This is a genomic window from Mycobacterium rhizamassiliense (assembly GCF_900157375.1).
In the GTDB taxonomy this organism is placed as follows: Bacteria; Actinomycetota; Actinomycetes; order Mycobacteriales; family Mycobacteriaceae; genus Mycobacterium; species Mycobacterium rhizamassiliense.
In genome coordinates this window covers 5,650,970-5,763,942 of the sequence record NZ_LT721901.1, presented here as the reverse complement: position 1 = coordinate 5,763,942, position 112,973 = coordinate 5,650,970, and the positions used below count along the sequence as shown (strand labels likewise).

Here is a 112,973-nt window from a genome sequence, read left to right as displayed (position 1 = left end):
CGCGGCGTCCGACATGGTGGCGGGACGGCTGCGCCAGTTGGGGTTTCGGCCCGCTGCCGACATCGAGGTCATCCGCCGGGCCCCGATGGGGGACCCGACCATCTACCGCGTGCAGGACACCGAGCTGTGCCTGCGCCGGCGCGAGGCGCGGCTGATCGAAATCGCACCCGGGGCCGGCGCATGACCTCCTGTCACGAGGAGGGCGGCGCGGCCGTCGCCGTCGCGGGGATGGCACGTATTGCGTTGGTGGGCAGCCCGAACGCGGGCAAGACGTCGGTCTACAACCACCTGACCGGCCTGCGCGCCAAGACCGGCAACTACCCGGGCGTCACCGTCGGACGCAGTGTCGGCATCACCAAGGTGGACGGCGTCGAGGTCGCGATCGAGGACCTGCCCGGCACCTACAGCCTGGACCCCATCAGCCCGGACGAGCAGGTGGTCGCCGACCTGCTGGCCGGAGAGGTCTACGACGACGGCAGGCCGGACGCGATCGTCATCGTCGCCGACGCCACCACGCTGCATCGCTCGATCATCCTGATCGCCCAGGTGCTGGGGCAGGATCTGCCGTGCCTGCTGGCGCTGAGCATGACCGACGAGCTGACCGTGCGCGGCGGCGGCATCTCGGTCGACGCCCTGTCGACGGCGCTGGGCGTCCCGGTCGTGCCGGTGGTGGCCAACCGCGGCGTCGGCATCGACACCCTGCGCGCCCAGCTGACGTCGTTCGGCCAGTGGCAGCGGCCGCCGATCCTGCCGCCGGTGGACAACGACGCGATCGACGCGTGGGGCCGCTCCGTGCTAGAGGCCGCCGATTACGCTGCGCCACAACCTGATCGGCGTACCCGCGGCATCGACAGGTTCGTGCTGCATCCGCTGTGGGGGACGCTCATCTTCTTCGCGGTGATGTTCTGCTTCTTTCAGGTCGTCTTCACCGTCGCGGCGCCGCTGCAGGACCGGGTGGGCCAGGCGCTCACCTGGCTGGGCGCTCTGGTCAGCGACCACGTCGGCAACTACGTCGTGCGCGGGCTGCTCGGCCAGGGACTGATCGGCGGCGTGGGCACGGTGCTGCAGTTCATCCCGCAGATCGTGTTGTTGTTCCTGCTGATCGCGCTGCTGGAAAACGTCGGCTACATGGCGCGCGCGGCCTTCCTGATGGACCGGGTGATGGCCGCGACGGGGCTGGAGGGGCGCGCCTTCGTCGCGATGCTCTCGTCGTTCGCCTGCGCGATCCCGGGGATCATGGCCACCCGCACGCTGCCCTCGTCGAAGGATCGGATCGCGACGATCATCACCGCGCCGCTGATGACGTGTTCGGCCCGGCTGCCGGTGTTCACCCTGCTGGTCGGCATGCTGGTTTCGCCGCAGACCCAGTGGGGTCCGCTGAGCGCACAGGGTGCCGCGATGTTCGCGCTGTACATGTGCGGCGGCACCTCGGCGTTGATCGCCGCGTCGATTTTCAAATCGACGATCCTGCGCAGCGACCTGCTCCCGTTCACGATGGAGTTGCCGCCGTACCGTTTTCCGTCAGCCAAGACCGTGCTGATCACGATGTGGGATTCGGCAAAGATGTTCCTGCGCAAGGCCGGAACCATCATCTTGGGCACCTCCGTGGTGCTGTGGGTGCTGCTCAATCTGCCCGCGCGTCCGGCGGAGACCGAACACATGTCGCCGACGGACGCCACCGCCTACGTGATGGATCACAGCCTGGCCGCCGACGTCGGCAAGGCCGTGGGCCCGGTATTCGAACCGCTCGGATTCGATTGGCGCGTCAACATTTCCCTGCTCGGCTCCATGTCGGCGCGCGAGGTGTTCGTGTCGACTCTGGGCCAGGTGGCGGCGGCGACCGATCCCGACGATCCGCACGAAGCGCTGGCCACCATGACCGCCGACGACGGCCACAAGATTTTCACCGCCCCGACCGTCATCGCGCTGATGGCGTACTTCATCTTTGCGCTGCAATGCATGTCGACCGTCGCGGTGATGCGCCGCGAAACGAACTCGTGGCGATGGCCCGCGATCGCGTGGTCCTACATGTTCGTCCTGGCCTGGATCATGGCGTTCGCGGCGCGCTCGGCCGCGATTGCCCTGGGCGCATGATTCCGATCCACGCCACCGCCACCGCCAACCCGCGGCAGCTGCGCTGGGTGGTCGCGACCGACCGGTTGCCGGCGCCCGGCACCGTCCGCCGCGCCCCGGGCCGGCTGGGCGCGCTGCTGGACGCCGGAGTGCTCGAGGAGCTTCTGGTGGGCGCCACCGACATCCTGATCACCGTCGGGCCCGCCGCTAGTTGGCGCGCGGTGGGTGACGACGTGCGCGAGGCGCTCGGCGAGGCCCTGCAGGACCCGGCGGCCTGGGCGATCGACGAGTCGTCGATGCCCGGCGGCGCGCTCGAGGCCGTCACCGCCGAGCTGTTGGCCGGGTCCGTCGGGGCGCTGGCCGCCTCGCACGGCGGGTCGATCGAGCTGGTGTCGGTGGTCGAGAACACCGTGACCGTGCGGATGGTGGGGGCCTGCGACGGTTGCCCCGGCGCGTCCTCCACGCTGCGCGACTCACTCGAGCGCGAGCTGCGCCGCCGGGTCGGTGAGCGGGTTTCGGTCACCTCCGAAAATGATTCGGCCACAATCTCTTTGGGCAAGAAGCTGCTGTCGTTGATAGTCCGTTGAGGACGCTGGCAGCTGCCCCGGTAGAAATAACCCATGACGCAACTGTGGGTCGAGCGCACCGGAACGCGCCGCTACACCGGACATAGCTCGCGGGGCGCACAGGTCCTGGTCGGCTCCGAAGACGTCGAGGGCGTGTTCACGCCGGGCGAGCTGATGAAGATCGCGCTGGCCGCGTGCAGCGGGATGTCCAGCGACCAGCCCCTGGCCCGCCGCCTCGGCGACGACTACCGGGCCGTGGTGCGGGTGTCCGGCGACGCGGACCGCGACGAAGAGGTCTATCCGCGGCTTTCCGAGACCCTCGAGCTCGACCTGTCCGGCCTGTCCGCGGAGGAGAAGGAACGGCTGCTGCTGGTCGTCAACCGCGCGATCGACCTGGTCTGCACGGTGGGGCGCACGCTGAAGGCTGGGACGACGATCGACTTCGAGGTCGCCTCCAAGGCCGACAATGTCGGGTCCTGACGTCCGGCTGACCGCCTGGGTGCACGGCTCGGTGCAGGGGGTCGGATTCCGCTGGTGGACCCGGTGCCGGGCGCTGGAGCTCGGCCTCACCGGCTACGCGGCCAACCAGCCCGACGGCCAGGTGCGGGTCCTCGCGCAGGGGCCGCGCGAGGCCGGCGAGAAACTGTTGCAGCTGCTGGAAGGGGCCCCGGCCTGGCCCGCGCAGCCCGGCCGCGTCGACAAGGTCGTCGCCGAGTGGTCGCCGCCCGACGAGCAATTCGAAGGCTTCGTCGAGCGCTGAGGGACGCCGATTCCTTTTTGCGGTTTGTCGCGCCCACGGTGCGGTCGTTCGGCTACATTGATCAGCATTTCGGGTGGGGAAAGCGCAGGAAGGCAACCTTGTGGCCGACGTCGTCGTGGTCGCTCCGCACTCCGACGATGAGGTGCTGGGTGCCGGAGGCACGATAGCTGCGTTCGCCCGCGCGGGTGCGACGGTCACGGTGGTCACCGTCTGCACCGAATACGAGCCGATTTTTCCCGCCGGCAGCGCCGAGCTGACCCAGGCCGAGGCGAAACGCGCGCACAAACTCCTGGGGGTCAGCGAATCGATCTTCTTCGATTACTCCGCGGTCGAGTTGAACCAAGTCCCCGTCGCGGAACTCAACGGCCGCATCCAACAAGTGATGGACGGCATCAACCCGGAGATCGTGTTCCTGCCGTTTCCGGACCGACATATCGATCACCGCATCGTTTGTGAAGCAACCGTCGTGGCCACCCGCCCCTACCGGAAGGGTCGCCAGATCCGCCTGACGGCCATGTACGAAACGATCTCCGAAACGTTTTGGAATGTGCCCGGTACCGAACCCACGTTCAGCCCGCACTGGACGGTCGACATTTCCGACACCATCGAGGCGAAGCTCGCCGCGTTCGGCGAAATGCCTTCGCGCCACGTCCATTTCCCCGGGCCCCGATCGATCGAAGCGCTCGACGCGCTAGCGAAATTTCGCGGCAGCCAGGCCAGTTGCGGCTACGGCGAGGCGTTCCAGTTGGTCCGGACGTCCCTGCACCCAACCGAACTAACCCGGATGTGGCCATGACGCGCGAGCGCCCGAAAGTCGCCGTGGTCACCGGTGCGGCCGGTTTCATCGGATCGCATTTGGCCGACTATCTGCTCGCCGCGGGATGGAGCGTCCGCGGACTGGACGATCTGTCCGCCGGCTCCATGGACAACCTGCGCGGCGCGCTGGGCTCGGAATCCTTCGAATTCGTCGAGGGGTCGGTCCTCGACGAACCGTTGCTGCGGGCGACCGTGGCAGGCGCCACCCATGTCTTTCACCTGGCCGCGCACCTGGGTGGGTTCTTCGTCGAGCAACATCCCGAGCGCACGGTGCTGGAGACCATCGAGGCGACCAGGACATTACTTTCGGTGGTGTCGGAGAGCCGAACACCGATGTTCTTCGCCTCCACCAGCGAAATCTACGGTGATGCCGACGTGCAGCCCCTCGTCGAGACCACCGACATCGTGATCGCCCCACCGCTGAATCCACGTTCTTCCTACGCGCTGGGAAAGGGCGTCGGCGAGCTCCTCGTCAACGAGTACTTCCGCAAGACCGGCGCACCGGTGGTGATCGGAAGGCTGTTCAACACGGTGGGGCCACGCCAATCCGGCCGCTACGGCCCGGTGTTGCCCCGGTTCATCGAGTCGGCGCGCACTAACCAGCCGCTGACTGTCTACGGGGACGGCAAGCAGACCCGCAGCTTCACCTCGGTGTGCGACGCCGTCGAAGCCATCGCCGCCGCGCTCGGCACGCCCGCGGCCCACGGCCACACCATCAACATCGGCAGCTGCGTCGAAACCTCGATCAACGACCTGGCCGAGGAGGTCATCGCAATGACCGGATCGACGTCATCCATCCGGTGGGTGCCGTTCGAAGAGGCCCACGGCCCTGCGTCCAAAGACATCCGGCGCCGGATTCCGGACACGACGAAATTGCGAACCCTGGTCGATTACCAGTGCACCACTCCGCTCGCAACGGTGCTGGACACGCTCGTCGGCCACCGGTAACCGGCGTACCGAATCGAATCCCATGCCTACTACTCCGCCACCAGAAGCACTGCGCGTCAACGTGATCGGACTCGGCTACGTCGGTGCCGAAGTCTGCCTGGCGGCAGCGGCGGCCGGTCACCGGGTGGCCGCCATCGAAAACGATGCTGTCCGATTGGGCGAGCTACGCGCCGACACGCACAAGGCGGATAACTGGACAAAGATCCGCCGCGCCATCGCTGACCGGCAAGTCGACGTGTGTGACACCATCGAGGCCGCTCCACCGGCGGACGTATGGATCGTCGCGGTCGCGACGCCGTTGGACGCCGACCGCCATCCCGACACCTCCCACATCGAAGCGGCGGCCAGGGCCCTTGCCCGCGTTGTCACCCCGCATGCGGTCGTCATCCTGGAAAGCACGTCCTATCCGGGCACCACCGAACGGATCTTCCTGCCGCCGTTCCTGCAGCAGGGCTGGACCCCCGGTGTCGACCTGTTCGTCGGCTACTCGCCGGAACGCATCGACCCCGGAAACCGGGAATGGACGATGCAGACCATTCCCAAACTGGTGTCTGGATGCACCGAGAAGTGCGCGAAGACCATCGCTGATTTCTACCGGACGGTGGTCGACAGCGTTCACCCCATGTCGAGCACTGCGGCAGCCGAAATGGCCAAGCTGTTGGAGAACAGTTGGCGCCTGATCAACATTACATTCGCCAACGAGAACGAAACCCTTTGTACCGCACTAGGTTTAGACGCCTGGGAGATCGGCGAAGCGTGCCGGACCAAGCCGTTCGGTTATCACGGCCTGAACCCCGGACCCGGAGCAGGAGGCCACTGCATCCCGGTCGACGCTGCATACCTGTCGCACTTCGCGCGGTCGGTAGACGTTTCGACGCCGGTCCTCGACACCGCCGTGCAGGCCAACACCGAACGCCCCGCGGTGATCGCGCGCCGAGTGCGTGACGTCCTCGCCGACACCGCGGCGGCCGATCGTCCGGCGCGCGTGCTGGTCGTCGGCGTCGCCTACAAATCCGACATCGGCGACACGCGGGAGTCGGCGGGCATCGCGCTGATGCGAGTCCTGCATCAGGCCGGCACCGAGGTCGAGTACCACGACCCGCACGTGCCGACGTTGCGACTGCCCCATGGCGGCTTCCGGTCCGTGCCGCTGACCGCCGGCACGGCCGAAGAATACGACTGCATCGTGGTGACGACGGCGCATGCCGCGGTGGACTGGGAAGTGCTCAAATACTGCACCACCGCGTTGATCGACACCTGCAACGCCGCGGCCCTGATCGCGCGCCTCGCCTGACAGAGGGCTGCCGTTTTGGTGACGGATGTGGCCACTGTGGCCAATGCGTCGGGCCGGTTACATCTGGGCAAACTTCGGGCCGGGCGACACCCCTCGGTGAAGCTGGCCGCGGCGAATTGAGCGGTAGTCTGGCGCGCTGTGTACCTCAAGAGTCTGACGCTGAAGGGCTTCAAGTCCTTCGCTTCGCCGACGACTCTGCGTTTCGAGCCGGGTATCACCGCCGTCGTCGGGCCCAACGGTTCGGGCAAGTCGAACGTGGTCGACGCCCTGGCGTGGGTGATGGGGGAGCAGGGCGCCAAGACGCTGCGCGGCGGCAAGATGGAAGACGTCATCTTCGCCGGCACCTCGTCGCGGGCCCCGCTGGGCCGGGCCGAGGTCACGGTCACCATCGACAACTCCGACAACGCGCTGCCGATCGAGTACTCCGAGGTGTCGATCACCCGGCGAATGTTCCGGGACGGCGCCAGCGAGTACGAAATCAACGGCAGCAGTTGCCGATTGATGGACGTGCAGGAGCTGCTGAGCGACTCCGGAATCGGCCGCGAGATGCACGTCATCGTCGGGCAGGGCAAGCTCGACGAGATCCTGCAGTCGCGCCCGGAGGACCGCCGCGCGTTCATCGAGGAAGCCGCGGGCGTGCTCAAGCACCGCAAGCGCAAGGAGAAGGCGCTCCGCAAGCTCGATTCGATGCAGGCGAACCTGGCCCGGCTGACAGACCTGACCACCGAGCTGCGGCGCCAGCTCAAGCCGCTGGGTCGCCAGGCCGAGGTGGCCCGCCGTGCCCAGACGATCCAGGCCGACCTGCGCGACGCCAAGCTGCGGCTGGCCGCCGACGACATGGTCAGCCGCCAGGTGGAGCGCGACGCGATCTTCGAGGCCGAGGAGGCGATGCGGCGCGACCACGACGAGGCCGCCGCCCGCCTGGCCGTGGCCACTGACGAGCTGACCACCCACGAGAGCGCGCTGGCCGAGCTGTCCGGGCGCGCCGAGAGCGTCCAGCACACCTGGTTCGGCCTGTCGGCGCTGGCCGAGCGGGTCAGCGCCACCGTGCGCATCGCCAGCGAACGCGCCCAATACCTGGACATCGAGCCGGTGTCGCACAGCGACACCGATCCCGACGCGCTGGAGGCCGAGGCGCAGCAGGTGGCGATCGCCGAGCAGCAGCTGGTCGCCGTGCTCGACACCGCGCGTACCAGGCTGGACGCGGCCCGCACGGAACTGGCCGAGCGCGAGCGCGAGGCCGCCGAGGCCGACCGCGCACACCTGGCCGCGGTTCGGGCGGAGGCGGACCGCCGCGAGGGCCTGGCCCGGCTGGCCGGTCAGGTCGAGACGATGCGGGCACGCGTGGAATCGATCGACGACAGCGTCGCGCGGCTCTCCGAGCGCATCGAACACGGCGCGGCCCGGGTGCAGCAGACCCGGGCCGCGTTCGAGACCGTGCAGGGCCGCGTCGGTGAGCTGGATCAGGGCGAGGTCGGCCTCGACGACCACCACGAGCGGACCGTGGCGGCGCTGCGGGCGGCCGACGCACGCGTCGCCGAACTGCAGACCGCCGAGCGGGGCGCCGAACGCCAGGTGGCGTCGCTGCACGCCCGCATCGAGGCCCTCTCGGTAAGCCTGGAGCGCAAGGACGGCGCGGCCTGGCTCAACCAAAACCACGGTGGCGCAGGGCTTCTCGGGCCGATCGCCAACATGGTCAAGGTGCGGTCGGGTTACGAGGCCGCGCTGGCGGCGGTGCTCGGGCCCGCGGCCGACGCGCTGGCGGCCGAGAGCTTCGGCGCGGCGCGCTCGGCGGTCGCTGCGCTCAAGCAGGCCGACGGGGGCCGCGCGGCGCTGGTGCTGGGCGACTGGCCGGCCGAGCAATCCGCGCACACCGAGGGGCTGCCCGGCGGTGCGCTGTGGGCGCTCGACCTGGTCGAGACCCCGCACCGGCTGCGCGGGGCGATGGTCGCCATGCTGTCGGGCGTCGCGGTGGTCAACGATTTGGGTGAGGCGCTGGACCTGGTGGCCACGCGCCCGCGGCTGCGCGCGGTCACGCTCGACGGCGACCTGGTGGGCGCCGGTTGGGTCAGCGGTGGTTCGGACCGCAAGGTGTCCACGCTGGAGCTGATTTCCGAGATCGACAAGGCCAAGCGCGATCTGGCCACCTCGGAGGCGCAGGTGGCTCAGCTGACCGCCGCGCTGTCCGGCGCGCTGACCGAGCAGACCTCCCGGCAGGACTCCGCCGAGCAGGCCCTGGCCGCGCTCAACGAATCCGACACCGAGATCTCGGCGATGTACGAGCAGCTGGGCCGGCTCGGCCAGGACGCCCGCGGCGCCGACGAGGAGTGGAACCGGCTGGTGCGGCAGCGCCAGGAGCTCGAAGCCGGGCGCGCCCAGACCCTCGAAGAGGTCACCGAACTCGAAACCCGGCTGCTCAACGCGCAACAGACCCAGGATGTGGACGCGGGCGAGCCCAGTCATGCCGAGGTCCGGCAGCGGATCGGCGCAGAGGCAGAAACCGCCCGCGGTGTCGAGGTGGAGGCGCGGCTGGCCGTGCGCACGGCCGAGGAACGGGCCAACGCGGTGCGCGGCCGGGCCGACTCGTTGCGCCGGGCCGCCGCCGCCGAACGCGAGGCGCGGGTGCGCGCCCAGCAGGCGCACGCCGCACGGCTGCGGGCCGCCGCGGTGGCGGGGGCGGTGGCCGAGTCCGGCAAGTTGCTGGCCGCGCGGCTCAACGGCGCGGTGGTGGCGGCGTCGCAGATCCGCGACGCGCTGGCCGCCGAACGCCAGGAACGAACCACCGCAATGACCGCCGTGCGCGGCGAGGTGAACACGCTGAACGCCCGGGTCTCGGCGCTGACCGACTCGCTGCACCGCGACGAGGTGGCCAACGCGCAGGCGGCGATGCGCATCGAGCAGCTCGAGCAGATGGTGCTCGAACAGTTCGGCATGGCGCCGGCGGATCTGGTCGCCGAGTACGGACCGGAGGTGGCGCTGCCGCCGACGGAGCTGGAGATGGCCGAGTACGAGCAGGCCAAGGAACGCGGCGAGCAGGTCGTGGCACCCGCGCCGATTCCGTTCGACCGGCCCACCCAGGAGCGGCGGGCCAAGCGCGCCGAGCGCGAGCTGAACGAGCTGGGGCGGGTCAACCCGCTGGCCCTCGAGGAGTTTGCCGCGCTCGAGGAACGCTACAACTTCCTGTCCACTCAGCTCGAGGACGTCAAGTCGGCCCGCAAGGACCTGCTCGACGTCGTCGCCGAGGTCGACGCGCGCATCCTGCAGGTGTTCAGCGACGCCTTCACCGACGTGGAGCGCGAATTCCAGGAAGTCTTCACCGTGCTGTTCCCCGGCGGCGAGGGCCGGCTGCGGCTAACCAACCCCGACGACATGCTCACCACGGGCATCGAGGTGGAGGCGCGCCCGCCGGGCAAGAAGGTCACCCGGCTGTCGTTGCTGTCCGGTGGCGAGAAGGCGCTGACCGCGGTGGCCATGCTGGTGGCGATCTTCCGCGCCCGCCCGTCGCCGTTCTACATCATGGACGAGGTCGAGGCCGCGCTCGACGACACCAACCTGCGGCGGCTGATCTCGCTGTTCGAGCTGCTGAGGGAGCGCTCGCAGCTGCTGATCATCACCCACCAGAAGCCGACGATGGAGGTCGCCGACTCGCTGTATGGCGTGACCATGCAGGGCGACGGCATCACCGCGGTGATCTCGCAGCGCATGCGCGGCCAGCAGGTGGAGCAGCTGGTCTCGAATTAGGGCACGCCCTGGTTGACCGGGCCGCCTCGGGCCCCTGGAAGAATGTCAGCGTGTCGCAAGGACTTTGGATCGCGCTCGCGGTCGTCGCAGCCCTGATCGTCATCGCCGCGCTCGTCTATGGCCTGCGGCGTTACCGTCGGCGGCAGATCACACTGTCCCGCCCGGAGCCGTCGGCACTCGACCGCTCCGGCGGCTATTCCGCTTCGTCAGGCATCACGTTCAGCCAGACCACCGCCCCTGCCGAGGAACGGATCGACACCAGCGGGCTGCCAGGCGTGGGCGACGATGCCGCCACCCCGCGCGACGCGCCGAAACGCACGATCGCCGACGTCGAGCTTCCCGAACCTGAGCTCGAACCGGTAGCCGAACCAGAGCCTGTCGCGCCGCCGCCGGCTCCCGAGGCGCCCGAAGCCCCCGCGCTCGACGAGATCGCGCCGACCGAGGGCCGGCTGGAGCGCCTGCGCGGGCGGCTGGCCCGCTCGCAGAACGCGCTCGGCCGCAGCATGCTGGGCCTGATCGGCGGCGGCGACCTGGACGAGGACTCCTGGCAGGACGTCGAGGACACCCTGCTGATCGCCGACCTGGGGCCGGTGGTCACCGAGGCCGTCGTCGCGCAGCTGCGCAGCAGGCTGGCCGGCGGCAACGTCCGCACCGAGGCCGACGCGCGGGCCGTACTGCGCGACGTGCTGATCACGGAGCTGCACCCCGAGATGGACCGCTCGATCCGGGCGCTGCCGCACGCCGACCACCCGTCGGTATTGCTGATCGTCGGGGTCAACGGCACCGGAAAGACCACCACCGTCGGCAAACTGGCGCGGGTGCTGGTCGCCGACGGGCGCCGCGTCGTGCTGGGCGCCGCCGACACGTTCCGGGCCGCGGCCGCCGACCAGCTGCAGACCTGGGCGTCACGTGTGGGCGCGGAGGTGGTCCGCGGGGCCGAGGGCGGCGATCCGGCGGCCGTCGCTTTCGACGCCGTCGACAAGGGCATCGCCGCGGGCGCCGACGTCGTGCTCATCGACACGGCGGGGCGGCTGCACACCAAAGTCGGCTTGATGGACGAGCTCGACAAAGTTAAGCGGGTCGTAACGCGGCGCGCGGCCGTCGACGAGGTGCTGCTGGTCCTCGACGCCACCATCGGACAGAACGGGCTGGCCCAGGCGAAGGTCTTCGCCGAGGTCGTCGAGATCACCGGTGCGGTGCTCACCAAGCTCGACGGAACGGCCAAGGGCGGCATAGTTTTCCGCGTCCAGCAGGAACTCGGGGTGCCGGTCAAGCTCGTCGGCCTCGGCGAAGGTCCGGACGACTTGGCGCCGTTCGAGCCGGCCGCGTTCGTCGACGCCCTGCTCGGCTGAGAACCCTTACACAACGAGCGCGACGTTAATAAACGCGAAACACAGAAGCCCCATCTCCGAAACAACGATTGCGCAAGGTTCATCAAGTCATCAGGCACATGTCTGATGGCCGTTAGGGCCGACCGGAGGTGAGCGAGTGAGTTTCCCGCAATTGGGCCAACCAGATACAGGCGATACCGCCTGGATGCTGGCGAGTTCCGCGCTGGTGCTTTTAATGACGCCGGGTCTGGCGTTCTTCTACGGCGGCATGGTGCGTACCCGAAGCGTGCTCAACATGATCATGATGAGCATCAGCTCGATGGGTGTCGTCACCGTGCTGTGGGTGCTTTACGGCTACTCAATGTCGTTCGGCAACAGCAAAGGCGGAGTCGTCGGCAGCCCGGGTGACTACTGGGGGCTGAAGGGGCTCATCGGCGGCAACGCCGTCAAAGCCGATCCGAGCAAGGCGCAGGCCGCCGTCGATATTCCGTTGGCGGGCACCATGCCCGCGACGGTGTTCGTGGCCTTCCAGCTGATGTTCGCGATCATCACCGTCGCGCTGATCTCCGGCGCGGTGGCCGACCGGCTGAAATTCACGGCGTGGCTGGTGTTCTCGGCGCTGTGGGCGACGTTGGTCTACTTCCCGATCGCGCACTGGGTGTTCGCCGCCGACGGGTTCGCGTCCGAGCATGGCGGCTGGATCAACAACAAGCTGCACGCCATCGACTTCGCCGGCGGGACGGCGGTGCACATCAACGCCGGTGTGGCCGGCTTGGCGCTGGCGCTCGTGCTGGGCAAGCGCAAGGGTTGGCCCACAACGCTGTTCCGCCCGCACAACCTGCCGTTCGTGATGCTCGGCGCCGGCCTGCTGTGGTTCGGCTGGTTCGGGTTCAACGCCGGATCGGCGACCAGCTCCAACGGCTCCGCCGGGTCGACGTTCATCACCACCACCGTCGCCACGGCCACGGCCATGCTGGCGTGGCTGCTCACCGAACGCATCCGCGACGGCAAGCCGACGACGCTGGGAGCGGCGTCGGGAATCGTCGCCGGACTGGTGGCCATCACGCCGTCCTGTTCGTCGGTCAACGTGCTGGGCGCCCTGGTGGTCGGCTTGGTGGCCGGGGTGGTGTGCGCGCTGGCGGTCGGGCTGAAATTCAAGTTCGGCTTTGACGACTCGCTCGACGTGGTCGGGGTGCACCTGGTCGGCGGGCTGGCCGGGACGTTGCTGGTGGGCCTGCTGGCCGCGCCCGAAAGCCCGGCAATCAACGGCGTGACGGGCGTTTCCAAGGGCCTGTTCTACGGCGGGGGCTGGGCCCAGCTGGAACGCCAGGCGGTCGGCGCCTTCGCCGTCCTCTTCTATTCCGGCATCGTCACGCTGATCCTGGCGCTGATCCTGAAGTACACCATCGGGTTGCGTCTGGACGCCGAGGGCGAGGCTACGGGTATCGACGAAGCCGAGCATGCGGAGAGCGGCTACGATTTCGGAGTGATCACCGGCCAGGGGTCGGTTTTCAATACACGGATTTCCGCGGACGAGATCTACGGTAAAGACAGCGCGGCCGAGAAAGTGGAGGCAGAGCATTCATGAAGCTAGTCACCGCGATCGTGAAGCCATTCACCCTCGACGACGTCAAGACCAGCCTAGAAGAGGCGGGCGTCCTGGGGATGACGGTGAGCGAAATCCAGGGCTACGGCCGGCAAAAAGGTCACACCGAGGTTTACCGGGGTGCTGAATACTCCGTCGATTTCGTACCGAAGGTGCGGATCGAGGTCGTCGTCGACGACTCGATCGTCGACAAGGTGGTGGACAGCATCGTCCGGGCGGCGCGCACCGGCAAGATCGGTGACGGCAAAGTCTGGGTCACCCCCGTGGAAACCATTGTGCGAGTGCGCACCGGTGAGCGCGGGACCGATGCCCTCTGAGCCCAGCCGCGAATTGCTGAACCAGGCCGGACGGGCCGGGAGGGGATGACAAACCCACCCGACCCGTCCGGGTCATCTGGAGGAGAAATTTCAAGCGGGGCAAGCGATTTAGCCGCCGCGCGGCGCAGGCTACTGTCCGAAGGCCGCGAGTTGGGCGCCGCCGAGATGCGGCGGGTGTGGCTGGATCTGCACGAATCCTGGCTCACCGCAATGGCTACCGAGCTCGGTATCACCGACGACAGCGGCTTCGCGCTGGTCGGGGTCGGCGGCCTGGGCCGCCGCGAGCTGTTGCCGTATTCCGACCTGGATCTGGTCCTGTTGCACGACAACGTTTCCGACGACGTGCTGCAGCGGGTCGCCGACGGGCTGTGGTACCCGTTGTGGGACGCCAACGTTCGGCTCGACCACAGCGTGCGAACCGTATCGGGGGCACTGGGCGTCGCGAGCGGGGACCTGACGGCGGCCCTGGGCCTGTTGGACGCCCGCCACATCGCCGGCGAGCAGCGGCTGTCCGGCGAGCTCGTCGAGGGGGTGCGCCGGCAGTGGCGCACCGGTATCCGCTCCCGGATGGACGAGCTCGTCGAGATGACATACGGCCGCTGGCAACGGTGTTGGCGCATCGCGCAGCGCGCCGAGCCCGACCTGAAATCGGGCCGCGGCGGCCTGCGCGACGTCCAACTGCTCGATGCGCTGGGGCTCGCCCAGCTGATCGACCGTCGCGGCATGGGCCACGTGAACGCGCCGGGCGGGTCGCTGGACACCGCCTATCAGACGCTGCTCGACGTGCGCACCGAACTGCACCTGGTGTCAGGCCGCGGGCACGACCAGCTGCTGGCGCAGTTCGCCGACGAGGTCAGCGCCACGCTGGGCGTCGGCGACCGCTTCGCGCTGGCGCGGGTGCTGTCAAATGCCGGGCGCACCATAGCCTTTCACTCCGAGACCGGGCTGCGGACCGCGCAGAACGCGCTGCCGCGGCGCGGTATCTCCGCGTTGGTGCGGCGCCCGAAGCGGCGTCCGCTGAACGAGGGTGTGGTGGAGTACGACGGCGAGGTCGTGCTGGCACGCGAGGCCGCGCCCCAGCACGACCCCGGACTGGTGTTGCGCGTCGCCGCCGCGTCGGCCGACACCGGCCTGCCCATCGGTGCGGGCACGCTGAAACGGCTGGCCGACAGCGTCCCGGACATGCCCACGCCGTGGCCGCGGGAGGCGCTGGACGACCTGCTGGTGGTGCTGCTGGCCGGCCCGACGCTGGTGGACACCATCGAGGCGCTGGACCGCACCGGGCTGTGGGGCCGGCTGCTGCCCGAGTGGGACGCGGTGCGCGACCTGCCGCCGCGCGACGTGTCGCACAAGTGGACCGTCGACCGTCACATCGTCGAAACCGCCGTCAACGCAGCGCCGTTGACCACCCGCGTCGCGCGGTCGGACCTACTGGCGCTGGGCGCGCTGCTGCACGACATCGGCAAGGGCCGCGGCGTCGACCACTGCGTGCTCGGTGCCGAGCTGGTGGTCCCGATCGGCGAGCGGCTCGGGCTCTCGCCGCAGGACATCGGCACGCTGGCCGGCATGGTCCGGCATCACCTGCTGCTGCCCAAGACGGCTACCCGCGGCGACCTGAACGACCCGAGCGTCATCGAGTCGGTTTCCGAAGCGCTGGACGGGGATTCGCAGCTGCTCGAACTCTTGCACGCGCTGGCCGAGGCGGACTCGAAGGCGACCGGTCCCGGGGTGTGGAGCGACTGGAAGGCCTCGCTGATGGCCGACCTGGTGCGCCGCTGCCGGCTGGTGATGGCCGGTGAGCCGCTGCCGCAGGCCGAACCGACTACGCCGCACTACCTTTCGCTGGCGGCCAGCCACGGCGTGCACGTCGAGATCAAGCCTTGCGACGGCGAGCGCAGCCAGGTGGTGATGCTCGCACCCGACGCGCGGGGCCTGGTGTCCAAGGCCGCCGCCGTGCTCGCGCTGAACTCGCTGCGCATCCACTCGGCGACGGTCAACGTGCACCAGGGCGTGGCGATCGACGAGTTCGTGGTCTCGCCGCTGTTCGGCACCCCGCCCGCCGCAGACCTGTTGCGCCAGCAGTTCGTCGGGGCCCTGGGCGGCGACGTCGACGTGCTGGGGATGCTGGAAAAGCGCGACAGCGACGCCGCCAACTCGGCGCTGGCACGGGCCGGCGAGATTCAGGCGGGCGCGCCGTTGACGCGTTCGACGGCACCGCCGCGCATCCTGTGGCTCGATACCGCCGCGCCCGGCACCCTGGTGGTCGAGGTCCGCGCGATGGACCGGACCGGGCTGCTCGCCCTGCTGGCGCAGGCGTTGGAGCGCGCCGGCGCCGACATCGGGTGGGCGAAGGTCAACACCTTCGGATCGACGGCCGCCGACGTGTTCTGCATGGCGACGCCCGCTGGGGCGGACGGCGACGACACCACGGCCGCGCAGGCCGAGGTGGAAAAGCAGCTGTTGGCGGTGCTGGGTGTCTCGGCGGAAGCGGTGCTGCACGAGCCCGCCGGCGAGTGAATGTCAGGAACGCTCGGAATTCAGTTGGTGCAGAGCGACAATGCGTTCCTTGAGCTGGTCGCGGGTGGCCGCGGCGATCGGCGGGCCGCCGCAGCGCCGGCGCAGCTCGTTGTGGATCCAGCCGTGCGGCTTGCCGGTGCGGTGGTGGGCGATCGACACCAGCGTGTTGAGTTCGCGGCGCAGCTCGCGCAGCTGACCGTGCGTGGTGCCGGGCATCGACGGCACGGGTGCCGGCTGGCCGGACGCGGCCCGCTTCTGTAGCTGCTCGTCCTGGCGGCGGCCCAGCAGGGCGCGCATCTGGTCGACGTCGAGCAGTCCGGGGATGCCGAGGTAGTCGGCCTCTTCCTCGCTGCCGGCCGGGGTGGCGGTGCCGAACGAGGATCCGTCGAAGATCACCTGGTCCAGTTCGGCGTCGGCGCCCAGCGAGGTGAAACCCTTTTCCTCGTCGGTCTTTTCGTTCCGTTCCCGAATGGCGGGATCTTCCAGCAGCGGGTCGTCGAGCGATTCGCGATGCGGTTCGCCCAGGACGTGGTTGCGCTGGGCCTCCAGCTCGCTGGCCAGCTGCAGCAGGTTGGGCACCGAAGGGAGGAAGATGCTGGCGATTTCGCCGGGCCGCCGCGACCGCACGAACCGCCCGATGGCCTGCGCGAAGAACAGCGGGGTCGACGCGCTGGTGGCATAGATCCCGACCGACAGCCGGGGGACGTCGACGCCCTCGGAGACCATCCGCACCGCGACCAGCCAGCGGCCGGTGCCGTCGGAGAATTGGCTGATGCGCTCCGACGATCCCGGGTCGTCGGACAGCACGACCGTGGGCACTTCGCCGGTCAGCCTCGTCAGCAGGGTGGCGTAGGCACGGGCCGCGGTCTGGTCGGAGGCGATGATCATCCCGCCGGCGTCCGGCACGTGCGTGCGCAGCTGCCGCAGCCGTTGGTCGGCGGCGGTGATCACCGCGGGCATCCATTCGCCGGCGGGGTCCAGCGCGGTGCGCCACGCCCGCGCGGTTTGCTCGGCGGACAGCGGCTCGCCGAGCCGGGCCGTGTGTTCCTCGCCGGCGCTGTCGCGCCAGCGCGCTTCCCCCGAGTACGCCAGGAACACCACCGGGCGCACCACGCCGTCGGCGAGGGCCTCGGAGTAGCCGTAGGTGTGGTCGGCCTCCGAGCGCTGGATCCCGTCGGCGCCAGAGGTGTAGGTGACGAAGGGGATTGGGCTGTCGTCACTGCGAAACGGCGTGCCCGTCAGGGCCAGCCGACGCGTCGCGTCGGAGAACGCCTCGCGGATCGCGTCGCCCCATGTCTTGGCGTCGCCGCCGTGGTGGATCTCGTCGAAGATCACCAAGGTGTTGCGCTGCTCGGTGCGCACCCGGTGCAGCGTCGGGCGCGACGCCACCTGGGCGTAGGTGACCAGCACGCCGTGGTACTCCCGCGAGTTCGTCGCGTTGGTATTGGAGAACCTCGGGTCCAGCGCCAGGCCGTGCCGCGCGGCGGCCTGTGCCCACTGCACCTTCAGGTGCTCGGTCGGCACCACGACAGTGACCTGCTCGACGACTCGCTGCGCGAGCAGCTCGGCGGCCACCCGCAGCGCGAAGGTTGTCTTCCCCGATCCCGGGGTGGCCACGGCGAGGAAGTCGCGCCCCTGACCGGTCAGGTATTTGACCAACGCGCGGCGCTGCCAGCCGCGCAGCGGGCTGCTGCCGGCGCCGGCGGCGTTACCTTCTTCGAGGGTCGCGTCGACGGTGGTGGCCGGCTGCATCGACTGCGTCCCCCAATGGCTGATCTGGCGCGCCGTAGACGACCACGCTCCGACAAGTCTTGCGTCCGGCCCGCGATGCAATCCGGCCGCGGGGACGAGTGTGAAATGTAGCATGGCAACGCTTTTCGGCGTGGCAACGTCGCCGAAACGCCGACGCGAGTTTATCCCGAGAGCTGTGACCGGCCGGCCAGATCGCGGGTCTGCAGCCACGCGTCGATGCGCGCGGCGACGTCGGTCCAGCCCGGTTCGAGCATCATGTTGTGCCCCATCGTGAAGAACTCGGCGGTGGTCCCGTAGGCGCGAGCGGTGGCGCGCACCGCGGCCTTGCTGACGAAGCCGTCGTGCGTGGCGCCGAGCACCAGGACCGGCGTCGTCACGCGCTTGGTTTTCACCCGGCGGAGCATCGGGTCGGTCATCGCGGCGCGGATGCTCTCGGGGCCGGCGCGGTGCCGGCAGGATTCGACGATGTCCTCGGGCGTGTCCGCGCAGAAGAGGTATTCGCGCGCCAGCGCCGGGGTGGCGAGGAACTTCAGCAGCGTCGGGTCGTTCCACGACTCGATCGTCATCGTCGGCCGGCGGCACCAGACGCGCAGCGAGGTCCCGAGCACGCCTGACGGCGGCAGGGAGCCCACCAGCACGGCGGCCGCGGCCCGCCGGTCTTCGAGGTAGCGCTGGATCGTGTACCCGCCCAGCGAGTGGCCGATCAGCACCGGGGAGCCGCCCAGGTCGTCGGCGACCGCGCGGACGTCGTCGACGTAATCGGTGACGGACACCTTGGGCAGCGGCTTGTCGGTGGGGCTGGTGCCGTGCCCGCGCAGGCTCATCGCGACCGCGCGGTAGCCGGCGTCGGCGAAATAGTCCAGGAAACCGTCGTCCCAACACCAGGCGCCGTGCCAGCCGCCGTGCACGAACAGCAGCGGCGCCGGATGCACCTGGCCGGCCGCTCCCTTGTCGATCACCTCAAGCATGAGCTGACATTTGCTGTTGTCGGCCGCGCCGTCAAGGGCTTCTCCGGTGCGCGAGCGTGACGATGATGTCGTCGTGCCGGTGCCCGCTAGGCTTGCGGGGTGTTTGAATCGCTGTCCGACCGGTTGACCGGTGCCCTCGCGGGCCTGCGCGGCAAGGGTCGACTGACCGAGGCCGATATCGATGCCACCACCCGCGAGATCCGGCTGGCGCTGCTGGAAGCCGACGTATCGCTGCCGGTGGTGCGCGCATTCGTCGGCCGGATCAAGGACCGCGCCCGGGGCGCGGAGGTGTCCGGCGCGCTGAACCCGGCGCAGCAGGTCGTCAAGATCGTCAACGAAGAACTCATCGGCATCCTCGGCGGCCAGACCCGCCAGCTGGCCTTCGCGAAGGCGCCGCCGACGGTGATCATGCTCGCCGGCCTGCAGGGTTCCGGTAAGACCACGCTGGCCGGAAAGCTGGCGTACTGGCTTCGCACCCAAGGACATACGCCGTTGCTGGTGGCCTGCGACCTGCAGCGCCCCGCCGCGGTCAACCAGCTCCAGGTCGTCGGCGAGCGGGCCGGCGTGCCGGTGTTCGCGCCGCACCCGGGGGAGTCTCCGGGCTCCGGGCCCGGTGACCCCGTCGCCGTCGCGGCCGCGGGTCTGGCCGAGGCGCAGGCCAAGCACTTCGATGTCGTGATCGTCGACACCGCCGGACGGCTGGGCATCGACGACGAGCTGATGAGCCAGGCCGCCGCCATCCGGGACGCCGTTGACCCCGACGAGGTGATCTTCGTCCTGGACTCGATGATCGGTCAGGACGCCGTGACCACCGCGGAGGCGTTCCGCGAGGGCGTCGGCTTCACCGGTGTGGTGCTGACCAAGCTCGACGGCGACGCCCGCGGTGGCGCCGCGCTGTCGGTCCGCGAAGTGACCGGCGTGCCAATCCTTTTCGCCTCCACCGGCGAGAAGCTGGAGGACTTCGACGTCTTCCACCCCGACCGCATGTCCAGCCGCATCCTGGGCATGGGCGACGTGCTGAGTCTGATCGAGCAGGCCGAGCAGGTCTTCGACGCCGAGCAGGCCGAGGCCGCCGCCGCCAAGATAGGCTCCGGCGAGCTGACGCTGGAGGACTTCCTCGAGCAGATGCTGGCCATCCGCAAGATGGGCCCGATCGGCAACCTGCTGGGCATGCTGCCCGGCGCCGGGCAGATGAAGGACGCGCTGGCCGAGGTCGACGACCGCCAGCTCGACCGGCTGCAGGCCATCATCCGCGGCATGACGCCGCAGGAGCGGGCCGACCCCAAGATCATCAACGCGTCGCGGCGGCTGCGCATCGCCAACGGCTCGGGCGTGGCCGTGTCCGAGGTCAACCAGCTGGTCGACCGCTTCTTCGAGGCCCGCAAGATGATGTCGTCGATGCTCGGCGGCATGGGCATCCCGGGCATCGGCCGCAAGTCCGCGACGCGAAAAGCCAAGGGCGCGAAGGGCAAGAAGGGCAAGAAGGGCGGGCGTGGCCCGACCCCGCCGAAGGTGCGCAGCCCGTTCGGTCCCGGCGGCGCCGGCATGCCCGCCGGGTTCCCCGACCTCTCGCAGATGCCCGAAGGCCTCAACGAGCTACCGCCCGGGCTGGCCGACTTCGACCTGTCCAAGCTGAAGTTCCCGGGCAACCCGGGTAAGAACTAGCCGCGCCGTGCGCATGCACGTGCGGGGTCGGGCGCTGCCCGACGAGGCCGAGATCGAACTGTGGATCGTCGAGGGCCGCATCAGCACCGAGCCGGTCTCCGGCGCCGACACCGTGTTCGAGGGCGGCTGGATTCTGCCCGGTCTGGTCGACGCCCACTGCCACATCGGCCTCGGCGATCATGGCGAGATCCCGCTCGACGACGCGGTCGCCCAGGCCGAGGCCGAGCGCGAGGTCGGCGCCCTGCTGCTGCGGGACTGCGGTTCGCCCACCGACACCCGCAGCCTCGACGACCGCGACGACATGCCCCGCATCATCCGGGCCGGAAAGCATCTGGCCCGCCCGAAGCGGTACGCGGCGGGCTTCTCCCGCGAGCTCGAGGACGAGTGGCAGCTGCCGGCGGCGGTGGCCGAGGAAGCCAAGCGCGGCGACGGCTGGGTCAAGCTGGTCGGCGACTGGATCGACCGCGGCGTCGGCGATCTCGCCCCGCTGTGGTCCGACGACGTGCTCAAGGCCGCCATCGACACCGCGCACGAGCACGGGGCCCGGGTCACCGCGCACGTCTTCAGCGAGGACGCGCTGCCCGGCCTGATCAACGCCGGCATCGACTGCATCGAACACGGCACCGGCCTGGACGACGACACCATCGCGCTGATGGTCGAGCACCGGACCGTGTTGGTCCCGACGCTGGTCAACATCGTCGAGAACTTCTCCGGTATCGCCGACGCGGCCGCGGGGAAGTACCCGGACTACGCCACCCACATGCGTGACCTCTACGCCCGCGCCGGGCCGCGCATCGCCGCGGCCCGGGAGGCGGGCGTGCCGATCTATGCCGGCAGCGACGCCGGCACGATGGTGGCGCCCGGGCGCATCGCCGACGAGGTCGAGGCGCTGAAGGGCATCGGGATGAGCGCCACCGAGGCGCTGGGCGCGGCGTGCTGGGACGCGCGCCGCTGGCTGGGCCGGCCGACCCTGGAACACGGGGCCTCCGCCGACCTGGTGTGCTACTCGCAGGACCCGCGCCTGGGTCCCGGCGTGCTGGGCCAGCCGGATCTGGTGATCCTGCGCGGCAAGACCTTTCGGCCCTAGAAACCAACCAAGTGCTAGCCGCGCGCGCCGTCGCGCCGGCGGATAGGATCGCGGGATGGCGTTAGCCAGCGGCGCGACCTTCGCCGGTTACATGGTCGCGCGAAGGCTGGGTGCAGGGATGACCGGCGAGGTGTACCTGGTCCAAGACCGACGGTCGGCGCGCTGGGCTGCGCTGAAAATCCTCTCGCGGGCGTGGTCGTCGGACAGCGAGTTCCGCGGGCGGTTCCACTGGGAGACCGCGATCGCGGCGAACCTTCGGCACCCGCACGTTATCGAGGTGTTCGACCGCGGCGAGTTCAACGACCAGCTGTGGATCGCGATGAGCTACGTCGAAGGCATCAGCGCGGCGCAGCTGATGGCCGACCGCTTCCCGGCGGTGTCGCCGGTCGACGAGGTGCTGGCCATCCTGACCGCCGCAGCCGAGGCCCTCGACGAGGCCCACCACCGCGGGCTGCTGCACCGCGACGTCAAGCCCGCCAACATCGTGCTGACCGGACGGGAAGCCGGCGAGCAACGGGTTCTGTTGACCGACTTCGGGCTGGCCCGCCGGGGCGGCGCGTCCGAAGCCGCGCCCGACGGCCCGGCCGGCTACGCCGCGCCGGAGCAGCTGGCGGGCGGCCAGCTCGACGAGCGCGCCGACCAGTACGCCCTGGCGGCGACGGCGTTCCACCTGTTGACCGGCGCACCGCCGGTGCACGAAACCGGCGCCGCGCCGCCGCTGCTCAGCGACCAACGCCCGGAGCTGGCGCGCCTCGACGAGGTCTTCTCCCGGGCGCTGGCGACCGACCCCGCCGACCGGTTCCCGTCCTGCGGCGCGTTCGCGGACGCGGCCACCGAACACGGCGGCGTCTCGGTGGGCGACCACAACCCCGAGTCCGCCGCCGCGGCCGAATACCTCACCTGGCCGGACCTGGATGACCTGTCGGACAGGTCGGCGGCCAACCTGCAGCCCGCGGCGTGGCGCAAGGAGGCGACCGGCGCCACGAAGCGCCCGGCGCCGAAAGCGGTGACACCCCGTCCGACCGACTCGTCCGCGTCGACGGTCGACACGGCCGGGGGATCGGGGGGCCGTCGCCCCGTCGTGCCGAGCAGACGCAGGCCGCGGCGCCTGGTGCTGGCCGCCGGGGCGGTCGTGGTCGTCGCGGCGCTGGCCGTCGTCGCCTTCCTCGTCGCGCGCAAGTTCGACCTGAACGCCGACCGAGACCCCAGCGCCCCGGCCAGCACCCCGCTCGACGGCACCTACCGCCTCCAGGTCGACCGCTCGAAGCAGACGTTCAACGAGACACCGGATCCGCAGCCGCCCGACGCCAACAGCTGGTGGGCGTTCCGCTCGTCGTGCACGCCGAGCGCCTGCAGCGCCGCCGCGGTGCAGCTCGACGACGGCGACCACAGCCGGGTGAAGACACCCGACGCGCAGCCGGTCCTGTGGGATTTCCGCGACGGCAGCTGGATAGCCCGCCCGACGAGCGGCAGGGTCTCGTGCGTCGGCCCCGCCGGCGCGGCGGGCAAGCAGGCGTCCAGCCAGGTGCTCACCTTGCACCCGCAGCCCTCGGGCGACCTCACCGGCCAGCTGACGCTGACCGTGCAGACCAATGGCTGCCGCCAGCAGGGCGCCGTGATCCGCGCCCCCGCGGTGGCCTCGCGCGTCGGCGACGTGCCGCCTGAGCTGCAGCTTCCCGATCCGGTGACGATCCTCGCCACCTCCTCGGCGCCGACCACGCGGACCCCGCATCGGTGACGTCGTAGGAAAAAGATTGTGAGCGATTGCTATCTATGTTAGCGTCGGGATAACCAACAGCCCCGGAGGTAGCACTCATGTACGACGTCATCATTCGCAACGGATTGTGGTTCGACGGCACCGGCGCGGCGCCGCAGACCCGCACGCTCGGTATCCGGGACGGCGTGGTGGCGACCGTCACCGCCGGCCCGCTGGACGAGACCGGTTGCCCCGAGGTGATCGACGCCGCGGGCAAGTGGATCATGCCGGGCTTCATCGACGTGCACACGCACTACGACGCCGAGGTGCTGCTGGACCCCGGCCTGCAGGAGTCAGTGCGCCACGGCGTCACCACGGTGCTGCTCGGCATGTGCTCGCTGTCGACGGTGTACGCCGGCTCCGAGGACGCCGCCGACCTGTTCAGCCGCGTCGAGGCGGTGCCGCGCAAGTTCGTCCTCGGCGCGCTGGAAGCCAACCGGACCTGGTCGACGGCCGCGGAATACATCGACGCCATCGACGCGCTGCCGCTGGGGCCGAATGTCAGTTCGCTGCTTGGTCATTCGGACCTGCGCAGCACGGTGCTGGGCCTCGACCGCGCCACCGACGCCACCGTCAAGCCGACCGACGCTGAGCTGGAGAAGATGGCCAAGCTACTCGACGAGGCGCTCGAGGCCGGCATGCTCGGCATGTCCGGCATGGACGCGGCGATCGACAAGCTCGACGGCGACCGGTTCCGCTCGCGGGCGCTGCCGTCGACCTTCGCGACGTGGCGCGAGCGGCACAGGCTGATCAAGGTGCTGCGCAAGCGCGGCCGGATGCTGCAGAGCGCGCCCGACGTGAACAACGCCGCGACGGCAATCCTGTTCTTCCTGGCCAGTAGTCGAATGTTCAACCGGCGCAAGGGCGTTCGGATGAGCCTGCTGGTGTCGGCCGACGCCAAGTCCAATCCGCTCGCGGTCTACGTCTTCGGGCCCGCCGTACGCCTGGCGAACAAGGTGTTCGGTTCCAGCGTCAAATTCCAGCACCTGCCGGTGCCCTTCGAGTTGTACTCCGACGGAATCGATCTGCCGGTGTTCGAGGAGTTCGGCGCGGGCACCGCGGCCCTGCATCTGCGTGATCAGTTGCAGCGCAACGAGTTACTGGCCGACGAGGGATACCGCCGGAAGTTCCGGCAGGAGTTCGACAAGATCAAGCTCGGCCCGTCGCTGTGGCACCGCGACTTCCACGACGCCGTCATCGTCGAATGCCCCGATAAGTCGTTGATCGGCAAGAGCTTTGGCAAGATCGCCGACGAGCGCGGGCTGCACCCGCTGGACGCGTTCCTCGATGTGCTCGTCGAAAACGGTGAGCGCAATGTGCGGTGGACGACCACGGTGGCCAACCACCGGCCCAAGCTGCTCGACGCGCTCGCCAACGAGGACAGCGTGCACATGGGCTTCTCGGACGCCGGTGCGCACCTGCGCAACATGGCGTTCTACAACTTCCCGATCAAGATGCTCAAGCGCACCCGGGACGCATCCCGGGCCGGCACGCCGTTCATGTCCACCCAGCGTGCGGTGCACCGGCTGACCGGCGAACTGGCGGAGTGGTTCGGCCTCGAGGCCGGCACCCTGCGGCAGGGCGACCGCGCCGACTTCGTGGTGATCGATCCGGCCGGCCTCAACGAGGCGGTCGAGGGCTACTACGAGCAGGAGGTGCCCTTCTACGGTGGGCTGCGGCGGATGGTCAACCGCAACGACGACGCCGTGGTCGCCACCGGCGTCAATGGGGCCGTGGTGTTCCGCGCCGGCAAGTTCCGCGACGGCTACGGCCAGACCGTGCAGTCGGGCCGCTACCTGCGGGCGGGCCAGCGCCGCCCGGCGCCCGCGAAGGTGCACGCCTGACATGGCCCGCACTCAGCAACAGCGCCGCGAGGAGACCGTCGGCCGGCTGCTGGAGGCCTCGATCGCCAGCATCGTCGAGGTCGGCTACGCCCGGGCGTCGGCCGCGGTGATCACCAAGCGCGCGGGCGTGTCCGTGGGGGCGTTGTTCCGCCACTTCGAGACGATGGGCGACTTCATGGCCGCGACGGCATCGGAGGTGCTGCGCCGGCAGGTGGAGTCGTTCACCAAGCAGGTCGCCGCAATCCCGGCCGGCCGCCCGGCATTGGAGGCAGCGCTGGTGATCCTGCGGGACATCACCGGCGGCCCCACCAACGCGGTGCTCTACGAACTGATGATCGCCGCGCGCACCGACGAGAAGCTCAACGCCCACCTGCGGGACGTGCTGGCGCAGTACACCGCAAAGATTCTCGACGCCGCGCGGGCCCTGCCTGGCGCCGACGCGATCGGCGGGGACACGTTCCCGGTGCTCGTGGCGTTGATGACCAACGTCTTCGACGGCGCGGCGATGGTGCGTGGGATTTTTCCGGAGCCCGATATCGAAGAACAGCGAATTGCGTTGCTGTCCAAGCTGATTACCGGGCTGGTCCCGGATGAGAAACTTTAGAGCGAGCCGACGCTGGACGACGGGTTGAGGGCGAAGCCCCAGTCGAACAGGTTGCCCGCCTGATCCCAATACGTCGGGCCACCCGGCTTCAGCAGCCCGTACATCATCGCGACCACCAGTCGGCGACCTCCGCGCGCCGCGGCGCCGACGAATGTCTTGCGGGCGGCGTTGGTGAACCCGGTCTTGCCGCCGATGGCGCCGGGGTAGCGGGTCAGCAGCTCGTCCTGGTTGGTGATCGGCTGGTCGCCGTGATCGCCGGGGAACATCGCCGACGGCTCGGCGGTGATGTGGGCGAACATCGGGTTGGCCATCGCGGCCCGGAAGATCACCGCCAGGTCGTGCGCGGTCGAGGACCCCGAGCCGCCGGGCCCGTCCAGGCCGGACGGCGTCGCCGCGTGCGTGCTGACCGCGCCCAGCGAGGCCGCCTTCGCGTTCATCTTGGCGACCGTGACGTCCGGGCCGCCCAGCAGGTGGGCCAGCGTGTTGGCGGCGTCGTTACCCGAGACCAGCAGCAGGCCGTCGAGCAACTGGCGGGCGGTGTAGGTGCGGCCCGGCTTGATGCCGACGCAGTTGCACTCGACCTGCGTGTCGGCGACATCGGCGACCACGGTCGAGTCAAGGCTGACCTCGTCCAGGACCACCTGCGCCAGCAGCGTCTTGATGGTGCTCGCCGGCGGGTGCTGCACGTTCTGGTCGCGCCCGGCCAGCACCTGACCGCTGTCCAGGTCGGCCAGGATCCAGGTCGCGGCGGGCCCGTCGGGGATGGGCACCGAACCGATCGGTTGGGTGCTGTCGGCCCATGACCGGGGGGCCACGCCTAAGCAGGTGCTGACGGCGAGCAGGGCGGCGACCGCGGCCATGAGTTTCCGCATGGCCGCAAAGTTTAACGTCCGGACCTGGAATTGCGGCGGTGGGCTGCGGCATTGTAAATACCATGAGCGAACGACTCGACTACGCGGCGGTGTCCCCACGAGGCGTGAAAGCACTTGGCGGCGTTCACCTTTACGTGAGCCAGTCCGGCCTGTTGCCGGGGCTGGTGACCACGGTCTACCTGCGGGTGTCACTGATCAACGGCTGTGCGTATTGCATCGACATGCACTCGCGCGAACTGCGCGACCTCGGCGTATCGAACGAGAAGATCGCCCTGGTTCCGGTGTGGCAGGAGGCGGGGGAGCTGTTCGACGCCCGCGAGCGCGCCGCCCTGGCGTGGGCCGAAACCGTCACCCGGATCTCGGAAACCGGCGCGCCCGACAGCGCGTACGCGGCCGCGTCGGAGGTGTTCGACGACAAGGAATTGGTCGACCTGACGCTGGCGATCGGGGTGATGAACGCCTACAACCGGTTGGCGGTCAGCTTCCGCAATCCGCCGGCATCGGCGGTCGCGAAACGCGCCGAGTGAGGCGCCGCGGCCCCGCCTACATCCCGGGTGTTCAATCTATGCATGTTGAGCCTGGCCGAAATTTCCGACCGTCTGGAGATCCAGCAGCTGATGGTGGACTACTCCACCGCCATTGACCAGCGGCGATTCGACGATTTGGACAAGGTATTCACCCCCGACGCGTACATCGATTACACCGCCCTGGGCGGGATCGAGGGGCCCTACCCCGAGGTCAAGAAGTGGCTGTCGGAGGTGCTGCCGACCTTCCCGATCTACGCGCACATGCTCGGGAACTTCTCGGTGCAGGTCGAGGGGGATAAGGCCTCGTCGCGGGTGATCTGCTTCAACCCGATGGTGCTGCCGGGCGACAAGGACCAGATCCTGTTCTGCGGCCTCTGGTACGACGACGAGTTCGCCCGCACCCCCGAGGGCTGGCGGATGACGCGCCGGGTCGAGACGAAGATCTACCAAAAGGTGCAGTAGGCGCCGAGAGGCCGGATTTCTGTCCGACGCCGCTGGTCTGGCACAATGGGCGGCTGTCCGCCCCGCGACTCCGGCCGCGCGGTGGTCACGCACGCGAGGCAAAACCGGATCCGGGCATTCCGCCCGCTTCGCTGAATTGCAGCGTGATACACACAGGAGAAGTCGCTTAACCATGGCTGTGAAGATCAAGCTGACTCGGCTTGGCAAAATCCGCAATCCCCAGTACCGCATCGCCATCGCGGACGCCCGCAACCGGCGCGACGGCCGCTCCATCGAGGTCATCGGCCGGTATCACCCGAAGGAAGACCCGAGCCTGATCGAGATCAACTCCGAGCGGGCCCAGTACTGGCTTTCGGTCGGGGCACAGCCCACCGAGCCCGTCCTCAAGCTGCTGAAGATCACCGGTGACTGGCAGAAGTTCAAGGGCCTGCCCGGCACCGAGGGCACCCTGAAGATCAAGGAACCCAAGCCCAGCAAGCTGGAGCTGTTCAACGCCGCGCTGGCCGAGGCCGACGGCGGGCCCACCACCGAGGCCGCCAAGCCGAAGAAGAAGGCCCCGGCCAAGAAGGCCCCCGCGAAGGCCGACGAGGCCGCCCCTGAAGCCGCCGCCGCCGCGAAGGCCGACGAGGCCGCCCCTGAAGCCGCCGCCGCTGAGGCACCCGCCGCCGAGGCCGAAGCCCCCGCCGCCGCTGAGGCGCCCGCCGCCGAGGCTGAAGCCGCACCGGCCGAACCGGCGACCGAGGGCTGACCGCCGCGATGAGTACGGTCGTCGTCGACGCAGTCGAACATCTGGTCCGCGGAATCGTGGACAACCCTGACGATGTCCGGGTGGACTTGGTCACCAGCCGGCGCGGGCGCACGGTCGAGGTGCACGTGCACCCCGACGATCTGGGCAAGGTCATCGGTCGTGGCGGACGCACCGCGACCGCGTTGCGCACGCTGGTCGCCGGCATCGGCGGCCGCGGTATCCGCGTCGACGTGGTGGACACCGACCAGTAGGCGGGGCGCTCATGGAGCTGCTCGTCGGGCGCGTAGTGAAGGCGCACGGCATCACTGGCGAGGTGGTCGTGGACGTTCGCACCGACGATCCCGAAGCCCGCTTCGCGCCGGGAGTCACGTTGCGCGCCAAGCCATCCCGCGGTGACGGCCCACAGCGTAGCTATGTCGTCGCCGCCGCGCGCGAACACAGCGGGCGGCTGCTGGTGCGGCTGGACGGGGTCGACGACCGCGACACCGCCGATGCGTTGCGCGGCAACGTATTCGTGGTGGACTCCGGCGACCTGCCGCCGATCGACGAGGACGACACCTATTACGACCATCAGCTCGAGGGCCTGGCCGTCCGCACGACGGGCGGGCAGGACATCGGCGTGATCGCTGAGGTACTGCACACCGCGGCCGGCGAATTGCTGGCCGTCACGCGGACCGACGGCGGCGCGGAATTGTTGGTGCCCTTCGTCGGGGCCATCGTCATGTCGGTGTCGCTGGACGACCGGATCGTCGAGATCGATCCGCCCGAGGGCCTGCTGGATTTGGAGTAGATGGGGCGCGCATCGACATGAAGATCGACGTGGTCACGATTTTCCCGACCTACCTGGACCCGCTGCGACAAGCGTTGCCGGGCAAGGCGATCGAGTCGGGGCTGGTCGACCTGCGCGTGCACGACCTGCGCCGCTGGACACACGACGTGCACCGGACGGTCGACGACGCGCCCTACGGCGGTGGGCCCGGAATGGTGATGAAGGCGCCGGTGTGGGGTGACGCGCTGGATGAGATCTGTTCTGAGGAAACGCTTTTGGTGGTGCCGACGCCGGCGGGAGTGCTGTTCGACCAGGCCGCCGCCCAGCGCTGGAGCGCCGAGCGGCATCTGGTGTTCGCCTGCGGCCGCTACGAGGGCATCGATCAGCGCGTCGCCGACGACGCCGCCGGACGGATGCGGGTCGAAGAGGTCTCCATCGGCGACTACGTGCTGCCCGGTGGCGAATCAGCGGCCCTGGTGATGATCGAGGCTGTCCTGCGGCTGCTGGCCGGCGTTCTCGGCAATCCCGCGTCGCACCAGGAGGATTCGCATTCGCCGACGATGGGCGGCCTGCTGGAGGGGCCGAGCTATACCCGGCCGCCGAGCTGGCGTGGCCGCGACGTGCCCGAGGTGTTGTTGTCGGGTGATCACGCCCGAATCGCCGCGTGGCGCAAGGAGGTATCGCTGCAGCGCACCCGGGAGCGCCGCCCGGACCTGGGGGCCTAGCGGCTAGGCGGTGCCGATGCGGCCGTTGGGGAATATCGTCTTGACGGCGTTGGTGATCGTCTGGCGCGCGGTGGCGTCATCGCTGGGCTGCAGCGACTGGACGACCATGATGTAGCGACGGTCGGGACCGATCACGCCGGTCGACAGGTGTACCCAGTCGGCGCCGATGCAGCACATCCAACCCTGTTTGACCGCAACCGTTTCGGCGAACAGGCCGTCGGGGATGCCGAACCGCTGTGGGTAGCCGTCCAGCCCGTTCGGCGTGGACTGGGCCAGGTCGTTGACGATGATCTTGGCCCGCTCCGGCGACAGCCCGCCGGTCCCGTCGAGCAGCATCTCGTAGTAGTGGATCAGGTCGGGCAGCGTGCTCATCGTGTTCCACCAGCGCCCGTCGCTGGGCGGCGTGGTCGCGCCCAACCCGTACCGGCCGGCCACCTCGGTGATGATGCTGTCGCCGCCGCCCTGGTCCCAGAACCGCTCGGCGGCGCCGTCGTCGGAGGACTGCAGCATGACGTCGAGGGCCTTGCGGTCGTCGGGGGACAGGGTCGTCCTGCCCTGGGATTCGGCCAGCAGCAGATCGTCGGCGATGAAGAGCTTGGCCACCGACGCGGTGCCGATGATCTGAGAGTTGCCGTTGGAGACCAGCTCGTGGGTCTTGCGGTCGAGGATGGCGACCGACAGGGTGGCCCCGTTGGCGGCGGCCTCGTCGGTGGCCTGCTGGATGCGGCCCTGCACCCCGCTGAAGCCGGCGGTCGGCAGGCCTTCGGCCGCGGCGACCCCGGCCGGCCCGACGGTGTCCAGCAGCCGCTCGATGAACTGCGGCTGTGGCTCCAGCCGGCGCTCGACCAGCGCGGGCTTGGCGGTCAACTTGGCCGGGCCCTTGCCCGAAATGAGGGCCTCGTCGCACCCGGCGATCACCATCGTCACCGCGGCGATCGCGGTGAGCACGGTCAGCGGGCGGGTACGCATTCTCGGTCTCTCACTTTCTTGAAGTAAACAGGCAACCAGCGGCCTCGTTGCCGTCTACCTCGGGCTTCCCGCGCAAGCTTGGGTTCACCTGCGCGTTCGGTCCCCGTCATATGTACCATTCAGCACGGCCTACCGGTCGCCACAAACCGCCTCATTTCACGTGATTTTCACAGCACGCGGGGTATCTGGCACAATTGACCAGTTGTCTCGAGCGGTTGTCGGCGGGCCGGTGCGCCCCCCGCATGCCGTGGGATACACCCTGAAAGCCCCGAACCATCGGCTCGGTGACCGCCTCACGTCTACGTGTGGGTGGCTGCCCAGGCCGCGATCCGCAAGGAAGTGTCTTCTTAAGATGAACAGGCTGGACTTCGTCGACCAGACGTCGCTGCGCGACGACATCCCGGCCTTCAGCCCGGGCGACACCATCAACGTGCACGTCAAGGTCATCGAGGGTGCGAAAGAGCGCGTCCAGGTGTTCAAGGGCGTGGTCATCCGCCGGTCCGGTGGCGGCGTCCGTGAGACGTTCACCGTCCGGAAAGAGAGCTATGGCGTCGGCGTCGAGCGGACCTTCCCGGTGCATTCGCCGACCATCGACCACATCGAGGTGGTGACTCGTGGCGATGTTCGCCGCGCCAAGCTGTACTACCTGCGCGAACTCCGTGGCAAGAAGGCCAAGATCAAGGAGAAGCGCTGAGCCGGTGCGCCCCGGCGGCCCTGCTGGGCCGGTGCGGCGCTTCGCAAGCCCCCAATCGCTGCTGGCTACTCTGATCTCGTGACCGACACGACGGACTCGTCTGAGCCCCAGTCCGAGCCGGGTAAGCCAGAGCCGAAGGTGTCTACCGCAGACGCCACGCACCCCGACGAGGCGCCCACGCCGGACCCCGAACCGGGGGACGAGGCCGACGGCGACGAGCCGAAGAAGAAGTCGGCGCTGCGCGAGCTGGCGATCCTGGCGGTCATCGCCATCACGCTCTACTACGTCATGTTGACGTTCGTGGCGCGCCCGTACCTGATTCCGTCGGAATCGATGGAGCCCACCCTGCACGGCTGTTCGGGCTGCGTCGGCGACCGAATCATGGTCGACAAGATCACCTATCGCTTCGGCTCACCGCATCCCGGGGACGTCATCGTCTTCAAGGGGCCGCCGCCGTGGAACCTGGGCTACAAGTCGATCCGGTCCAACAACACCGCGCTGCGCTGGGTCCAGAACGCGCTGTCCTTCATCGGCTTCGTGCCGCCGGACGAGAACGACTTGGTCAAGCGGGTCATCGCGACCGAGGGACAAACCGTGCAATGCCGGGCCGACACCGGCCTGACCGTCAACGGCAAGCCGCTCAAAGAGCCATTCCTCAACTCCGCCACGATGATGGCCGACCCGGCGATGTACCCGTGCCTGGGCAGCGAATTCGGGCCCGTCACCGTCCCGCCCGGCCGGCTGTGGGTGATGGGTGACAATCGCACACACTCCGCGGACTCGCGCGCCCACTGCACGAGCATCCCCGCCGACGCGCTCAAGGGCATCCTGTGCACCGGCGATCCCATGACGGGAACGGTGCCGGTGCCCAATGTCATCGGAAAGGCCAGGTTCATCGTGTGGCCGCCGTCGCGATGGGGTGGCGTGGGTTCGGTGAACCCCCAACAGGGGCAGTAGCCGTGGCCACGACGTGGCCGCCGCGCGCGGTGATCCGCAAGTCGTCGGGGTTGCGCACTCTGGAGTCCGCGCTGCATCGCAGCGGCCTGGGTCCGGTGGCCGGGGTCGACGAGGTGGGCCGTGGCGCCTGCGCGGGCCCGCTGGTGGTGGCGGCCTGCGTGCTCGGCCCGAACCGGCTGGAAAGCCTTGCGGCCCTTGATGACTCGAAGAAGCTGAACGAGAAGGTGCGGGAGAAGCTGTTCCCGCTGATCTGCCGGTACGCGCTCGCCTATCACGTGGTGTTCATCCCGTCGGTCGAAGTGGACCGGCGCGGCGTGCACGTGGCGAACATCGAGGGCATGCGGCGCGCGGTGGCCGGCCTGCCGCTGCGGCCCGGGTATGTGCTGTCCGACGGCTTCCGGGTGCCGGGCTTGCCGATGCCGTCGCTGCCGGTGATCGGTGGCGACGCGGCCGCGGCCTGCATCGCGGCGGCCAGCGTGCTGGCCAAGGTGAGCCGGGACCGGTTGATGGTCGCGATGGACGCCGACCACCCCGGCTACGGCTTTGCCGAACACAAGGGCTACAGCACGCCTGCGCACAGCAGGGCGCTGACACAGCTGGGGCCCTGCGCCGAGCACCGGTATTCGTTCATCAACGTCCGGCGCGTTGCCAGGGGTGGCCAGGCGCGGGTGGTGGCAGAGTGCAAACCCGACCCTCCGGGCGAGCGGGGCGAATTCCGGTGAGGAAAGATGGGATGAGACTTGCCGCCTCAGGGCCTGGGAAGGCGGGGAACATGGCAGGAAAAGGACGTCTGAGCAGATGAGTGCTGAGGATCTCGAAAAGTACGAAACCGAGATGGAGCTCTCGCTGTACCGCGAATACAAGGACATCGTCGGGCAGTTCAGCTACGTCGTGGAAACCGAGCGACGCTTCTATCTGGCCAACAGCGTGGAGATGGTGCCGCGCAACGCCGACGGCGAGGTCTACTTCGAGCTGCGGCTCTCCGACGCCTGGGTGTGGGACATGTACCGGCCGGCGCGCTTCGTCAAGCAGGTGCGGGTGGTGACCTTCAAGGACGTCAACATCGAAGAGGTCGAGAAGCCCGAGCTGCGGCTGCCGGAGTAGCCCTAGCCGTCCAGGGGGCTGCCGCCGTTGGGCAGCAGCTGCCCGCGGCTGTCGATGACGGCCCGCGCCACGTCGGCCAGCTTGATGTTGAGGGCCTGGGAGTGGCGCCGCAGCAGGTCGAACGCATCGTCCTCGGACATGTCGTGCAGCAGCATCAGCATCCCGACCGCCTTGCCGATCTCGCGGTTGCTCAGCAGGCCCCGGCGCAGGCTGGCGGAGTCTTCTCCCTTGGCGACCGCGTTGATGGCCACGCTGGCGAAGGCGGCCAGCACAGCAGCGCGCCCGGCGGCCTCGGCGTCGAACACGTCGGGCGTGTCGCTGAACAGGTTGAGCGCGGCACCTTTGCGTTTGTCGACCAGCAGCCGGAATCCCATCGCGCCGCGCACCGGCGTCTCGGCCACCAGCACGGCGGCGAGCTTGGGCCACAGCGAGGGCGTGGCCAGGTTCGCGTCGATCTGCGGGGTTTCTTCCTCGATCGCATCGATGCACGGGCCGTCATTGGTGCGCCGCTCCAGCTCGTCGATTTTTCTGGCGAGCTCGTCGCTGGCGCCGACCGTGACGTAGTGGTCGCCCTCGCGGACCAGCAGGCTGGCGTGGTCGCAGCCCTTGACGACCAGGGTCGCGGCGATGCAGAGCGCGGCGTACATCTCGTTGGCGTCGGAGCCCTGATAGATGATCTCGGCGAGGGCCGCGAAGACGGTGGCCGGGTCGGCCTTCTCGCCGCCCGGCATGGAATCGGGTGCACCGGCATTCGACTCGTCTGCCACTGTGTGCCTCTCTTCCTGCGTTCGCGGTGTTCAGGGCCGCGTTCGGTCACCGTAGATGATCGGTTTTCCGACGCCAACCCCACGTCGTTCAATGCCGGCTCGCGCCGGCCGTCCACGCCCCGCTTCGTAGCGTAAAGCACGTGCTAGAGGCGCCGACGGGCCTCGGGGTGAAAGGGACGGTCAACGTCGCGCCCAGGTAGCTTTGGCTGCGTGAACGTCTACAGCCGCGCCGACCGGATCTGGTAGGGCCCCATGTCGCGGTTCAAGACGGAGATGGCGACGTGTCCCGCCTGCCGGCGGGAGGCCGAGGCGACGGTCGAGTACACCTACGACAGCGACGGCAACGTCGTGTCGCGGCGAGTGCGCGACGTGCATTGCCGATCGTCCGACTGCCCCGGGAGCGACAAACCCCCGCACTGGGGATGAGTTAGCTTGCCGGACAAGGCGATTCGCGTATGTTGACGCGTCCGGCTGTGGATCGACTCGCGACTGGGGATAGACCCTTGTCGCTGCGACCTTTCAACGGTCGCGGGGCGGGCGCGTGTCGGCACCGCCCGGCAGGTTGGCCGCATGACGACGTTGAAGGCGATGAGCAGGATCCAGCTGGGCGCGATGGGTGAGGCCCTGGCCGCGGACCATCTGAGGGCGATGGGGTTGCGGATCTTGCACCGCAACTGGCGCTGCCGGCACGGCGAGCTCGACGTGATCGCCTGCGACGACGCCCGCCGCACGGTGGTGTTCGTCGAGGTCAAGACCCGCACCGGCGACGCTTTCGGTGGCCTGGCGTACGCGGTCACCGAGCGCAAGGTCCGGCGGCTGCGCCGGCTCGCGGGGCTGTGGCTGGCCGGCCAGGACGACGGCTGGGCGGCGGTGCGCCTCGACGTGATCGGGGTGCGCCTCGCGCAGGACCGCGTCCCGGTGATCACGCATCTGCAGGGCATCGGCTGATGGCGCTGGGACGTGCGTTCTCGGTCGGCGTGCGCGGCCTGGACGGCGAGATCGTCGAAATCGAGGCCGACATCACCTCCGGCTTACCGGGGGTGCACCTGGTCGGCCTGCCCGACGCCGCGCTGCAAGAATCCCGCGACCGCGTGCGGGCGGCGGTCACCAACTGCGGGAACACCTGGCCGATGTCGCGGCTGACCCTCGCGTTGTCGCCGGCGACGCTGCCGAAGATGGGGTCGGTCTACGACTTGGCGCTGGCGGTCGCGGTGCTGTCGGCGCAGCGCAAGCACCCGTGGGAGCGGCTGGAAAAGACGGTGCTGCTGGGGGAGCTGTCGCTGGACGGCCGCGTCCGCGCGGTGCGCGGCGTGCTGCCCGCCGTGCTGGCGGCCAAGCGCGACGGCTGGCCGAGCGTCGTGGTGCCAATGGACAACCTGGCCGAGGCCAGCCTGGTCGACGGCGTCGACGTGTGGGGCGTTCGCACCCTCGGGCAGCTGCAGGGCTGGCTGTCCGGTTCGGCCCAGCTGGACCAGCGGATCACCGGCGGGGTCGACGAGCCCGAGCCGGCGGCCGACCTGGCCGACGTGGTCGGGCAGTCGCAGGCCCGATTCGCGGTCGAAGTGGCGGCGGCCGGGGCGCATCACCTGATGCTGACCGGGCCGCCGGGGGTAGGCAAAACCATGCTGGCGCAACGCCTTCCGGGGCTGCTGCCGAAGCTGACGGACGGCGAGGCGCTCGAGGTCACCGCCATTCACTCGGTGGCCGGGCTGTTGTCGGGGGACACGCCGCTGATCACCCGGGCGCCGTTCGTGGCGCCGCACCACAGCTCCAGCGTCGCGGCTCTCGTCGGCGGCGGCTCCGGGATGGCCCGCCCCGGCGCCGTCAGCCGGGCGCACCGCGGGGTGCTGTTCCTCGACGAGTGCGCAGAGATCAGCGTCTCGGCGCTCGAGGCGCTGCGAACACCGTTGGAGGACGGCGAAATTCGGCTGGCCCGCCGCGACGGCGTGGCGTGCTACCCGGCGCGCTTTCAGCTGGTGCTGGCGGCCAACCCGTGTCCGTGCGCGCCGGCCGATCCCCGCGATTGCATCTGTGCGGCCGCCACCAAGCGTCGCTACCTGGGCAAGCTGTCCGGGCCGCTGCTGGACCGGGTGGACCTGCGGGTGCAGATGCATCCGGTACGGGCCGGGGCGTTTTCGGCCGCCGACGGCGAATCGACGGCGGCGGTGCGCGCCCGGGTGGCGCAGGCGCGCGAGACGGCCGCCGCCCGCTGGCGCGCCCACGGCTTCCGCACCAACGCCGAGGTGAGCGGGACGCTGCTGCGCCGGAAGTATCGCCCCGGCAGCGCCGCGATGAATCCGCTGCGCACCGCGCTCGACCGCGGGTTGCTCAGCATTCGCGGGCTGGACCGCACGCTGCGGGTCGCGTGGAGCCTGGCCGACCTGTCCGGCCGCGGCTCGCCGGGCCTCGACGAGGTCGCGGCGGCGCTGAGCTTCCGCCAACCGGGGACGCAGCGATGACGACCATCCTCGACGAATCCGTCTGCAGGGCATGGGCTTACCTGTCGCGGGTGGCCGAGCCGCCGTGCCCGCAACTTGCCGCCCTGGTGCAGTCGGTGGGGCCGGTGGAGGCCGCCGATCGGGTGCGCCGCGGGCTGGTCAACGACGAGCTGGCCCGCCACACCGAAGCGCGCCGTGAAATCGACCGGGCCGCAGCCGATCTCGAGCTGCTCGCGCAGCGCGGCGGCCGGCTCATCACACCGGACTCCGACGAATGGCCGCTGCTCGCCTTCGCCGCATTCGACGGCGCCGGCGCCCGGCCCCGTGTCGGCCCGCCGCTGGTGTTGTGGGCGCAGGGTCCCGTGCGGCTCGACGACGTGGCGCAGCGGGCGGCAGCGGTGGTCGGCACGCGGGCCGCGACACCCTACGGCGAGCAGGTCGCCGCCGACCTGGCGGCGGGTCTGGTCGAGCGTGACGTCGCGGTGGTCTCCGGCGGCGCCTACGGCATTGACGGCGCGGCGCACCGCGCGGCGTTGAGCTGCGACGGCAGCACGGTGGCGGTGCTGGCCGGCGGCATCGACATTCCTTATCCCGCAGGGCATTCCGCGCTGCTGCATCGCATCTCCCGGCACGGGCTGGTGTTCACCGAATACCCGCCGGGTGTGCGCCCGGCGCGATACCGGTTCCTGACCCGCAACCGCTTGGTGGCCGCCGTCGCGGGGGCCGCGGTCGTGGTGGAGGCGGGCCTGCGCAGCGGTGCGGCCAACACCGCCGCTTGGGCGCGCACGCTGGGCCGGGTGGTGGCGGCGGTGCCCGGGCCCGTGACGTCGTCGGCATCGGCGGGGTGCCACGCGCTGCTGCGCAACGGCGCCGAGTTGGTCACCCGGGCCGACGACATCGTCGAGCTCGTCGGTCGCGTCGGCGAATTCGCGGTCGAGGAACCACGTCCCGCCACCGCGCTGGACGGGCTGGGGGAGGCCGAGCGTCAGGTGTACGAGGCGCTGCCCGGCCGCGGCGCCACCACGGTCGACGAGATCGCGGTCGCGTCGGGCCTGGCCGCCGAGCACGTGCTCGGGCCGCTGGCGATCCTCGAGGTGACGGGGTTGGCCGAGCGCGACGGCGGGCGCTGGCGAATCGCCCGCGCGCGCAGTGCCCGAGCTGCGCAAACGTCGCGACTCGTATAGTCGGCGGGGGTCCGGTCAAAGAGGAGGACAAGTGGCGGGTCGACCCCTTCAGCACTTCACGGTCGTCGGTACTGAGCAAATCGCACCCCACATGGTTCGGGTGCTGCTCGAGGGCAGCGATTTCGGCACCTTCGTGCCCAGCAATTTCACCGACTCCTACGTCAAGCTGGTGTTCGTTGCCGACGCCGTCGACGTGGCCGCGCTGCCGCATCCGTTGACCCAGGACAGCTTCTCCGTCCTGCCGCCCGAGAAGAGGCCCTCGGTGCGGACCATCACCGTCCGCAAGGTCGACGCCGCGGCCCGGCAGATCGCGCTCGACATCGTGGTGCATGGCGAACACGGCGTGGCCGGTGCGTGGGCGGCCTCCGCCCAACCGGGCCAGGCGATCTACCTGATGGGACCCGGCGGCGCCTACACCCCGGACCCGGCAGCGGGCTGGCACCTGCTGGCCGGCGACGAATCCGCGCTGCCGGCCATCGCCAACGCGCTGGAGGCGTTGCCGCCCAACGCGATTGGCAAGGCGTTCATCGAGGTGGCCGGACCTGAGCACCAGATCGAGTTGACCGCGCCGGAAGAAGTGCAGGTGAACTGGATCTACCGCGGCGGCCGGGCCGACCTGGTGGCCGACGACCGCGCCGGCGATTTCGCGCCGCTGATCGAGGCCGTCACCACCACGCTGTGGCTGCCGGGGCAGGTGCACGTGTTCATGCACGGCGAGGCGCAGGCCGTCATGCACAACCTGCGGCCCTTCATCCGCAAAGACCGTGGCGTGGACGCGAAGTGGGCCTCGTCGATCTCGGGCTACTGGCGGCGCGGCCGCACCGAAGAGACGTTCCGGCAGTGGAAGAAGGAACTCGCCGAGGCCGAGGCCGGCGCCCGGTAGGGGTCGTCAGCGCGACGCCCCGGCTGGCATCCTCTAACGCATGGCATTCGGCGACTATCAGAACGAGATCTACTTCAAGGGCCTGGGCGGGGTGTCGCCCGCGCTGCCGATGGCCTTCGCGGAGCTGGAGGCCCGGGCCGAAAAGGCGATGCCGCCGTCGGTGTGGTCCTACGTCACCGGTGGCGCCGGCGACGAACGCACCCAACGCGCCAACCGCGAGGCATTCGACCACTGGGGCCTGATCCCGCGCATGTTCGTCGGGGCCAAAGAACGCGACCTGTCGGTCCAGATGTTCGGCCTGACCCTGCCGTCGCCGGTGTTCATGGCCCCGATCGGCGTCATCGGCATCTGCGCCCAAGACGGCCACGGCGACCTGGCCACCGCGCGCGCGGCCGCGGCCACCGGCGTCCCGATGGTGGTGTCCACCCTGACCGCCGACCCGATGGAAGACGTCGCCGCGCAGTTCGGCGACACCCCCGGCTTCTTCCAGCTGTACACGCCGAAGGATCGTGACCTGGCCGCCAGCCTGGTGCAGCGGGCCGAGGCCGCCGGCTACCAGGGCATCGTCGTCACCCTCGACACCTGGATTCCCGGCTGGCGCCCGCGCGACCTGACCACGGCCAACTTCCCGCAGCTGCGCGGCCACTGCCTGAGCAACTACACCAGCGACCCGGTCTTCCGGGCCAGCCTGCAGCGCCCGCCGGAGGAGGACCCGCAGGGCACCGTCCTGCAGTGGATCACGACCTTCGGCAACCCGTTGACCTGGGACGACCTGCCCTGGTTGCGGTCGCTCACCAAGTTGCCGTTGATCATCAAGGGCATCTGCCACCCCGACGACGCCCGGCGCGCCAAGGACGGCGGCGTCGACGGCATCTACTGCTCCACCCATGGCGGCCGGCAGGCCAACGGCGGCCTGCCCGCGCTGGACTGCCTGCCCGGCGTGATCGAGGCGGCCGAGGGAATGCCGGTGCTGTTCGACTCGGGCATCCGCAACGGTGCCGACATCGTCAAGGCGCTGGCACTGGGCGCGACCGCCGTAGGCATCGGCCGGCCGTACGCCTACGGCCTGGCGCTCGGCGGTGTCGACGGCATCGTGCACGTGCTGCGCTCGCTGCTGGCCGAGGCGGACCTGATCATGGCCGTCGACGGCTATCCGACGCTGAAAGATCTCACCCCGGACACGCTGCGGCGCGTCGGCTAGAGGGCTTCGACCGGGCCTGCGACGGTGGGGGAATGCAGGCGATCCTCGACGAGTTCGACGAGTACCTCGACCTGCAGTGCGGTCGGTCGGCACACACCCGTCGCGCGTATTTGGGCGACCTGCGCTCGCTGTTCGCCTACCTCGACGCTCACGGCGCCGGCCTGGACGGGCTCAACCTGCCCATGCTGCGGTCGTGGCTGGCCACCGCGGCGACCACCGGGGCCGCCCGCACGACGCTGGCCCGCCGCACCTCGTCGGTCAAGGCGTTCACGGCGTGGGCGGCGCGGCGCGGCCTGCTGACCGGCGACCCGGCCGCGCGGCTGCAGATGCCCAAGGCGCACCGCACCCTGCCCGCGGTGCTGCGCCAGGACCAGGCGCTCGACGCCATGGCCGCCGCCAAATCCGGTGCCGAGCAAGGTGATCCGCTGGCGCTGCGGGACCGGCTGATCGTCGAGATGCTCTACGCCACCGGCATCCGGGTCAGCGAGCTGTGCGGGCTGGACGTCGACGACGTGGACGCCCGGTTCCGGCTGGTGCGCGTCCTGGGCAAGGGCGACAAGCAGCGCACCGCGCCGTACGGGGTGCCCGCGGCCGAGGCGCTCGACGCCTGGCTGCGCGACGGGCGTCCCGCCCTGGCCACCGCGAACTCCGGGCCGGCGCTGTTGCTGGGGGCGCGGGGCCGGCGGCTCGACGTACGTCAGGCGCGCACCGTCGTGCACCAGACGATCGCCGCCGTCGACGGCGCACCCGACATGGGCCCGCACGGACTGCGGCACAGCGCGGCCACGCATTTGCTCGAAGGCGGCGCTGACCTGCGGGTAGTGCAGGAGCTGCTGGGCCATTCCAGCTTGGCGACCACCCAGCTGTACACCCACGTCGCGGTGTCCCGGCTGCGGGCGGTGCACGACCAGGCCCACCCGCGGGCCTAGCCGTTCAGCGGCTTGAGCCGGACGCGGGTGGACTTCAGCAGGCCAAGCGGATCGACGTAGTCGGCGGCCGACGCCGGGCCCCACATCGCGCCCCAGTGCAGGCACGCCGCGGCCGGGCAGCCGCGATGCCCGGCCAGCAGCTCGCCGATCACCGTTTGGGCGGTCACCGTCTGTCCGGCCCGCACGGCCGCCCGCACCGGCTCGTAGCTGGTGTGCAGGCCGCCGGGATGGGCCAGCGACACCACCGGACGCCCCGCCAGCGTCCCGGCGAACACCACGGTCGCGGCGCCGGCGGCGTATACCCGCTGGCCAGGGCTACCGGGCAGGTCCGCGCCGCGGTGGCCCGGCTGCCAATCCGGCGAGGGGGCATCGAAGCCGCGGGCCGATCCGTCCAGGGCCGGCGGCGGTCGCAGCGGCCAGTCCAGGCGGACGTCCTCGGCCGTCGCCGTCGCGGCGCTGGCCAGCACCACGCTCAGGACCAGCGCCACCCATCGCACATCTCGAGTTCACCGCCGCGCCCCCACCAGGGCCAATCGCGTCCGCAAATCTGTGCACGAATACCGATGTGTACAGACACGGTGGCAAAAAGCACCAGCTGAGTCGGTGTAAACTCCTCGTCGCGGCCCGTTAGCGGGCTGACTTCGCGCGTCTGCATGGCGTCTCCCGTTCCACTAGGAGAACGCAATGGCATGTCGGGAGGTCCCGACCGGGTTTGTTTACCGGCTGGGTCCGGCATCGCAGCAGTCGCCAGGGCCCGGCCTCACCCGATGCAGGGCGACAACCGAAACAAAGGAATGGCATCCACATGGCCGTCGTGACCATGAAGCAGCTGCTGGACAGCGGCACCCACTTCGGGCACCAGACCCGTCGCTGGAACCCCAAGATGAAGCGGTTCATCTTCACCGACCGCAACGGCATCTACATCATCGATCTGCAGCAGACGCTGACCTACATCGACAAGGCGTACGAGTTCGTCAAAGAGACCGTCGCCCATGGTGGCACGATCATGTTCGTCGGCACCAAGAAGCAGGCGCAGGAGTCCGTCGCGGACGAAGCGACCCGCGTCGGCATGCCGTTCGTGAACCAGCGCTGGCTGGGCGGGATGCTCACCAACTTCTCCACCGTGCACAAGCGCCTGCAGCGCCTCAAGGAACTCGAGGCGATGGAGCAGACCGGTGGCTTCGAGGGCCGCACCAAGAAGGAAATCTTGATGCTGACCCGCGAGAAGAACAAGCTGGAGCGCAGCCTGGGCGGTATCCGCGACATGGCCAAGGTGCCGTCGGCGATCTGGGTCGTGGACACCAACAAGGAGCACCTCGCGGTCGCGGAGGCTCGCAAGCTGAACATCCCGATCATCGCGATCCTGGACACCAACTGCGACCCCGACGAGGTCGACTACCCGATCCCGGGCAACGACGACGCGATCCGCTCGGCGGCGCTGCTGACCAAGGTGATCGCCTCCGCGGTCGCCGAGGGCCTGCAGGCGCGTGCCGGCGTGGGCCGCAGCGACGGCAAGCCCGAGGCCGACGCCGCCGAGCCGCTCGCCGAATGGGAGCAGGAGCTGCTGGCCTCGGCGACAACGACCGCAACGACCACAGCCACCACCGACGCCGCTGGAGCTGCACCCGAAACAACCCCTGAATCTTCATAGGAAGGCTGACCATTGGCGAACTTCACCGCTGCCGACGTCAAGCGTCTTCGTGAGCTCACCGGTGCCGGCATGCTCGACTGCAAGAACGCGCTGGCCGAAAGCGACGGCGACTTCGACAAGGCCGTCGAGGCGCTCCGGATCAAGGGCGCCAAGGACGTCGGCAAGCGCGCCGAGCGCGCGACGGCCGAGGGCCTGGTCGCGGCCAAGGACGGCGCGCTGATCGAGCTGAACAGCGAGACCGACTTCGTCGCCAAGAACGCGGAGTTCCAGACGCTGGCCGACGAGATCGTCTCGGCGGCAGCGCAATCCAAGGCCGCTGACGTCGACGCCCTCAAGGGCGCCAAGATTGGCGACAAGACGGTCGAGCAGGCCGTCGCCGACCTGTCGGCCAAGATCGGCGAGAAGCTGGAGCTGCGCCGCGCGACGTACTTCGACGGCACCGTCGAGGCGTACCTGCACAAGCGGGCCGCGGACCTGCCGCCTGCCGTCGGCGTGCTGGTCGAGTACACGGGCAGCGACGCCAATGCCGCGCACGCCGTAGCGCTGCAGATCGCGGCGCTCAAGGCGCGCTACCTCACCCGCGACGACGTCCCCGCGGACCTGGTGGCCAGCGAACGGCGCATCGCCGAGGAGACCGCGAAGGAAGAGGGCAAGCCCGAGCAGGCGCTGCCCAAGATCGTCGAGGGCCGGCTGAACGGATTCTTCAAGGACACCGTGCTGCTCGAGCAGCCGTCGGTGTCGGACAACAAGAAGACCGTCAAGGCATTGCTCGACGAGGCCGGCGTGACCGTGACCCGGTTCGCTCGCTTCGAGGTGGGCCAAACCTAGCCAGCACACGTGAGCGGCTAGCGTCACTGTTATGCGACGCGTGCATGCTTTCGGTGATGATGCTCTCGGTGACCTGGACGCGGTTGGCCTCAGCGATGCCATCCGGGCCGGGTGGGTCGGCCGTGCCGACGCCGTCGAGGCGGCCATCGCCCGCGCCGAAGCGGTCAACCCCGCGCTGAATGGCTTGGTGTACAAGGCGTTTGAGCAGGCGCGCAAAACCGCTGCGGCCAATCCGTCGACCGGATTTTTCAGCGGCGTCCCCACGTTCCTCAAGGACAACGTGGACGTCGCCGGCCAGCCGACCATGCGGGGCGCCGACGCCTGGACGCCATTCGACGCCGCCGCCGACGGTGAGTTCACCCAGCTGTATCTCGCCACCGGCCTGACGCCGCTGGGCAAGACGCAGATGTCGGAGTTCGGGTTCAACGCGGCGGCCGAGCACGCGCGGCTGGGCGCGGTCCGCAACCCGTGGGACACCGATTACACCGCGGCGGCGTCGTCGTCGGGCTCGGCGGCCTTCGTCGCCGCGGGCGTGGTGCCGATGGCCCACGCCAACGATGGCGGCGGGTCGATCCGAATTCCCGCCGCCTGCAACGGGATTGTGGGCCTCAAGCCGTCGCGCGGCCGGTTGCCCCTGGACGCCGAGCTGCGCAGGATGCCGGTGGGCATCGTCGCCAACGGTGTGCTGACCCGCTCGGTGCGCGACACCGCGGCGTTCTATCGGGAGGTCGAGCGCATCTGGCGCAATCCCAAGCTGGCGCCCATCGGCGACGTCACCGCGCCGGGCCGGCAGCGGTTGCGCATCGCCGTGGCGACCCAGTCGATCCGCCGCGAGTGCAGCCCCGAACTGCGCGAGCTGACGCTGAAGACGGCCGGGCTGCTCGAGGAGCTGGGCCATCGCGTCGAGCACCTGGACCAGCACCCGATTCCGGACAGCTTGGTGGACGACTTCATTCTGTATTGGGGCTTTTTGGCGATGGCGCAGGTGCGCTCCGGGCGCCGGGCATTCGGCGACTCGTTCGACCGAAGCAAGCTGGATGCCCTGACGCTGGGCCTGGCCCGGCACGCCAGCCGCCACCTGTACCGGCTGCCCCGGACGATCATGCGGCTGCGCGGGATGCGGCGCCGCAGCGCCGAGTTCTACCGCACCTACGACGCGCTGCTGACCCCGACGCTCGCCGACCCGACACCGCAGGTCGGCTACCTGGCACCGACCGACTACCAGCAGGTGATGGACCGGCTGATGGACTGGGTGACGTTCACGCCGCTGCAGAACGTGACCGGCGACCCGGCGATCTCGCTGCCACTGGCCCGCAGCGCCGACGGCATGCCGGTGGGCATGATGCTGGCCGCCGACCTCGGCCAGGAGGCGCTGCTGCTGGAGCTTGCCTACGAACTGGAGGCGGCCCGGCCGTGGGCCAGGATCCAGGACGCCGGATAGCTTGATGGCGGCGACCCGCTTCGCCCGCCTTCGCCGCCCTCGCGATCGCCGCTAGTCAGTCGGACCCGAGTTTTTCCAGCATGCGCTTGAACTCGCGCTGTTGCGCCACGGTCAGCTTCTCCAGGATGCGGCCGTCGGCGACCCGCACGGCGGCCTCCGCGCGCTTCAACACCGTGCGGCCCGCAGCAGTCAGGGTGGCCGGCAGCGCCCGTCCCGAGGACACCGACGCCGGTCGCGCCACCGCGCCAACCTCTTCCAGCCGGCGCAGCACCGTGTTCATGGCCTGCGGTGTGACGTTGGAGTTTCGCGACAGTTCGGCGCTCGACAGGCCGGGGCTCATCGAAAGCATTCGTAGGCAGACGAATTCGGGAAGCGTCAGGCCCAGCGGGCCCAATACGGCGGCCACCTCGGGCCGCAGCACGGCCGCCACTCGGTAGAGCAGGTAGCCAAGGGGAGCATCTCCGGTCGCAGCCACGCCAACGATATTGACACACGCAGGGATTCCCCGGCCGGTCGGCTCGATTGAAAACACCGGCGCCGGGTAGCCGAGATAAATGCCCAAGACGACCAAGGCCGGCAAGCCGAAGCAGGACGAGTTGCCGAGCACCCTGCAGCGGTCCGACTCCAAGGCGCAACGAACGTTCGCGAAGGCCCACGATGCGGCGGCCGACGAATACGGCAGCGAGGAGCGGGCGCACCGCGTCGCCTACGCCGCGGTCAAGCACAGCTTCGAAAAAATCGGCGACCACTGGGAGCCCAAGGAAGAGAAGGGGCCCTCGGACGAACGCGCCGAGCGCGGCGGGTTGCACAACACCGCGCCGTCGGCCGAGGGTGTCGACGCCAACGCCAGCAAGAAGCACCTGCTCGACGTCGCGCGGCGCCTGGACGTCCGCGGCCGGTCGAGGATGAACAAATCCGAACTGGTCGACGCGATCATGAAGCACAACCGCCGGGTCCGGGGTAAGTAGGGCCTGTGAGGGCGAAAGTGATTACTCTGCAAGGCATTTCGTGGCATCACTAACAAACAGCGACCAGGTCCGCCGTTAGCAATGTGGCATCTGAGACTGGATGGGCCTTTTGAGGTCTTTGTGGGCTGTTGTGGTGCAACGACATTAGATAAACGCACAGCCAATTAATAGATTTCCCAATGGCTATCGCTTCGCCGCAGTTCAGCGGCCGAATGTTTGGGTTCTGCATTGATCGGCTATGCGAGTTTTGTTGCGGTGACTACTCGCGCAACGGGGGGTAAATCAAATCACCGCTGGAAAGAATTGGAAACGATTCGGACTGAGAGGTATCTAGCACCATGAAATCAATTGCAATGAAATCGATGATCGCAGCTGCTGGCATTGCCGCCGTCGGCACCTTCACGGCGGCGACCGCGTCCGCGGCGCCCAACATCCAGGGCTTTGGCACCAGCCAGCAGCTCATCGAAGGGCCGTCGGTCACCAACTACACGGTGAGCAACCTGCAGCCGAGCAACACGGCGATTCCCGGGTACACGCCGAAAGGCACGTTGTACCAAGCGGATGTGACCGCACGGTCGGATGGCGGTCTGGTCACTCCGATGGTCAACGACTTCATCGCCCGCGGGCCCAATGGCCAGAACTACCGGGTGATCGACAAGGTCGGGGCACCGGGCAGCCTTAACCCGGCGCCGATCCAGCAGGGCAGCGAGTCCACCGGAACGCTGTACTTCGACGTGACCGGCGCACCGCCGAACGGCGTCGTCTACAACGAGGGCACGCAAGACGTCCTGATTTGGACGTCGAACGTGCAGGGCGACTCGGGACAGGGTGTGGCGCCGAACGCCACCCCGGCGCCCGGTGCGCCTCCGGGACCGGCTCCCGCGCACACCTAAGCCGTAAGGCCTTCCGGGCCTGACGATTTCGGAACTCCCCGCGCCGCAATGGCGCGGGGAGTTCTGCGTCGTCGGGCCAAACATTTTGGTGCCAAATACACAGCATCGGATCCGACGAAGGTGGGTACCCATCAGTAATGAGTTACACCGATCACAGGCCTGCGCAGGTGCGGGCTCAGGCTCAAGAACATGCCGAGAAGGCGCGCGAGAAGATGGACGAGCGCCGCCGCAAGCAGGAAGGCGGCCTGAGCGGTTGGCTGGCCGAGCGCGCCGGCCAGTGGGACCTGAGCGGGCAGGACGAAACGACCCTGCAGCGCCAGAAGTTCTTCTGGAACCTGTTGGTCGATTACTGGTTTCGCATGGAGATTGACGGCTGGGAGCATATTCCGGAGCCACCGGCGCTGCTGATCGGCATCCACTCCGGGGCGCCGTTCGTCTGGGACGCCTGGACCGTCGGACTGCAGTGGTGGCGGCGCTTCGGCCAGGAGCGCCCACTGCATGGGACCGCGCACGACGCCCTGATGGCCATCCCGCTGTTCGGGCGCTATTTCCGGTCCATGGGGGTGCTGCCTGCCGCGCCGGACGCCATCGCCACCGCGCTGGCGGAGGGCCGGGATGTGGCGCTATGGCCGGGCGGCGAGGTTGATTCGCTGCGGCCGTGGGCCGAGCGCGATCGCGCAAACCTGGCTGGTCGTTCGGGTTTCGTCAAGATGGCGATCCGCGCCGGCGTGCCGATCGTGCCGATCGCGACCGTCGGCGGCGCCGACGCCATGCCGGTGTTGATCCGCGGCGATCGACTCTCGCAGGTCCTGCGATTGGATCGCGTGTTGCGGCTCAAGGTTTTTCCGCTGGCGGTCTCACTGCCGTGGGGTATCGCGCCCGCGGCGCTGCCGCAGCTCCCGTTGCCGGCCAAGATCAGGACGCGATTCATGCCCGCGATCGACATCGACCACGATCCCTCGCGCGCCGACGACGACGAGTACGTCGAGGCCAAATACCGAGAGGTCCAGGACAGCATTCAGCAGGGCATGGATGCGCTGGCGCGCAAACGGGCGCTACCGCTGTTTGCGTAATATTCTGCGGCGCAACGTATTCGGGTTGAGCCAGGCAATGCCTACTGGGCGATGGCGTCTGGGGCGTGTTCCAACGCCCAGCCCGGGTTCTGCATCGGGTCGGTGATGATCCACTCCGGGTGCGGCGGCGTCACCGCCATGTAGCCCACCCCGCGGACGGTGTCGATCATCGACTCATGTTCGGTGCCGAGTTTGGCGCGCAGCCGCCGCACGTGGACGTCGACGGTGCGGACCCGCCCGGTGGAGTCGTATCCCCACACCTCGTGCATCAACCGCGTCCGGCTGAACGCCCGACCCGCATGCTGGACAAGGAAATTCAGCAACTTGAACTCGGTGACCGTCAGGCCGAGTTCGTTGCCGGCCAGCGACGCGGCGAAGCTGGAGGGATGCAGCAGGAGGTCGCCGAATTTCAGCGTGCCGTCCACCGCGCTGCGCCGACGCTTGATCGCGAGCCGCAACCGCGCCTCCAGCTCGTCCGCGCCGGCGGCGGGCATCAGCACGTCGTCGAAATGCCAGTCGACGTCGACCGCGACGAAGTTGGTGGGTGCGACGACGGCCAACACCGCGACGCCCGGCGCACTGGCGGTGAGGCGACGGCAGACCGCGCGTGCGGTCGCGAGGTTGGTGCGCGCATCGATGATGGCCACGTCAACCGCTTTGTGGCGCCCGTCGCCGTTGTCTTGCAGGACCGCGCGCCGGATGTTGCGGGTCAGCGCCTTCAGCGTCGGCAACGCCGATTCAAAATCGTCGTCGTCGGAAACCAGTAGGACGTCCAACAGACATCTCCAAACCTCATGAGGGTGTGCCTAGCCCCCGTACCCCGTAGGCACCTCGCAGGAGATCTCGAACAGCGCAGCGCTGTGTACCCCCTCAGGGCACGATTATGCCAACTATTCGTTCCAGATTTGGCGAAATGGGAGTCCCCGAGCCCCCCAGAAAGTCGACGGGCCCGGTCCGTTGTGCACGGACCGGACCCATCCTGGTGACAAGCTAATCCTGATGCGACTTCTGGCGCTCTTCGGCGACCTTTGCGCTGCCGCGAGCCGCTTCGGCCTCGGCCTCTTTCTTGGCCGCGTCGCGCTGGGCTTCGGCCTTGTCCTGCTGCGCCTGGCCCTCACGAGTCAGGTCGTCCTGACCGGTGACCGCGCCGACAGCTTCTTTGACCCGGCCCTTGACGTCCTCGACGACGCCCTTGACGGCTTCCGCGGGTCCAGACTTTTCGTCCGCCATGATGATTCCCCTTCAGTGGCGTACTGGTGTGAGCGTCTTGCGCTCCTGCTAACCGATCCCATGGACCAGTCCAATGACACGACGCGGTAGGCCCTGCTTCTCAAGACCATTGGTTTCCCCGCCGCCTTGGTCATTATTCCCAGGCTGCCGACGGCTCAAACATGAGGCGCCCGAGCGCAAGTCGTGATCGCTGCAATGCCGGTGTGACCTGGGTCGACGGACCGCGCCGGTAGCCCGGATCGCCGGCTGGGCAGATAATGCACCCCACCAGCGCGAGATTGTGCTGCGATGGGGCAGGATGTGAATGCCGTTCCGGGTGGGGGCGTTTTCCGGAATGGCACTGTTATGCGAGGAGTCTGATGACGCAGCCGGAGCCCAGCAGCGCCAACGGCGTGCCCGTGAGTCGGGCCAGGTATTCGCGAGTGCTGCTCAAGCTCGGCGGCGAGATGTTCGGCGGCGGCCAGGTCGGGCTCGATCCCGACGTCGTCGCCCAGGTGGCCCGCCAGATCGCCGAGGTGGTGCGCGACGGCGTGCAGGTCGCGGTCGTCATCGGCGGCGGCAACTTCTTCCGCGGCGCGCAGTTGCAGCAGCGCGGCATGGAACGCACCCGCTCGGACTACATGGGCATGCTCGGCACCGTCATGAACAGCCTCGCGTTGCAAGACTTTCTGCAGAAGGAAGGCATCGACACCCGGGTCCAGACCGCGATCACCATGGGTCAGGTGGCCGAGCCCTACATTCCGCTGCGCGCGGTTCGCCACCTGGAAAAGGGCCGGGTGGTGATCTTCGGGGCCGGCATGGGGTTGCCGTACTTCTCCACCGACACCACCGCGGCGCAGCGGGCGCTGGAGATCGGCGCCGAGGTGGTGCTGATGGCCAAGGCGGTCGACGGCGTGTTCACCGAGGACCCCAGGCAGAATCCGGACGCCAAGCTGCTCACGGCGATCAGCCATCGCGAAGTCATCGACCGTGGCCTGCGAGTGGCCGATGCCACGGCGTTCAGCCTGTGCATGGACAATGGCATGCCGATCCTGGTGTTCAACCTGCTGACCGACGGCAATATCGCCCGCGCGGTCGCTGGTGAGAAGATCGGAACGCTGGTCACCACCTGAGGGGAAGACGCGGACATGCGTGCCACGACGATGCAGAGCGCAGCGATGAGGAGGAGAGGCACAAAATGATTGATGAGGCTCTCTTCGACGCGGAAGAGAAGATGGAGAAGGCCGTATCCGTGGCCAGGGATGACCTGTCCAACATCCGAACCGGCCGCGCCAACCCGGGCATGTTCAACCGGGTCGTCATCGACTACTACGGCACCAACACCCCGATCAACCAGCTGGCCAGCGTCAATGTCCCCGAGGCCCGCCTGGTGGTCATCAAGCCGTACGAGGCCGGCCAGCTGCACGCCATCGAGGCCGCGATCCGCAACTCCGACCTCGGCGTCAACCCCACCAACGACGGCACCCTGATCAGGGTGGCCGTCCCGCAGCTCACCGAGGAGCGCCGCCGCGAGCTGGTCAAGCAGGCCAAGGGCAAGGGCGAGGACGCCAAGGTCTCGGTGCGCAACATCCGCCGCAAGGCGATGGAGGAGCTGCACCGCATCCGCAAGGACGGCGAGGCCGGCGAGGACGAGGTCGGCCGCGCGGAAAAGGACCTGGACAAGACGACCCAGCAGTACGTCACCCAGATCGAAGAGCTGGTCAAGCACAAAGAAGGCGAGCTGCTGGAGGTCTAGCGGCCGCTCAGCAACCAATCAGTGGCAACCTCCGATGCCGGCGCAGGCACCCAGTCCGACGAGTCGGCAGGTGGGGCCAAGAAGACGTCGCGCGCCGGACGCGATCTGCCCGCCGCCATCGCGGTCGGCCTGTTCACCGGCGGCCTCGTGGTGGGGTCGCTGCTGTTCGCGCCGCGCTGCTGGGTGGTGCTGTGCGCCGGCGCCATCCTGGTCGCCAGCCACGAGGTGGTGCGGCGGCTGCGCGAGGCGGGCTACGTCATCCCGGTCATCCCGCTGCTGATCGGCGGGCAGGCCACCGTCTGGCTGACCTGGCCGTTCGGCGCCCGCGGGGCGCTGGCCGGCTTCGGCGCCACGGTGGTGGTGTGCCTGATCTGGCGGCTGTTCATGCGCGACGACAGCAGGAACCACGATCCGGCCGCGGGCCCGCCGCCCCCGTCGAATTACCTGCGTGACGCGTCGGCCACCATCTTCCTGACCGCCTGGGTCCCGCTGTTCGCCACCTTCGCCGCCTTGCTGGTGTATCACCCCAAGGAAGGCGCCTGGCGGGTCTTCTGCCTGATGATGACGGTCGTCGCCTCCGACGTCGGTGGCTACGCCTTCGGGGTGCTGTTCGGCAAGCATCCGCTGGTCCCGTCGATCAGCCCGAAGAAGTCGTGGGAGGGCCTGGGCGGATCGCTGGTCTGCGGTATCACCGCGGCGCTGCTGATCGCGAGGTACCTGGGGCACCGGCCACCGTGGGAGGGCGTGGTGTTGGGCTTCGTGCTGGTGCTGACCTGCGTGTTTGGCGATCTGGTGGAGTCTCAGGTCAAGCGCGACCTCGGCATCAAGGACATGGGCCGGCTGTTGCCGGGTCACGGCGGCCTGATGGACCGGCTGGACGGTGTGCTCCCGTCGGCGGTCGCGGCCTGGTCGCTGTTCACGGTGCTGCCGGCGTAACAAGCGATACTGGACACGTCATGGTCCAAGAATTGGTATTCGACGCGCCCCGGCGCGGCCTGCCGCCGCGGCACCTGGCCGACCTCGACGAGGCGGAGCGCGCATCGGCCGTTGCGGAGCTCGGGCTGCCGGCGTTTCGGGCCAAGCAGCTCGCGCAGCAGTACTACGGCCGGTTGATCGCCGATCCACGGCAGATGACCGACCTCCCGGCCGGGGTGCGCGACGCGGTCGCCGGGGCGATGTTCCCCGACCTGCTGACCGCCGCCACCGAGATCACCTGCGACTCCGGCCAGACGCGAAAAACGTTGTGGCGGGCCATCGATGGCACCACGTTCGAGTCGGTGCTGATGCGCTACCCGCAGCGCAACACGGTGTGCATCTCGTCGCAGGCCGGCTGCGGGATGGCGTGCCCGTTCTGCGCCACCGGGCAGGGCGGGCTGACGCGCAACCTGTCGACCGCGGAGATCGTCGAACAGGTGCGGGCCGCCGCGGTGGCCGCGCGCGACGAATTCGGCGACCGGCTGTCCAATGTCGTGTTCATGGGCATGGGGGAGCCGCTGGCCAACTACTCGCGGGTGCTGGCCGCCGTGCGGCGCATCACCGAGGCGCCGCCGCACGGCTTCGGCATCTCGGCCCGCTCGGTGACGGTGTCGACGGTGGGGCTGGCGCCCGCGATCCGCAAACTCGCCGACGAGCGGCTGGGGGTGACCCTGGCGTTGTCGCTACACGCCCCCGACGACGAGCTGCGCGACACGCTGGTCCCGGTCAACAACCGCTGGAAGATCAGCGAGGCGCTGGAGGCGGCGCGCTACTACGGCGATGTGACGGGCCGCCGGGTGTCGGTCGAGTACGCGCTGATCCGCGACGTCAACGACCAGCCGTGGCGGGCCGACCTGCTCGGCAAGCGGCTGCACGGTGCGCTGGGGCCGCTGGTGCACGTGAACCTGATTCCGTTGAATCCGACGCCCGGCAGCGACTGGGATGCCAGCCCGAAGGCGGCTGAGCGCGAATTCGTCCGGCGGGTGCGCGCCAGGGGAGTGTCGTGCACGGTGCGCGACACCCGCGGGCGCGAAATCAGCGCCGCCTGCGGCCAGCTGGCGGCCGAGGGCAAAGCGGCGAGGTGAACCGCGGCGGCGGGTAATGCGTCTAAAGAGGTAACACCAGCAACGAAGGAAAGGGCCGTCATGACTCGCCTGTTGTCTCCGCTGAAGTTGTTCGCAGCCGCGGCCTGCGCCGCCGCCCTGATCCTCGGGCTGGCCGCTCCGCCTCCCGCGCAGGCCGCCGACGACCGCCTGAATTTCACCGGCACCACGATCAGCGGGGCGCCGTTCAACGGCGCCACCCTGCAGGGCAAGCCTGCGGTGCTGTGGTTCTGGGCTCCGTTCTGCCCGTTCTGCAACGCCGAGGCCCCCGGCGTCGCCCAGGTCGCGGCGGCCAATCCCGGCGTCACCTTCGTCGGCATCGCCGGGCATTCGAGCGTCCCCGACGAGCAGGGCTTCGTGTCCAAATACGGCCTGAACTTCACCAACCTCAACGACGACGGCTCGATCTGGGCCCGCTACAACGTGCCGTGGCAGCCGGCGTACGTGTTCTACCGGGCGGACGGCAGCTCGACGTTCGTCAACAATCCCACCTCGGCCATGTCACAGCAGGACCTGGCCGGCCGGGTTGCCGCGCTGACGCACTGACCTCGTGGACCAGGGCCTCATCGGCTTGGCCTTCGCCGCCGGGCTGGTCGCGGCCCTGAACCCGTGCGGGTTCGCGATGCTGCCCGCCTACCTTTTGCTGGTGGTGCGCGGTGCGCGGCCGGACGAACGCGCCGGTCCGCTCGGCGGGGTCGGGCGTGCGCTGAGCGCCACCGCGGGGATGGCGCTGGGCTTCCTGACCGTCTTCGGCGTGTTCGGGGCGCTGACCATCTCGGCGGCCAGCACGGTGCAGCGCTACCTCCCATACGTGACAGCCGCGATCGGTGTTCTCCTTGTCGCACTTGGGATTTGGCTGCTCGCGGGTAGGGAGCTGTCGGCGCTGACACCCCGGGCGCTCGGCCCACGCTGGGCGCCGAAGGCCAAGCAGCGGTCCCGGCTACTCGGCATGTACTCCTACGGCGTCAGCTACGCGATCGCGTCGCTGTCCTGCACCATCGCACCGTTCCTGGCGGTCACCGCCGCGGGCTTTCGTCGCGGCTCGGTTGCCACCGGCGTGCTGATCTACCTGGCCTATGTCGCGGGCCTGACCCTGGTGGTCGGCGTGCTGGCTATCGCCGCGGCCACAGCCAGTTCCGCGCTCGCCGACCGGCTGCGCCGAATCTTGCCGTTGGTCAACCGAATTGGCGGCGTCCTGCTGGTAGCGGTCGGGCTGTACGTGGGCTACTACGGCCTCTACGAGCTGCGCCTGCTGAGCGGCGATGCGGATCCGCGCGATGCGGTGGTCCTGGGTGCCGGCCGCCTGCAGGGCACGCTGGCCGGCTGGGTGCACCAGCACGGCCTCTGGCCATGGGTTATTGCGTTGGCCGTCTTGCTGATTGGCGCGTATGCCGCGGCCCGGCGCCGGCGCGGCCGGACGCGCTAGCGAATAGCTACTTGAGCCAGCCGCGGCGGCGGCCCCACCAGTCGCGCACCAGGACCGCGAGGGTGACGACGGCAAACCCGATCAGGTAGGCGTTCTCGACGTGTCCGACGTGGTTACCGCGCAGCATCGCCAACAAGAAGATGACGCCGAACACCCCGACGGCGTGCCAGGTGCGGAGGTTGATCCTGCTCCAGCCCCACGCTGCGGACGGCACCTCGGCGGGGTCGACACCGTTGTAGTGGTCCACCTCAGTACTGGCCACGGCGGTTCCCTTCGGATCGGATGGGCGTTCTGCTCGACATTCTGGCATACCCACCTTGCGCGCAGGCCGCGCAGGCGCAGGCTGGCGACCGACACGTCGGGTCCGGTCGGACGCCAGCCTTGCCCCGCGATTCGTGCGACTAGGACGGCGGCATCAGCACGGTGTCGATCATGTACACCGTCGCGTTCGCGGTGGGCACCCCACCGCAGACCACACTCGCGTTGTTCACCTTGAGAGCGTTGCCCTGGCCGGTCACCGTCACGTTCGCGCCCTGCAGGGTCGGGTGGGCGCCGTCGACCTTAGCCGGGCTCAGCTGCCCCTGCAGCACGTGGTAGGTCAGGATGCTCTTCAGCAGGGATGCGTTCGTCTTCAGCTGGCCGATCGTGGATTCGGGCAGCTTGCTGAACGCGGCATCGGTCGGTGCGAACACCGTGTACTGACCGTTGTTGAGCGTGTCGACGAGGTTCACGTCCGGGTTGAGCTTGCCCGACAGGGCCGACGTCAGCGTGGTGAGCTGGGGGTTGTTCGACGCGGCCACCGCGACCGGAACCTGCGACATGCCGTCCACCGAGGCGGGGCCACTGGGATTGGCTGCCGCGTAATCCGCGCACCCGGGGCCGACCAGATCGGCCGCCATCGCATTCGGAGACACGGCTACCCCGAGGCCGAAAATGCTGGCCGCCGCAAGACCGCTTGCCGCAATTCTGCTGTGTCGTTTCATATCCATCGCTCCCTTGTTAGGCCGGGATCGTTCACCCCCGTTGGCTGAACCCCTGCATCAGTCGTTCGGAGCCGCCCCGTCGTTGGACTGGTCGCCACGGCGAATTAGCCGTAGGTGAAGGAAAACACCTGCAAACCCTTGCTCGGCCGGACCTCTAATGTTCCTGGGGCCACTTGATCGTCGGCGACGATCTGATGGGAGGTCGGCGGTCCGCTGATCGGCACCGTCGTTGACTTTCCGTTGCGCAACACCGTGACGGTCCCGGTTCCGCCGGCGACGATGTACACGTTTTTGGCTTGGTAGTTCAGCTTGATGGCCGAGTTGTCGCCGGCCGTCGCGCCCTGGTAGTCCAGCGACCACGGCCCCGTCAACGCAAAGCTGTTGGGCTTCAGGGCCGGTGGATACCCAAACGTCGCGGACCCTTCGTCATACGTGCCGCCACCGCCGTAATTCACCATCTTCCCGACGGCGAGATACGTCTCCGGCGTGAGGCCCTGCTGCGGCGTGGTGTCGGCCGCGTCGACGGGTGGTGGGAGCTTGACATCCGGCTTCGCGTCGACGAGCAACTGCCTGATCAGTTTCTCCGTGACGTCGTAGTCGCCTTCGCCGAACTTGATGTGGCGGACAGTGCCGGTGGCGTCGATCAGATACTCGGCCGGCCAGTACCGGTTTCGGTAGTTCGTCCAGGTGCTGTAGCCGTTGTCCAGCGCAATCGGGTACGTGATGCCCAGATCCGCCGCGCCGTGAACGACGTTGCCCGGCACCTGTTCGAAGGCGTACTCGGGGGTGTGCACGCCAATGACGTCGAAGCCACTGTCGTGGTAGCCGTGGTACCACCCGACGACGTGCGGGATGGCGCGTTGGCAGTTGATGCAGGAGTAGGCCCAGAAATCGATCAACACGACTTTGCCGCGCAACGCATTCAGGGCAATCGGCTTGCCCTCCGGCGTGTTCAGCCACGCCGCGATGCCCTTGATATCCGGTGCGGGGCCGCAGTTTTCGAGCTTCGACGCTCCGTTGCTGCAGTTCGACAGCTGCGCATTCTGGTCGTTGACGATGCCGCCGAGATTCAGCTTCTGCCGGATCGTGTCGGAGCCGCCGATTTTCTGCTGCAGCGACGCAGTGTAGTCGGGGATCGCTCGCTGCAGCTTCGCCGGCAGATTGAACACCAGCGCAACCGCGAGCAGTATCGTGACCAGTCCGGCTGCGATTCGAATCTCGCGCTGTCGGCGCCGAAAAGCCTTGACGCGCTCAGCCACCCGCTGGCCGGCCACCGCGAAGAACAGCAGCGGCAGCGCGGCGCCGAGCGCGAACGCGCCGGTGAGTACGACAATGCCGAAGCTGATGGCGGAGGTGGCTCCGGCGACGACGATCGCGGCCAGGACGGGGCCCGCGCATGGGACGTACAGTACGCCCAGCGCCAGACCGAGTCCGAAACCGTTTCCGCGAGTTGTGATTTGCTTTTGTGGGATGCGGGAGAACGGCCGCTCCAGGAGTTGCTCGAATCCGGGAAAGATGAGGCCGATTCCAATCGCCACCAAGGCGACCAGTGCCACCCAGCGGATGGCGTCTTGGGGGAGGTGCAGCGCCGACAGCACGGCCGAGCCGAGCAGGGTTACCACGCTGAAGCTGAGGACCAGTCCGCCGATAACCCGGTAGGGGCGCGAGGTCGCGGCTAGTCGGCGTTTGGGCTTGACCGCCACGGCGCCGTCGGGTTCTGTTACCGCCGTGGCGGTTTCGCCTTGGGTTCCCGAGAAGAAGATCACCGGCAGCACCGGCAGGATGCACGGGGAGATTCCGGTGATCAGGCCTCCGAGGAAGCCGACCAGAGCAAGTGTCAACATGTCACGTATTCGTCGCTACCGGCGTCGTGGATTGGTAAGACCCGCAGAGCTTTCCGGCCGAGAAAGAACTGGAAGAAAGCACGGCAGGACAACCCGCCGCAGCGGGCTGCCCTGCCGTGGGTGCGGTGAACGCTACTGAGCCGGAGGGGGCATCAGCACCGTGTCGATCATGTACACGGTCGCGTTCGCGGTGTGCACCCCGCCGCACACCAAGCCCGCATCGTTGACCTTGAGGTCATTTCCCTGACCGGTCACCGTTGAGTTGGCGCCCTGAAGGGTCGCGTGGGTGCCGTCGACTTTGGCCGGACTCAACTGGCCCTGCACCACGTGGTAGGTCAGGATGCTTTTGAGCAGCGGCGCATCCGTCTTGAGTTTGTCGACGGTGGCCGGCGGAAGTTTGCCGAACGCGGCGTCGGTCGGGGCGAACACGGTGTACTGCCCGTTGTTCAGGGTGTCGACGAGGTTCACGTTCGGGTTCAGCTTGCCCGATAGCGCGGAGGTCAGGGTGGTCAGCATCGGGTTGTTCGACGCCGCCGTCGCGACCGGGTCCTGCGCCATCCCGGCCACCGACCCGGGGCCGCTGGGATTCTGCCCGGCGTAGGCCGAGCACCCGGACCCGATGAGGTCCGCGGCCGGATCCGCCGGTGCGGACGTCATGGCCGGTGCCGCCATGCTGCTCGTCGGTGTCGCGCTGGTGGTGCTCTGAGCGGCGGGCTTGTTGCTCGAACACCCCGAGAAGCCCACGATCGCGATTGCGGCGAGGCTCGTCGCCGCAAGTGTCTTGGCCTGCACATTCGTCATGAATTTCGATTCCTTTGCTACCCACGGCCTGCCGCCGTCGTTCCGGTTGGACAGCAGTGATTCGGAGTGACACCGGTCACGGATGGGGTCCGAGGGTCCTTCATTTTCGGCGTCTCCCGAAAACTCGACGCAGGGGTGCGACGTCGGCGCGCCGAAACGGCACAATGGATGGGTGACCAGCCCGACGACCACCGATGCCACCGGCCGCCTGCGCGTGCTGGTCTTGGGCAGCACCGGCTCCATCGGCACCCAGGCGCTCGACGTCATCGCCGAAAACCCCGACCGCTTCGAAGTGGTCGGGCTGGCCGCCGGCGGGGCAAACCCGGAGACACTGCGACGGCAGCGCGCCGAGACCGGCGTGACCAACGTCGCCGTCGCCGACGAGCGCGCGGCCGCGCTGCTCGGGGACGTGCCGCTGCGCGGCCCCGACGCGGTCACCCGGCTGGTCGAGGAAACCGAGGCCGACGTCGTGCTGAATGCCCTGGTCGGAGCGCTGGGCCTGCGACCGACCCTGGCGGCACTGAAATCGGGTGCGCGGCTGGCGCTGGCGAACAAGGAATCGCTGATCGCCGGCGGTCCGCTGGTCCTGAAGGCCGCGCGGCCGGGCCAGATCGTGCCGGTGGATTCCGAGCACTCCGCGCTGGCGCAGTGCCTGCGCGGCGGCGCCCCCGACGAGGTCGCGAAGCTGGTGCTGACCGCCTCCGGGGGGCCGTTCCGCGGCTGGACCGCCGCCGACCTGGAGGCCGTCACGCCCGCGCAGGCCGGCGCCCATCCGACCTGGTCGATGGGGCCGATGAACACGCTGAACTCGGCGTCGCTGGTCAACAAGGGTCTCGAGCTCATCGAGACGCACCTGCTGTTCGGCGTTCCCTACGACCGCATCGACGTGGTGGTGCACCCGCAGTCGATTGTTCATTCGATGGTCACGTTTACCGATGGGTCGACGATCGCGCAGGCCAGCCCGCCGGACATGAAGCTGCCCATCTCGCTGGCGCTGGGCTGGCCGCGGCGGGTGCCCGCCGCGGCGGCGGCCTGCGACTTCAGCACCGCTTCTACCTGGGAATTCGAGCCGCTGGACGCCGCTGTTTTCCCCGCAGTGGAGCTGGCGCGGCGGGCCGGGGAGACCGGCGGCTGCATGACGGCGGTGTACAACGCCGCGAATGAGGAGGCCGCCGCGGCGTTCCTGGAGGGGCGGATCAAGTTCGGAGCGATCGTCAGAACAATCGCCGACGTGCTGCACGCCGCAGACCAATGGGCCGTTTTACCCGCTACCGTGGATGACGTACTAGACGCGCAGCGCTGGGCGCGTGAGCGAGCACAACGAGCCGTGCGAGCCGCGAGCCCCGCGGGGGTCTGAAGAAGGACTCCGCAGAAGTTTTGAAATGGTCTTAGAAAGGTCCTAGCGCCTGATGTTCGCTATCGGCATTGCGATGTTCGCGCTCGCCATCTTGGTCTCGGTGGCGCTGCACGAGTGCGGGCACATGTGGGTCGCCCGCGCGACCGGCATGAAGGTGCGCCGCTACTTCGTCGGGTTCGGTCCCACGCTGTGGTCCACCCGGCGCGGCGAGACCCAGTACGGCTTCAAGGCCATCCCGTTGGGCGGATTCTGCGACATCGCCGGGATGACGCCCGTCGAGGACCTGGCGCCCGACGAGGGCGAGCGGGCCATGTTCAAGCAGAAGACGTGGAAGCGCGTCGCGGTGCTGTTCGCCGGGCCCGGCATGAACTTCATCATTTGCATGGTGTTGCTCTACGCCATCGCCCTGATCTGGGGGCTGCCCAACCTGCACCCGCCCACCCAGGCCCTGGTCGGCGAAACCGCTTGCGCCCCAGCCGAAATCGCGCCGGGCAAGTTCGGGACCTGCACCGGCCCGGGCCCGGCCGCGTCGGCCGGCATTCGCCCCGGCGACGTCGTCGTCAAGGTCGGTGACACCCCGGTGTCCACCTTCGAGGACATGGCCGCCGCGGTGCGCAAGTCGCACGGCACCGTCCCGGTCGTCGTGCAGCGCAACGGCTCCTCGATCACCACCTACGTCGACGTCACGCCCACCCAGCGCTACGGCGCGAACGGCCAGGGCGACCAGAACCAGCCGTCCACCGTCGGCGCCATCGGCGTCGCGCCCGTCCACGCGGGTCCCACCCACTACGGCGTGCTGTCGGCCGTCCCCGCCACCTTCACCTTCACCGGCGACCTGACCGTCGAGGTGGGCAAGGCGCTGATGGCCATCCCGTCGAAGGTCGGCGCGCTGGTGCACGCCATCGGCGGCGGGCAGCGCGACCCGCAGACCCCGATCAGCGTCGTCGGGGCCAGCATCATCGGTGGCGACACCGTCGACCACGGGCTGTGGGTGGCGTTCTGGTTCTTCCTGGCCCAGCTGAACCTCATCCTGGGGGCGATCAACCTGGTGCCGCTGCTGCCGTTCGACGGCGGCCACATCGCCATCGCGGTGTTCGAGAAGATCCGCAACGTCATCCGGTCCACCCGCGGACTGGTCGCGGCGGCGCCGGTGAACTATCTCAAGCTGATGCCGGCGACCTACGTGGTGCTGGTATTCGTGGTGGGGTACATGCTGCTGACGGTGACCGCCGATCTGGTCAACCCGATCCGGCTCTTCCAGTAACTACCGAAGGAATTGAAAACAGTGGACATTGGCTTGGGCATGCCGCAGGCCCCGCCACCCACGCTTGCGCCCCGGCGTAAAACGCGCCAGTTGATGGTCCGCGACGTCGGGATCGGCAGCGACTCCCCGATCTCGGTGCAGTCGATGTGCACCACCAAAACCCACGACGTCAATACGACGCTGCAGCAGATCGCCGAGCTGACGGCCGCGGGCTGCGACATCGTCCGGGTGGCCTGCCCGCGTCAGGAGGACGCCGACGCGCTGGGCGAGATCGCCCGGCACAGCCAGATCCCGGTGATCGCCGACATCCACTTCCAGCCGAAGTACATCTTCGCCGCGATCGACGCGGGATGTGCTGCGGTGCGGGTGAATCCGGGCAACATCAAGGAATTCGACGGCCGGGTCGGCGAGGTGGCCAAGGCCGCGGGCGCCGCGGGCATCCCGATCCGCATCGGCGTCAACGCCGGCTCGCTGGACAAGCGGTTCATGGAGAAGTACGGCAAGGCCACGCCCGAGGCGCTGGTCGAGTCGGCGCTGTGGGAGGCCTCGCTGTTCGAGGAGCACGGCTTCGGCGACATCAAGATCAGCGTCAAGCACAACGACCCCGTCGTGATGGTCGCCGCCTACGAGCAACTGGCCGCGCAGTGCGACTACCCGCTGCACCTCGGCGTCACCGAGGCTGGGCCCGCGTTCCAGGGCACCATCAAGTCCGCGGTCGCCTTCGGCGCGCTGCTGTCGCGCGGCATCGGCGACACCATTCGGGTGTCGCTGTCGGCGCCGCCGGTCGAGGAAGTCAAGGTCGGCATCCAGATCCTCGAATCGCTGAACCTGCGGCCGCGCGGGCTGGAGATCGTGTCCTGCCCGTCGTGCGGCCGTGCGCAGGTCGACGTCTACACCCTGGCCAACGCCGTCTCCGCCGGCCTCGACGGCCTCGATGTGCCGCTGCGGGTCGCCGTGATGGGCTGCGTCGTGAACGGTCCGGGCGAGGCCCGCGAAGCCGACCTGGGCGTCGCGTCCGGCAACGGCAAGGGCCAGATCTTCGTGCGTGGCGAGGTGATCAAGACGGTGCCCGAGGCCCAGATCGTCGAGACGCTGATCGAGGAGGCCATGCGCATTGCCTCGGAGATGGACAGCGATCACGGTCCTGAAACAACAGCGAGCGGTTCGCCGATTGTGACCGTAAGCTGATAATCGCCAGTTCGTTTCTGCTGGCGTTCGAGTCACACCACAGAGAGTTCGCCCCATGTCGGCTCCGCCTCTTTTTCGCCTAGTCGGCGACCGGCGGGTGTCCGTGGTGCGCGATGCCGCCGCGGTGTGGCGGGTGTTTAAGGCCGATCCGATCGGGTCGTGCATGGTCGCGTCCCGCGTCGCCGATCACGGCATCGAACCCAACGCGATCGGCGGCGAGCTGTGGACGCGGCGCGGCGCGGAGGAGTCGCTGTGCTTCGCCGGCGCCAACCTGATCCCGCTGCGGGGCGGGCCGGACGACCTGAACGCGTTCGCCGACGAGGCGATGAGCGCGACGCGCCGGTGTTCGTCGCTGGTCGGCAGGGCCGACCTGGTGATGCCGATGTGGGAGCGGCTGGAGCCGGCCTGGGGCCCGGCGCGCGACGTGCGGGCCGACCAGCCGCTGATGGCGCTGGCCACCCACCCCAGTTGTGAGCTGGACGCGGAGGTGCGTCAGGTGCGTCCCGAGGAGCTGGACGCCTACCTGGTGGCCGCCGTCGACATGTTCATCGGCGAGGTCGGCGTCGACCCGCGGCTCGGCGACGGCGGCCGCGGCTACCGGCGCCGGGTGGCCAGCCTGATCGCATCCGGGCGCGCGTGGGCCCGCTTCGAGCGCGGGCAGGTGATATTCAAGGCCGAGGTGGGGTCGCAGTCCCCGGGGGTTGGCCAGATCCAGGGCGTCTGGGTGCATCCCGAACGGCGCGGCCTGGGCCTGGGGGCCCGCGGCACCGCCATGCTGGCCGCGGTGATCGTCGGCAGCGGCCGCATCGCCAGCCTGTACGTGAACAACTTCAATACCGTGGCCCGCGCCGCCTACGCGCGGGTGGGCTTCGAGGAAGTCGGCACCTTCGCGACGGTGCTGCTCGACTAGGCCGTCCGGCCGCACGAGCGCCCGGCTGGCCGCACATTCGGCCCCGGGGATAAGCGATCGAACTAGATCACGGTTGCGTCTCGGTGTGTCTGCGGCGGACTGACCGTCACAGTTCTAACATCTGTCACGATGGCAACAACAACCTCTCAGATCTCGCTGGCATCAGCAGTCTCAACAGTTTCGGGCTTGCTGCTGGTCGCGGTCATCGCGCTGTCCGGGTGCACGCCGCGACCGGACGGCCCCGGCCCCGTCGCCGAAAAATTCTTCCACGCCCTGTCGGTCGGCGACACCGCGACGGCCGCGCAGTTCTGCGACAGCGTCAACGAGGCCCGCGAGGCGCTCAACGCCGCGTGGTCCGGGCTGCAGGCCACCCACCTGGACGCGCAGGTGCTCAGCGCGAAGCACGCCGAGGACACCGGCACGGTCAGCTACCGCTTCACCTGGCACCTGCCCAAGAACCGGACCTGGAACTACGACGGCCAGCTGCAGATGGCGCGCTACGAGGGCCGCTGGGAGGTCCGCTGGACGCCGACCGGGCTGCATCCCCGGCTCGGCGAACACCAGACGTTCGCGCTGCGGGCCGACCAGCCGCGGCGCGCGTCGGTGAACGAAATCGGCGGCAGCGACGTGCTCGCGCCCGGCTACCGCTATCACTACACGCTGGACGCCGCCGCGGCCGGACCGCCGCAGTCGCTGAGCTTCACCACCCACTCGATCGTCGACGTGCTACGGCCGTTCAACGACACGCTGACCGACCCGCAGCTGCTCGCCGAGCGGGCCAGCTCGACGCCCAACCAGATAGACCTGGGCGTCACGCTGCTGCCCGCCGACAACGACAAGGTGTTCCCGTTGATCGGCAAGCTGCCCGGCATCGTCGTCACGCCGCAGCCCGACATGCTGGCCACCGACCCGCATTTCGCGCCCGCGGTGATCGGCGAGGTCAAAATGGCGGTGATCGACCAGCTCGACGGCCAGGCCGGCTGGCGGGTGGTCAGCGTCAACCAGAACAACGTCGACGTCGCCGTCCTGCACGAGGTCGAGGGGTCGCCCGCGCCGTCGGTGTCGATCACCCTGGACCGGGCGGTGCAGAACGCCGCGCAGCACGCCGTCGACACCCGCGGCGGCAAGGCGATGATCGTGGTGATCAAGCCGTCGTCGGGCGAGATCCTGGCGGTCGCGCAGAACGGCGGCGCCGACGCCGACGGCCTGCCCGCCACCAACGGCCTCTTCCCGCCGGGGTCGACGTTCAAGATGGTCACCGCCGGCGCGGCCATCGACCGCGACATGGCCTCGCCCAACACAATGCTGGGCTGCCCGGGCCACCTCGACATCGGCCACCGGACCATTCCCAACTACGGCGGCTTCGACCTCGGCGTGGTATCGATGTCACGTGCGTTCGCCAGCTCGTGCAACACCACCTTCGCGGAGCTGAGCAGCAAGATGCCGCCCCGCGGCCTGACCCAGGCGGCCACCCGCTACGGCATCGGGCTCGACTACACGGTCGACGGCATCACCACGGTGACCGGCTCGGTGCCGCCGACGGTCGACCTCGCCGAGCGCACCGAGGACGGCTTCGGCCAGGGCAAGGTGCTGGCCAGCCCGTTCGGCATGGCCCTGGTCGCGGCGACCGTCGACGCCGGCAAGACCCCGGTGCCGCAGCTGATCGCCGGCCGGCCGACGACGGTCGAGGGCGACAACACCCCGATCAGCCCGAAGATGGTCGACGCGCTGCGGCCGATGATGCGGCTGGTGGTGACCAACGGGACCGCCAAGGAGATCAACGGCTGCGGCGAGATCTACGGGAAGACCGGTGAGGCCGAGTTCCCGGGCGGATCGCACTCGTGGTTCGCCGGGTACCGCGGCGACCTGGCCTTCGCGACGCTGATCGTCGGGGGCGGCAGCTCGGAGTACGCGGTGCGGATGACCAAGGTGATGTTCGAGTCGATGCCCCCGGGCTACCTGGCGTAACGTCTCGTTCCCGCGAGGGCGGTAAATTTGCGGGCATGACCGACAGCGGTGGGGACATGCTCGCCTTGCGGGTGTCCGACGCCGACCGCAACGGCACGATGCGGCGACTGCACAACGCGGTTGCGCTCGGGCTGATCGATATCGACGAGTTCGAGCAGCGTTCGTCGCGGGTGTCCGACGCGCGGACCCAAAACGAGTTGGCCGGGCTGGTCAGCGACCTGCCCGGGCCGGGCGCCATCGTCACGTCGGCGGCCGACCGCGTCGAACTGCGCGGCTGGGCGGGCTCGCTGAAGCGCCACGGCGAATGGACGGTCCCCACCCGGTTGGCGCTGGTGCGCCGGCTCGGCTCGATCGAACTCGACCTCACCAAGGCCCGTTTCGCGGGGCCGGTCGTGGTCATCGAACTCGACATGCGATTCGGCTCGGTGGACATCCGGTTGCCCGAGGGCGCCAGCGCTTCCATCGACGACGTCGAGGTCTATGGCGGCAGCGCCAGCGACCGCCGCAGGGACGCCCTCGCGGAGGGAACGCCGCACGTCGTGCTGACCGGTCGGATGGTGTTCGGGTCGGTCGTCATCCGCGGCCCCCACCGGGCGTTGGGGCACTCGTTGCGCCGTCGGCTCCGAGGTCAGCCCGGCTAAACTAGCAAACATGCCTGCTCGCACCGCGCTTGCGCCGGGAGCGTTGTCGCCGACGCTGCCGGTGCCCAGCCGCATCCCGCGCCCCGAATACGCCTGGAAGCCGACCGTCAAGGAAGGCACCGAGCCGTGGGTGCAAACGCCGGAAGTGATCGAGAAGATGCGCGTCGCGGGCCGGATCGCGGCCGCCGCCCTGCAAGAGGCGGGCAAGGCCGTCGCCCCGGGTGTGACGACCGACGAACTGGACCGGATCGCCCACGAGTACATGGTCGACAACGGCGCCTACCCATCGACGCTGGGCTACAAGGGATTCCCGAAGTCCTGCTGCACGTCGCTCAACGAGGTCATCTGCCACGGCATCCCGGACTCGACGGTGGTCGAAGACGGTGACATCGTCAACATCGACGTCACCGCCTACATCGACGGCGTGCACGGCGACACCAACGCGACGTTTTTGGCCGGCGACGTGTCCGAGGAGCACCGGCTGCTCGTCGAGCGCACCCACGAGGCGACGATGCGGGCGATCAAGGCCGTCAAGCCCGGGCGCGCGCTGTCGGTCGTCGGGCGCGTCATCGAGGCGTACGCAAACCGGTTCGGGTACAACGTGGTTCGCGACTTCACCGGTCACGGCATCGGCACCACGTTCCACAACGGGCTGGTGGTGCTGCACTACGACCAGCCCGCCGTCGACACCATCATCGAGCCGGGCATGACGTTCACGATCGAACCGATGATCAACCTCGGCGCCCTGGACTACGAAATCTGGGACGACGGCTGGACGGTGGTCACCCGCGACCGCAAGTGGACCGCGCAGTTCGAGCACACCCTGCTGGTCACCGACACCGGCGCCGAGATCCTGACTCAGGTATAGGAATCCGTGAGCGGGGCTCTGCTCGTCGCGGGGACCAGCTCCGACGCGGGCAAGTCGGTGGTGGTGGCCGGGCTGTGCAGGCTGTTGGCCCGCAAGGGAATCCGGGTCGCGCCGTTCAAGGCGCAGAACATGTCCAACAACTCCGTCGTCACCGTCGAGGGCGGCGAAATCGGCCGGGCCCAGGCGCTGCAGGCCAGGGCGGCGGGGCTGGCGCCCAGCGTGCGGTTCAACCCGATCCTGCTCAAACCCGGCAGCGACCGGACGTCGCAGCTGGTGATCCGCGGGCAGGTCGCCGGCTCGGTTTCCGCCGCCTCCTATGTCCAGCATCGCGACGGTCTGCTCAATATCGTCATCGAGGAATTATCTTGTCTGCGTGACGAATTCGATGCGGTGATCTGTGAGGGAGCGGGCTCGCCGGCCGAGATCAACCTGCGGGCAACCGATCTGGCCAACATGGGACTGGCCCGGGCGGCGAACCTGCCGGTGATCCTGGTCGGTGACATCGACCGCGGCGGCCTGCTGGCGCATCTGTTCGGGACGGTCGCGGTGCTCGAGCCCGACGACCAGGCGCTGATCGCGGGCTTCGTCGTCAACAAGTTTCGCGGCGACCCCGCGCTGCTGGAGCCCGGGCTGCGGCAGCTGCTCGAGCTGACGGGCCGCCCCACCTACGGCGTGGTGCCCTACGCCGACGAGCTGTGGCTGGACGCCGAGGACTCGCTGTCGGTGGTCGCGCACAGCGTCGTCGGCACGCCGGCGCCCCCACGCGGCGACGAGTGGCTGCGGGTGGCCGCGGTGCGGCTGCCGCGGATCTCCAACTCCACCGACGTCGAGGCGCTGGCCTGCGAGCCGGGCGTGCTGGCGCGCTGGGTCAGCGACCCCGCCGACCTGGCCGACGCCGACCTGATCGTGCTGCCGGGCAGCAAGGCCACCGTCGCGGACCTGTCCTGGCTGCGCGAGCGCGGCCTTGCCGCCGCCATCGCCGAGCACGCCGGCGCGGGCAGGCCGGTGCTGGGCATCTGCGGCGGCATGCAGATGCTGTGCCGACGGATCACCGACACCGTGGAATCCCGCGCGGGCGACGTCGCCGGGCTGGGTCTGCTGGACGCCGACATCGCCTTCGGAGAGGTCAAGACGCTGCGCACCTGGCAAACGCCGCTGGCCGGATACGAGATCCACCACGGCCGGCTGACCCGGTCCGGCGAGGCGAGCTGGTTCGACGCCGACGGCGAACCGCAGGGCATCAGCCGCGGCGCGGTCTTCGGCACGCACTGGCACGGCCTGCTCGACAACGACGGTTTCCGGCGCTCGTGGCTTACCCGAGTCGCCGCCGCGGCGGGCCGGGCCGGCTTCGTCGTTGCCGACGACACGGACGTCGCGGGTCGGCGCGACGCCCAGCTGGACCGGATCGCCGACCTGTTGGGGGCCCACCTCGACACCGACGCGGTGCTGGGCCTGCTCGAGGGCCCGCCGCCGCGACGGCCGCACGTGGCCAGCGAGCTGAGGTCCGGATAACGGAGGAGAAACCTCGCGCATCCAGGCCCCTTCGCGCTAGCGTGCGTGAGTGTCTTCGATGATGACCACTCTCGACGGGTTTCCCGTCCCGGTGGACCTCGCGGGTCCGGAGAAGGGTGTCGTCGTCGTCATCCTGGGCGATGAGGACCGCCCGTTGGCCGCCTACGACGCGGTCTGCGATCGCCTGCACACCGCTTCGCTGCGGACCGTGGTGATCGGACTCGACCCGCGGCTGACGGCCAAGTCGGTGGTCGGCATTCTCGACGCGCTGGGGATCAGCTGGGCGGTGGTCGTCGGCGACCGCGCCGGCGGCGAACTCGCGTGGCAGCTCGCGGCGACCAGGGTCGGGCGGTTCGTCGGCCTGGTGGCCGTCGACCGCGGCCACCCGCGGGTGGCCGACCTCAACGGCGTGGTGCGCGACGAGCAGTGCCCGGCGGTCGAGGTCGGTACGACCGTGCTGGTCAGCTCGCCCGCCGCGCGGACGGTGGCCAACGACAGCCAGCGCTACGTCTACTCCGAATACCGCACCGTGGATCTGCTCACCCGGCGCAATGCGCAAGAGTCGACCGCCCAGTTGGCGGCCGAGATCGTGTTGCGCACCAGCACCTGGTAAAACGCCTGGTTGACTAGCGGGTCATGGGCCACCAGGAGAACCACCACGGCGCTGCGGACGATTCCGGTTCTGCGGGCCCGGCACCGCTGTCGCTGAGCGCGCTCGAACAGCTCGTCGGCATCGGCGAGGTGGACACCGTCATCGTGGCGTTCACCGACATGCAGGGCCGGCTGGTCGGCAAGCGGATCTCCGCGCGGCTGTTCGTCGACGAGGTCGTCGCCCATGGCGCCGAGTGCTGCGCCTACCTGCTGGCCGTCGACGTCGAAATGAACACCGTGTCCGGCTACGCGATGTCGAGCTGGGAGACCGGCTACGGCGACATGGTCATGACCCCGGACCTCGGCACGCTGCGGCTGATTCCCTGGCTGCCGGCCACCGCGCTGGTGATCGCCGACGTGGGCTGGGCCGACGGCAGCGCGGTCGGCGTCGCGCCGCGCGCGGTGCTGCGCCGCCAGCTCGACCGGCTGGCCGAGCGCGGGCTGGAAGCCGACGCCGCCACCGAGCTGGAGTTCATCGTGTTCGACGAGCCCTATCGCCAGGCATGGGCCGACGGCTACCGCGGGCTGACCCCGGCCAGCGATTACAACATCGACTACGCGATTCTGGCGTCGACGCGAATGGACCCGCTGCTGCGCGACATCCGGCTGGGCATGGAGGGCGCCGGGCTGCGGTTCGAGGCCGTCAAGGGCGAGTGCAACAACGGCCAGCAGGAGATCGGGTTCCGCTACGCCGACGCGCTCACCACCTGCGACAACCACGCCGTCTACAAGAACGGCGCCAAGGAGATCGCCGACCAGCACGGCAAGAGCCTGACCTTCATGGCGAAATACGATGAGCGCGAAGGCAATAGCTGCCACATCCACCTTTCGCTGCGCGCCACCGACGGTCCGGTGTTCGCCGACGCCGCGGGCCCGCACGGCATGTCGCCGACGTTCCGCCAGTTCGTCGCGGGCCTGCTGGCCACGCTGCGCGAGCTCACCCTGTTCTTCGCGCCGAACATCAACTCCTACAAGCGTTTTGCCGACGGGAGCTTCGCGCCCACCGCGCTGTGCTGGGGGCTGGACAACCGCACCTGTGCGCTGCGCGTCGTCGGCCACGGGGACGGCATGCGGGTCGAATGCCGGGTCGCCGGCGGCGATGTCAACCCCTACCTCGCGGTCGCGGCGCTGATCGCGGGCGGCCTGTACGGTATCGACAAGGGCCTTCAGCTGCCCGAGCCATACCCCGGCAACGCCTACGAAGCCGCCGGCGTGCAGCGGCTGCCCGCCACGCTGGCCGAGGCGGCGGCGCTGTTCGAGAACTCGGAGCTCGCGGCCGAAGTATTCGGCGACGATGTGGTCGCGCACTACCTGAACAACGCGCGCGTGGAGTTGGCGGCGTTCAACGCGGCGGTCACCGATTGGGAGAGGAAGCGTGGGTTTGAGCGCCTCTAGGCCGGTGGTGGGCCTGACCAGTTACCTGGAACAGGTGCGGACCGGGATCTGGGACGTCTCCGCCGGTTACCTGCCCGCGGATTACTTCCAGGGCATCATCGCCGCCGGCGGCATCGCGGTGCTGCTGCCGCCGCAGCCGGCGGACGCCGACGTCGTCGGCTCGGCGCTGGACAGCCTGGACGCGCTGGTGATCACCGGCGGCTACGACCTGGACCCCGATGCCTATGGGCAGCAACGGCATTCGACCACCGACGAGCCGCGCACCGACCGCGACGCGTGGGAGTTCGCGCTGCTGCGCGGCGCGCTGGACCGGGGCCTGCCGGTGCTGGGCATCTGCCGGGGCGCGCAGGTGCTCAACGTCGCGTTCGGCGGCACGCTGCACCAGCACCTGCCCGACGTCCTCGGGCACAACGGGCACCGGGCCGGCAACGGGATCTTCAACCGGCTGTCGGTGCGCACCGTGCCGGGCACCCGGTTGGCCGGGCTGCTCGGCGAGTCGGCCGACGCCTCCTGCTATCACCATCAGGCCATCGACAAGGTCGGCGAGTTGTTAGTGGTCAGCGCCTGGGACGCGGACGAGGTGGTCGAGGCGCTGGAGCTGCCCGGCGAGAACTTCGTCCTCGCGGTGCAGTGGCATCCGGAGAAGACCCTGGACGACCTGCGCCTGTTCCAGGCGGTGGTGGACGCCGCCCGGTCGTACGCCGGCAGCCGATGAGCGCGGCGCAGCTGGTCAATCCGGCCACCGAGGAAGTGCTGGCCTCGGTCGAGCTGCTCGACGCCGCGGCCGTCGATGACGCGGTGGCGCGCGCGGCGGCGGCCCAGCGGCGCTGGGCGCGGGTGTCGCCTGCCGAACGCGCGGCCGGGCTGCGCGCCTTCGCCGCGGCCGTCGACGCCCACGTCGACGAGCTGGCCGCGCTCGAGGTCGCCAATTCCGGGCACCCGATCTCCTCGGCGGACTGGGAAGCCGGCCATGTCCGCGACGTGCTGGCGTTCTATGCCGGCAGCCCGGAACGCTTGTCCGGCAAGCAGATTCCCGTCGCCGGCGGACTCGACGTGACGTTCAACGAGCCGCTGGGTGTGGTCGGGGTGATCACGCCGTGGAATTTCCCGATGATGATCGCGTCGTGGGGCATCGCCCCGGCGCTGGCCGCTGGCAACGCCGTGCTGGTCAAACCGGCCGAGTGGACGCCGCTGACCACGCTGCGGCTCGGCGAGCTGGCGGTCGAGGCCGGGCTGGACCGCGACCTGCTGCAGGTGCTGCCCGGGGCCGGCCCGGTGGTGGGGGAGCGGCTCGTCACCCACCCGGGGGTCCGCAAGATCGTGTTCACCGGGTCCACCAGGGTCGGCAAGTCGGTGATGACCGGGGCGGCTGCCCACGTCAAACGGGTGACCCTGGAGCTGGGCGGCAAGAGCGCCAACATCGTCTTCGACGACTGCGACCTTGAGCTTGCCGCGGCCAGCGCGCCCGGCGGCGTCTTCGACAACGCCGGCCAGGACTGCTGTGCCCGCAGCCGAATCCTGGTGCAGCGCAACGTCTACGACCGCTTTATGGAGCTGCTCGAGCCGGCGGTAAAGGCCGTCGCCGTCGGCGATCCCGCCTCCCGCGACACCGAGATGGGCCCGCTGGTCTCGGCGGCGCATCGCGACAAGGTGGCCTCCTATGTGCCCGACGACGCGCCCGTCGCGTTTCGCGGCAGCGCGCCGACTGGGCGTGGATTCTGGTTCCCGCCAACGGTATTGACGCCACAGCGTGGTGACCGCGCCGTGACGGACGAGATCTTCGGTCCTGTCGTCGCGGTGCTGCCGTTCGACGACGAGGCCGACGCCATCGCGCTGGCCAACGACACCGCCTACGGCCTGTCGGGATCGATCTGGACCGACGACCTGTCCCGCGCGCTGCGGGTGTCGCGGGCCGTGGAAGCCGGCAACCTGTCGGTGAATTCGCACTCCTCGGTGCGGTACAACACGCCGTTCGGCGGCTTCAAACAGTCGGGCCTGGGCCGCGAGCTGGGCCCGGACGCGCCGCTGGGATTCACCGAGACCAAGAACGTGTTCGTCGCGATCAAGGAGGACACCTGATGGACCTGACCCGACGGCTGGCGGGCCGGGTGGCGGTCATCACCGGCGGCGGCAGCGGCATCGGCCTGGCGGCGGCCCGGCGGATGCACGCCGAAGGCGCGCGAATCGTCGTGGGCGACCTGGACGCCGACAGCGGGGCAGCCGTCGCCGAAGAGCTGTCGGGTTTGTTTGTGCCGGTGGATGTTTCCGACGAGGGCGCCGTCGACACGCTGTTCGATGCGGCGGCGCACACCTACGGCTCGGTGGACATCGCGTTCAACAACGCCGGCATCTCGCCGCCCGACGACGACCTGATCGAGAACACCGGGCTGGCGGCGTGGCAACGGGTCCAGGACGTCAACCTCACCTCGGTGTACCTGTGCTGCCGGGCGGCGCTGCGGCACATGGTGCCCGCGGGGCGCGGGTCGATCGTCAACACGGCGTCGTTCGTCGCGGTGCTGGGCTCGGCGACGTCGCAGATTTCCTACACCGCGTCCAAGGGCGGCGTGCTGGCCATGTCGCGGGAGCTGGGCGTGCAATACGCGCGGCAGGGGATCCGGGTCAACGCGCTGTGCCCGGGCCCGGTCAACACCCCGCTGCTGCAGGAGCTCTTCGCGAAGGACCCCGAGCGGGCCGCGCGCCGGCTGGTGCACGTGCCGGTCGGACGATTCGCCGAGGCCGACGAAATCGCCGCCGCGGTGGCGTTTTTGGCCAGCGACGACGCATCGTTCATCACGGCCTCGACGTTCCTGGTCGACGGCGGCATCAGCTCGGCCTACGTCACACCGCTCTGACGGCCGCCCCCGCGAGGGCCAACCCGGCGCCGGTCGACCAGGCCGGCGGCACCGACAGCATCCCGGTCGAGCCCGCGCGACCCAGCCGCGCGGTGATCACCGGGCTGGTGGCGCCGCCCTGGTTCGGCAACAGCCAGCGCAACGCCGCCGACTTGTTGAGCGAATTCAGGTGGGCGATCGCCAGACCCGACGGCGCGGTCAGGGAACTCAGCTTCGACAACGACGGCGTCACCGGTGCCAGGGCGGCGTCGAAGGTCGTCGGTGGTGAATGCGAGATCCCGTGCAGGGCTTGGGGAATCGCATCCATCACCTGCTGGCCCGCGGCCACGAGCTCCGGCGCCGATTGCAGAACCCAGCTGCGGGGCTCCCGCGCCGCGGCGCTGGGCGGCGAGCTGAACGGGGCGATGGTCGACGCGTCGGCGCAGGCGCCGGCGTAGGCGTACATGGCGTCGACGTTCTGGGCCCACATCCGTTCGTAGTCGGACTCGGCCGCCGCGATGGCCGGGCCGTGCTGGCCCAGGCAGTTCGTCGCGACCAGGGCCGTCCGCAGTGCGCGGTTGCCGGCGACGGCCGCGGGTGTGGCCGACGCGGCCAGCGCCGTCTCGTAGGCGTGTGCGGCCGCGCCGGCGTGAGCGGCCGCCTGCTGAGCGTGCCCGGCGGCGGAGCTCAGCCAATCGACGAACAGGGCCGCGGCGTCGGTCACCGCGGTTGCCACGGCCGCCCTCGCCGCGAGCTTCGAGGTCACCGCCCGGTAATCGGCGGCCGCGGTGGAGAGCCGAATGGTCAATTGTTCCCAGGCAGTGACGGATTCGAGCAATGTGGTGCAGCCGGGGCCTTGATGCAGGCGCCCGGACGTGACTTCGGGTGGGAGTGCTGCGAAATTCATGGCCACCTCCTTAAACCAGATAGACGCAGGGGTTACGCACCTACGTGTTTGTCGGATGCGTCACAGAGCTTTTGACGCGGGAGAGCACGACGGCGTGGCGCCAACCGATCAGACTCGGGTGACGCAGAGGTGGGTCAATAGATCTCGGCCGGCAAGCGCGGGCGTGGGCGGGACGGAGGCAACGTTGTCGGGCGGGACGCCCGAGGCGGCGAGCGAGGGCGGCAGCGGCGACCAGACCGCGTCCGGCGTCAGGCGGGGCCACGTCGGCGGCCGCTCGCGCGTCATCCACGCGTTCGTGGTGACCTTTTCGTCCACCGGCGCGTCCCTGTGCAGACTCACCGGGGCGTGCTCAGCCGGCTGCGCGGCGTGGGCCTGTTGGGACTGCGCCGCCAGCTGCGGCAGCGCGACGCCCGCCACCGCGGACCCGCGCGCCGCCCACCCGGTCACGACCGCGGCGAACACCCCCAGGGCCGCGACCACCGCGATGGCCAACCGCCATCGCCGAGTCCCGCCAGCGCCCCGATACCTCACAGTGGCCCGACTGTATACGCGGATTCTTGGCTGCTACCTGTGGCGAGCTGTGAAAACGGTCAAAGTCAGGAGTCGTGGCCCCCGGGATCGATCAGCTCGTTGAACTCGGCGACGCTGTGTACGCCGTCGATATAGCCGAACGTGCCCTCTTCCAGCACTTCGCGGGCGGCACGCACGGCGGCGGTCAGGCCGGCGCGGCAAAACGACGTGCCCGTCGACACCCGGCGCACCCCGAGTTCCCGGAGTTCGGCCAGCGTGAAGCGGGTCGCCCCGATGCCGGCGACATAGTTGAAGGGTTTGGCCACGCTGCCGCAGGCCAGGCGCAGCGCGGCGGCGTCGGGAAGCCCCGGGGCGTAGAGCACATCGGCGCCCGCGGCCTCGAATGCCTGCAGCCGGGCCAGCGTGTCGTCGAGGTCGGGGCGACCGCGGATGAAGTTGTCCGAGCGCGCGGTCAGGGTGAACGGATAGGGCAGCGCCCGCGCGGCCTCGACGGCGGCCTGAATTCGCTCCACCGCCAGCGCACGGGAGAAGACCGGGTCGTCGGGCCGGTAGGTCGCGTCTTCGATCGAGGCCCCGGCCAGGCCGATCTCGCCGGCGAGGCGCACCGTCTGTGCCACCGTCTCGGGCGATTCACCGAAGCCGTTCTCCAGATCCGCCGTCACCGGCAGGGGCGTTGCCTCGACGATCGTGCGCACGTGCGCGAGCGTCTCGTCCCGGTCGACCGCGCCGTCACCGTCGCGCCGTCCCAGCGAGAACGCCAGGCCGGCGCTGGTCGTCGCCAGCGCCTGAAATCCGAGGTTGGCGAAGAGCCGGGCGGTGCCGATGTCCCAGGGATTCGGCAGGACGAGGATCTCGTCGCCGTCGTGCAGCCGGTGGAATTGTTCGCCGCGCCGGGTTTGCTCGGAGGTATCCATCGCCCCGGTCTACCACGGGCCACCGACACTGACCGCTCAGGCGAATACGATCAGCGGGATTGCCATTTCGGCGTCGGTGGCCCCGCCGTGAAAACCGATGAGGCGGGCCGCTTCCGGTGGCTCGTGCGCGGTGGCCAGCACGGCCCAGTCGCCCTCGCACACGACGACGACGTCGCCGATGCGCGGCAGGAACCGGGGGTCGACCGGCCCGAACATTCCGCTGCTCACCGCCTGGTCGCGGCCGTAGACGCCGGCCCGCCCGCGCAGCAGCTCGCTCCACGCGTCCTGCACGTCGGCCGCGGCACCCGGCTCGGTGTGCAGGTAGCGCACCCGCGGCTCGCCGGCCACCACGCGGACCCCGGCGCTCAGCCGCGGATCGGCGTCGAGGTCGATGCGCGACTGGGGCGGGACGTTGAGGCCGCCGTGGTCGGCCGTGACCAGTAGGGCGGTGTTCCGGGGCAACGCGTCGACCAGGCGGACCAGCAGCGCATCGACTCGGGCGGCCGCCTCATGCCACTGCGGCGACCCGATCCCGAATAGGTGCGCAGCGGTGTCCAGGTCGGCGATGTAGCAGTAGACCAGGCCCGGCGCCGCGTGCAGCTCGTCGATGACGTGCCGGCCGTAGTCGCCGCCGGGGTCGGCAGGGCGGAAGTCGGCGCCGCGGTACGCCGCGTCGGTCAACCCGCTGCCCATGAAGTACGCGGGCAGCACCGCGCGCGTGGCGATGCCGTGGCGCGTGAGCCGCTCGAACCAGGTTGGCAGCGGCTGCCATTCGGCGGGCGGCGGATCGTCGCGCCACTGGATGTGGGTGAGCACCCGGTCGGTGCCGGGGACGTTGAGGGTGAAACCCAGGATGCCGTGCTCGCCGGGCCGCACGCCGGTGGCCAGTGAAACCAGGCTGCTGGGCGTCGTCGACGGGAAGGTGCAGGCGAGCTCGGTCAGCCGGCCGGCGTTCCCGGCGACCACGGCGGCCAGCAGCGGCGCGCTGCCCGCCAGCTCCGGCAGCAGGTGCCAGCCCAACCCGTCGACCAGGAAGACCGCGACGCGATCAACCTGTCCGGCAACCGATTCCGTCAAGCCCAGGGTGTCGACCGCGTCCGGAACCTCCAGCAGCGCGGCAGCCGACGGCAGCACGTCGCACAGGGAACCGGGCACGGGCCCATTCTGGCACGACTAGACGTGCGCCAGCCGTTGGCTGGTTATCCGCAGTTGCCGGTCTGTGCTGTCGGCGAGCGCGCGAACCTGCTCCGCCTTCAGCCGGCCACACAGCCTGCCCCAGTGCACCGCGACCTCGTCGCCGGTGGCCACGTCGGGCACCGCGCTGTAGCCGTCGGCCCACACCTCGAGTTCCCGTGGCGTGGGTTCGGACAACGCCAGCGCCTGGCCGTCCCAGGTGAGCCGTTGACACAGCACCTCAATGTCGTCACGGTCGCGGGAAATGACTGTGCCCCAGGTGATTCGGCAGTTGTCCAACACGCCGAGCGGATGTTCGTCCATGCCTCGGCCGAGAAACCTTGTCCACGGGTACACACCGAACACGTGGAAGCAATGATTGCCCGCCGCCTCGGAGGCCAGGTCGGCCGTGAGGTGGGACCAGTACCGGCCCGCTTGCGCGCCGATGATCTCCAGCAACGCTTCGAAGAAGTCCCGCGGATCGATGTCTGCGCCGATACCACCCCCGAGCCAATACGATTCGACGAGGCGGTAATCGAGCGGGTCGACGATACCGGTCAGCGCGGACAGCACGCGCAGATACGGCCAGGCCCCGGAAAATCCCGTTGCCGCGCTGCGCACCTCGTCGGCGGAGCCGTCTCGCAGGGTGGCGCCCAACGGCGGCCCGCAGTAGCCCAGCGCGTTGGGCGCATACGCGTAGCGCGCGAACATGTCGACGCCCGGATCGGTCAAGTGCGCCCCACCAGCTTGGCGGCGTCGCGGTGCATCCGGCCGAAGTTGTAGTAGGCCGCGCAGGCCCCCTCGGGGGACACCATGCACGTTCCGATCGGGGTTTCCGGTGTGCAGGCGGTGCCGAAAACCTTGCATTCCCAAGGCTTGAGCACGCCCTTGAGCACCTCACCGCACTGACATGCCTTGGGATCGGCGACGCGCACGCCGGGCATGGCGAAGCGCAGCTCTGCGTCGAATTCCGCGAAGTCGTCGTGCAGTCGCAGCGCGCTTTGCGAGATGAACCCGAGGCCACGCCATTCGAAATGCGGGCGCAGCGCGAACACTTTGCCCATCAGCGCCAGCGCGGCCGGGTTCCCGTTTTCCGGCACCACCCGCCTGTACTGGTTCTCCACCTCGCAGCGGCCCTCGCGGATCTGGCGCAACAGCATCGCGACCGCTGCCAGGATGTCCAGCGGTTCGAATCCGGCTACTACCAACGGCTTTCGGTATACCTGCGGCACGAACCGGTACGGCCGGTTGCCGACCACTGTCGAGACGTGCCCGGGCCCGATGAAACCCGACAGTCGCAGATCGGGTGACTCCAGGATCGCCTTGATCGGCGGCACGATCGTGACGTGATTGCAGAACACGCTGAAATTGGTCAGGCCTAGCTCACGCGCCCGCACCAACGTGACAGCCGTCGACGGCGCGGTGGTCTCGAAACCGATGGCGAAGAACACGACGTGCTGGTCCGGTTTATCGACGGCGATTTTCAGCGCGTCCAGCGGCGAGTAGACGAAGCGCACGTCGGCGCCGCGCGCCTTGGCGTCCAACAAGCTTCCGTTCGAACCGGGCACCCGCATCATGTCGCCGAAGCAGGTGAAGATCACGTCGGGCTGGGCGGCCAGCCACATCGCGTCGTCGATGCGCCCCATCGGAATGACGCAGACAGGGCAGCCGGGTCCGTGCACCAGTTCGACGTTGTCGGGCAGCAGGTGCTCGATGCCGTGCCGGTAGATGGTGTGGGTGTGCCCGCCGCACACCTCCATGAACTTGAACTGTTCGGCGTCCGCACCGGCCAGGTGCTCGATGGCGACCATGAGTTTGCGTGCCGCCGCCGGGTCGCGGAATTCGTCAACGAATTTCATTGCGGTTCCTCACTGTCAGCCGATTGAAGTCGAGTCGAAGGCGGCCATTTCCGTGGCGTAGGCATCGCCGAGTTTCTTGATCGCGGCCAGGGTGAGCAGCGCCTCGGTCTCGTCGATCTTGGCCATCGCGAACCCGACGTGGACCAGCACCCATTCGTCGGGCCCGGGCAGGTCGCCTTCCAGCAGGCGCACGCTGATCGTGCGCTGTACACCGCTGACGTCGACCTTCGCCAAATAGTTGGCAGGATCGGTGATCTGGACGATCCGGCCCGGGATTCCAAGACACATGTCAGCTCCTTTCAGTGACGACCCGCCGCGCCCGGCTTCGTCACGCTTGCGATCGCCACGTCCTTTCTCAGCAGATCCGGGGCAGCGGGTCGCCGACCAGCATGTCGACCATCCGGGTGCCACCGAATCCGGTTCGCAGCACGACGCTTTCCGCCGGTTCGGTGACGATCTCGCCGACTTCGGCGGCGTCGACGCCCAGCGGGTGCGACCGCAGCGCGGCCAGCCCGGCCTCGGCCTCCTCGGGTGCGACGACGGCGACGAACTTGCCTTCGTTGGCGACGTACAGCGGGTCGATGCCGAGCAACTCACACGCCCCGTTGACCATGGGCTGCACGGGCAATCGCTGTTCGTCGAGCACCACGCCCAGCCCGCAGGCCTGGGCCAGCTCGTTGCACACGGTGCCGACCCCGCCCCGGGTCGCGTCGCGCAGCCAGCGCGTGGACGGCGCGGCCGTTAGCAGCAGTTCCACCAGGGGGCTCAAACACGCGGTGTCGGAGTGGATATCGGCCTCGATCGCCAGATCGCCGCGGGCGAGCATGACGGCCATGCCGTGATCACCCATCGAACCGGACAGCAGGAGTTTGTCGCCGGTGCGCACCGAGTCCGCCGACAGCGCGCGCCCCGCGGGAATCACACCGGCCCCTGTGGTCGTCACGAACATGCCGTCGGCGGCGCCCTTGGGCACCACCTTGGTGTCGCCGGTCACGACGTGCACATCCGCCTCGGCCGCCGCGTCGGCCATGTCAGCGACCACCTCCTTCAATTCGGCGATCGCGAAGCCCTCCTCGAGCACGAACGCCGCCGAAATCCACGCGGGCACCGCGCCGGCCATCGCCAGGTCGTTGCAGGTTCCGTGGATGGCCAGCCGGCCGATGGAGCCGCCGGGAAAACGCCTGGGCTGCACCACAAATGAATCGGTGGACATCGCGATGCGCTCGCCGCCGGGCAACGTCAGCACCGCGCTGTCACCGAGGGACTCCAGCGCCGGGTTGCGGAACGCCTCCATGAACACCGCGTCCACCAATGCGGCCGAGGCCTTCCCGCCGGCGCCGTGCGCCAGGGTCACGTGGTCGTCGAGCAGCCGGGGCCGGCGCCTGCGGAACGACTCGATCCGTTCGATCACTTTGCCTTCCGCGAAGCGCGGTCCCGAGGACAGGTAGTCACCCGCGTTCATGCGGCCCCCAAACTTTGATCGCCGGAGTGCACGGTCAACCACAGCTGATAGCCCAGCAGCGCCTGGGATTCCTGAATCCTGTGCACACTTTGCGAACGAACGACGAAGCAGGCGTCCACATTCGGGTTGGCGGCGAATGCGCCGCCGTCATAACCCGCGAAACCGACGGTGTACAGGCCGCGTTGGCGCGCCTCGGCCAGCGCGGCCAGCAGGTTGGGCGAATTACCACTGGTCGACATCGCGATCGCGATGTCGCCGGCCTGCGCGCGGGCGATCAACTGACGGGCGAACACCAACTCGAACCCGACGTCGTTGCCCAGCGCGGTGACGATCGCCTGATCCGCGGTCAGCGACCACGCCGGTAGCGGCTTGCCGATCGGCGGGCGGGCGAACAGCCCCGCCAGCGTGGTGGAATCGGTGCAGCTACCGCCGTTTCCGAAGGTGAACAGGCGCCCGCCCGTCGCGAAGCGGCGCGCCATCTCGGCACCGGCCCGGTGCAACAGGTCGGCGTTCGCCTGCAGCGTCGAGCGCCGCAGCGCGAAGCTTTCGGTCGCCTTGGCCCGCGCCGAGGCGGCCAGGTCGGCCAGCAGCGAGGCGGAATCGTCTTCCTCGGCGTCGATGAACGGGTACAGGAAGTTGGTCGGTTCGTCGTGGCTCATCCCGCGCCGTCCTCGTCGTGAACGTGGCTGATCGCCGTCCCGGCGTGGACCAACACCAGCTCGCCGGCCGCAACCGGGTCGATCAGGGTCGTCACCACGTCCTCAATCCCGCGCGCGGTGCGCACCTCGGCGTGCCCGCCGGCCGAGGCGGCCACCACCTCGCCCAGGCGCCCCTCGTCACTGCAGGTGACGCAAACCGACGCGGCGGCTTCGGGTTTGAGCAGCCCCGAATGCTCGAAGCAGACATGGGTGAGCTCCCACAGCAGGTGATAGAACAACACGAAGCCACCCGTCGCCGGGACTCGCGGATCGGGATCGTCGAGCCACAGCACGTGGTCGGCCATTCCGGCCGCGGGCCGCGGGCCGCTGCCGATCCAGATCGTGGTCGCCCCCCAGGCCGGGGCGCGCCGCATCACCGAGCGCACCGTCGTGTTGTTCGCGCCGGCAACGGCCACCACAATGTCGCCGGGCCGCACCGATATCCGAACCACATCGACCAGGTCCGGGCCGGTCAGCGCCACCGCGGGCAGTGCCCGCTTTCCCATGATCACCGGATGCACGAACTCGACCGCGATGTGCAGCGCGTGCGGTTCGGCCGACGGCGCGATGGACCACATGGTGGCGCCCGCGGCGAATCGCTTGGCCAAGGTGAATGCGGCGGCGGCCAAGTCGTCGGCCAGCTCGGCGCTCAGACCCCGGTCGATCGCGGTAGCGGCGGTCACGGCTGCCCCTCCTCGAGCGCGGTGAGTATCGAGATCGCCGCCTGACCCAGCGCCAGGCCGCCGTCGTTCGGCGGTACCGTGTGGTGTGTGAGCACCTCGAACCCGTTGTACTGCAACAGATCACGGCATAGACGCAGTAGCATCGCGTTCTGGAACACGCCGCCGGTAAGGCCCACTAGCCGAACCGCACCGGCCACCCGGGAAACCACCTCGGCGACGGCGATCGCGACCGACCGGTGGAACGCGGCCGCCAGCGTCGCGGCCGGGGTGCCGGCGTAGAGCGCCCACACCATCGTCTGGATCATGGTCACCGGGTCGATCACCCCGTCGGCCCGCACCGTCAACGGCAGCGACGGCAACAGCCGATGGGGTGTGGCCGACTCGGCCAGCGCCTCGAGTTCGATCGCGGCCTGGCCCTCGTAGTCGATGCGGTGCCGAACCCCCAGCAGCGAGGCGACGGCATCGAACAGGCGGCCCATGCTCGAGCACGGCACGCATCCGGTGCCGCTCTCCAACTGCGAACGGATGAGCCGCAATTCGTCCGGCGTTGCCGCGCCGACCGGAGAAAGCTCGGGTACCCACTCGATATCCGCCATCCACAATTGGGACAGCGCCATCCGCCACGGGTTTCGTACGGCGGTGTCGCCGCCCGGCAAGGGGACCGGTAGCAGGTGGCCGGCCCGCACGAAACGGTGACTGTCGCGCCCCAGCCTGAGGATCTCGCCGCCCCAGATCGTCTGGTCGCGGCCGTAACCGGTGCCGTCGAAGGCGATTCCGACGATGGGTTCGCCGAGGCGCCCATGCTCGGCAAGCAGCGACACCACGTGCGCGTGGTGGTGCTGGATCAGATCCAGTGGCCGATCGCCGGCGTGCCGCTCCGCCCAATTCCTGGTGTGATACCCGGGGTGCAGGTCGGCGGCCAATCGTGATGGCCGACTCCGGATTTCGCTGAGCTGGCCGACCGCGCGCTCGAACGCCCGCAGCGTCGCGACGGTCGCCATGTCCCCGATGTGCCCGGACAGGTAGGCGCGCGAGCCGTCTGTGAGGCAGAACGTGTTCTTGAGTTCCCCGCCCACCGCCAACACCGCCGGGCCGGCGTATCCGAGATCGACCGGTAGGGGCGCATAGCCGCGGGATCGCCGGATGGGCAGCTCACGGGCCCCGTCCCGGTCCCGGATGACCCGCACCACGGAGTCGTCACACGGCACGTGGATCGGCCGATTGTGATCGAGGATGGCGTCGCACAGCTCGGGCAGCCGCTGCTGCGCATCGTCGTCGGTGAAGCAGAGGGGTTCGTCGGAGCGGTTGGCGCTGGTCAAAACCAAGGCATCGGGCGCGGGTTCGTCGGTACCGGGCACGGGCGCCAGCAGCAGGTGATGGATGGGGGAGTACGGCAGCATCAGGCCGAGCAGCGGGCTGCCGGGTGCCACGGCGCCGGCGACCGGCGCGTCGGTGCGCCGCCGCAGCAGCACGATGGGACGTGCGGAACTCGACAGAACTGCCGCCTCACTGTCGTCGATCCGGGCGTAGCGCCGCGCGACGCCGAGGTCGCGGACCAGCATGGCGAACGGCTTGGCGCCCCGCATCTTTCGTGCCCGCAGCGCTGTGACGGTGTCCTCGTCGTCGACGCGACAGGCCAGGTGGTAGCCGCCGATCCCCTTGATCGCGATCACCGCGCCCGCGGCCAGGGCGCGTTGGGTGGCCGCGAGGGCCGGGTCCGACCCGGCAAGGCACCCATCGGTCGGCGCCCAGAACGACAGCGACGGACCGCAATCCGGGCACGCTATCGGCTGCGCGTGGAACCGGCGATCGGACGGGTCGTGGTATTCGGCGGCGCAGCGCCCGCACATGGGGAACGCCGACATCGTGGTCGCCGGGCGGTCGTACGGCAATTCGCGGATGATGGTGAACCTCGGCCCGCAGTTGGTGCATGTGATGAACGGGTGCCGGTAACGCCGGTCCCGTGGATCGAACAGCTCGGCCACGCAGTCGTCGCACACCGCGATGTCCGGCGGGATGGGTGTTTTGGCGCCGGCGACCGTCTGGCTGCCTACGATGCGAAAGCCATTGCCGCAGAATCTATCCGCCGCGAGGTCGGTCACCGAGACGGCGGTGATCCGTGCCAGCGGTGGGGCATCGGCACGCAGCCGGCGATCGAATTCGAGCACGCTCGAGCGTTCGCCCTGGACCTCGAGAAAGACCGCCCCCGAATCGTTGCCGACGAATCCGGCCAGGCCGAGCTCGCTGGCGACGCGGTACACGAACGGGCGAAAGCCGACCCCCTGGACGACGCCGGTCACGGTGAAGCGCTGCCGGACCTGGGCGGGGCGTGGGTCCGGCACCGCAAACGAAGTGAGCATCAGGGGGGCCTCGGTCATGTCAGCCGCTCTCCGGATCGGCGCTGCCCCGGCCCATCAGCTGCAGGCCCGCCATCGCCTGCTCGGCCCCGGCCCGGTCCGTCTTCTCGACCACGAAGCCCATGTGGATGATTACCCAATCCCCGGGCGCGAACGTCTCTTCGGGCAGCATCCCGATGTTGACCTTGCGCTGCTCCCCGACGACATCGACCAGCGCCAGCTGGCCCTCGTAGCCGTCCAGCACCCTGACCACCTGACCGGGTATCCCTAGGCACATCGGTCAGCACTCCTCGGATATCGGCGCGCCGGACGTTTGCAGCGCCGCGACGATTTCCGCGACGGCTCGGGCGGCCCGCGGAACCGCCTCGGCGACCGGGACGGTGAGGCCGATGCCTTCTTCGACACTGCCGGCCTCACATCCGATGACCACCGTGTAGGGCGGCCTGCCGCCCAGCGCCCGCAGGCTGGCGAACACCGCGGCCGGATCCATGCTGTGGCCATCCAGACCCAGTGCGGCCAAACCCGATTCAGGACCATCGTGGTCGGCCTGGAAGACGTGCAGCGTGCCCGGTCTGCCGCGACTGGGCACCGCGTCGACGAGGACCAGACCATCCCATTCGTCGAGCAGATCGTAGGCCAGGTGCATGCCACTGATCCCGTAGTCGGTCACGCGGACGCTCGAATCGCCGAGCGAGATCGCGGCGTTTCGGATTACCTCAGAACCGAATCCGTCGTCGCCGAGGAAGATGTTCCCGATCCCGGCGACCAGAATGCGCGTTGGCATCTTCAGTGTCCGAACTTGGTTACATCCGCCTCAATTTGAGGTATCGGCGGGCATCCGGTAGCGACACCACCCCCAGCACCATGCCCACCGCCACCACCAGGGCGATGAGGGCGACGAATATCCAACCCATGACTTCCATGTCGGACTCCTTTCAGGGATTTCTCGTGGGCTCCGCGGTCTGCAGCGGCTCGATCTCGTCGGGGGAGAAGTACAGGTAGCGGCCGTACCACTCGTGCAGATCGGCGGCCGGGTCATCGTCGACAACGACACCGACATGCTTGTTTCCCTCAACGTCCTCGTGCACCGACGTGACGTGGGCGGTCTTCCCCGCGACGAAGATGTCCTGGGCGTCCGCGTTGCGGGCGGGCCGCAGCCGTACCCTGCTGCCGCGCGCGATGCGAGCCCCGTTCACCAGCACCGCGTCGATTTCTGGCCGAACGGCATTGTCGGCCAACGGGTCCCACCACTCGACGCCTTCCGGAATTTCCGGGACCAGCCCCGCTGCCGAATGCGGATCCCGCAGCGCCCCGTGCAGGCGCGCCATCGCTTCGGGTGACATGCCGTCGCACTGGTCGATGAGCTGGGCGGCCCGCGGGTCGGTGGCCCGCGCCTGCGCCTTCTCTTCGTCCGTCATGGTCATCACACGCAGCGTCAGGATCTCGTCGATCTCGGTGCAGTCGTAGAGCGCGGTGTTGCTTTGTTCGGCGACCTCGGGATGGTCGTAGAGGATGATCGGCGATACCAGCAAGATGTCGTCGCTGCCCGGCGGGCCGGCCAGCACGGGAAAGCAGCGGTGGTGCTCACAACGCGTCGCCGCGTCGGCCGCGCCGGGCGGGGGGTCGAGTAGCGAGACGAATTGTCCACCAACGACTTCGGCGAGAACGTGGGTTCCGATCATGGACCGGGCGATCGCGTCCTGCTTGTCGGCCGCGGGGCCGCCGACGTTGCTGACCCGTATCGACACGCGGCACAGCTCGCCGTCAGGCTCGGTGTCCACGGTCAGTTCGCCTTGGACCCGCTGACGTTCCCGGACCAACCGCCCGCCCTCGACGGGCTCGACGTCGGTGGCGGCGTCCGCGACTATCGGGAGCGTGCGCTGACCATCGAGTGGGATTGGGCCAAAAGAGTTTTCGCAGTCGACCGCTTCGTCCCACGTCAGCCAGGCCCCGTTCGGGGTGGTGAGCTCGGCGACGGGTGTAAAGCCCTCGGCGAGTTCGCGCTGCGCGCTGCGGTGCTGCAACTGCAAAAATCGCACCACCAGTGTGATCGCCTGCGCGCCGTCGACCAGGAATTGCGCCGCCAGGGTGTCGTCTTCGCCGAGGCCGGCGTCGGCCGCCCCCGGTGGCCCCAGAACACCAAATTGCCAACGTGATTGGTTCTTGCTCGACGTCCCGCGATAGGGATACAACAGGTAGCCCTCGTAGAGCACCGCGTCGGCGACGAGGCGCGCCCGGTCCCAGCTGGACGTCATCTCGCCGCCTCCCGATCGGCGTCGAGCAGTGAGATGATCGCGTGGTCGAGGTCGAGCAGCCCGCGCGTCGATTTGTAGCCGGCCAGTGCGGTGATGGTGTCATGGTTCAGGCGCACCCAACCGGTGTTCGGATAGTGCTGCGTGATCAGGTCGCGCCAGACCGAGACCGGCATGTCGTAGTGGTGCTCGCAGTCCCAGGACACCTGCTGCACCGAGAATCCGCGTTCGGACTTGACGAATATGGTGCCGCTGAACAGGAATTGCAGCGGCAGTGCGCCGTCGCGCAGCGCGTGCAGGTACTTAGCCGCGGCGACCTCGAAGTCGTAGCTGCAGTCCAGCGGGAGCGCCACCGTGGTGGTACCCGTGAACCCGGGCACCAGCGCGGTGCAATGCTGCCAGAGAAAGGTGCGCTGCGTCGTCGCCCAGCGCTCGCGGGGCCCGAACAGATCGAGCAGCCCGGCCGCCTCGTCGTCGGAGTAGGACCGTCGCAGCGGTTCGATCCGGACCTGACACCGTAATGCGATGGCGTGCACCGGGTCGTCGGTACTGGCACCGACGCTCACGCGGGCGGTCAGCACCGGGCTGACGCTGTAGGGCTCGGGGGCCACGTCGACGACCGTGAAGGTCAGCTCCAGCTGGCGCTCGGTCATCGGGTCACCTCGCGCGACCGGGCGGCGACCTGCGCGAAGAAACTGTCGATGAAGTGCCGGGCCTCCTGGCCGCCGTCGAAGCCGCGCCACAGCATGCGCAGCCGTCCGACGAATTCGTAACAGGCGTCGATCGGCACGAGGTAGCTTTGCGGGTCGGCGAATTCGCCGCCTTCGGGGACCCGGACCAGCAACGCCTCCACGTCGTCGGCCAGCAGGGCGACCCGGGGGTCGTCGCCGCTGATCGCGGTCCACGCGTCCAGGTCGAGCTCGGATTCGCAGGCCCCGGCCGGGCCGGGGTAGAACGCCACGGTGCGGCCGAGCGCGGAGTTGGTGAAGAAGAAGGCAACCCCCACCGGTATCTGCAGCGCTTCCCATGCGCGGCGGTCCAGCGCGAAATTTGGGAACACCAGATAGCGGTCCGGCACCGCCCGGTAGCGCAGTTCGGCGGCGCTATCGGTGAACAGCAGATAACACCCGCGGCACACGCACATCAGCTGGCGGCCTGCCACATTCACGACGTGCTGATGCTCGTCGGCGATCGACTCAGCGCACATTTCGCACCGCTCACCGGCCGGCTCGGGAGCCGTCCGATTGCTGGTGATGCCGACCAGCACGTCATACGGGCTCGTCATGCGCCGGCACCCATCGGTTCCGGCAACGCGACCGACGGCACCCCATCGCGCAGCAGCAGTGGCAGCGGCTCGAGGTGGGTGCCGCCGGGCCCGGCCCCGGCGCGCACGACGTCGAACTGGGTGCCGCAGCGGGGGCAGCCCAGCAGCGTCTCACGCAGTCGCGCGCCCGCCAGCGAGTCGTCACACACCGGGCAATGGTCGCGATAGGCCAGCGGCAGGTCGCCGACCCGGCACACCAGCAGCGCCGTGCCCGAAATCAGGAACCCCGCGACCTCGCCCGGCTCCAACGCCGCCAGGTCGGGCACCGGATGCCAAGTTGAGCCGCTCGAATGGTTGTCGCCATTCGAATGCACATGCGCCAGAAGCGATTCGGTGGGGATCACGTCGGCGGCCGGCTGCGCCGCGACCGCCTCGATGGCGCAGACCTCGGGCGCGGCGGCCCGCACCGCGTCTTCCACGGCCAGCTCCAGCGTCACGGCCGACGAGGGGCAGCTCTTGCAGCTTCCCTGGAATGCGAGGCGCACCGTGGCCCCTCCCTGCTGGAAGACGACGTCCAGCAGCTCGACATCGCCGCCGTGCGAGCCCAGATACGGCCGCACCCGGTCGAGTGCGTCGGCTACGCGGCGCCGGGTGTCGTGTGGGTGCAGCCCGTGCACCAAGAGCAGGCTGGCCAACAGGTCGTCGGTGGCCAGCCGCTCCGCCAGGCCGGGGGTGTCGGCGGAAAGCGCCATGATCCGTTGCAGCCCGGCCCCGTACAGCTCGACCACCTCCCGGACCAGCCGCTGCGCGCGCTCGTGTGCGGCCGGCCCGCCCGCCGCGCACGAGTCCAGCAGCGTCTGGATCCGATCGCCCGCGGTGCGCCACTGCGTCTCGCTGTCGGGGGTCTCCGGGCGATCCGCCATGGCTCACTCCCCGGCGGGTGACTGCGTGGGAGTGTGCACTCTCTGTAGCGTCTTGCCGTTCCCCAGATACATGTGCACGCCGCAGGGCAGGCATGGATCGAAGCTGCGGACGGTGCGCATGATGTCGATGCCCTTGAAGTTCTCCCGGCTGTTCTCCTCGAAGATCGGTTGGCCCTGCACCGCATCCTCGTAGGGCCCCGGCGTGCCAAAGCTGTCCCGCGGGTTGGCATTCCACGGTGTGGGCGGGTAGGGGTGGTAGTTGGCGATCTTGCCGTCCCGAATCACCATGTGGTGACTGAGCACGCCGCGTACCGCCTCGGTGAACCCACACCCGATGCCCTCGTCGGGCACCTCGAATTTCTCCCACGTCTTGGTGCGCCCGGCCCGGATCTCCTCGAGCGCCTTCTCGGCGAAATGCAGCGCGCACGCCGCCGCGTAGGCCTGGAAGTAGGTGCGTGCGCGATCGCGTTCGATCGTGTTGCTGCCGTACTTCGGGATCTGCCACTCGAATTCGACCGGGCCCTTCAGCGCGGTCTTGGGCAGGTTGATCTTGACGCTGCTGCCGGTGGCCTTGACGTAGCCGATGTCGACGAGGCCGGCCAGCGCGGTCGACCAGAGCCGGGCCAGCGGGCCTCCGCCGGTGTCGAGCGCCAAGTGGTCCTTGCCGTCGAACCAGCGTGGTGACATCACCCAGCTGTACTTGCCGCCCGCTTCCATGTCGCGTTTCTGCGGATGCGGATTGGTGTGCTGGTTCCACGGATGGCGCCGGTCCACGGCGTTGCCCAGCGGATCGGTCTTGACGAACATCTCCTGCTCGGTCCAGTCGTCGTAATACGAACTGCCCAAAAGGATCCGGATGCCGAGGTTGATGTCGACCAGTGAGTGGGTGACCAGCTTGCCGTCGACCACGACGCCCGGGGTCACGAACATCGCGTTGCCCCAGCGCTCCATGTCCTTGTACTCGAAGTTGCACACCTCGGGGTCCTGGAACGAACCCCAGCAGCCCAGCAGCGTCCGGCGCAGGCCGACCTTGTCGTAGCCGGGCAGCGCGTCGTAGAAGAAGTCGAACAGGTCGTCGTGCATGGGCACGACCTTCTTCATGAACTCGACGTAGCGCATCAGGCGTGTCATGTAGTCGGTCATCAGCTGGATGGTCGCGACGGTGCCGACCCCGCCGGGGTACAGCGTGGACGGGTGTACGTGGCGACCTTCCATGAGGCAGAACATCTCTCGCGTCCAGCGGCTGACCGCGAGCGCCTCGCGGTAGAACTCACCGCTGAATGGATTGAGCGAGCGCATGATGTCGGCGATGGTTTTATACCCGTGCGCGTCGGCGTGCGGTGCCGCGGTCTTCTCGGCCTGGGACAGCACGCTCGGGTTAGTCTCGGCGACCATCTTCTCGCAGAAGTCCACCCCGACCAGGTTCTCCTGAAAGATGTTGTGGTCGAACATGTATTCCGCGGCCTCGCCCAAATTGACGATCCATTCGCCGATGTGCGGCGGCTTGACGCCGTAGGCCATGTTCTGCGCATAGCAGGAACAGGTGGCGTGGTTGTCGCCGCAGATGCCGCAGATGCGGCTGGTGATGAAGTGGGCGTCGCGAGGGTCCTTGCCCTTCATGAAGATCGAATAGCCTCGGAAAATGGACGAGGTGCTATGGCACTCGACGACTTCCTTGTTCTCGAAATCGATCTTGGTGTAGATGCCGAGGCTACCCACGATCCGGGTGATCGGGTCCCACGCCATTTCGACGAGCTGGCCCGGCTCCCGCTTTTCCTGTGTCGGCTTGGGAATGATGGTTGTCATCGCAATTACTGCTCTCTGCCCCCCCGGGGCTGCTGTAGTGAAGGTCGTGAAAACGAAAGAAACGCGCCGCCACCTACCAGGTGCGTTTTGCTCCGGTGGTGAGTTGGCCGCCGTTGTGGCGCCAGCGCGGTTCCTTGTCCAGGGTGTGCTCGGTGATGTGCCGCAGGCCGCGGATCAGCGACCCGTACAGGCCCGACGCGGTGCTGGAGAGCTTGCCGCCCGGCGGCTCGTCCATGAACGGCATGAACTTGTCCGGGAAGCCCGGCATGGTGCATCCGATGCAGATGCCGCCGACGTTGGGGCAACCACCGATGCCGTTGATCCACCCACGCTTGGGCACGTTGCATTTGACGACCGGGCCCCAACAGCCAAGTTTCACAATGCATTTCGGCGACCCGTACTCGGTGGCGAAATCGCCCTCTTCGTAGTAGCCGGCCCGGTCGCACCCCTCGTGCACGGTCTTGCCGAACAACCATTGCGGGCGTAGCGCTTCGTCGAGCGGGATCATCGGCGCCTGACCGGTGGCCATGTAGAGCAGGTAGGTCAGCGTCTCCGCCATGTTGTCGGGATGGGCCGGGCAGCCGGGGACGCAGACGATCGGGATGCCGGCCTTGCTCTTCCAGTCCCAACCCAGGTAGTCGGGAACCCCCATCGCCCCGGTCGGGTTGCCGGCCATCGCGTGAATGCCGCCGTAGGTGGCGCACGTCCCGACCGCGACGACCGCCGTGGCCTTCGGCGTGAGCCGGTCGAGCCACTCGCTGGTGGTCATCGGCTGCCCGGTGGCCGGGTCGTTGCCGAACCCGCACCAGTAGCCTTCGTCCTTGATCTTTTCGTTGGGGATCGACCCCTCGACGACCAGCACGAATGGTTCCAGCTCGCCGCGATCGGCTTTGAAGAACCATTCCAGAAAATCGTCGGCCCCACCGGTGGGGCCGCACTCGAAGTCGATCAGCGGCCAGTGGACCGCGACCTTGGGGAGACCGGGAAGAGCTCCCAGCGCGATTTCCTCGACGGTGGGTTGGGTGGCGGCAGTCAAGGCCACCGAATCACCGTCACAACTTAGACCTGCATTGATCCACAGAACGTGGATCAAGGTTTCTTCTGCTTTGACTGCTGCTTCTGTCGGCATGCCGCAGCTTCCCGGGGCCGGGCTGGGGCCCCTGCACTGCCGGAGTCGACCCTCGGCCCACTTGCACAGCGCTGTTTTCAGGCCTACTCCGGCCCTCAAGCGTTGTCAACGGTTCTCCCTGCTCGGGCAACCAAACAAATGTTTCGCATCTATTTTCGGACGTTTTTTCGCTGTACGGCAAGAAGTTTCGGCTAACCAATGAGACTGGCTAAGCAGTCCGCGAAGCGTGCCCTCAGGATGGCCGGTCGTCGACGAATCGTCGTAGCCAGCCGAACCATGCGCCCATCCCGTCGCCCGTGCGCGCGCTCACCGGCAGGATCGTCGCGGTCGCGTTGACCTCCCGGACATGCGCGACGTAGCTGTCCACGTCGACATCGAGATGGGGAACCAGGTCAATCTTGTTGAGCAAGACCACGTCCACCGATCGAAACATCACCGGATACTTCAGCGGCTTGTCCTCGCCCTCGGTGACGGAGTAGACCATCGCCTTGGCGTGCTCGCCGACGTCGAACTCCGCCGGACAGACCAGGTTCCCGACGTTTTCGATGACCACCAGGTCCAGGCCGGGCAGGTCGAGGCCCGGCAGCGCGCGACTGACCATGGGCGCGTCGAGGTGGCATTCACCGCCAAACCCGTTGCTGGTGTTCAGCAGTGACACCTGGGCGCCGCGACCGCTGAGTTTGGCCGCATCGAGGTCGGTGGCGATGTCGCCCTCGATCACCCCGATCGCGAGCTCGCCGGCCAGCTCGTCCAGCGTCGCAGCCAACACCGTCGTCTTGCCCGAGCCCGGTGAGCTCATCAGGTTGACGGCGCGAATTCCGTTGCTTTCGAATGCCGCGCGATTAGCGGCGGCCAGGACGTCGTTCTCGGCGAAGATCGCCTCCAGCACGTCGATTCGCTGCTTGCCGGTCTCGTAGCGACTGTGATCGCCGTGCTCGCGCTCATGCTCGTGTGGGAGGTGATCGTGCTCGTGTGTGTGCACGGTGCCGTCGTCGTGCCGATGAAATCTACCCATCGCTCAACACCTTTCGGCGCGGCGCCTGACGGCGCCACGGGCCCCTTCTCACGAGACATCCAGTGACGTGACCGAGAATTCGTTGCCGTGCAGCACCTCGACGTCGGAGCTGTCGCACCGGGGGCACCAGATCGACCACGCCGAGGTGATCTCCGAACTCCGTCCGCAGGCGCGGCAACGCACCTCGGCGCTGACGCATTCGAGCTCCAGTTCGGCGTCCGGCATGTCCTCGGAATCCCGCACGAGTGTCCAGCAGAACGACAGCGAATCCGGCACCACCTGGCGCAGCGCGCCGATCTGGACGCGCACCACGTCCACGTGCCGGCCCTCGGCATGTGTCTTGACCACCCCGGCGATCGCCTCGCAGAGCGACAACTCATGCATCGTCGGTCACCGGCGTCGGGCTGGAGCCCATGAAATCGTTTCTACACCCGCGCGGCCGCAGCGAATAGCGCAATGACTGCGCCGGCAGTCAGCTGGCGCCCTCGGCCGGCGCCCACTTCTCTTCGATGCGGCCAAACCGCCACACCAGCAGCGCGACCGCCCAGGTGACCACGAACAGGCCGACGACGGCGAAGCCGAGGGTGTTCAGGTCCAGCCCGCCGAGCCAATTCCAGAACGGCCCCTGCCAGCCGAGCTGGCCCGCGAACAGGTCGAGCAGCTCGACGCTGCCGATCAGCAGCGCGACCGCGACCGACAGCCCGGTGATGGTGATGTTGTAGTAGATCTTGCGCACTGGACTGGAAAACGCCCAGCCGTACGCGAAATTCATGAAGGAGCCGTCGATGGTGTCCAGCAGGCACATGCCGGCGGTGAACAGCACGGGCAGGCACAGGATGGCGTACCACGGCAGCCCGGCCGCGGCGCTGGTGCCGGCCAGGACCAGCAGCGCGATCTCGGTGGCAGTGTCGAAGCCCAGGCCGAACAACAGGCCGATCGGGTAGATGTGCCAGGACCGGGTGATCGACTTGGTGAAGCGGCCGAGCGCCCGGTTGAGCAGCCCGCGATTGTTCAGGTGCCCTTCCAGCTCGGCGGCCCAGGTTTCGGAGTCGTACTCGCCGCGGCGCAACCGCATGAACATCCGCAGGATCCCGACTAGGACAACGACGTTGAGGATCGCGATCACATAGAGGAATACGCCCGACACGCTGGTGCCGATCAGCCCCGTGTAGTGATGCAGGGCCGACGAGTCGTCCTCGACGGGACCGATGATCGCCTTGACCCCGGTGGCCAGCAGCAGGGCCAGTGCGAACACCACCGTCGAATGGCCCAGCGAGAAGAAGAAGCCGACCGCCAGCGGGCGCTGGCCGTCGGTCATCAATTTGCGGGTGGTGTTGTCGATGGCGGCGATGTGGTCGGCGTCGAAGGCGTGCCGCAGGCCCAGCGTGTAGGCCGTCACCCCGATCCCGATCCCAAATGCCTTGCCGCCCAGGCTGAGCCGGGCGGGGTCCACGATGCACAACAGGGTGCCCCAGCCGATCACGTGCAGGGCCACGATGATTGCCGTCATCAATCCCAGCCGTCGCCACTCCGGCGGCGTCAGGGCGCCGCGCAAGGTGGGCCACCACGACGACCGCCGGGCGGACTCACTGCGAAGCATCACGGTCCTTCCGGGGATGGGCAGACAGCGACGACTGTAGGTTTTCGCGCGCGCTGAATGCAAGTCGATTGCAAGAAAGATCGCGCGCTCGCTGGCAATCCCGGGTGTCGGGCGCGACACTGAACACGTGACATCGAACCCGTCGGCCCTGGATCCCGCGGTCACCGAGCGTATCGGTGCCTTCCTGCGGGCCCGTGGGCTGCGCCGGACGGCGTCACGGATCCAGGTGCTCGCGGTGTTGGAGCCGGTCAACGGGCACCTGGCGGTGGCGGAGATCCACGGGCGGGTGCGCGCGTGCCTGCTCGAGGGCGCGCAGCCGCCCGACGTGGCGACCATCTACCGCACGGTGACCACCCTGGTCGATCAGGGGGTGCTGCACGCGCTGACCCTCGACGACGGCGTCACCACCTACGGGCTGGCCACCGCCCCGCATCACCACGCGGTGTGCACGCAGTGCGCCTCGATCATCGAGGTGCCCGCCCGACGGTTGTCCACCGCGCTCGAGCACGCGATGGCGGGCAGTTCGTTTTCGCTGTCCGACCGGGCCGGCCTGACGCTGCGCGGCCTGTGCCCGCAGTGCCAGTCACGACAAACCCAGTAGCGCGTTCTCGATCACCTCGGGCAGGGCCGGGTGGATCCAGTACTGGCCGCGGGCCATTTCCGGCACGGTCAGCCCGAAGCTCATCGCCTGGATCAGCGGCTGGATGATCGACGACGCCTGATGGCCCATGATGTGCGCGCCGAGCAGGCGACCGGTGCCGCGCTCGGCGATGAGCTTCACGATGCCGGTGGTGTCCTCCATCGCCCAGCCGTAGGCGACGTCTCCGTAGTCCTGAATCTTCACCGAGATCTTGAAACCCGCTGCGATGGCCTCGTTTTCGGTCAATCCGACGGAAGCGATCTGGGGATCGGTGAACACCGCCGACGGAACGTAGCGATGGTCGGCGGCAACCATCGCGTCGGTGTCGTCCCAGTCGCACAGCAGGTTGTGGCGCACCACGCGCGCCTCGTGGTTGGCCACGTGCTTGAGCTGATACGCCGAGGAGACATCGCCGAGCGCGAAAACCCCACGCGCTGAGGTTCTTTGGTATTCGTCGACCGCCGCCCGGCCGTCCTCGACGGTAATGCCTGCCTGCTCGAGGTCGAGCTGGTCGGCGTTGGACACCCGGCCGGTGGCCACCAGCAGCGCGTCGGCGTGCACGGTGTGGCCGTTGTCGAGCTGCACCGAAACACCCGAGTCCTGATTCTCCGCGCCCACGACATTGCAGTGGGTGTGCAGTTCCCATTTGCTCGACGCGATGCGGGTAAAGCGTTTGCACAGCACGTCATCGCAGTGCCGCAGCATGGCCGAGCCGCGGACCACCAGGGTCACCCGCGTGCCCAGCGACGAGAAGATGTGGGCGAATTCGGCCGCGACGAAACCGCCCCCGACTATCACCAGATGCTCCGGCAGTTCCGGGATGCGCATGACCGTGTCGCTGGTGTAGTACTGCGCGCCGCACTCGAGGATCGCCGAGGGAACCACGGCCCGCGCGCCGGCCGCGATCACCACCTGGCCTGCGGTGAATTCGTCGCCGGCATCGGTGCGCAGCAGGTAGCGGCCATCGGCTTGGACCGGTCCGAAGCGGGTGTGCTGCTTGTACACATCGATGTTGGGCGCGGAGCTCCGGTAGTCCTCACCGCTGACACCGATCGGATCGATGCGCCCGAACACGCGCGAGACGATGTCGTCCCAGCGCACGCGGTCGATGTGCGCGTCGACGCCGAACCGCGCCGCCTCCCGGACCGTCTGGGCGACCTCGGCGGCGTAGACGAACATCTTCGTCGGGATGCAGCCGACGTTGAGGCAGGTGCCGCCGAACGTGCCCTGCTCACAGATCGCCACCCGCTTGTCGGCGAAGCGGCCGTCGAGAATGCTATTGCCCGAACCGGTTCCGATGATCGCGACGTCGTAGGTCTCCACGCTCGTCACCCCTGCCCGAAGGATGCCGAGGCGTCGCTGTTGTTGCTGCGCAGGTAGCCGTCCAGCCAGCGATCCAATTCCCGGTAGGCGGCCTCGCGCGGTCCCTGCAGCGACAGGAACACATCGTGTTTGGCGTCGGCCACCGGAACGACGGCGGTGCGGTTGCCGATGCAGCCGGACCACCGGGCGATCTGGGTTACGTCGAGCACCGCGTCGCCGCTGTGCATGGTCGACGGATCGGTGAGGCGGCGCAGGCTGTGATCCGAGCGCAGCAGCAGGTTGGGCACGCCCACGTCGAGGCCGCGGTGCAGCCGCCGCTGACCCCGGCGCACGGCGTGCAGCCAGCCGAACGTGATGGGGAAGCCGCCCAACGGTTTCCACGCCAGGTTGTAGTCGAACTCCCCGTCGAAGTCGCGGTGCAGCGTGTTGCCGTAGCCGCCCTTGCTCGACGGCCGCAGCACGCCCCTGGAGCGCACCCGCGACAGCCCGCCGATCATCGCGGTGGTCAGCGGCAGGCGCACGATCGCCGGGCCGTGCAGATCCAGGAAGGGGCTGTTGAGCACCAGGCCGCCGACCGCCGCGTGGGCCCGCGGGCGTTGCCTGCGCAGCCGGTCCAGCCACAGCGACACGATGAGCCCGCCGGCGGAATGGCCGTACACCAAGACGTTGACCGGGTGGCCGGGGCGGGCCCGCTCGCCGATGATGGCCAGGGCGCGTTCCAGCTCCGCGTCGTACTGGGCCAGGTCGCTGATGAAGTGCGGGGTCTGGCCGTCGCGCCGCGACCGGCCGCACTTCTGCAAGTCCAGCGCGTAGAAGTCGAAACCGCGATCGGCGAAGTGGTCGGCCAGCGCGGTGTTGAAGAAGTAGTCGGTGTAGCCGTGCACCGCCAGGACGGCGTGGCCGGCGCTGGCCTCGCTGCCGCGCCGTATCAGCGTTGCGACGATGTCGCCCTCGCCGGCGGGATCGAGGCCGAGCGGAATCGTGCACTGCCAGTAGCCAGGCAGGACGTCGGGCACCCAGCCAGTCACGAGGCCAGCTTATAGCTTTTGCTGGAGCGGGCGGCACAGGTCGGCGGTCAGGTCGCTCGCGATAACCTGGGACCGGCATCCCAGCCAAGGAGAGGACCAACGACCCGGTGTCAGACGTAGGGACCGCGCGCGTCGACGTCGTGCTGGTGGGCGCGGGCATCATGAGCGCCACCCTGGGTGCGTTGCTGTGTCTGCTCGAGCCGGACTGGTCGATCACGATCATCGAACGGCTGGACGCCGTCGGCGCCGAGAGCAGCGGCCCGTGGAACAACGCCGGCACCGGCCACTCCGCGCTGTGCGAGTTGAACTACACCCCGCAGCGCGCCGACGGCTCGATCGACATCACCAAGGCGGTGACGATCAACGAGCAGTTCCAGGTGACCCGGCAGTTCTGGGCCTACGCGCTCGCACGCGGCGTCCTGACCGACCGCGGCTTCGTCAACCCCGTTCCGCACGTGAGCTTCGTACAGGGCGCGCGGCGCGTCGACTACCTGCGGCGCCGGCGCGCGGCGCTGGCCGGCAACCCGTTGTTCGAGCGCACCGAATTCATCGACGACCCGGACGAATTCGCCCGGCGGCTACCGCTCATGGCGGCCGGGCGCGACTTCTCCGAGCCGATCGCGCTCAACTGGGCCGCCGACGGCACCGACGTCGACTTCGGTTCGCTGTCCAAGCAACTCGTCGACTTTTGCGTGCGGACCGGCGCGACGATGCTGTTCGGCCACGACGTCCGCAACGCGACCCGGCAATCCGACGGCAGCTGGACCCTGGCGATCCGCGACCGCCGAACCGGCGAAAAGCGTTCGCTGAACACCAAATTCGTATTCCTCGGGGCCGGCGGCGACACGCTGCCGCTGCTGCAGCGCTCCGGCATCAAGGAGGCCAAGGGCTTCGCCGGTTTCCCGATCGGCGGCCGGTTCCTGCGCGCCGACGCCCCGGCGCTGACGGCCGCGCACCGGGCCAAGGTGTACGGCGTTCCCGCGCCCGGGGCCCCGCCGCTGGGCGCGTTGCATCTGGATCTGCGGTTCGTCGATGGCAAGTCGTGGCTGGTGTTCGGGCCCTACGCCGGCTGGTCGCCCAAATTCCTGAAGCACGGCCGCGTCAGCGATCTGCCCCGATCCATCAGGGGAGACAATGTGCTGTCCATGCTGGGCGTCGGGCTCACGGAGCTGACGCTGGTGAACTATCTGATCGGCCAGCTGCGGCTCACGCATGCCGACCGGGTGCGCGCGCTGCGCGAATTCGCGCCCGGCGCGGTCGATTCGGACTGGCAGCTGACGACGGCGGGCCAGCGCGTGCAGGTGATTCGCCGGGACAGGCGCAGGGGCGGGGTGCTCGAATTCGGCACCACCGTGGTGGGTTCGGCCGACGGCAGCACCGCGGGCATGCTCGGCGGCTCGCCGGGGGCCTCGACTGCGGTCCCGATCATGCTCGACGTGTTGCAGCGATGTTTTTCCAATCGGTACCAGTCGTGGTTACCCATGCTCAAAGAGATGGTTCCATCGCTGGGCGCCAAGTTGTCCGATGAGCCGGCGCTATTCGACGAGGTGTGGTCATGGGGTTCGAAGATGTTGAAGTTAGGCGTGTCATGACGCGCGCCGTCGACGATGCAGAACGTAGTGATGAGGAGGAGCGGTGCCGATGACGGAGGCCCTGCGCCGCGCGTGGGCCCAGGATCTCGACGTGCCAACGCTTTACGAGCTGCTCAAGCTGCGGGTCGAGGTGTTCGTCGTCGAGCAGGCGATCCCGTACCCGGAGCTGGACGGGCGGGATCTGCTGCCCGAGACTCGGCACTTCTGGCTGGAAACGTCTGACGGCGAGGTGATCTGCACGCTGCGCCTGATGGAGGAGCACGCGGGGGGCCAAAAGGTGTTCCGGATCGGCCGGCTGTGCACCAAGCGCAGCGCGCGCGGGCAGGGGCACACCACCCGGCTGCTGCGCGCCGCGCTGGCCGAGGTGGGCGACTACCCGTGCCGCATCAACGCGCAAACGTATCTCGCCGACATGTACGCCCGGCACGGGTTCGTCCGCGACGGCGAGGATTTCGTCGACGACGGCGTCCCGCACGTCCCGATGCTGCGGCCCGGCTCCGGACTGGCGGCCAAGCCGTGAGGCCCTACCCGTTCAGCGCGATCGTCGGCCACGAGCAGCTGCGGCTCGCGCTGCTGCTGTGCGCGGTGCGCCCGGAGATCGGCGGGGCGCTGATCCGCGGCGAGAAGGGCACGGCCAAGTCGACGGCCGTGCGCGGCCTGGCCGCCCTGCTGGCGGCGGCGACCGGCGGCGGCAGCGCCGGGCTGGTCGAAATGCCTTTGGGTGCAACCGAAGACAGGGTGGTCGGATCGCTGGACCTGCAGCGGGTGCTGCGCGACGGCGAACACGCGTTCTCGCCGGGCCTGCTGGCCCGCGCGCACGGCGGCGTGCTCTACGTCGACGAGGTCAACCTGCTGCACGACCACCTGGTCGACGTGCTGCTCGACGCCGCGGCGATGGGCCGCGTGCACGTCGAACGCGACGGCATCTCGCATTCGCACGAGGCCCGCTTCGTGCTGATCGGCACGATGAATCCCGAGGAGGGCGAACTGCGCCCGCAGCTGCTGGACCGATTCGGTCTCACCGTCGACGTGCGCGCCTCGCGCGATGTCGACGTGCGGGTGGAGGTCATCCGGCAGCGGATGGCCTACGAGGCCGACCCGGACGGCTTCGCGACACGTTATGCCGCCGACGACGCCGAGCTGGCCAAGCGGATCGCCGCGGCCCGCGTGCTGGTCGACGACGTGGTGTTGCCGGACAACGAGTTACGGCGCATCGCCGCGCTGTGTGCGGCCTTCGACGTCGACGGCATGCGGGCGGATCTGGTGGTGGCCCGTACCGCGGCCGCGCACGCCGCGTGGCGCGGCGCCGGCACCGTCGAGGAGCAGGACATCCGGGTGGCGGCCGAACTGGCGCTGCCGCATCGCCGTCGCCGCGATCCGTTCGACGACCCGGGCATCGACCGCGACCAGCTGGACGCGGCGCTCGAGCAGGCCGGCGCATCGGACCCGGAGCCCGACCCGGATCCGGATCCGCCCGGCGGCGGGCAATCCGATGGCGAGACGGAATACGAACGACCGCAACAGAAATCGCAGGGAGCCCCGCCGACTGCGACGCGCCCCAGCGCGCCGCCGTCGAAGACCTTCCGCGCCCGGGCGCTGACCGTGCCGGGCGTCGGCGAGGGCGCGCCGGGCCGGCGCTCCCGGGCCCGCAACAGCTCCGGCAGCGTGGTGGCCGCCACCGACGGCGGCGAGCCCGGCCCCGGCGCGCACGGGCTGCACCTGTTCGCGACGCTGCTGTCGGCCGCCGGGCGCGCCGGAGCGGGGCCGCTGCGGCCCGGGCCGGACGACGTGCGCCGGGCCATTCGCGAAGGCCGCGAAGGCAATCTGGTGATCTTCGTCGTCGACGCGTCCGGATCGATGGCCGCGCGCGACCGGATGGCCGCCGTCAGCGGCGCCACGCTGTCGCTGCTGCGCGACGCCTATCAGCGCCGTGACAAGGTCGCGGTGATCACGTTCCGCGGGCAGGAGGCGCGGCTGCTGCTGCCGCCGACGTCGTCGGCGTATATCGCGGGCCGGCGGCTGGCCCGGTTCGACACCGGCGGCAAGACCCCGCTGGCCGAAGGATTGATGGCCGCGCGCGAGCTGATCGTGCGGGAGCGGGCGCGCGACCGGGCGCGCCGCCCGCTGGTCGTGGTGCTCACCGACGGTCGGGCCACCGCCGGGCCGGACCCGTTGGGCCGCAGCCGATTCGCGGCGGCCCGGCTGGTCGCCGAGGGTGCGGCCGCCGTGGTGGTGGACTGCGAAACGTCCTATGTGCGACTGGGCTTGGCTCCTCAGCTCGCCCGCCAGCTGGGTGCGCCCGTCGTCCGGCTCGAGCAGTTGCACGCCGACCAGCTGACGCACGCCGTGCGCAGCGTCGCCTGAGAAAAAGGTAACCGTCATGCCGCAGGGCGCCCCCGCGCAGATCCCCGACGACGGCCTGACCACCCGGGCCCGGCGCAACGCGCCGGTGCTGGCGGTGCACACCGGCGACGGCAAGGGAAAGTCCACCGCCGCATTCGGAATGGCGTTGCGCGCCTGGAACGTCGGCATGGACGTGGCGGTGTTCCAGTTCGTCAAGAGCGCCAAATGGAAGGTCGGCGAGGAAGCTGCCCTGCGCGAGCTCGGGCAGCTGCACGACGAGCGTGGCGTCGGGGGCGCGGTCCAATGGCACAAGATGGGGTCGGGCTGGTCCTGGACGCGCCCGTCGCGCAAGGCAGGCAGCGACGTCGACCACGCCGCGGCGGCCGCCGACGGCTGGGCCGAGATAGCCCGGCGGCTGACCGCGCAACAGCACGACTTCTACGTGCTCGACGAATTCACCTACCCGCTCAAGTGGGGCTGGATCGACGTCGACGAGGTGGTCGACGCCCTGGTGGCAAGGCCCGGTCACCAGCACGTGGTGATCACCGGGCGCGATGCCCCGCCGCGGCTGGTCCAGGCGGCCGACTTGGTCACGGAGATGACCAAGGTCAAGCACCCGATGGACGCGGGACGCAAGGGGCAAAAGGGTATCGAGTGGTGAGTGTCCCCGGGGTCGTCGTCGCTGCACCGGCGTCGGGCAGCGGAAAGACCACGGTCGCAACGGGTTTGATCGGCGCGCTGCGCCAGGCCGGACACGTCGTCGCGCCGTTCAAGGTCGGCCCTGACTTCATCGACCCGGGCTACCACTCGCTGGCGGCGGGCCGGCCCGGGCGCAACCTGGACGCGGTGATGGTGGGGGAGCGGCTGATAGGGCCCCTCTACGCGCACGGCAGCGAAGGTGCGCGCATCGCCGTGATCGAGGGCGTGATGGGTCTTTTCGACGGCCGCATCGGGCACGCCGAGGCGATGCCCGCGGAAGGGTCGACCGCCCACGTCGCCGGCCTGCTGGGCGCGCCGGTGATCCTGGTGGTCGATGCCCGCGGCCAGAGCCAGAGTATCGCCGCTCTGCTGCATGGCTTTTCGACGTTCGACGCGGCGACCCGGCTCGCGGGCGTGATCCTCAACCGGGTCGGGTCGCAGCGCCACGAGCTGGTGCTGCGGCAGGCCTGCGAACAGGCCGGCGTCCCAGTGCTGGGCGCGATACCGCGCACCGCCGAATTGGAGCTGCCGACAAGGTATTTGGGCCTGGTGACCGCCGCCGAGTATGGGCAGCGCGCCCAGCTGGCCGTCGACGCGATGTCCGCGCTGGTCGCCCGCCACGTCGACCTGGCCGCCGTGGTCGCGGTCGCCGGAAGCCGGGTCGCCGACCCGCCGTGGGAGCCCGCCGCCGCGGTGGGCCCGGCGCGGGGCGGGCGCGCCGTCGTCGCGATGGCGGCGGGGAAGGCCTTCACGTTCGCCTACGCCGAACACGCCGAGCTGCTGCGGGCCGCGGGCGCCGATGTCGCCGAATTCGACCCGCTGGCCGACCCGTTGCCGCCGGGCGCCGACGCCGTCGTGCTGCCCGGGGGCTTTCCTGAGCAGTTCACCGCCGAGCTCTCCGCCAACGACGTCGTCCGCGGGCAGATCGCCGGGCTGGCCGCCGCCGGGGCGCCGGTGCATGCCGAATGCGCCGGGCTGATCTACCTGGCCACCGAGCTCGACGGCTATCCGATGTGCGGCGCCCTCGCCGGATCGGCGCGGTTCACCCAGCAGCTGAAGCTGGCGTACCGCGAGGCCGTCGCCGTGGCCGATTCGCCGCTGTACACCGTCGGCGAGCGGGTGGTAGGACACGAATTCCACCGCACGGAGGTGACCTTCACCGAGAGCTACCAGCCCGCCTGGGCGTACCGGGGCGCGCAGGTCGACACCGTGCGCGACGGCGTGGTGCACGCCGGGGTGCACGCGTCGTATCTGCACACGCATCCGGCGGCGGCACCGGGCGCGGTCGCGCGGTTCGTCGCCCACGCCGCCGCCCGCCGCCAGCCGTAAGCGCGTCGAAAGTTCGCGAGCGTAACCCCACTGCGAAAACCCGGGCGAAAAAGCGCAGTGTCGTTACATTCGCGGTGTTGCCTTCAAACGGCTACGGCTCCAGCAGCCACTAGGCTTGCCGGGTGACCGAGAGCCCCTATCTCGTCGGACTGCGGCTGGCCGGCAAGAAGGTCGTCGTGGTCGGCGGAGGCAGCGTCGCTCAGCGCCGATTGCCGTTGCTGATCGCCAGTGGCGCCGACGTCCACGTCATCACCCGCACCGCCACGCCCGCCGTCGAGGCGATGAGCGGAATCACCTTGGCGGTGCGCGAATACCGCGACGGCGACCTCGACGAAGCCTGGTATGCGATCGCGGCCACCAACGACGCGGCGGTCAACGCCGCCGTGGTGGACGAGGCCGATCGCCGGCGCATCTTCTGCGTGCGCGCCGACATCGCCGTCGAGGGATCCGCGGTGACGCCTGCGACGTTCGAGTACGCCGGGCTGTCGGTCGGCGTGCTGGCCGGCGGCGAGCACCGGAGGTCGGCCGCCATCCGCTCGGCCATCCGCGAGGCCCTGCAGACCGGGGCAATCGCCCCGGAAAGCACAGAGAGCTCCGACGTGGTGCGCGGTGGGGTGGCGCTGGTCGGCGGGGGTCCCGGCGACCCCGAATTGATCACCGTGCGGGGGCGCCGGCTGCTCGCGCAGGCCGACGTCGTGGTCGCCGACCGCCTGGCGCCGCCTGAGCTGCTCGCGGAGCTGTCGCCGCACGTCGAGGTCATCGACGCCGCCAAGATCCCGTACGGGCGGGCCATGGCCCAGGACGCCATCAACGACGTGATGATTGAACGGGCCCGGGCCGGGAAGTTTGTAGTGCGCCTCAAGGGGGGAGATCCCTTTGTATTCGCCCGCGGCTACGAGGAGGTTCTGGCATGCGCCGAAGCCGGCGTACCCGTGACGGTTGTGCCGGGTGTGACAAGTGCCATAGCGGTGCCCGCCCTGGCGGGTGTCCCGGTCACTCATCGGGCGATAAACCACGAGTTCGTGGTGGTCAGCGGACACTTGGCGCCCGATCATCCGGAATCGTTAGTGAATTGGAATGCGCTGGCAAAATTGTCCGGCACGATTGTTTTGCTGATGGCGGTCGAACGCATCGAGCTTTTCGCCGAAGCGTTGCTCAAAGGCGGGCGACCAGCAGATACGCCCGTCCTGGTGGTCCAACACGGCACAACGGCAGATCAGCGCACGTTGCGAGCCACGCTTGCCGACACGCCCCAGATGGTCCGCGCGGAGGGGATTCGACCTCCCGCGATCATCGTGATCGGCTCCGTCGCGGCGTTCGCCGCCTAAACAGATCTTAAGATTACTGTAAGGTAACCCGTTATGACGGCTCTCAACGACACAGAGCGCGCAGCCCAAAATCTGGCCGCTGCACGCCCCGATCGTCCGGCCCCGGAGCGCACCGAGCGCCCGTCCCAGACCGTTTCCGAGACCGCCTCCACCCGCTTGAGCAGGTATTATCCGGCATGGTTGCCGTCGCGCCGCTTCATTGCGGCCGTTATCGCCATCGGCGGCATGCAGTTGCTGGCCACGATGGACAGCACCGTCGCCATCGTCGCGCTTCCTAAGATTCAAAACGAGCTGGGCTTGTCCGATGCCGGCCGTAGCTGGGTGATCACCGCCTACGTGCTGACCTTCGGCGGGCTGATGCTGCTGGGTGGCCGCCTCGGCGACACCATCGGCCGCAAGCGCACCTTCATCGTCGGCGTCACCCTGTTCACCATCTCCTCGGTGCTGTGCGCCGTGGCCTGGGACGAGGCGACGCTGGTCATCGCCCGGCTGTCCCAGGGCGTCGGGTCGGCCATCGCCTCGCCCACGGGTCTGGCGCTGGTGGCGACGACCTTCGCGAAGGGCCCGGCGCGCAACGCGGCGACGGCGGTATTCGCCGCGATGACCGCGGTCGGCTCGGTGATGGGCCTGGTGGTCGGCGGCGCCCTGACCGAGTGGTCGTGGCGGCTGGCCTTCCTGGTCAACGTCCCGATCGGGCTGCTGATGATCTACCTGGCCCGCACCGCCCTGCGGGAGACCAACCGGGAGCGGATGAAGCTCGATGCCGCGGGCGCCATGCTGGCCACGCTGGCGTGCACCGCCGCCGTCTTTGCGTTCTCGATGGGCCCGGAAAAGGGCTGGGTCTCGATCACCACCATCGGCTCGGGCGTCGTGGCCATAGCCGCCGCGCTGGCTTTCATCGTCGTCGAGCGCACCGCCGAAAACCCCGTCGTGCCTTTCGATCTCTTCCGTGACCGCAACCGGCTGGTCACCTTCATCGCGATCTTCCTGGCCGGCGGGCTGATGTTCAGCCTGACCGTGTGCATCGGCCTGTACGTGCAGGATGTTTTGGGCTACTCCGCGCTGCGCGCCGGCGTCGGCTTCATCCCGTTCGTCATTGCGATGGGAATCGGCCTCGGCGTCTCCTCGCAGCTGGTGTCGCGCTTCTCGCCGCGGGTGCTGACGATCGGCGGGGGGATCCTGCTGTTCTGGGCGATGCTGTACGGCTGGGCGTTCATGCACCGCGGCGTCGCGTACTTCCCGAACCTGGTGCTGCCGATCGTGATCGGCGGGATCGGCATCGGCATGGCCGTCGTCCCGCTGACGCTGGCGGCGATCGCGGGCGTGGGCTTCGACCAGATCGGGCCCGTCTCGGCGGTCACGCTGATGCTGCAAAGCCTGGGCGGGCCGCTGGTGCTGGCCGTGATCCAGGCCGTGATCACCTCGCGGACGCTGTACATGGGCGGCGTCACCGGACCGGTGAAATTCATGAACGATGCGCAGCTGCATGCGCTCGACAACGGCTATACGTACGGCCTGCTGTGGGTAGCGGGCGTGGCCGTCATCGTCGGCGGTGCCGCGCTGCTCATCGGCTACACCCCCGACCAGGTGGCCCACGCGCAAGAGGTCAAGGAAGCCATCGACTCCGGCGAGCTCTAAGCTTTCGCCGCCGCTCGCTGTCCCTGCCGTCGTCTCATCCGCCGCAAGCTAGGCTGGCCCGCTGTGATTACCCGGATGTCCGAGCTGTTCCTGCGCACCTTGCGCGACGATCCCGCCGACGCCGAAGTCGCCAGCCACAAGCTGCTGGTGCGCGCCGGATATGTCCGGCAGGTCGGCCCCGGACTGTACAGCTGGCTGCCGCTGGGGCTGCGGGTGCTGCGCAACATCGAACGCGTCGTCCGCGAGGAAATGAACGGGATTGGCGGGCAGGAGATCCTGTTCCCCGCGCTGCTGCCGCGCGGGCCCTACGAGACGACCAGCCGGTGGACCGAGTACGGCGACGGGGTGTTCCGCGTGCGCGACCGCCGCGACAACGACTACCTGCTGGCTCCCACGCACGAAGAGGTGTTCACCCTGACGGTCAAGGGCGAATACAACTCGTACAAGGACTTTCCGCTCACGCTGTACCAAATCCAGGGCAAGTACCGCGACGAGGCCCGGCCGCGGGCCGGCATCCTGCGGGCCCGGGAGTTCGTGATGAAGGACTCCTACTCCTTCGACATCGACGCCGCCGGGCTCAAGGCGGCCTACCACGCGCACCGCGAGGCGTATCAGCGCATCTTCGACCGGCTGCGGGTCCGCTACGTCATCGTCTCCGCGGTGTCCGGCGCCATGGGCGGCAGCGCCTCGGAGGAGTTCCTCGCCGAGAGCCCGATCGGGGAGGACACGTTCGTCCGGTGCGCGCAGTCGGGATACGCGGCCAACGTCGAGGCGGTCATCACCGCCCAGCCCGAGGCGCTGCCCATCGACGGGCAGCCAGCGGCGGTCGTGCACGACACCGGCGACACCCCGACCATCGCGACGCTGGTCGAGTGGGCCAACGGCGCCGGCCTGGGCCGCACGGTCACCGCGGCCGACACGCTGAAGAATGTCCTCATCAAAGTCCGTGAGCCGGGCGGAGATTGGGAGCTGCTGGCCATCGGGGTGCCCGGCGACCGCGAGGTCGACGACAAACGGCTGGGCGCAGCCTTGGAGCCGGCCGAATACGAGCTGCTGGGCGACGCCGACTTCGCCAAGTTTCCCTTCCTGGTGAAGGGCTACATCGGGCCGAAGGCGTTGCAGGACAACGAAGTTCGCTACCTGGTTGATCCGCGCGTCGTCGACGGCACCAGCTGGATCACCGGCGCCGACGAGCCGGGCCGCCACGTCGTGGGGTTGGTGGCCGGCCGCGACTTCACCGCCGACGGCACCATCGAAGCCGCCGAGGTGCGCGAGGGCGATCCCTCCCCGGACGGCGCCGGCCCGCTGGTGATGGCGCGCGGCATCGAGATCGGGCACATCTTCCAGCTGGGCCGCAAATACACCGACGCCTTCACCGTCGACGTGCTCGGCGAGGACGGCAAGCCGGTGCGATTGACCATGGGCTCCTACGGAATTGGGGTGTCGCGGCTGGTCGCCGTCGTCGCCGAGCAGCAGCACGACGAGCTGGGCCTGCGCTGGCCCGCGGCGATCGCGCCCTACGACGTGCACGTGGTGATCGCCAACAAGGACGCCGAGGCGCGCGCCGGGGCCACCGAGTTGGCCGCGGACCTGGATCGCCTCGGGCTGCAGGTGCTGCTCGACGACCGCCAGGCCTCGCCGGGCGTCAAGTTCAAGGACGCCGAGCTGCTGGGCATGCCGTGGGTTGTCGTGGTGGGACGCGGCTGGGCCGACGGCGTGGTGGAGCTGCGCGACCGGTTCGGCGGGCAGACCCGCGAGCTCGCGGCCGGGCCGTCGCTGGCCACCGACGTCGTCGCCGCGCTGGGCCGCTAGCTACTCGTTGCCGCCGGGGAAGCTCGTCGTGATGGGCCAGGCGCCCAGCACCCGGTTCCACCGCGCGGCCATCACCGCGCTCTGGGTCAGCGCCGTCGACGCGAACGCCCGGTCGTCGGCCGTCTCGGCGTGCTCGATGACGGCGCGCCACGCCGTCGCCCCGTCGTTCTCCATCCGCGCGGCCAGGCGTGCCGCGTCGGCGCCGCTGGCCACCAGCATCGGCAACTGATAGCCGGCCGCGGCGACCGGCGCGGTGACCTTGCGGGCGGCCAACATGGCGATGACGTCGTCGCGGCGCTGGCGGTGCTGGTTCAGCGCGTCCACGACCAGGTTGTTCACGCCGGGGGGCGACAGCGCCGAGACGATGCCGTAGCCGTAGATCGTCGAGTGCTCGACGGACAGCGCCTCGCACAACGCCGCGCTGTCGGCATCCTTGGGGACCGGCGTCATGGCGTGGGACCCGGGGGCACCAGGGCGATCTGGTAGGAGGCGGTGCACGACGCGGCGATGGAGCCCAGCAGCCCGGCCCGATAGCCCGACGACGAAGCCACCAGGCGGCTGGCGCTTTCGGCGGAGGCCTTCAGCGCGCCGATGACGTCGGATACCGGCGGCGGCTCCGCGGCCGGGGCCGGCGGGGCCTGGGCGGCGGGAGCCGCGCCATCGCCGCCGGCGGCGGGCTTCGCGGGTGCCGCCGCCGAAGACCCCGTCTCGCCGTTACCGGCAGCCTTGGGGATCGCCTTGTCGAGGGCCCGGTCGAGCGACTTGTCGGCGACCTTGGCGGCGCCCTTGTCGCTGGCGGGCGGCTTGCTGCCGCCCAAGGACTCGCGCAGCCGGCGCGCGACTGGCGCCTCTACGGTCGACGATGCGGATTTGACGAATTCGCCCTGTTCATTCAGTCGGGCGAGCACTTCCTTGCTGGTGACACCGAGTTCCTTGGCCAACTCGTGCACGCGGGCCTTACCTGCCACTACATCTCCTGTCTATGAGGCGACAGCAGCGGGCCGCGCCTCGGGTTTAGCTATGACGCATGGTCATCGGGACTTCACGGTGTGCTCATGTTCTTCGCTACCTGTTCTCTTCCTGGTGGTTCAAGCGCCCGTAGGTGCTCGACCACCGCGGATGTGTCCGGTGGACGGTCGATGCGCAACGCTTTGGTGAAAGCTCGCCGCCGAACCGCCTGTTGTGCGCACTGCAGCTCGGGATGCAGCCATGCACCCCGCCCCGGCAGGCTACTCGCTGGATCAACGATCACGGCATATTCGCCGTTCCCCGCCGACCTAGCCACCACTCGAAGCAGTTTGACGGCCAACTCTCGCTTCCGGCACCCGACACACGTCCGCACGGGTCCCCCCGTGGCTCGGTGCGCCGAGTCCGAAGGCTCGCGCTGGATCACGGCTCAGTCTAGCGTCACTTGATCGCAGGCCAGAATCGCCCGCGTGGGGCGCCGACGTCAGGCGCAGATCGGGTCGCCCGCCCTGTTCAGGCGGCTAGTGATCGTGGGCCACCGGGTGGCCGGCGCCGTGTTCGGTGTGGCTTTCCGGGTCCCCGGGCGAATCGCCGCGAATGTCGATGCGCCAGCCGGTGAGCCGGGCCGCCAGCCGCGCGTTCTGGCCCTCCTTGCCGATCGCCAGCGACAGCTGGAAGTCGGGAACCACCACGCGGGCGGCGCGGGCGCTCTGGTCGATCACCGAAACCGACACCACCTTGGCCGGCGACAGCGCGTTGGCGACGAAGCGGGCCGGATCCTCGTCGTAGTCGATGATGTCGATCTTCTCTCCGGACAGCTCGCTCATCACGTTGCGGACCCGCTGCCCCATCGGACCGATGCAAGCGCCCTTGGCGTTCAGGCCCGGTACCCGCGATGCCACGGCGATCTTGGAACGGTGCCCCGCCTCGCGCGCCACCGCGACGATCTCCACCGAGCCGTCCGCGATCTCGGGGACCTCCAGCGAGAAGAGCTTGCGCACCAGGTTGGGGTGCGTCCGCGACAGCGTGATCACCGGCTCGCGCGACCCGCGGGTGACGCCGACCACGTAGCAGCGCACCCGGTTCCCGTGCTCGTAGCCTTCGCCGGGCACCTGCTCGGCCGCCGGGATGACGCCCTCGGAGGCCTTGGTCTCGGTGCCCATCCGCACCACGATCAGCCCGCGGGCGTTGGCGCGGCTGTCGCGCTGGATCACGCCCGCGACGATTTCGCCCTCGCGGGTGGAGAACTCGCCGTAGGTGCGCTCGTTTTCGGCGTCGCGGAACCGCTGCAGCATGACCTGGCGCGCGGTCGTCGCGGCGATCCGGCCGAAACCCTCGGGGGTGTCGTCCCATTCGCTGATGACGTTGCCGTCCTCGTCGACCTCGCGGGCCATCACCTTCACGACGCCGGTCTTGCGATCGATCTCGATGTGCGCCTCGGTCTGGTGTCCCTGGGTGTGCCGGTAGGCGGTCAGCAACGCGGATTTGATGGTCTCGAGTAGCTCGTTGACCGAGATGCCCCGGTCCACCTCGATCGCATGCAGCGCGGCCATATCGATGTTCATGTTCCGGCCTCCGTCCTGTCGGCCCGATCCCCGATCAACCCGGTCGCCATTTCCAGCTCAGCCTGTGCTGGTGGCGAAAACTCAACCTGGACAACGGCTTTCGCGATGTCGGCAAGCGGGATGTCGCGCACCGTCCAGCCCCTGCCGTCGCGCACCACCAGCGAGACCACGCCCTCGCGGGTCTCGCCGACGCGGCCGGTCAGCCGCGATCCGTCCGCCAAGCCGATTTCGGCCTTGCGGCCGCGGGCGCGACGGAAGTGCTTGTCGGTGGTCAGGGGGCGGTCGATGCCGGGCGAGGAGACCTCGAGGACGTAGCGGTCGCCGACGTCGTCCAAATCGTCGAGCAACGTCGAGGCGGAACGCGACAGCGTCGCGATGGTGTCCAGATCGAGCGCGCTGTCGCCGTCTGCGATCACCGTGATCCGGGGCGGGTGGGTGCGGCCGTCGATGACCACGTCTTCGATCTCATAGCCAGCGCGCGCGAACTCTCCACCGAGTAGCTCGATCACCTGCGTCGCAGAAGGTAGCCCGGTGGTCACGGCGAGCTCCTCATCTTGAGTTGTCCGGCAAATTCCGGCGTCCGGCGGAGGGCAAAACGTGCCGTTCCGCGAGAACCGACTATTCACGATACGCCAGGAATCGCCCATCACGATGTGATCGCTTGGCCAACGTCCCAGCATCGTGCCTACCGTCGTGACCCCACCTTCTGATGGCAGGATGTTGGGCGTGTCCAGCGCAGCATTCGTCACCAACAGGCGGGGTGTCCTCGCCGGTGGTGCGGCCCTTGCCGCGCTTGGGGCGGTGACCTCCGCCTGCGGTGAGTCCAAGCCCAAAACCCCTGCCGTCGAAGACCTGGTGGGGCCGTTGGACCAGGCACGACATGACAGCGCGCTGGCCGGCGCGGCCGCGCCGGCCAGCGCGCTGTCATGTCGTGCCTGGTCCAACGGCCCCACCAGGTCTTCGACGGCAGGGGTTTTGGGCTTGGACTCACCGCAGGCGGAGGTCACCGCCCCAAGCGCGGCAAGGGCCGCACCACCGGCGAGGACACCCCGCCTGTTGGTGACGAATGCTGCGCTGGACACGCCCAACATCCTGCCATCAGAAGGTGGGGTCACGACGGTAGGCACGATGCTGGGACGTTGGCCAAGCGATCACATCGTGATGGGCGATTCCTGGCGTATCGTGAATAGTCGGTTCTCGCGGAACGGCACGTTTTGCCCTCCGCCGGACGCCGGAATTTGCCGGACAACTCAAGATGAGGAGCTCGCCGTGACCACCGGGCTACCTTCTGCGACGCAGGTGATCGAGCTACTCGGTGGAGAGTTCGCGCGCGCTGGCTATGAGATCGAAGACGTGGTCATCGACGGCCGCACCCACCCGCCCCGGATCACGGTGATCGCAGACGGCGACAGCGCGCTCGATCTGGACACCATCGCGACGCTGTCGCGTTCCGCCTCGACGTTGCTCGACGATTTGGACGACGTCGGCGACCGCTACGTCCTCGAGGTCTCCTCGCCCGGCATCGACCGCCCCCTGACCACCGACAAGCACTTCCGTCGCGCCCGCGGCCGCAAGGCCGAAATCGGCTTGGCGGACGGATCGCGGCTGACCGGCCGCGTCGGCGAGACCCGCGAGGGCGTGGTCTCGCTGGTGGTGCGCGACGGCAGGGGCTGGACGGTGCGCGACATCCCGCTTGCCGACATCGCGAAAGCCGTTGTCCAGGTTGAGTTTTCGCCACCAGCACAGGCTGAGCTGGAAATGGCGACCGGGTTGATCGGGGATCGGGCCGACAGGACGGAGGCCGGAACATGAACATCGATATGGCCGCGCTGCATGCGATCGAGGTGGACCGGGGCATCTCGGTCAACGAGCTACTCGAGACCATCAAATCCGCGTTGCTGACCGCCTACCGGCACACCCAGGGACACCAGACCGAGGCGCACATCGAGATCGATCGCAAGACCGGCGTCGTGAAGGTGATGGCCCGCGAGGTCGACGAGGACGGCAACGTCATCAGCGAATGGGACGACACCCCCGAGGGTTTCGGCCGGATCGCCGCGACGACCGCGCGCCAGGTCATGCTGCAGCGGTTCCGCGACGCCGAAAACGAGCGCACCTACGGCGAGTTCTCCACCCGCGAGGGCGAAATCGTCGCGGGCGTGATCCAGCGCGACAGCCGCGCCAACGCCCGCGGGCTGATCGTGGTGCGGATGGGCACCGAGACCAAGGCCTCCGAGGGCGTCATCCCGGCGGCCGAGCAGGTGCCCGGCGAAGGCTACGAGCACGGGAACCGGGTGCGCTGCTACGTGGTCGGCGTCACCCGCGGGTCGCGCGAGCCGGTGATCACGCTGTCGCGGACGCACCCCAACCTGGTGCGCAAGCTCTTCTCGCTGGAGGTCCCCGAGATCGCGGACGGCTCGGTGGAGATCGTCGCGGTGGCGCGCGAGGCGGGGCACCGTTCCAAGATCGCCGTGGCATCGCGGGTACCGGGCCTGAACGCCAAGGGCGCTTGCATCGGTCCGATGGGGCAGCGGGTCCGCAACGTGATGAGCGAGCTGTCCGGAGAGAAGATCGACATCATCGACTACGACGAGGATCCGGCCCGCTTCGTCGCCAACGCGCTGTCGCCGGCCAAGGTGGTGTCGGTTTCGGTGATCGACCAGAGCGCCCGCGCCGCCCGCGTGGTGGTTCCCGACTTCCAGCTGTCGCTGGCGATCGGCAAGGAGGGCCAGAACGCGCGGCTGGCGGCCCGGCTCACCGGCTGGCGCATCGACATTCGCGGCGATTCGCCCGGGGACCCGGAAAGCCACACCGAACACGGCGCCGGCCACCCGGTGGCCCACGATCACTAGCCGCCTGAACAGGGCGGGCGACCCGATCTGCGCCTGACGTCGGCGCCCCACGCGGGCGATTCTGGCCTGCGATCAAGTGACGCTAGACTGAGCCGTGATCCAGCGCGAGCCTTCGGACTCGGCGCACCGAGCCACGGGGGGACCCGTGCGGACGTGTGTCGGGTGCCGGAAGCGAGAGTTGGCCGTCAAACTGCTTCGAGTGGTGGCTAGGTCGGCGGGGAACGGCGAATATGCCGTGATCGTTGATCCAGCGAGTAGCCTGCCGGGGCGGGGTGCATGGCTGCATCCCGAGCTGCAGTGCGCACAACAGGCGGTTCGGCGGCGAGCTTTCACCAAAGCGTTGCGCATCGACCGTCCACCGGACACATCCGCGGTGGTCGAGCACCTACGGGCGCTTGAACCACCAGGAAGAGAACAGGTAGCGAAGAACATGAGCACACCGTGAAGTCCCGATGACCATGCGTCATAGCTAAACCCGAGGCGCGGCCCGCTGCTGTCGCCTCATAGACAGGAGATGTAGTGGCAGGTAAGGCCCGCGTGCACGAGTTGGCCAAGGAACTCGGTGTCACCAGCAAGGAAGTGCTCGCCCGACTGAATGAACAGGGCGAATTCGTCAAATCCGCATCGTCGACCGTAGAGGCGCCAGTCGCGCGCCGGCTGCGCGAGTCCTTGGGCGGCAGCAAGCCGCCCGCCAGCGACAAGGGCGCCGCCAAGGTCGCCGACAAGTCGCTCGACCGGGCCCTCGACAAGGCGATCCCCAAGGCTGCCGGTAACGGCGAGACGGGGTCTTCGGCGGCGGCACCCGCGAAGCCCGCCGCCGGCGGCGATGGCGCGGCTCCCGCCGCCCAGGCCCCGCCGGCCCCGGCCGCGGAGGC

General features: G+C 69.1%; 113 protein-coding genes and 4 pseudogenes (1 of these 117 cut by a window edge). 74 read left to right on the top strand and 43 right to left on the bottom strand.

Annotation, left to right across the window (positions count from 1 at the left end; genetic code table 11):
- The 13 genes from MRAB57_RS27315 to MRAB57_RS27255 all read left to right on the top strand — a co-directional run.
- Positions 1-184 carry the 3' portion of a FeoA family protein gene (locus tag MRAB57_RS27315; RefSeq protein ID WP_245836023.1) on the top strand. It extends 101 nt beyond the left edge of the window, so the window shows 184 of its 285 coding nt (coding positions 102-285); its start codon lies beyond the left edge, outside the window; the stop codon is at positions 182-184.
- Positions 181-2,094 carry a ferrous iron transporter B gene (gene feoB / locus MRAB57_RS27310; RefSeq protein WP_077090121.1) on the top strand — a complete coding sequence of 638 codons (1,914 nt, stop codon included), beginning with the start codon at positions 181-183 and terminating at the stop codon, positions 2,092-2,094. The genes MRAB57_RS27315 and feoB overlap by 4 nt, the downstream gene beginning before the upstream one ends.
- On the top strand, positions 2,091-2,660 hold the full coding sequence (locus MRAB57_RS27305) for a NifU family protein (protein WP_077090120.1): 570 nt from the start codon (positions 2,091-2,093) through the stop codon (positions 2,658-2,660). The genes feoB and MRAB57_RS27305 overlap by 4 nt, the downstream gene beginning before the upstream one ends.
- A gap of 33 nt (positions 2,661-2,693) precedes the next feature.
- On the top strand, positions 2,694-3,119 hold the full coding sequence (locus MRAB57_RS27300) for an OsmC family protein (RefSeq protein WP_077090119.1): 426 nt from the start codon (positions 2,694-2,696) through the stop codon (positions 3,117-3,119).
- Complete coding sequence (locus MRAB57_RS27295; protein WP_077090118.1) at positions 3,106-3,399, top strand: acylphosphatase; 294 nt, start codon at positions 3,106-3,108, stop codon at positions 3,397-3,399. Before MRAB57_RS27300 ends, MRAB57_RS27295 begins: the two co-directional genes overlap by 14 nt.
- Positions 3,400-3,472: 73 nt before the next feature.
- Positions 3,473-4,195: a PIG-L deacetylase family protein gene (locus MRAB57_RS27290; protein ID WP_216823763.1), complete on the top strand. Its 723-nt coding sequence runs from the start codon at positions 3,473-3,475 to the stop codon at positions 4,193-4,195.
- Positions 4,192-5,163, top strand: a complete 972-nt coding sequence (locus MRAB57_RS27285) for an NAD-dependent epimerase/dehydratase family protein (protein ID WP_077090902.1) — start codon at positions 4,192-4,194, stop codon at positions 5,161-5,163. The genes MRAB57_RS27290 and MRAB57_RS27285 overlap by 4 nt, the downstream gene beginning before the upstream one ends.
- Before the next feature lie 22 nt (positions 5,164-5,185).
- Entirely contained in the window at positions 5,186-6,457 is a 1,272-nt protein-coding gene (locus tag MRAB57_RS27280; protein WP_083743543.1) for a nucleotide sugar dehydrogenase, read from the top strand.
- A 138-nt stretch (positions 6,458-6,595) separates the two neighbouring features.
- Positions 6,596-10,198 (top strand): chromosome segregation protein SMC, encoded by a 3,603-nt coding sequence (gene smc / locus MRAB57_RS27275; protein WP_077090116.1) that lies wholly within the window; start codon positions 6,596-6,598, stop codon positions 10,196-10,198.
- Positions 10,199-10,248: 50 nt separating this feature from the next.
- Positions 10,249-11,550 carry a signal recognition particle-docking protein FtsY gene (gene ftsY / locus MRAB57_RS27270; protein ID WP_077090115.1) on the top strand — a complete coding sequence of 434 codons (1,302 nt, stop codon included), beginning with the start codon at positions 10,249-10,251 and terminating at the stop codon, positions 11,548-11,550.
- 184 nt (positions 11,551-11,734) lie between these two features.
- Positions 11,735-13,117, top strand: a complete 1,383-nt coding sequence (locus tag MRAB57_RS27265; protein ID WP_077090114.1) for an ammonium transporter — start codon at positions 11,735-11,737, stop codon at positions 13,115-13,117.
- Positions 13,114-13,452 (top strand): nitrogen regulatory protein P-II, encoded by a 339-nt coding sequence (gene glnB, locus MRAB57_RS27260; RefSeq protein WP_077090113.1) that lies wholly within the window; start codon positions 13,114-13,116, stop codon positions 13,450-13,452. Before MRAB57_RS27265 ends, glnB begins: the two co-directional genes overlap by 4 nt.
- A 45-nt stretch (positions 13,453-13,497) precedes the next feature.
- Positions 13,498-15,969, top strand: a complete 2,472-nt coding sequence (locus tag MRAB57_RS27255) for a [protein-PII] uridylyltransferase (protein WP_077090112.1) — start codon at positions 13,498-13,500, stop codon at positions 15,967-15,969.
- 3 nt (positions 15,970-15,972) lie between these two features.
- Here MRAB57_RS27255 and MRAB57_RS27250 read toward each other — a convergent pair whose 3' ends face one another.
- Both MRAB57_RS27250 and MRAB57_RS27245 read right to left on the bottom strand, forming a co-directional pair.
- Complete coding sequence (locus tag MRAB57_RS27250) at positions 15,973-17,721, bottom strand: DEAD/DEAH box helicase (RefSeq protein ID WP_077090111.1); 1,749 nt, start codon at positions 17,719-17,721, stop codon at positions 15,973-15,975.
- Positions 17,722-17,882: 161 nt separating this feature from the next.
- Entirely contained in the window at positions 17,883-18,689 is an 807-nt protein-coding gene (locus MRAB57_RS27245) for an alpha/beta hydrolase (protein ID WP_077090110.1), read from the bottom strand.
- A 99-nt stretch (positions 18,690-18,788) separates the two neighbouring features.
- On the opposite strand from MRAB57_RS27245, the gene ffh reads away from it, so the two are divergent.
- The 5 genes from ffh to MRAB57_RS27220 all read left to right on the top strand — a co-directional run bounded on the left by ffh (position 18,789) and on the right by MRAB57_RS27220 (position 25,645).
- Complete coding sequence (gene ffh / locus MRAB57_RS27240; protein ID WP_077090109.1) at positions 18,789-20,354, top strand: signal recognition particle protein; 1,566 nt, start codon at positions 18,789-18,791, stop codon at positions 20,352-20,354.
- 13 nt (positions 20,355-20,367) lie between these two features.
- Positions 20,368-21,441 (top strand): metal-dependent hydrolase family protein, encoded by a 1,074-nt coding sequence (locus MRAB57_RS27235; RefSeq protein ID WP_108638016.1) that lies wholly within the window; start codon positions 20,368-20,370, stop codon positions 21,439-21,441.
- Between the two features lie 55 nt (positions 21,442-21,496).
- Positions 21,497-23,179 carry a serine/threonine-protein kinase gene (locus tag MRAB57_RS27230; protein WP_077090107.1) on the top strand — a complete coding sequence of 561 codons (1,683 nt, stop codon included), beginning with the start codon at positions 21,497-21,499 and terminating at the stop codon, positions 23,177-23,179.
- 77 nt (positions 23,180-23,256) lie between these two features.
- Positions 23,257-25,041 (top strand): N-acyl-D-amino-acid deacylase family protein, encoded by a 1,785-nt coding sequence (locus MRAB57_RS27225; protein ID WP_077090106.1) that lies wholly within the window; start codon positions 23,257-23,259, stop codon positions 25,039-25,041.
- Position 25,042: 1 nt separating this feature from the next.
- On the top strand, positions 25,043-25,645 hold the full coding sequence (locus tag MRAB57_RS27220; RefSeq protein ID WP_077090105.1) for a TetR/AcrR family transcriptional regulator: 603 nt from the start codon (positions 25,043-25,045) through the stop codon (positions 25,643-25,645).
- Here MRAB57_RS27220 and MRAB57_RS27215 read toward each other — a convergent pair.
- Complete coding sequence (locus MRAB57_RS27215) at positions 25,642-26,517, bottom strand: D-alanyl-D-alanine carboxypeptidase family protein (RefSeq protein ID WP_077090104.1); 876 nt, start codon at positions 26,515-26,517, stop codon at positions 25,642-25,644. The genes MRAB57_RS27220 and MRAB57_RS27215 overlap by 4 nt on opposite strands.
- 62 nt (positions 26,518-26,579) lie before the next feature.
- On the opposite strand from MRAB57_RS27215, the gene MRAB57_RS27210 reads away from it, so the two are divergent.
- From MRAB57_RS27210 to trmD, 6 genes are all read left to right on the top strand, one after another.
- Positions 26,580-27,044: a carboxymuconolactone decarboxylase family protein gene (locus MRAB57_RS27210; RefSeq protein WP_077090103.1), complete on the top strand. Its 465-nt coding sequence runs from the start codon at positions 26,580-26,582 to the stop codon at positions 27,042-27,044.
- A 42-nt stretch (positions 27,045-27,086) separates the two neighbouring features.
- Positions 27,087-27,506 carry a nuclear transport factor 2 family protein gene (locus MRAB57_RS27205; protein WP_077090102.1) on the top strand — a complete coding sequence of 140 codons (420 nt, stop codon included), beginning with the start codon at positions 27,087-27,089 and terminating at the stop codon, positions 27,504-27,506.
- 172 nt (positions 27,507-27,678) lie between these two features.
- Positions 27,679-28,254, top strand: coding sequence for a 30S ribosomal protein S16 (gene rpsP, locus MRAB57_RS27200; protein ID WP_077090101.1), 576 nt, complete (start codon positions 27,679-27,681; stop codon positions 28,252-28,254).
- Between the two features lie 8 nt (positions 28,255-28,262).
- On the top strand, positions 28,263-28,505 hold the full coding sequence (locus tag MRAB57_RS27195; protein WP_036354608.1) for an RNA-binding protein: 243 nt from the start codon (positions 28,263-28,265) through the stop codon (positions 28,503-28,505).
- Between the two features lie 11 nt (positions 28,506-28,516).
- Positions 28,517-29,044 (top strand): ribosome maturation factor RimM, encoded by a 528-nt coding sequence (gene rimM, locus MRAB57_RS27190; RefSeq protein WP_077090100.1) that lies wholly within the window; start codon positions 28,517-28,519, stop codon positions 29,042-29,044.
- Positions 29,045-29,061: 17 nt separating this feature from the next.
- Positions 29,062-29,748, top strand: a complete 687-nt coding sequence (gene trmD, locus MRAB57_RS27185) for a tRNA (guanosine(37)-N1)-methyltransferase TrmD (RefSeq protein WP_077090099.1) — start codon at positions 29,062-29,064, stop codon at positions 29,746-29,748.
- 3 nt (positions 29,749-29,751) lie between these two features.
- On the opposite strand, the gene MRAB57_RS27180 is transcribed toward trmD, so the two are convergent.
- Positions 29,752-30,717 carry a serine hydrolase gene (locus tag MRAB57_RS27180; RefSeq protein WP_077090098.1) on the bottom strand — a complete coding sequence of 322 codons (966 nt, stop codon included), beginning with the start codon at positions 30,715-30,717 and terminating at the stop codon, positions 29,752-29,754.
- Between the two features lie 352 nt (positions 30,718-31,069).
- Here MRAB57_RS27180 and rplS point away from each other — a divergent pair, with 352 nt between their 5' ends.
- From rplS to MRAB57_RS27160, 4 genes and pseudogenes are all read left to right on the top strand, one after another.
- On the top strand, positions 31,070-31,411 hold the full coding sequence (gene rplS, locus MRAB57_RS27175; protein WP_077090097.1) for a 50S ribosomal protein L19: 342 nt from the start codon (positions 31,070-31,072) through the stop codon (positions 31,409-31,411).
- A gap of 78 nt (positions 31,412-31,489) precedes the next feature.
- On the top strand, positions 31,490-32,368 hold the full coding sequence (gene lepB / locus MRAB57_RS27170; protein WP_077090096.1) for a signal peptidase I: 879 nt from the start codon (positions 31,490-31,492) through the stop codon (positions 32,366-32,368).
- Between the two features lie 2 nt (positions 32,369-32,370).
- Positions 32,371-33,109, top strand: a pseudogene (locus MRAB57_RS27165) (ribonuclease HII); the annotation flags it as partial.
- A gap of 57 nt (positions 33,110-33,166) precedes the next feature.
- On the top strand, positions 33,167-33,472 hold the full coding sequence (locus MRAB57_RS27160) for a DUF2469 domain-containing protein (protein ID WP_007171389.1): 306 nt from the start codon (positions 33,167-33,169) through the stop codon (positions 33,470-33,472).
- 2 nt (positions 33,473-33,474) lie between these two features.
- On the opposite strand, the gene MRAB57_RS27155 is transcribed toward MRAB57_RS27160, so the two are convergent.
- Positions 33,475-34,239: a GAF and ANTAR domain-containing protein gene (locus tag MRAB57_RS27155; protein WP_077090094.1), complete on the bottom strand. Its 765-nt coding sequence runs from the start codon at positions 34,237-34,239 to the stop codon at positions 33,475-33,477.
- A 252-nt stretch (positions 34,240-34,491) separates the two neighbouring features.
- Between MRAB57_RS27155 and MRAB57_RS27150 the strand changes: the two genes are divergently transcribed.
- The 7 genes from MRAB57_RS27150 to MRAB57_RS27120 all read left to right on the top strand — a co-directional run bounded on the left by MRAB57_RS27150 (position 34,492) and on the right by MRAB57_RS27120 (position 40,874).
- On the top strand, positions 34,492-34,665 hold the full coding sequence (locus MRAB57_RS27150; protein WP_077090093.1) for a 5'-phosphate oxidase: 174 nt from the start codon (positions 34,492-34,494) through the stop codon (positions 34,663-34,665).
- 144 nt (positions 34,666-34,809) lie between these two features.
- A complete protein-coding gene (locus MRAB57_RS27145; RefSeq protein WP_077090092.1) occupies positions 34,810-35,187 on the top strand; it encodes a YraN family protein in 378 nt (125 codons plus the stop codon).
- Positions 35,187-36,698, top strand: a complete 1,512-nt coding sequence (locus tag MRAB57_RS27140; RefSeq protein ID WP_077090091.1) for a YifB family Mg chelatase-like AAA ATPase — start codon at positions 35,187-35,189, stop codon at positions 36,696-36,698. The genes MRAB57_RS27145 and MRAB57_RS27140 overlap by 1 nt, the downstream gene beginning before the upstream one ends.
- Positions 36,695-37,861: a DNA-processing protein DprA gene (gene dprA / locus MRAB57_RS27135; protein WP_077090090.1), complete on the top strand. Its 1,167-nt coding sequence runs from the start codon at positions 36,695-36,697 to the stop codon at positions 37,859-37,861. Before MRAB57_RS27140 ends, dprA begins: the two co-directional genes overlap by 4 nt.
- A 31-nt stretch (positions 37,862-37,892) precedes the next feature.
- Positions 37,893-38,744, top strand: a complete 852-nt coding sequence (locus MRAB57_RS27130) for a siderophore-interacting protein (protein WP_077090089.1) — start codon at positions 37,893-37,895, stop codon at positions 38,742-38,744.
- A gap of 40 nt (positions 38,745-38,784) precedes the next feature.
- Entirely contained in the window at positions 38,785-39,945 is a 1,161-nt protein-coding gene (locus tag MRAB57_RS27125) for a lactate 2-monooxygenase (protein ID WP_077090088.1), read from the top strand.
- Between the two features lie 32 nt (positions 39,946-39,977).
- A complete protein-coding gene (locus MRAB57_RS27120; protein ID WP_077090087.1) occupies positions 39,978-40,874 on the top strand; it encodes a tyrosine recombinase XerC in 897 nt (298 codons plus the stop codon).
- A 2-nt stretch (positions 40,875-40,876) separates the two neighbouring features.
- Here MRAB57_RS27120 and MRAB57_RS27115 read toward each other — a convergent pair.
- Positions 40,877-41,338 (bottom strand): annotated as a pseudogene (locus MRAB57_RS27115) (M23 family metallopeptidase); the annotation flags it as partial.
- Positions 41,339-41,679: 341 nt separating this feature from the next.
- Between MRAB57_RS27115 and rpsB the strand changes: the two are divergent.
- Genes rpsB through MRAB57_RS27100 form a run of 3 tightly spaced genes read left to right on the top strand, consistent with a single transcriptional unit; the run spans position 41,680 to position 44,794 of the window.
- Positions 41,680-42,525, top strand: a complete 846-nt coding sequence (rpsB, locus tag MRAB57_RS27110; protein ID WP_077090085.1) for a 30S ribosomal protein S2 — start codon at positions 41,680-41,682, stop codon at positions 42,523-42,525.
- A 12-nt stretch (positions 42,526-42,537) separates the two neighbouring features.
- Positions 42,538-43,353: a translation elongation factor Ts gene (gene tsf, locus MRAB57_RS27105; RefSeq protein ID WP_077090084.1), complete on the top strand. Its 816-nt coding sequence runs from the start codon at positions 42,538-42,540 to the stop codon at positions 43,351-43,353.
- Between the two features lie 31 nt (positions 43,354-43,384).
- Positions 43,385-44,794, top strand: a complete 1,410-nt coding sequence (locus MRAB57_RS27100) for an amidase (RefSeq protein WP_077090083.1) — start codon at positions 43,385-43,387, stop codon at positions 44,792-44,794.
- Positions 44,795-44,849: 55 nt separating this feature from the next.
- Here the strand turns inward: MRAB57_RS27100 and MRAB57_RS27095 are convergent, their stop codons facing one another.
- Positions 44,850-45,269 carry a MarR family winged helix-turn-helix transcriptional regulator gene (locus MRAB57_RS27095; RefSeq protein WP_077090901.1) on the bottom strand — a complete coding sequence of 140 codons (420 nt, stop codon included), beginning with the start codon at positions 45,267-45,269 and terminating at the stop codon, positions 44,850-44,852.
- Positions 45,270-45,348: 79 nt separating this feature from the next.
- Here MRAB57_RS27095 and MRAB57_RS27090 point away from each other — a divergent pair, with 79 nt between their 5' ends.
- The 3 genes from MRAB57_RS27090 (at position 45,349) to MRAB57_RS27080 (ending at position 47,728) form a co-directional block, all read left to right on the top strand.
- Positions 45,349-45,762, top strand: a complete 414-nt coding sequence (locus MRAB57_RS27090) for a ChaB family protein (RefSeq protein ID WP_077090082.1) — start codon at positions 45,349-45,351, stop codon at positions 45,760-45,762.
- A gap of 338 nt (positions 45,763-46,100) precedes the next feature.
- Positions 46,101-46,655 carry an MPT63 family protein gene (locus MRAB57_RS27085; protein ID WP_077090081.1) on the top strand — a complete coding sequence of 185 codons (555 nt, stop codon included), beginning with the start codon at positions 46,101-46,103 and terminating at the stop codon, positions 46,653-46,655.
- A gap of 137 nt (positions 46,656-46,792) precedes the next feature.
- Positions 46,793-47,728 carry a lysophospholipid acyltransferase family protein gene (locus MRAB57_RS27080; protein WP_077090080.1) on the top strand — a complete coding sequence of 312 codons (936 nt, stop codon included), beginning with the start codon at positions 46,793-46,795 and terminating at the stop codon, positions 47,726-47,728.
- A gap of 41 nt (positions 47,729-47,769) precedes the next feature.
- On the opposite strand, the gene MRAB57_RS27075 is transcribed toward MRAB57_RS27080, so the two are convergent.
- Complete coding sequence (locus tag MRAB57_RS27075; RefSeq protein WP_077090079.1) at positions 47,770-48,504, bottom strand: response regulator transcription factor; 735 nt, start codon at positions 48,502-48,504, stop codon at positions 47,770-47,772.
- A gap of 214 nt (positions 48,505-48,718) precedes the next feature.
- Positions 48,719-48,958, bottom strand: coding sequence for a microaggregate-binding protein 1 (gene mbp1 / locus MRAB57_RS27070; RefSeq protein ID WP_077090078.1), 240 nt, complete (start codon positions 48,956-48,958; stop codon positions 48,719-48,721).
- A 359-nt stretch (positions 48,959-49,317) separates the two neighbouring features.
- Here mbp1 and pyrH point away from each other — a divergent pair, with 359 nt between their 5' ends.
- From pyrH to MRAB57_RS27040, 6 genes are all read left to right on the top strand, one after another.
- Entirely contained in the window at positions 49,318-50,070 is a 753-nt protein-coding gene (gene pyrH / locus MRAB57_RS27065; protein ID WP_077090077.1) for a UMP kinase, read from the top strand.
- Positions 50,071-50,135: 65 nt separating this feature from the next.
- Positions 50,136-50,693 (top strand): ribosome recycling factor, encoded by a 558-nt coding sequence (frr, locus tag MRAB57_RS27060; RefSeq protein WP_077090076.1) that lies wholly within the window; start codon positions 50,136-50,138, stop codon positions 50,691-50,693.
- A 21-nt stretch (positions 50,694-50,714) separates the two neighbouring features.
- A complete protein-coding gene (locus MRAB57_RS27055) occupies positions 50,715-51,629 on the top strand; it encodes a phosphatidate cytidylyltransferase (protein WP_077090075.1) in 915 nt (304 codons plus the stop codon).
- 20 nt (positions 51,630-51,649) lie between these two features.
- The gene (rlmN, locus tag MRAB57_RS27050; RefSeq protein ID WP_077090074.1) at positions 51,650-52,753 is read left to right on the top strand and encodes a dual-specificity RNA methyltransferase RlmN; all 1,104 of its coding nucleotides are present in this window, start codon (positions 51,650-51,652) and stop codon (positions 52,751-52,753) included.
- A gap of 60 nt (positions 52,754-52,813) precedes the next feature.
- Entirely contained in the window at positions 52,814-53,317 is a 504-nt protein-coding gene (gene dsbE, locus MRAB57_RS27045; protein ID WP_077090073.1) for a disulfide bond-forming protein DsbE, read from the top strand.
- Between the two features lie 4 nt (positions 53,318-53,321).
- Positions 53,322-54,197, top strand: coding sequence for a cytochrome c biogenesis CcdA family protein (locus tag MRAB57_RS27040; protein ID WP_077090072.1), 876 nt, complete (start codon positions 53,322-53,324; stop codon positions 54,195-54,197).
- A 7-nt stretch (positions 54,198-54,204) separates the two neighbouring features.
- On the opposite strand, the gene MRAB57_RS27035 is transcribed toward MRAB57_RS27040, so the two are convergent.
- From MRAB57_RS27035 to MRAB57_RS27020, 4 genes are all read right to left on the bottom strand, one after another.
- Positions 54,205-54,459, bottom strand: coding sequence for a DUF2631 domain-containing protein (locus MRAB57_RS27035; RefSeq protein WP_077090071.1), 255 nt, complete (start codon positions 54,457-54,459; stop codon positions 54,205-54,207).
- A 139-nt stretch (positions 54,460-54,598) separates the two neighbouring features.
- Entirely contained in the window at positions 54,599-55,180 is a 582-nt protein-coding gene (locus MRAB57_RS27030; protein WP_077090070.1) for a fasciclin domain-containing protein, read from the bottom strand.
- A gap of 104 nt (positions 55,181-55,284) precedes the next feature.
- The gene (locus MRAB57_RS27025) at positions 55,285-57,024 is read right to left on the bottom strand and encodes a cytochrome c biogenesis protein DipZ (RefSeq protein WP_077090069.1); all 1,740 of its coding nucleotides are present in this window, start codon (positions 57,022-57,024) and stop codon (positions 55,285-55,287) included.
- 132 nt (positions 57,025-57,156) lie between these two features.
- The gene (locus MRAB57_RS27020; RefSeq protein ID WP_077090900.1) at positions 57,157-57,825 is read right to left on the bottom strand and encodes a fasciclin domain-containing protein; all 669 of its coding nucleotides are present in this window, start codon (positions 57,823-57,825) and stop codon (positions 57,157-57,159) included.
- Between the two features lie 172 nt (positions 57,826-57,997).
- Here MRAB57_RS27020 and dxr point away from each other — a divergent pair, with 172 nt between their 5' ends.
- The 13 genes from dxr to MRAB57_RS26955 all read left to right on the top strand — a co-directional run bounded on the left by dxr (position 57,998) and on the right by MRAB57_RS26955 (position 72,431).
- Positions 57,998-59,182: a 1-deoxy-D-xylulose-5-phosphate reductoisomerase gene (gene dxr, locus MRAB57_RS27015; protein WP_077090068.1), complete on the top strand. Its 1,185-nt coding sequence runs from the start codon at positions 57,998-58,000 to the stop codon at positions 59,180-59,182.
- Between the two features lie 49 nt (positions 59,183-59,231).
- Positions 59,232-60,446 (top strand): M50 family metallopeptidase, encoded by a 1,215-nt coding sequence (locus MRAB57_RS27010; RefSeq protein ID WP_077090067.1) that lies wholly within the window; start codon positions 59,232-59,234, stop codon positions 60,444-60,446.
- 21 nt (positions 60,447-60,467) lie between these two features.
- Entirely contained in the window at positions 60,468-61,634 is a 1,167-nt protein-coding gene (gene ispG / locus MRAB57_RS27005) for a flavodoxin-dependent (E)-4-hydroxy-3-methylbut-2-enyl-diphosphate synthase (RefSeq protein WP_108638014.1), read from the top strand.
- 55 nt (positions 61,635-61,689) lie between these two features.
- Complete coding sequence (locus MRAB57_RS27000; protein WP_077090066.1) at positions 61,690-62,544, top strand: GNAT family N-acetyltransferase; 855 nt, start codon at positions 61,690-61,692, stop codon at positions 62,542-62,544.
- 129 nt (positions 62,545-62,673) lie between these two features.
- The gene (locus MRAB57_RS26995; protein WP_077090065.1) at positions 62,674-64,512 is read left to right on the top strand and encodes a penicillin-binding transpeptidase domain-containing protein; all 1,839 of its coding nucleotides are present in this window, start codon (positions 62,674-62,676) and stop codon (positions 64,510-64,512) included.
- A 35-nt stretch (positions 64,513-64,547) separates the two neighbouring features.
- Positions 64,548-65,153: a DUF1707 SHOCT-like domain-containing protein gene (locus MRAB57_RS26990; protein WP_077090064.1), complete on the top strand. Its 606-nt coding sequence runs from the start codon at positions 64,548-64,550 to the stop codon at positions 65,151-65,153.
- A 10-nt stretch (positions 65,154-65,163) separates the two neighbouring features.
- Positions 65,164-66,021, top strand: a complete 858-nt coding sequence (gene map / locus MRAB57_RS26985) for a type I methionyl aminopeptidase (RefSeq protein WP_077090063.1) — start codon at positions 65,164-65,166, stop codon at positions 66,019-66,021.
- A 6-nt stretch (positions 66,022-66,027) separates the two neighbouring features.
- Entirely contained in the window at positions 66,028-67,533 is a 1,506-nt protein-coding gene (locus MRAB57_RS26980; RefSeq protein WP_077090062.1) for a cobyric acid synthase, read from the top strand.
- Positions 67,534-67,591: 58 nt separating this feature from the next.
- On the top strand, positions 67,592-68,146 hold the full coding sequence (locus MRAB57_RS26975; protein WP_077090061.1) for an alpha/beta hydrolase: 555 nt from the start codon (positions 67,592-67,594) through the stop codon (positions 68,144-68,146).
- A 23-nt stretch (positions 68,147-68,169) separates the two neighbouring features.
- Entirely contained in the window at positions 68,170-69,579 is a 1,410-nt protein-coding gene (locus tag MRAB57_RS26970) for a glutamine synthetase family protein (RefSeq protein ID WP_077090060.1), read from the top strand.
- Positions 69,545-70,294 (top strand): gamma-glutamyl-gamma-aminobutyrate hydrolase family protein, encoded by a 750-nt coding sequence (locus MRAB57_RS26965; RefSeq protein WP_077090059.1) that lies wholly within the window; start codon positions 69,545-69,547, stop codon positions 70,292-70,294. Before MRAB57_RS26970 ends, MRAB57_RS26965 begins: the two co-directional genes overlap by 35 nt.
- On the top strand, positions 70,291-71,658 hold the full coding sequence (locus tag MRAB57_RS26960; RefSeq protein ID WP_077090058.1) for an aldehyde dehydrogenase family protein: 1,368 nt from the start codon (positions 70,291-70,293) through the stop codon (positions 71,656-71,658). Before MRAB57_RS26965 ends, MRAB57_RS26960 begins: the two co-directional genes overlap by 4 nt.
- The gene (locus MRAB57_RS26955; protein ID WP_108638013.1) at positions 71,655-72,431 is read left to right on the top strand and encodes a 3-oxoacyl-ACP reductase; all 777 of its coding nucleotides are present in this window, start codon (positions 71,655-71,657) and stop codon (positions 72,429-72,431) included. The genes MRAB57_RS26960 and MRAB57_RS26955 overlap by 4 nt, the downstream gene beginning before the upstream one ends.
- Here the strand turns inward: MRAB57_RS26955 and MRAB57_RS26950 are convergent.
- The 23 genes from MRAB57_RS26950 to nicT all read right to left on the bottom strand — a co-directional run bounded on the left by MRAB57_RS26950 (position 72,418) and on the right by nicT (position 92,983).
- Positions 72,418-73,317, bottom strand: coding sequence for a PPE family protein (locus tag MRAB57_RS26950; protein ID WP_077090056.1), 900 nt, complete (start codon positions 73,315-73,317; stop codon positions 72,418-72,420). The genes MRAB57_RS26955 and MRAB57_RS26950 overlap by 14 nt on opposite strands.
- Positions 73,318-73,425: 108 nt before the next feature.
- Positions 73,426-73,809, bottom strand: coding sequence for a hypothetical protein (locus MRAB57_RS26945; protein ID WP_083743541.1), 384 nt, complete (start codon positions 73,807-73,809; stop codon positions 73,426-73,428).
- A 104-nt stretch (positions 73,810-73,913) separates the two neighbouring features.
- Positions 73,914-74,762 carry an isocitrate lyase/PEP mutase family protein gene (locus MRAB57_RS26940; RefSeq protein WP_077090054.1) on the bottom strand — a complete coding sequence of 283 codons (849 nt, stop codon included), beginning with the start codon at positions 74,760-74,762 and terminating at the stop codon, positions 73,914-73,916.
- Positions 74,763-74,798: 36 nt separating this feature from the next.
- Positions 74,799-75,917 carry an alkaline phosphatase family protein gene (locus MRAB57_RS26935; protein WP_077090053.1) on the bottom strand — a complete coding sequence of 373 codons (1,119 nt, stop codon included), beginning with the start codon at positions 75,915-75,917 and terminating at the stop codon, positions 74,799-74,801.
- An 18-nt stretch (positions 75,918-75,935) separates the two neighbouring features.
- Positions 75,936-76,667, bottom strand: coding sequence for a DUF6390 family protein (locus MRAB57_RS26930; RefSeq protein ID WP_077090052.1), 732 nt, complete (start codon positions 76,665-76,667; stop codon positions 75,936-75,938).
- A complete protein-coding gene (gene hypD, locus MRAB57_RS26925) occupies positions 76,664-77,794 on the bottom strand; it encodes a hydrogenase formation protein HypD (protein ID WP_077090051.1) in 1,131 nt (376 codons plus the stop codon). Before hypD ends, MRAB57_RS26930 begins: the two co-directional genes overlap by 4 nt.
- Positions 77,795-77,809: 15 nt before the next feature.
- Positions 77,810-78,082: a HypC/HybG/HupF family hydrogenase formation chaperone gene (locus tag MRAB57_RS26920; protein WP_077090050.1), complete on the bottom strand. Its 273-nt coding sequence runs from the start codon at positions 78,080-78,082 to the stop codon at positions 77,810-77,812.
- Between the two features lie 67 nt (positions 78,083-78,149).
- A complete protein-coding gene (gene hypE, locus MRAB57_RS26915) occupies positions 78,150-79,256 on the bottom strand; it encodes a hydrogenase expression/formation protein HypE (protein ID WP_077090049.1) in 1,107 nt (368 codons plus the stop codon).
- Positions 79,253-79,915 carry a D-sedoheptulose-7-phosphate isomerase gene (locus tag MRAB57_RS26910; protein WP_077090048.1) on the bottom strand — a complete coding sequence of 221 codons (663 nt, stop codon included), beginning with the start codon at positions 79,913-79,915 and terminating at the stop codon, positions 79,253-79,255. Before MRAB57_RS26910 ends, hypE begins: the two co-directional genes overlap by 4 nt.
- Positions 79,912-80,637, bottom strand: a complete 726-nt coding sequence (locus MRAB57_RS26905) for a hydrogenase assembly protein HupF (protein ID WP_077090047.1) — start codon at positions 80,635-80,637, stop codon at positions 79,912-79,914. Before MRAB57_RS26905 ends, MRAB57_RS26910 begins: the two co-directional genes overlap by 4 nt.
- Positions 80,634-83,015 (bottom strand): carbamoyltransferase HypF, encoded by a 2,382-nt coding sequence (hypF, locus tag MRAB57_RS26900; protein ID WP_077090046.1) that lies wholly within the window; start codon positions 83,013-83,015, stop codon positions 80,634-80,636. The genes MRAB57_RS26905 and hypF overlap by 4 nt, the downstream gene beginning before the upstream one ends.
- Before the next feature lies 1 nt (position 83,016).
- A complete protein-coding gene (locus MRAB57_RS26895) occupies positions 83,017-83,271 on the bottom strand; it encodes a HypC/HybG/HupF family hydrogenase formation chaperone (RefSeq protein ID WP_077090045.1) in 255 nt (84 codons plus the stop codon).
- 3 nt (positions 83,272-83,274) lie between these two features.
- Positions 83,275-83,778, bottom strand: coding sequence for a hydrogenase maturation protease (locus MRAB57_RS26890; protein ID WP_077090044.1), 504 nt, complete (start codon positions 83,776-83,778; stop codon positions 83,275-83,277).
- A gap of 19 nt (positions 83,779-83,797) precedes the next feature.
- Positions 83,798-83,917, bottom strand: coding sequence for a DUF6893 family small protein (locus tag MRAB57_RS29685; protein ID WP_425436791.1), 120 nt, complete (start codon positions 83,915-83,917; stop codon positions 83,798-83,800).
- 12 nt (positions 83,918-83,929) lie between these two features.
- Entirely contained in the window at positions 83,930-85,249 is a 1,320-nt protein-coding gene (locus MRAB57_RS26885; protein ID WP_077090043.1) for a hypothetical protein, read from the bottom strand.
- A complete protein-coding gene (locus tag MRAB57_RS26880) occupies positions 85,246-85,899 on the bottom strand; it encodes a DUF6084 family protein (RefSeq protein ID WP_077090042.1) in 654 nt (217 codons plus the stop codon). Before MRAB57_RS26880 ends, MRAB57_RS26885 begins: the two co-directional genes overlap by 4 nt.
- Positions 85,896-86,531, bottom strand: coding sequence for a DUF5947 family protein (locus MRAB57_RS26875; RefSeq protein ID WP_077090041.1), 636 nt, complete (start codon positions 86,529-86,531; stop codon positions 85,896-85,898). Before MRAB57_RS26875 ends, MRAB57_RS26880 begins: the two co-directional genes overlap by 4 nt.
- Positions 86,528-87,433 carry a NifU family protein gene (locus MRAB57_RS26870; protein ID WP_077090040.1) on the bottom strand — a complete coding sequence of 302 codons (906 nt, stop codon included), beginning with the start codon at positions 87,431-87,433 and terminating at the stop codon, positions 86,528-86,530. Before MRAB57_RS26870 ends, MRAB57_RS26875 begins: the two co-directional genes overlap by 4 nt.
- 3 nt (positions 87,434-87,436) lie before the next feature.
- Positions 87,437-89,239: a nickel-dependent hydrogenase large subunit gene (locus tag MRAB57_RS26865; RefSeq protein WP_077090039.1), complete on the bottom strand. Its 1,803-nt coding sequence runs from the start codon at positions 89,237-89,239 to the stop codon at positions 87,437-87,439.
- Positions 89,240-89,312: 73 nt separating this feature from the next.
- A complete protein-coding gene (locus MRAB57_RS26860; protein ID WP_077090038.1) occupies positions 89,313-90,368 on the bottom strand; it encodes an NADH-quinone oxidoreductase subunit B family protein in 1,056 nt (351 codons plus the stop codon).
- A gap of 232 nt (positions 90,369-90,600) precedes the next feature.
- On the bottom strand, positions 90,601-91,383 hold the full coding sequence (hypB, locus tag MRAB57_RS26855) for a hydrogenase nickel incorporation protein HypB (protein ID WP_077090037.1): 783 nt from the start codon (positions 91,381-91,383) through the stop codon (positions 90,601-90,603).
- A 48-nt stretch (positions 91,384-91,431) separates the two neighbouring features.
- Entirely contained in the window at positions 91,432-91,767 is a 336-nt protein-coding gene (locus MRAB57_RS26850; protein WP_077090036.1) for a hydrogenase maturation nickel metallochaperone HypA, read from the bottom strand.
- Between the two features lie 88 nt (positions 91,768-91,855).
- The gene (gene nicT / locus MRAB57_RS26845; protein ID WP_077090035.1) at positions 91,856-92,983 is read right to left on the bottom strand and encodes a Nickel transporter NicT; all 1,128 of its coding nucleotides are present in this window, start codon (positions 92,981-92,983) and stop codon (positions 91,856-91,858) included.
- 127 nt (positions 92,984-93,110) lie between these two features.
- On the opposite strand from nicT, the gene MRAB57_RS26840 reads away from it, so the two are divergent.
- Positions 93,111-93,584, top strand: a complete 474-nt coding sequence (locus tag MRAB57_RS26840; protein WP_077090034.1) for a Fur family transcriptional regulator — start codon at positions 93,111-93,113, stop codon at positions 93,582-93,584.
- Here MRAB57_RS26840 and mtr read toward each other — a convergent pair.
- Entirely contained in the window at positions 93,567-94,946 is a 1,380-nt protein-coding gene (mtr, locus tag MRAB57_RS26835; RefSeq protein WP_077090898.1) for a mycothione reductase, read from the bottom strand. The genes MRAB57_RS26840 and mtr overlap by 18 nt on opposite strands.
- A 5-nt stretch (positions 94,947-94,951) precedes the next feature.
- Complete coding sequence (locus MRAB57_RS26830; protein ID WP_077090033.1) at positions 94,952-95,974, bottom strand: alpha/beta hydrolase; 1,023 nt, start codon at positions 95,972-95,974, stop codon at positions 94,952-94,954.
- Between the two features lie 107 nt (positions 95,975-96,081).
- Between MRAB57_RS26830 and mqo the strand changes: the two genes are divergently transcribed.
- The 8 genes from mqo (at position 96,082) to MRAB57_RS26790 (ending at position 106,715) form a co-directional block, all read left to right on the top strand.
- Entirely contained in the window at positions 96,082-97,566 is a 1,485-nt protein-coding gene (gene mqo / locus MRAB57_RS26825; RefSeq protein ID WP_077090032.1) for a malate dehydrogenase (quinone), read from the top strand.
- Positions 97,567-97,615: 49 nt separating this feature from the next.
- Positions 97,616-98,086 (top strand): GNAT family N-acetyltransferase, encoded by a 471-nt coding sequence (locus tag MRAB57_RS26820; RefSeq protein ID WP_077090897.1) that lies wholly within the window; start codon positions 97,616-97,618, stop codon positions 98,084-98,086.
- Complete coding sequence (locus MRAB57_RS26815) at positions 98,083-99,930, top strand: magnesium chelatase subunit D family protein (RefSeq protein ID WP_077090031.1); 1,848 nt, start codon at positions 98,083-98,085, stop codon at positions 99,928-99,930. The genes MRAB57_RS26820 and MRAB57_RS26815 overlap by 4 nt, the downstream gene beginning before the upstream one ends.
- A 16-nt stretch (positions 99,931-99,946) precedes the next feature.
- Positions 99,947-100,570, top strand: coding sequence for a cob(I)yrinic acid a,c-diamide adenosyltransferase (gene cobO, locus MRAB57_RS26810; RefSeq protein ID WP_077090030.1), 624 nt, complete (start codon positions 99,947-99,949; stop codon positions 100,568-100,570).
- On the top strand, positions 100,567-101,937 hold the full coding sequence (locus MRAB57_RS26805; protein WP_077090029.1) for a cobyrinic acid a,c-diamide synthase CobB: 1,371 nt from the start codon (positions 100,567-100,569) through the stop codon (positions 101,935-101,937). The genes cobO and MRAB57_RS26805 overlap by 4 nt, the downstream gene beginning before the upstream one ends.
- A gap of 122 nt (positions 101,938-102,059) precedes the next feature.
- Positions 102,060-103,265 carry a uroporphyrinogen-III C-methyltransferase gene (cobA, locus tag MRAB57_RS26800; protein ID WP_077090028.1) on the top strand — a complete coding sequence of 402 codons (1,206 nt, stop codon included), beginning with the start codon at positions 102,060-102,062 and terminating at the stop codon, positions 103,263-103,265.
- Between the two features lie 33 nt (positions 103,266-103,298).
- On the top strand, positions 103,299-104,903 hold the full coding sequence (locus MRAB57_RS26795) for an MFS transporter (protein ID WP_077090027.1): 1,605 nt from the start codon (positions 103,299-103,301) through the stop codon (positions 104,901-104,903).
- 63 nt (positions 104,904-104,966) lie between these two features.
- Positions 104,967-106,715: a proline--tRNA ligase gene (locus MRAB57_RS26790; RefSeq protein WP_077090026.1), complete on the top strand. Its 1,749-nt coding sequence runs from the start codon at positions 104,967-104,969 to the stop codon at positions 106,713-106,715.
- On the opposite strand, the gene MRAB57_RS26785 is transcribed toward MRAB57_RS26790, so the two are convergent.
- From MRAB57_RS26785 to rimP (MRAB57_RS26765), 5 genes and pseudogenes are all read right to left on the bottom strand, one after another.
- Complete coding sequence (locus MRAB57_RS26785) at positions 106,716-107,165, bottom strand: ferritin-like domain-containing protein (RefSeq protein ID WP_077090025.1); 450 nt, start codon at positions 107,163-107,165, stop codon at positions 106,716-106,718.
- Positions 107,166-107,323: 158 nt separating this feature from the next.
- Positions 107,324-107,683: pseudogene (locus tag MRAB57_RS26780) on the bottom strand (translation initiation factor IF-2 N-terminal domain-containing protein); the annotation flags it as partial.
- Between the two features lie 74 nt (positions 107,684-107,757).
- Positions 107,758-108,000 carry a YlxR family protein gene (locus tag MRAB57_RS26775; RefSeq protein WP_342743369.1) on the bottom strand — a complete coding sequence of 81 codons (243 nt, stop codon included), beginning with the start codon at positions 107,998-108,000 and terminating at the stop codon, positions 107,758-107,760.
- A gap of 202 nt (positions 108,001-108,202) precedes the next feature.
- Positions 108,203-109,246 (bottom strand): transcription termination factor NusA, encoded by a 1,044-nt coding sequence (nusA, locus tag MRAB57_RS26770; protein WP_077090022.1) that lies wholly within the window; start codon positions 109,244-109,246, stop codon positions 108,203-108,205.
- Positions 109,243-109,785, bottom strand: a complete 543-nt coding sequence (gene rimP / locus MRAB57_RS26765; RefSeq protein WP_077090023.1) for a ribosome maturation factor RimP — start codon at positions 109,783-109,785, stop codon at positions 109,243-109,245. Before rimP (MRAB57_RS26765) ends, nusA (MRAB57_RS26770) begins: the two co-directional genes overlap by 4 nt.
- Positions 109,786-109,963: 178 nt before the next feature.
- On the opposite strand from rimP (MRAB57_RS26765), the pseudogene MRAB57_RS28885 reads away from it, so the two are divergent.
- The 5 genes and pseudogenes from MRAB57_RS28885 to MRAB57_RS29335 all read left to right on the top strand — a co-directional run.
- Positions 109,964-110,162, top strand: a pseudogene (locus tag MRAB57_RS28885) (hypothetical protein); the annotation flags it as partial.
- Positions 110,163-110,515: 353 nt separating this feature from the next.
- Complete coding sequence (gene rimP, locus MRAB57_RS26760; RefSeq protein WP_077090023.1) at positions 110,516-111,058, top strand: ribosome maturation factor RimP; 543 nt, start codon at positions 110,516-110,518, stop codon at positions 111,056-111,058.
- Entirely contained in the window at positions 111,055-112,098 is a 1,044-nt protein-coding gene (nusA, locus tag MRAB57_RS26755) for a transcription termination factor NusA (RefSeq protein ID WP_077090022.1), read from the top strand. The genes rimP (MRAB57_RS26760) and nusA (MRAB57_RS26755) overlap by 4 nt, the downstream gene beginning before the upstream one ends.
- Before the next feature lie 94 nt (positions 112,099-112,192).
- Positions 112,193-112,543, top strand: a complete 351-nt coding sequence (locus MRAB57_RS26750; protein WP_216823762.1) for a YlxR family protein — start codon at positions 112,193-112,195, stop codon at positions 112,541-112,543.
- A 74-nt stretch (positions 112,544-112,617) separates the two neighbouring features.
- The coding region (locus MRAB57_RS29335; protein ID WP_245836018.1) for a translation initiation factor IF-2 N-terminal domain-containing protein at positions 112,618-112,973 on the top strand (356 nt) is incomplete at its 3' end.

Excerpts from the sequence above, each read along its gene's own strand:
- feoB (WP_077090121.1), top strand. The coding sequence starts at position 181 with ATGACCTCCTGTCACGAGGAGGGCGGCGCGGCCGTCGCCGTCGCGGGG.
- MRAB57_RS27305 (WP_077090120.1), top strand. The coding sequence starts at position 2,091 with ATGATTCCGATCCACGCCACCGCCACCGCCAACCCGCGGCAGCTGCGC.
- MRAB57_RS27300 (WP_077090119.1), top strand. The coding sequence starts at position 2,694 with ATGACGCAACTGTGGGTCGAGCGCACCGGAACGCGCCGCTACACCGGA.
- MRAB57_RS27295 (WP_077090118.1), top strand. The coding sequence starts at position 3,106 with ATGTCGGGTCCTGACGTCCGGCTGACCGCCTGGGTGCACGGCTCGGTG.
- MRAB57_RS27285 (WP_077090902.1), top strand. The coding sequence starts at position 4,192 with ATGACGCGCGAGCGCCCGAAAGTCGCCGTGGTCACCGGTGCGGCCGGT.
- MRAB57_RS27280 (WP_083743543.1), top strand. The coding sequence starts at position 5,186 with ATGCCTACTACTCCGCCACCAGAAGCACTGCGCGTCAACGTGATCGGA.
- MRAB57_RS27265 (WP_077090114.1), top strand. The coding sequence starts at position 11,735 with ATGCTGGCGAGTTCCGCGCTGGTGCTTTTAATGACGCCGGGTCTGGCG.
- glnB (WP_077090113.1), top strand. The coding sequence starts at position 13,114 with ATGAAGCTAGTCACCGCGATCGTGAAGCCATTCACCCTCGACGACGTC.
- MRAB57_RS27255 (WP_077090112.1), top strand. The coding sequence starts at position 13,498 with ATGACAAACCCACCCGACCCGTCCGGGTCATCTGGAGGAGAAATTTCA.
- MRAB57_RS27250 (WP_077090111.1), bottom strand. The coding sequence starts at position 17,721 with ATGCAGCCGGCCACCACCGTCGACGCGACCCTCGAAGAAGGTAACGCC.
- MRAB57_RS27245 (WP_077090110.1), bottom strand. The coding sequence starts at position 18,689 with ATGCTTGAGGTGATCGACAAGGGAGCGGCCGGCCAGGTGCATCCGGCG.
- MRAB57_RS27235 (WP_108638016.1), top strand. The coding sequence starts at position 20,368 with ATGCACGTGCGGGGTCGGGCGCTGCCCGACGAGGCCGAGATCGAACTG.
- MRAB57_RS27230 (WP_077090107.1), top strand. The coding sequence starts at position 21,497 with ATGGCGTTAGCCAGCGGCGCGACCTTCGCCGGTTACATGGTCGCGCGA.
- MRAB57_RS27225 (WP_077090106.1), top strand. The coding sequence starts at position 23,257 with ATGTACGACGTCATCATTCGCAACGGATTGTGGTTCGACGGCACCGGC.
- MRAB57_RS27220 (WP_077090105.1), top strand. The coding sequence starts at position 25,043 with ATGGCCCGCACTCAGCAACAGCGCCGCGAGGAGACCGTCGGCCGGCTG.
- MRAB57_RS27215 (WP_077090104.1), bottom strand. The coding sequence starts at position 26,517 with ATGCGGAAACTCATGGCCGCGGTCGCCGCCCTGCTCGCCGTCAGCACC.
- MRAB57_RS27210 (WP_077090103.1), top strand. The coding sequence starts at position 26,580 with ATGAGCGAACGACTCGACTACGCGGCGGTGTCCCCACGAGGCGTGAAA.
- MRAB57_RS27205 (WP_077090102.1), top strand. The coding sequence starts at position 27,087 with ATGTTGAGCCTGGCCGAAATTTCCGACCGTCTGGAGATCCAGCAGCTG.
- rpsP (WP_077090101.1), top strand. The coding sequence starts at position 27,679 with ATGGCTGTGAAGATCAAGCTGACTCGGCTTGGCAAAATCCGCAATCCC.
- MRAB57_RS27195 (WP_036354608.1), top strand. The coding sequence starts at position 28,263 with ATGAGTACGGTCGTCGTCGACGCAGTCGAACATCTGGTCCGCGGAATC.
- rimM (WP_077090100.1), top strand. The coding sequence starts at position 28,517 with ATGGAGCTGCTCGTCGGGCGCGTAGTGAAGGCGCACGGCATCACTGGC.
- trmD (WP_077090099.1), top strand. The coding sequence starts at position 29,062 with ATGAAGATCGACGTGGTCACGATTTTCCCGACCTACCTGGACCCGCTG.
- MRAB57_RS27180 (WP_077090098.1), bottom strand. The coding sequence starts at position 30,717 with ATGCGTACCCGCCCGCTGACCGTGCTCACCGCGATCGCCGCGGTGACG.
- rplS (WP_077090097.1), top strand. The coding sequence starts at position 31,070 with ATGAACAGGCTGGACTTCGTCGACCAGACGTCGCTGCGCGACGACATC.
- MRAB57_RS27160 (WP_007171389.1), top strand. The coding sequence starts at position 33,167 with ATGAGTGCTGAGGATCTCGAAAAGTACGAAACCGAGATGGAGCTCTCG.
- MRAB57_RS27150 (WP_077090093.1), top strand. The coding sequence starts at position 34,492 with ATGTCGCGGTTCAAGACGGAGATGGCGACGTGTCCCGCCTGCCGGCGG.
- MRAB57_RS27145 (WP_077090092.1), top strand. The coding sequence starts at position 34,810 with ATGACGACGTTGAAGGCGATGAGCAGGATCCAGCTGGGCGCGATGGGT.
- MRAB57_RS27140 (WP_077090091.1), top strand. The coding sequence starts at position 35,187 with ATGGCGCTGGGACGTGCGTTCTCGGTCGGCGTGCGCGGCCTGGACGGC.
- dprA (WP_077090090.1), top strand. The coding sequence starts at position 36,695 with ATGACGACCATCCTCGACGAATCCGTCTGCAGGGCATGGGCTTACCTG.
- MRAB57_RS27125 (WP_077090088.1), top strand. The coding sequence starts at position 38,785 with ATGGCATTCGGCGACTATCAGAACGAGATCTACTTCAAGGGCCTGGGC.
- MRAB57_RS27120 (WP_077090087.1), top strand. The coding sequence starts at position 39,978 with ATGCAGGCGATCCTCGACGAGTTCGACGAGTACCTCGACCTGCAGTGC.
- rpsB (WP_077090085.1), top strand. The coding sequence starts at position 41,680 with ATGGCCGTCGTGACCATGAAGCAGCTGCTGGACAGCGGCACCCACTTC.
- MRAB57_RS27100 (WP_077090083.1), top strand. The coding sequence starts at position 43,385 with ATGCGACGCGTGCATGCTTTCGGTGATGATGCTCTCGGTGACCTGGAC.
- MRAB57_RS27090 (WP_077090082.1), top strand. The coding sequence starts at position 45,349 with ATGCCCAAGACGACCAAGGCCGGCAAGCCGAAGCAGGACGAGTTGCCG.
- MRAB57_RS27085 (WP_077090081.1), top strand. The coding sequence starts at position 46,101 with ATGAAATCAATTGCAATGAAATCGATGATCGCAGCTGCTGGCATTGCC.
- MRAB57_RS27080 (WP_077090080.1), top strand. The coding sequence starts at position 46,793 with ATGAGTTACACCGATCACAGGCCTGCGCAGGTGCGGGCTCAGGCTCAA.
- mbp1 (WP_077090078.1), bottom strand. The coding sequence starts at position 48,958 with ATGGCGGACGAAAAGTCTGGACCCGCGGAAGCCGTCAAGGGCGTCGTC.
- pyrH (WP_077090077.1), top strand. The coding sequence starts at position 49,318 with ATGACGCAGCCGGAGCCCAGCAGCGCCAACGGCGTGCCCGTGAGTCGG.
- frr (WP_077090076.1), top strand. The coding sequence starts at position 50,136 with ATGATTGATGAGGCTCTCTTCGACGCGGAAGAGAAGATGGAGAAGGCC.
- rlmN (WP_077090074.1), top strand. The coding sequence starts at position 51,650 with ATGGTCCAAGAATTGGTATTCGACGCGCCCCGGCGCGGCCTGCCGCCG.
- dsbE (WP_077090073.1), top strand. The coding sequence starts at position 52,814 with ATGACTCGCCTGTTGTCTCCGCTGAAGTTGTTCGCAGCCGCGGCCTGC.
- MRAB57_RS27030 (WP_077090070.1), bottom strand. The coding sequence starts at position 55,180 with ATGAAACGACACAGCAGAATTGCGGCAAGCGGTCTTGCGGCGGCCAGC.
- MRAB57_RS27025 (WP_077090069.1), bottom strand. The coding sequence starts at position 57,024 with ATGTTGACACTTGCTCTGGTCGGCTTCCTCGGAGGCCTGATCACCGGA.
- MRAB57_RS27020 (WP_077090900.1), bottom strand. The coding sequence starts at position 57,825 with ATGACGAATGTGCAGGCCAAGACACTTGCGGCGACGAGCCTCGCCGCA.
- MRAB57_RS27000 (WP_077090066.1), top strand. The coding sequence starts at position 61,690 with ATGTCGGCTCCGCCTCTTTTTCGCCTAGTCGGCGACCGGCGGGTGTCC.
- MRAB57_RS26995 (WP_077090065.1), top strand. The coding sequence starts at position 62,674 with ATGGCAACAACAACCTCTCAGATCTCGCTGGCATCAGCAGTCTCAACA.
- MRAB57_RS26990 (WP_077090064.1), top strand. The coding sequence starts at position 64,548 with ATGACCGACAGCGGTGGGGACATGCTCGCCTTGCGGGTGTCCGACGCC.
- map (WP_077090063.1), top strand. The coding sequence starts at position 65,164 with ATGCCTGCTCGCACCGCGCTTGCGCCGGGAGCGTTGTCGCCGACGCTG.
- MRAB57_RS26975 (WP_077090061.1), top strand. The coding sequence starts at position 67,592 with ATGATGACCACTCTCGACGGGTTTCCCGTCCCGGTGGACCTCGCGGGT.
- MRAB57_RS26970 (WP_077090060.1), top strand. The coding sequence starts at position 68,170 with ATGGGCCACCAGGAGAACCACCACGGCGCTGCGGACGATTCCGGTTCT.
- MRAB57_RS26960 (WP_077090058.1), top strand. The coding sequence starts at position 70,291 with ATGAGCGCGGCGCAGCTGGTCAATCCGGCCACCGAGGAAGTGCTGGCC.
- MRAB57_RS26950 (WP_077090056.1), bottom strand. The coding sequence starts at position 73,317 with ATGAATTTCGCAGCACTCCCACCCGAAGTCACGTCCGGGCGCCTGCAT.
- MRAB57_RS26940 (WP_077090054.1), bottom strand. The coding sequence starts at position 74,762 with ATGGATACCTCCGAGCAAACCCGGCGCGGCGAACAATTCCACCGGCTG.
- hypD (WP_077090051.1), bottom strand. The coding sequence starts at position 77,794 with ATGAAATTCGTTGACGAATTCCGCGACCCGGCGGCGGCACGCAAACTC.
- MRAB57_RS26920 (WP_077090050.1), bottom strand. The coding sequence starts at position 78,082 with ATGTGTCTTGGAATCCCGGGCCGGATCGTCCAGATCACCGATCCTGCC.
- hypE (WP_077090049.1), bottom strand. The coding sequence starts at position 79,256 with ATGAACGCGGGTGACTACCTGTCCTCGGGACCGCGCTTCGCGGAAGGC.
- MRAB57_RS26910 (WP_077090048.1), bottom strand. The coding sequence starts at position 79,915 with ATGAGCCACGACGAACCGACCAACTTCCTGTACCCGTTCATCGACGCC.
- hypF (WP_077090046.1), bottom strand. The coding sequence starts at position 83,015 with ATGACCGAGGCCCCCCTGATGCTCACTTCGTTTGCGGTGCCGGACCCA.
- MRAB57_RS26895 (WP_077090045.1), bottom strand. The coding sequence starts at position 83,271 with ATGTGCCTAGGGATACCCGGTCAGGTGGTCAGGGTGCTGGACGGCTAC.
- MRAB57_RS26890 (WP_077090044.1), bottom strand. The coding sequence starts at position 83,778 with ATGCCAACGCGCATTCTGGTCGCCGGGATCGGGAACATCTTCCTCGGC.
- MRAB57_RS29685 (WP_425436791.1), bottom strand. The coding sequence starts at position 83,917 with ATGGAAGTCATGGGTTGGATATTCGTCGCCCTCATCGCCCTGGTGGTG.
- MRAB57_RS26885 (WP_077090043.1), bottom strand. The coding sequence starts at position 85,249 with ATGACGTCCAGCTGGGACCGGGCGCGCCTCGTCGCCGACGCGGTGCTC.
- MRAB57_RS26880 (WP_077090042.1), bottom strand. The coding sequence starts at position 85,899 with ATGACCGAGCGCCAGCTGGAGCTGACCTTCACGGTCGTCGACGTGGCC.
- MRAB57_RS26875 (WP_077090041.1), bottom strand. The coding sequence starts at position 86,531 with ATGACGAGCCCGTATGACGTGCTGGTCGGCATCACCAGCAATCGGACG.
- MRAB57_RS26870 (WP_077090040.1), bottom strand. The coding sequence starts at position 87,433 with ATGGCGGATCGCCCGGAGACCCCCGACAGCGAGACGCAGTGGCGCACC.
- MRAB57_RS26865 (WP_077090039.1), bottom strand. The coding sequence starts at position 89,239 with ATGACAACCATCATTCCCAAGCCGACACAGGAAAAGCGGGAGCCGGGC.
- MRAB57_RS26860 (WP_077090038.1), bottom strand. The coding sequence starts at position 90,368 with ATGCCGACAGAAGCAGCAGTCAAAGCAGAAGAAACCTTGATCCACGTT.
- hypB (WP_077090037.1), bottom strand. The coding sequence starts at position 91,383 with ATGGGTAGATTTCATCGGCACGACGACGGCACCGTGCACACACACGAG.
- MRAB57_RS26850 (WP_077090036.1), bottom strand. The coding sequence starts at position 91,767 with ATGCATGAGTTGTCGCTCTGCGAGGCGATCGCCGGGGTGGTCAAGACA.
- nicT (WP_077090035.1), bottom strand. The coding sequence starts at position 92,983 with ATGCTTCGCAGTGAGTCCGCCCGGCGGTCGTCGTGGTGGCCCACCTTG.
- MRAB57_RS26820 (WP_077090897.1), top strand. The coding sequence starts at position 97,616 with ATGACGGAGGCCCTGCGCCGCGCGTGGGCCCAGGATCTCGACGTGCCA.
- cobO (WP_077090030.1), top strand. The coding sequence starts at position 99,947 with ATGCCGCAGGGCGCCCCCGCGCAGATCCCCGACGACGGCCTGACCACC.
- MRAB57_RS26795 (WP_077090027.1), top strand. The coding sequence starts at position 103,299 with ATGACGGCTCTCAACGACACAGAGCGCGCAGCCCAAAATCTGGCCGCT.
- MRAB57_RS26785 (WP_077090025.1), bottom strand. The coding sequence starts at position 107,165 with ATGACGCCGGTCCCCAAGGATGCCGACAGCGCGGCGTTGTGCGAGGCG.
- nusA (WP_077090022.1), bottom strand. The coding sequence starts at position 109,246 with ATGAACATCGATATGGCCGCGCTGCATGCGATCGAGGTGGACCGGGGC.
- nusA (WP_077090022.1), top strand. The coding sequence starts at position 111,055 with ATGAACATCGATATGGCCGCGCTGCATGCGATCGAGGTGGACCGGGGC.